The 112,433-nt window shown below is 55.4% G+C and carries 115 protein-coding genes and 2 tRNA genes (2 of these 117 cut by a window edge); 76 read left to right on the forward strand and 41 right to left on the reverse strand.

Going from position 1 to position 112,433, the window contains the following annotated elements; genetic code table 11:
* Positions 1-1,251, forward strand: partial view of a DNA topoisomerase IV subunit B gene (parE, locus tag A377_RS0106670; RefSeq protein WP_028485332.1) — the 3' portion only. The gene continues 636 nt to the left of window position 1, outside the view; only the last 1,251 of its 1,887 coding nucleotides appear in the window; its start codon lies off the left edge, out of view; it ends in the stop codon at positions 1,249-1,251.
* Position 1,252: 1 nt separating this feature from the next.
* On the forward strand, positions 1,253-1,819 hold the full coding sequence (locus A377_RS0106675) for a mechanosensitive ion channel domain-containing protein (RefSeq protein WP_019895476.1): 567 nt from the start codon (positions 1,253-1,255) through the stop codon (positions 1,817-1,819).
* A gap of 21 nt (positions 1,820-1,840) precedes the next feature.
* Here A377_RS0106675 and A377_RS0106680 read toward each other — a convergent pair whose 3' ends face one another.
* Together A377_RS0106680 and A377_RS0106685 are read right to left on the reverse strand one after the other, a co-directional pair.
* Positions 1,841-2,254, reverse strand: a complete 414-nt coding sequence (locus A377_RS0106680; RefSeq protein ID WP_169338012.1) for a PilZ domain-containing protein — start codon at positions 2,252-2,254, stop codon at positions 1,841-1,843.
* Positions 2,223-2,612, reverse strand: coding sequence for a PilZ domain-containing protein (locus A377_RS0106685; protein ID WP_019895479.1), 390 nt, complete (start codon positions 2,610-2,612; stop codon positions 2,223-2,225). Before A377_RS0106685 ends, A377_RS0106680 begins: the two co-directional genes overlap by 32 nt.
* 78 nt (positions 2,613-2,690) lie before the next feature.
* Here A377_RS0106685 and A377_RS0106690 point away from each other — a divergent pair, with 78 nt between their 5' ends.
* The 4 genes from A377_RS0106690 (at position 2,691) to A377_RS0106705 (ending at position 7,223) form a co-directional block, all read left to right on the forward strand.
* Positions 2,691-2,993, forward strand: coding sequence for a heavy-metal-associated domain-containing protein (locus tag A377_RS0106690; protein WP_019895480.1), 303 nt, complete (start codon positions 2,691-2,693; stop codon positions 2,991-2,993).
* 128 nt (positions 2,994-3,121) lie between these two features.
* On the forward strand, positions 3,122-5,350 hold the full coding sequence (gene parC / locus A377_RS0106695; RefSeq protein ID WP_019895481.1) for a DNA topoisomerase IV subunit A: 2,229 nt from the start codon (positions 3,122-3,124) through the stop codon (positions 5,348-5,350).
* Positions 5,351-5,607: 257 nt separating this feature from the next.
* Positions 5,608-6,444, forward strand: coding sequence for a motility-associated protein (locus tag A377_RS0106700; RefSeq protein WP_019895482.1), 837 nt, complete (start codon positions 5,608-5,610; stop codon positions 6,442-6,444).
* Positions 6,445-6,515: 71 nt separating this feature from the next.
* Positions 6,516-7,223, forward strand: coding sequence for an OmpA/MotB family protein (locus A377_RS0106705; RefSeq protein ID WP_019895483.1), 708 nt, complete (start codon positions 6,516-6,518; stop codon positions 7,221-7,223).
* 9 nt (positions 7,224-7,232) lie between these two features.
* Here A377_RS0106705 and A377_RS0106710 read toward each other — a convergent pair whose 3' ends face one another.
* Genes A377_RS0106710 through hemA form a run of 4 tightly spaced genes read right to left on the reverse strand, consistent with a single transcriptional unit; the run spans position 7,233 to position 11,456 of the window.
* Positions 7,233-7,994 carry a HesA/MoeB/ThiF family protein gene (locus A377_RS0106710; RefSeq protein WP_019895485.1) on the reverse strand — a complete coding sequence of 254 codons (762 nt, stop codon included), beginning with the start codon at positions 7,992-7,994 and terminating at the stop codon, positions 7,233-7,235.
* 11 nt (positions 7,995-8,005) lie between these two features.
* Positions 8,006-8,884 (reverse strand): peptide chain release factor N(5)-glutamine methyltransferase, encoded by an 879-nt coding sequence (gene prmC / locus A377_RS0106715; RefSeq protein ID WP_019895486.1) that lies wholly within the window; start codon positions 8,882-8,884, stop codon positions 8,006-8,008.
* Positions 8,881-9,972: a peptide chain release factor 1 gene (gene prfA / locus A377_RS0106720; RefSeq protein WP_019895487.1), complete on the reverse strand. Its 1,092-nt coding sequence runs from the start codon at positions 9,970-9,972 to the stop codon at positions 8,881-8,883. Before prfA ends, prmC begins: the two co-directional genes overlap by 4 nt.
* Positions 9,973-10,025: 53 nt before the next feature.
* Entirely contained in the window at positions 10,026-11,456 is a 1,431-nt protein-coding gene (gene hemA, locus A377_RS0106725; protein ID WP_019895488.1) for a glutamyl-tRNA reductase, read from the reverse strand.
* Positions 11,457-11,972: 516 nt separating this feature from the next.
* Between hemA and A377_RS12740 the strand changes: the two genes are divergently transcribed.
* The 8 genes from A377_RS12740 to A377_RS0106770 all read left to right on the forward strand — a co-directional run bounded on the left by A377_RS12740 (position 11,973) and on the right by A377_RS0106770 (position 18,455).
* Positions 11,973-13,880 (forward strand): tetratricopeptide repeat protein, encoded by a 1,908-nt coding sequence (locus A377_RS12740; RefSeq protein WP_157760782.1) that lies wholly within the window; start codon positions 11,973-11,975, stop codon positions 13,878-13,880.
* Positions 13,881-14,033: 153 nt separating this feature from the next.
* Positions 14,034-14,108, forward strand: a tRNA-Gln gene (locus A377_RS0106740).
* A gap of 59 nt (positions 14,109-14,167) precedes the next feature.
* Positions 14,168-15,142: a ribose-phosphate pyrophosphokinase gene (locus A377_RS0106745; RefSeq protein WP_033422848.1), complete on the forward strand. Its 975-nt coding sequence runs from the start codon at positions 14,168-14,170 to the stop codon at positions 15,140-15,142.
* Between the two features lie 191 nt (positions 15,143-15,333).
* The gene (locus A377_RS0106750; protein WP_028485335.1) at positions 15,334-15,921 is read left to right on the forward strand and encodes a 50S ribosomal protein L25/general stress protein Ctc; all 588 of its coding nucleotides are present in this window, start codon (positions 15,334-15,336) and stop codon (positions 15,919-15,921) included.
* A gap of 33 nt (positions 15,922-15,954) precedes the next feature.
* Entirely contained in the window at positions 15,955-16,533 is a 579-nt protein-coding gene (pth, locus tag A377_RS0106755; RefSeq protein WP_028485336.1) for an aminoacyl-tRNA hydrolase, read from the forward strand.
* 42 nt (positions 16,534-16,575) lie between these two features.
* Positions 16,576-17,667, forward strand: a complete 1,092-nt coding sequence (gene ychF, locus A377_RS0106760; RefSeq protein WP_019895495.1) for a redox-regulated ATPase YchF — start codon at positions 16,576-16,578, stop codon at positions 17,665-17,667.
* A 99-nt stretch (positions 17,668-17,766) separates the two neighbouring features.
* A tRNA-Met gene (locus tag A377_RS0106765) sits at positions 17,767-17,843 on the forward strand.
* A gap of 228 nt (positions 17,844-18,071) precedes the next feature.
* Entirely contained in the window at positions 18,072-18,455 is a 384-nt protein-coding gene (locus tag A377_RS0106770; protein ID WP_028485337.1) for a DUF302 domain-containing protein, read from the forward strand.
* A gap of 94 nt (positions 18,456-18,549) precedes the next feature.
* Here the strand turns inward: A377_RS0106770 and A377_RS0106775 are convergent, their stop codons facing one another.
* Positions 18,550-20,622, reverse strand: coding sequence for a heavy metal translocating P-type ATPase (locus A377_RS0106775; RefSeq protein WP_019895497.1), 2,073 nt, complete (start codon positions 20,620-20,622; stop codon positions 18,550-18,552).
* A 264-nt stretch (positions 20,623-20,886) separates the two neighbouring features.
* Between A377_RS0106775 and A377_RS0106780 the strand changes: the two genes are divergently transcribed.
* Positions 20,887-21,123, forward strand: a complete 237-nt coding sequence (locus A377_RS0106780; RefSeq protein ID WP_019895498.1) for a YdcH family protein — start codon at positions 20,887-20,889, stop codon at positions 21,121-21,123.
* A gap of 76 nt (positions 21,124-21,199) precedes the next feature.
* Here A377_RS0106780 and A377_RS0106785 read toward each other — a convergent pair whose 3' ends face one another.
* Positions 21,200-21,589 (reverse strand): Gfo/Idh/MocA family oxidoreductase, encoded by a 390-nt coding sequence (locus A377_RS0106785; RefSeq protein WP_019895499.1) that lies wholly within the window; start codon positions 21,587-21,589, stop codon positions 21,200-21,202.
* Positions 21,590-21,764: 175 nt separating this feature from the next.
* On the opposite strand from A377_RS0106785, the gene A377_RS0106790 reads away from it, so the two are divergent.
* Positions 21,765-22,367 (forward strand): hypothetical protein, encoded by a 603-nt coding sequence (locus tag A377_RS0106790; RefSeq protein WP_019895500.1) that lies wholly within the window; start codon positions 21,765-21,767, stop codon positions 22,365-22,367.
* 247 nt (positions 22,368-22,614) lie between these two features.
* Here A377_RS0106790 and bioC read toward each other — a convergent pair whose 3' ends face one another.
* Genes bioC through bioB form a run of 4 tightly spaced genes read right to left on the reverse strand, consistent with a single transcriptional unit; the run spans position 22,615 to position 26,591 of the window.
* Positions 22,615-23,532, reverse strand: a complete 918-nt coding sequence (bioC, locus tag A377_RS0106795; protein ID WP_019895501.1) for a malonyl-ACP O-methyltransferase BioC — start codon at positions 23,530-23,532, stop codon at positions 22,615-22,617.
* Between the two features lie 9 nt (positions 23,533-23,541).
* Positions 23,542-24,345, reverse strand: coding sequence for an alpha/beta fold hydrolase (locus tag A377_RS0106800; protein ID WP_019895502.1), 804 nt, complete (start codon positions 24,343-24,345; stop codon positions 23,542-23,544).
* Positions 24,342-25,568: an 8-amino-7-oxononanoate synthase gene (gene bioF / locus A377_RS0106805; protein WP_019895503.1), complete on the reverse strand. Its 1,227-nt coding sequence runs from the start codon at positions 25,566-25,568 to the stop codon at positions 24,342-24,344. The genes A377_RS0106800 and bioF overlap by 4 nt, the downstream gene beginning before the upstream one ends.
* A 6-nt stretch (positions 25,569-25,574) precedes the next feature.
* Positions 25,575-26,591, reverse strand: coding sequence for a biotin synthase BioB (gene bioB / locus A377_RS0106810; RefSeq protein WP_019895504.1), 1,017 nt, complete (start codon positions 26,589-26,591; stop codon positions 25,575-25,577).
* Between the two features lie 329 nt (positions 26,592-26,920).
* On the opposite strand from bioB, the gene A377_RS12120 reads away from it, so the two are divergent.
* Positions 26,921-27,757 (forward strand): ComF family protein, encoded by an 837-nt coding sequence (locus A377_RS12120; protein ID WP_019895505.1) that lies wholly within the window; start codon positions 26,921-26,923, stop codon positions 27,755-27,757.
* 13 nt (positions 27,758-27,770) lie between these two features.
* Here A377_RS12120 and A377_RS0106820 read toward each other — a convergent pair whose 3' ends face one another.
* The 11 genes from A377_RS0106820 to hisB form a co-directional block, all read right to left on the reverse strand.
* Positions 27,771-28,454, reverse strand: a complete 684-nt coding sequence (locus A377_RS0106820; RefSeq protein WP_019895506.1) for a zinc metallopeptidase — start codon at positions 28,452-28,454, stop codon at positions 27,771-27,773.
* Positions 28,455-30,254, reverse strand: a complete 1,800-nt coding sequence (locus A377_RS12125; RefSeq protein ID WP_019895507.1) for a thioredoxin domain-containing protein — start codon at positions 30,252-30,254, stop codon at positions 28,455-28,457.
* A 34-nt stretch (positions 30,255-30,288) separates the two neighbouring features.
* The gene (gene tatC, locus A377_RS0106830) at positions 30,289-31,287 is read right to left on the reverse strand and encodes a twin-arginine translocase subunit TatC (protein ID WP_019895508.1); all 999 of its coding nucleotides are present in this window, start codon (positions 31,285-31,287) and stop codon (positions 30,289-30,291) included.
* Positions 31,284-31,793 carry a Sec-independent protein translocase protein TatB gene (gene tatB / locus A377_RS0106835; protein WP_019895509.1) on the reverse strand — a complete coding sequence of 170 codons (510 nt, stop codon included), beginning with the start codon at positions 31,791-31,793 and terminating at the stop codon, positions 31,284-31,286. Before tatB ends, tatC begins: the two co-directional genes overlap by 4 nt.
* A gap of 39 nt (positions 31,794-31,832) precedes the next feature.
* Positions 31,833-32,111, reverse strand: a complete 279-nt coding sequence (gene tatA / locus A377_RS0106840; protein WP_019895510.1) for a Sec-independent protein translocase subunit TatA — start codon at positions 32,109-32,111, stop codon at positions 31,833-31,835.
* Positions 32,112-32,225: 114 nt separating this feature from the next.
* On the reverse strand, positions 32,226-32,546 hold the full coding sequence (locus tag A377_RS0106845) for a histidine triad nucleotide-binding protein (protein ID WP_019895511.1): 321 nt from the start codon (positions 32,544-32,546) through the stop codon (positions 32,226-32,228).
* Between the two features lie 106 nt (positions 32,547-32,652).
* Positions 32,653-32,997 carry a phosphoribosyl-ATP diphosphatase gene (locus tag A377_RS0106850; RefSeq protein ID WP_019895512.1) on the reverse strand — a complete coding sequence of 115 codons (345 nt, stop codon included), beginning with the start codon at positions 32,995-32,997 and terminating at the stop codon, positions 32,653-32,655.
* The gene (hisF, locus tag A377_RS0106855) at positions 32,994-33,767 is read right to left on the reverse strand and encodes an imidazole glycerol phosphate synthase subunit HisF (RefSeq protein ID WP_019895513.1); all 774 of its coding nucleotides are present in this window, start codon (positions 33,765-33,767) and stop codon (positions 32,994-32,996) included. The genes A377_RS0106850 and hisF overlap by 4 nt, the downstream gene beginning before the upstream one ends.
* On the reverse strand, positions 33,764-34,525 hold the full coding sequence (hisA, locus tag A377_RS0106860) for a 1-(5-phosphoribosyl)-5-[(5-phosphoribosylamino)methylideneamino]imidazole-4-carboxamide isomerase (protein ID WP_028485338.1): 762 nt from the start codon (positions 34,523-34,525) through the stop codon (positions 33,764-33,766). The genes hisF and hisA overlap by 4 nt, the downstream gene beginning before the upstream one ends.
* Positions 34,526-34,539: 14 nt before the next feature.
* Complete coding sequence (gene hisH, locus A377_RS0106865; RefSeq protein ID WP_019895515.1) at positions 34,540-35,199, reverse strand: imidazole glycerol phosphate synthase subunit HisH; 660 nt, start codon at positions 35,197-35,199, stop codon at positions 34,540-34,542.
* A complete protein-coding gene (gene hisB, locus A377_RS0106870) occupies positions 35,200-35,787 on the reverse strand; it encodes an imidazoleglycerol-phosphate dehydratase HisB (protein WP_028485339.1) in 588 nt (195 codons plus the stop codon).
* Between the two features lie 626 nt (positions 35,788-36,413).
* Between hisB and ccoN the strand changes: the two genes are divergently transcribed.
* The 9 genes from ccoN to ccoS all read left to right on the forward strand — a co-directional run bounded on the left by ccoN (position 36,414) and on the right by ccoS (position 45,190).
* Positions 36,414-37,844 carry a cytochrome-c oxidase, cbb3-type subunit I gene (ccoN, locus tag A377_RS0106875; RefSeq protein ID WP_028485340.1) on the forward strand — a complete coding sequence of 477 codons (1,431 nt, stop codon included), beginning with the start codon at positions 36,414-36,416 and terminating at the stop codon, positions 37,842-37,844.
* Between the two features lie 72 nt (positions 37,845-37,916).
* Entirely contained in the window at positions 37,917-38,744 is an 828-nt protein-coding gene (ccoO, locus tag A377_RS0106880; protein ID WP_019895518.1) for a cytochrome-c oxidase, cbb3-type subunit II, read from the forward strand.
* 3 nt (positions 38,745-38,747) lie between these two features.
* Positions 38,748-38,921: a cbb3-type cytochrome c oxidase subunit 3 gene (locus A377_RS13120; RefSeq protein WP_019895519.1), complete on the forward strand. Its 174-nt coding sequence runs from the start codon at positions 38,748-38,750 to the stop codon at positions 38,919-38,921.
* Between the two features lie 20 nt (positions 38,922-38,941).
* Entirely contained in the window at positions 38,942-39,841 is a 900-nt protein-coding gene (gene ccoP / locus A377_RS0106890) for a cytochrome-c oxidase, cbb3-type subunit III (RefSeq protein ID WP_028485341.1), read from the forward strand.
* 51 nt (positions 39,842-39,892) lie between these two features.
* Positions 39,893-40,036 (forward strand): hypothetical protein, encoded by a 144-nt coding sequence (locus tag A377_RS13170; protein WP_019895521.1) that lies wholly within the window; start codon positions 39,893-39,895, stop codon positions 40,034-40,036.
* Between the two features lie 176 nt (positions 40,037-40,212).
* Complete coding sequence (ccoG, locus tag A377_RS0106900) at positions 40,213-41,670, forward strand: cytochrome c oxidase accessory protein CcoG (RefSeq protein WP_019895522.1); 1,458 nt, start codon at positions 40,213-40,215, stop codon at positions 41,668-41,670.
* Between the two features lie 140 nt (positions 41,671-41,810).
* Positions 41,811-42,374: a FixH family protein gene (locus A377_RS0106910; RefSeq protein ID WP_083919123.1), complete on the forward strand. Its 564-nt coding sequence runs from the start codon at positions 41,811-41,813 to the stop codon at positions 42,372-42,374.
* Positions 42,374-44,917, forward strand: coding sequence for a heavy metal translocating P-type ATPase (locus tag A377_RS0106915; protein WP_019895525.1), 2,544 nt, complete (start codon positions 42,374-42,376; stop codon positions 44,915-44,917). Before A377_RS0106910 ends, A377_RS0106915 begins: the two co-directional genes overlap by 1 nt.
* A 9-nt stretch (positions 44,918-44,926) precedes the next feature.
* Entirely contained in the window at positions 44,927-45,190 is a 264-nt protein-coding gene (gene ccoS / locus A377_RS12990) for a cbb3-type cytochrome oxidase assembly protein CcoS (protein ID WP_019895526.1), read from the forward strand.
* Positions 45,191-45,268: 78 nt separating this feature from the next.
* Here ccoS and A377_RS0106925 read toward each other — a convergent pair whose 3' ends face one another.
* From A377_RS0106925 to A377_RS0106940, 4 genes are all read right to left on the reverse strand, one after another.
* Positions 45,269-46,681, reverse strand: a complete 1,413-nt coding sequence (locus tag A377_RS0106925) for an FAD-dependent oxidoreductase (RefSeq protein WP_019895527.1) — start codon at positions 46,679-46,681, stop codon at positions 45,269-45,271.
* Between the two features lie 10 nt (positions 46,682-46,691).
* A complete protein-coding gene (gene gltB, locus A377_RS0106930) occupies positions 46,692-51,176 on the reverse strand; it encodes a glutamate synthase large subunit (protein WP_019895528.1) in 4,485 nt (1,494 codons plus the stop codon).
* 217 nt (positions 51,177-51,393) lie between these two features.
* Positions 51,394-51,783 (reverse strand): type II toxin-antitoxin system RelE family toxin, encoded by a 390-nt coding sequence (locus A377_RS12135; RefSeq protein ID WP_456077456.1) that lies wholly within the window; start codon positions 51,781-51,783, stop codon positions 51,394-51,396.
* Positions 51,761-52,012: a type II toxin-antitoxin system Phd/YefM family antitoxin gene (locus A377_RS0106940; RefSeq protein WP_019895530.1), complete on the reverse strand. Its 252-nt coding sequence runs from the start codon at positions 52,010-52,012 to the stop codon at positions 51,761-51,763. The genes A377_RS12135 and A377_RS0106940 overlap by 23 nt, the downstream gene beginning before the upstream one ends.
* 160 nt (positions 52,013-52,172) lie before the next feature.
* Here A377_RS0106940 and dut point away from each other — a divergent pair, with 160 nt between their 5' ends.
* The 3 genes from dut (at position 52,173) to A377_RS0106960 (ending at position 55,033) form a co-directional block, all read left to right on the forward strand.
* Complete coding sequence (gene dut / locus A377_RS0106950; protein WP_019895531.1) at positions 52,173-52,634, forward strand: dUTP diphosphatase; 462 nt, start codon at positions 52,173-52,175, stop codon at positions 52,632-52,634.
* 40 nt (positions 52,635-52,674) lie between these two features.
* Positions 52,675-54,108 (forward strand): phosphomannomutase/phosphoglucomutase, encoded by a 1,434-nt coding sequence (locus A377_RS0106955; RefSeq protein ID WP_019895532.1) that lies wholly within the window; start codon positions 52,675-52,677, stop codon positions 54,106-54,108.
* Positions 54,109-54,214: 106 nt separating this feature from the next.
* Positions 54,215-55,033, forward strand: coding sequence for an HDOD domain-containing protein (locus A377_RS0106960; protein ID WP_019895533.1), 819 nt, complete (start codon positions 54,215-54,217; stop codon positions 55,031-55,033).
* 226 nt (positions 55,034-55,259) lie between these two features.
* Here the strand turns inward: A377_RS0106960 and A377_RS13175 are convergent, their stop codons facing one another.
* Positions 55,260-55,511, reverse strand: coding sequence for a hypothetical protein (locus A377_RS13175; RefSeq protein WP_019895535.1), 252 nt, complete (start codon positions 55,509-55,511; stop codon positions 55,260-55,262).
* Between the two features lie 23 nt (positions 55,512-55,534).
* Here A377_RS13175 and argB point away from each other — a divergent pair, with 23 nt between their 5' ends.
* Together argB and A377_RS0106990 are read left to right on the forward strand one after the other, a co-directional pair.
* Complete coding sequence (gene argB / locus A377_RS0106975) at positions 55,535-56,446, forward strand: acetylglutamate kinase (RefSeq protein ID WP_019895536.1); 912 nt, start codon at positions 55,535-55,537, stop codon at positions 56,444-56,446.
* 323 nt (positions 56,447-56,769) lie between these two features.
* Positions 56,770-57,947, forward strand: a protein-coding gene (locus A377_RS0106990) for an IS3 family transposase (RefSeq protein WP_096777466.1) whose coding sequence is annotated in 2 segments (ribosomal slippage) — positions 56,770-57,067 and positions 57,067-57,947 — 1,179 coding nt in all. Because the reading frame shifts where the segments join, the coding sequence is not laid out codon by codon here.
* A gap of 262 nt (positions 57,948-58,209) precedes the next feature.
* Here A377_RS0106990 and A377_RS0107000 read toward each other — a convergent pair.
* On the reverse strand, positions 58,210-58,458 hold the full coding sequence (locus tag A377_RS0107000) for a hypothetical protein (protein ID WP_019895539.1): 249 nt from the start codon (positions 58,456-58,458) through the stop codon (positions 58,210-58,212).
* Positions 58,445-58,633, reverse strand: a complete 189-nt coding sequence (locus tag A377_RS0107005) for a hypothetical protein (RefSeq protein WP_019895540.1) — start codon at positions 58,631-58,633, stop codon at positions 58,445-58,447. The genes A377_RS0107000 and A377_RS0107005 overlap by 14 nt, the downstream gene beginning before the upstream one ends.
* Before the next feature lie 137 nt (positions 58,634-58,770).
* Between A377_RS0107005 and A377_RS12745 the strand changes: the two genes are divergently transcribed.
* From A377_RS12745 to A377_RS0107115, 24 genes are all read left to right on the forward strand, one after another.
* A complete protein-coding gene (locus A377_RS12745; RefSeq protein WP_019895541.1) occupies positions 58,771-59,895 on the forward strand; it encodes a porin in 1,125 nt (374 codons plus the stop codon).
* Between the two features lie 269 nt (positions 59,896-60,164).
* Positions 60,165-60,392, forward strand: coding sequence for a hypothetical protein (locus tag A377_RS0107015; protein ID WP_019895542.1), 228 nt, complete (start codon positions 60,165-60,167; stop codon positions 60,390-60,392).
* Between the two features lie 280 nt (positions 60,393-60,672).
* Positions 60,673-60,927, forward strand: a complete 255-nt coding sequence (locus A377_RS0107020; RefSeq protein WP_019895543.1) for a hypothetical protein — start codon at positions 60,673-60,675, stop codon at positions 60,925-60,927.
* Entirely contained in the window at positions 60,917-61,192 is a 276-nt protein-coding gene (locus A377_RS0107025; protein ID WP_019895544.1) for a type II toxin-antitoxin system RelE/ParE family toxin, read from the forward strand. Before A377_RS0107020 ends, A377_RS0107025 begins: the two co-directional genes overlap by 11 nt.
* A 150-nt stretch (positions 61,193-61,342) precedes the next feature.
* Complete coding sequence (locus A377_RS0107030; RefSeq protein WP_019895545.1) at positions 61,343-61,630, forward strand: BrnT family toxin; 288 nt, start codon at positions 61,343-61,345, stop codon at positions 61,628-61,630.
* Positions 61,627-61,842 (forward strand): CopG family antitoxin, encoded by a 216-nt coding sequence (locus A377_RS0107035; protein ID WP_019895546.1) that lies wholly within the window; start codon positions 61,627-61,629, stop codon positions 61,840-61,842. The genes A377_RS0107030 and A377_RS0107035 overlap by 4 nt, the downstream gene beginning before the upstream one ends.
* 12 nt (positions 61,843-61,854) lie before the next feature.
* Positions 61,855-62,010 (forward strand): hypothetical protein, encoded by a 156-nt coding sequence (locus A377_RS13125; protein WP_157760784.1) that lies wholly within the window; start codon positions 61,855-61,857, stop codon positions 62,008-62,010.
* A 414-nt stretch (positions 62,011-62,424) separates the two neighbouring features.
* Entirely contained in the window at positions 62,425-63,312 is an 888-nt protein-coding gene (locus A377_RS0107040; RefSeq protein WP_028485342.1) for a patatin-like phospholipase family protein, read from the forward strand.
* 148 nt (positions 63,313-63,460) lie between these two features.
* The gene (locus A377_RS0107045; protein ID WP_033422850.1) at positions 63,461-64,069 is read left to right on the forward strand and encodes a rhodanese-like domain-containing protein; all 609 of its coding nucleotides are present in this window, start codon (positions 63,461-63,463) and stop codon (positions 64,067-64,069) included.
* A 269-nt stretch (positions 64,070-64,338) separates the two neighbouring features.
* Positions 64,339-64,602, forward strand: coding sequence for a 30S ribosomal protein S20 (rpsT, locus tag A377_RS0107050; protein WP_019895549.1), 264 nt, complete (start codon positions 64,339-64,341; stop codon positions 64,600-64,602).
* A gap of 119 nt (positions 64,603-64,721) precedes the next feature.
* A complete protein-coding gene (locus A377_RS13395; RefSeq protein ID WP_083919124.1) occupies positions 64,722-64,907 on the forward strand; it encodes a DUF4160 domain-containing protein in 186 nt (61 codons plus the stop codon).
* Between the two features lie 295 nt (positions 64,908-65,202).
* Complete coding sequence (locus A377_RS0107055) at positions 65,203-65,472, forward strand: DUF2442 domain-containing protein (protein WP_019895550.1); 270 nt, start codon at positions 65,203-65,205, stop codon at positions 65,470-65,472.
* A gap of 108 nt (positions 65,473-65,580) precedes the next feature.
* Entirely contained in the window at positions 65,581-67,128 is a 1,548-nt protein-coding gene (murJ, locus tag A377_RS0107060; protein WP_019895551.1) for a murein biosynthesis integral membrane protein MurJ, read from the forward strand.
* A gap of 42 nt (positions 67,129-67,170) precedes the next feature.
* Entirely contained in the window at positions 67,171-68,121 is a 951-nt protein-coding gene (ribF, locus tag A377_RS0107065; protein WP_019895552.1) for a bifunctional riboflavin kinase/FAD synthetase, read from the forward strand.
* Positions 68,122-68,224: 103 nt separating this feature from the next.
* On the forward strand, positions 68,225-71,056 hold the full coding sequence (gene ileS / locus A377_RS0107070; RefSeq protein ID WP_019895553.1) for an isoleucine--tRNA ligase: 2,832 nt from the start codon (positions 68,225-68,227) through the stop codon (positions 71,054-71,056).
* Positions 71,049-71,612, forward strand: a complete 564-nt coding sequence (locus A377_RS12750; RefSeq protein WP_157760786.1) for an LPS-assembly lipoprotein LptE — start codon at positions 71,049-71,051, stop codon at positions 71,610-71,612. The genes ileS and A377_RS12750 overlap by 8 nt, the downstream gene beginning before the upstream one ends.
* On the forward strand, positions 71,609-72,676 hold the full coding sequence (gene holA, locus A377_RS0107080; RefSeq protein WP_019895555.1) for a DNA polymerase III subunit delta: 1,068 nt from the start codon (positions 71,609-71,611) through the stop codon (positions 72,674-72,676). Before A377_RS12750 ends, holA begins: the two co-directional genes overlap by 4 nt.
* A gap of 1 nt (position 72,677) precedes the next feature.
* Positions 72,678-73,946, forward strand: coding sequence for a glutamate-5-semialdehyde dehydrogenase (locus tag A377_RS0107085; protein ID WP_019895556.1), 1,269 nt, complete (start codon positions 72,678-72,680; stop codon positions 73,944-73,946).
* 3 nt (positions 73,947-73,949) lie between these two features.
* Positions 73,950-74,921, forward strand: coding sequence for a histone deacetylase family protein (locus A377_RS0107090; protein WP_019895557.1), 972 nt, complete (start codon positions 73,950-73,952; stop codon positions 74,919-74,921).
* A gap of 17 nt (positions 74,922-74,938) precedes the next feature.
* Positions 74,939-75,391, forward strand: a complete 453-nt coding sequence (locus tag A377_RS12150) for a DUF302 domain-containing protein (RefSeq protein WP_019895558.1) — start codon at positions 74,939-74,941, stop codon at positions 75,389-75,391.
* Positions 75,392-75,483: 92 nt separating this feature from the next.
* Complete coding sequence (locus A377_RS0107100; protein WP_019895559.1) at positions 75,484-76,485, forward strand: ABC transporter substrate-binding protein; 1,002 nt, start codon at positions 75,484-75,486, stop codon at positions 76,483-76,485.
* On the forward strand, positions 76,463-78,547 hold the full coding sequence (locus tag A377_RS0107105) for a putative bifunctional diguanylate cyclase/phosphodiesterase (RefSeq protein WP_019895560.1): 2,085 nt from the start codon (positions 76,463-76,465) through the stop codon (positions 78,545-78,547). Before A377_RS0107100 ends, A377_RS0107105 begins: the two co-directional genes overlap by 23 nt.
* 146 nt (positions 78,548-78,693) lie before the next feature.
* Positions 78,694-78,972 carry a type II toxin-antitoxin system RelE/ParE family toxin gene (locus tag A377_RS0107110; protein WP_019895561.1) on the forward strand — a complete coding sequence of 93 codons (279 nt, stop codon included), beginning with the start codon at positions 78,694-78,696 and terminating at the stop codon, positions 78,970-78,972.
* Positions 78,972-79,256 (forward strand): HigA family addiction module antitoxin, encoded by a 285-nt coding sequence (locus A377_RS0107115; protein WP_028485345.1) that lies wholly within the window; start codon positions 78,972-78,974, stop codon positions 79,254-79,256. Before A377_RS0107110 ends, A377_RS0107115 begins: the two co-directional genes overlap by 1 nt.
* A 34-nt stretch (positions 79,257-79,290) precedes the next feature.
* Here the strand turns inward: A377_RS0107115 and A377_RS0107120 are convergent, their stop codons facing one another.
* Both A377_RS0107120 and A377_RS0107125 read right to left on the reverse strand, forming a co-directional pair.
* Positions 79,291-80,061, reverse strand: a complete 771-nt coding sequence (locus A377_RS0107120; protein ID WP_019895563.1) for a DUF4395 family protein — start codon at positions 80,059-80,061, stop codon at positions 79,291-79,293.
* 151 nt (positions 80,062-80,212) lie between these two features.
* Positions 80,213-80,896 carry a YoaK family protein gene (locus tag A377_RS0107125; RefSeq protein WP_019895564.1) on the reverse strand — a complete coding sequence of 228 codons (684 nt, stop codon included), beginning with the start codon at positions 80,894-80,896 and terminating at the stop codon, positions 80,213-80,215.
* Between the two features lie 69 nt (positions 80,897-80,965).
* Here A377_RS0107125 and A377_RS0107130 point away from each other — a divergent pair, with 69 nt between their 5' ends.
* The 3 genes from A377_RS0107130 (at position 80,966) to A377_RS0107140 (ending at position 82,315) form a co-directional block, all read left to right on the forward strand.
* Positions 80,966-81,613: a LysE family translocator gene (locus A377_RS0107130; RefSeq protein WP_019895565.1), complete on the forward strand. Its 648-nt coding sequence runs from the start codon at positions 80,966-80,968 to the stop codon at positions 81,611-81,613.
* A gap of 82 nt (positions 81,614-81,695) precedes the next feature.
* The gene (locus A377_RS12155) at positions 81,696-81,926 is read left to right on the forward strand and encodes a hypothetical protein (protein WP_019895566.1); all 231 of its coding nucleotides are present in this window, start codon (positions 81,696-81,698) and stop codon (positions 81,924-81,926) included.
* Positions 81,923-82,315, forward strand: coding sequence for a type II toxin-antitoxin system VapC family toxin (locus tag A377_RS0107140; RefSeq protein ID WP_019895567.1), 393 nt, complete (start codon positions 81,923-81,925; stop codon positions 82,313-82,315). Before A377_RS12155 ends, A377_RS0107140 begins: the two co-directional genes overlap by 4 nt.
* Here the strand turns inward: A377_RS0107140 and A377_RS12160 are convergent.
* Together A377_RS12160 and trpB are read right to left on the reverse strand one after the other, a co-directional pair.
* Positions 82,305-83,141: a class I SAM-dependent methyltransferase gene (locus A377_RS12160; protein ID WP_019895568.1), complete on the reverse strand. Its 837-nt coding sequence runs from the start codon at positions 83,139-83,141 to the stop codon at positions 82,305-82,307. The genes A377_RS0107140 and A377_RS12160 overlap by 11 nt on opposite strands.
* A 5-nt stretch (positions 83,142-83,146) precedes the next feature.
* Entirely contained in the window at positions 83,147-84,361 is a 1,215-nt protein-coding gene (trpB, locus tag A377_RS0107150) for a tryptophan synthase subunit beta (protein ID WP_019895569.1), read from the reverse strand.
* 126 nt (positions 84,362-84,487) lie between these two features.
* Here trpB and A377_RS0107155 point away from each other — a divergent pair, with 126 nt between their 5' ends.
* The 16 genes from A377_RS0107155 to A377_RS0107230 all read left to right on the forward strand — a co-directional run bounded on the left by A377_RS0107155 (position 84,488) and on the right by A377_RS0107230 (position 105,051).
* Entirely contained in the window at positions 84,488-86,752 is a 2,265-nt protein-coding gene (locus A377_RS0107155) for a primosomal protein N' (protein WP_019895570.1), read from the forward strand.
* A 36-nt stretch (positions 86,753-86,788) separates the two neighbouring features.
* Positions 86,789-87,292: a TIGR03546 family protein gene (locus tag A377_RS0107160; RefSeq protein ID WP_028485347.1), complete on the forward strand. Its 504-nt coding sequence runs from the start codon at positions 86,789-86,791 to the stop codon at positions 87,290-87,292.
* On the forward strand, positions 87,289-89,295 hold the full coding sequence (locus A377_RS0107165) for a TIGR03545 family protein (RefSeq protein ID WP_019895572.1): 2,007 nt from the start codon (positions 87,289-87,291) through the stop codon (positions 89,293-89,295). The genes A377_RS0107160 and A377_RS0107165 overlap by 4 nt, the downstream gene beginning before the upstream one ends.
* A gap of 206 nt (positions 89,296-89,501) precedes the next feature.
* On the forward strand, positions 89,502-92,351 hold the full coding sequence (locus A377_RS0107170; protein WP_019895573.1) for a methyl-accepting chemotaxis protein: 2,850 nt from the start codon (positions 89,502-89,504) through the stop codon (positions 92,349-92,351).
* 68 nt (positions 92,352-92,419) lie between these two features.
* On the forward strand, positions 92,420-93,424 hold the full coding sequence (locus A377_RS0107175; protein WP_028485348.1) for a DUF6340 family protein: 1,005 nt from the start codon (positions 92,420-92,422) through the stop codon (positions 93,422-93,424).
* Positions 93,402-94,547: an LPP20 family lipoprotein gene (locus tag A377_RS0107180; protein ID WP_019895575.1), complete on the forward strand. Its 1,146-nt coding sequence runs from the start codon at positions 93,402-93,404 to the stop codon at positions 94,545-94,547. Before A377_RS0107175 ends, A377_RS0107180 begins: the two co-directional genes overlap by 23 nt.
* An 80-nt stretch (positions 94,548-94,627) precedes the next feature.
* Positions 94,628-96,835 (forward strand): HAD family hydrolase, encoded by a 2,208-nt coding sequence (locus tag A377_RS12165; RefSeq protein ID WP_019895576.1) that lies wholly within the window; start codon positions 94,628-94,630, stop codon positions 96,833-96,835.
* A complete protein-coding gene (locus A377_RS0107190) occupies positions 96,832-97,731 on the forward strand; it encodes an HAD family hydrolase (protein ID WP_019895577.1) in 900 nt (299 codons plus the stop codon). The genes A377_RS12165 and A377_RS0107190 overlap by 4 nt, the downstream gene beginning before the upstream one ends.
* Before the next feature lie 54 nt (positions 97,732-97,785).
* Complete coding sequence (locus A377_RS0107195) at positions 97,786-98,718, forward strand: PfkB family carbohydrate kinase (RefSeq protein WP_019895578.1); 933 nt, start codon at positions 97,786-97,788, stop codon at positions 98,716-98,718.
* Between the two features lie 57 nt (positions 98,719-98,775).
* Positions 98,776-100,737, forward strand: a complete 1,962-nt coding sequence (locus tag A377_RS0107200; protein WP_019895579.1) for an amylosucrase — start codon at positions 98,776-98,778, stop codon at positions 100,735-100,737.
* 205 nt (positions 100,738-100,942) lie between these two features.
* Entirely contained in the window at positions 100,943-101,110 is a 168-nt protein-coding gene (locus A377_RS13275; protein ID WP_281168814.1) for a type II toxin-antitoxin system RelE/ParE family toxin, read from the forward strand.
* A 26-nt stretch (positions 101,111-101,136) separates the two neighbouring features.
* Positions 101,137-101,469 carry a HigA family addiction module antitoxin gene (locus A377_RS0107210; protein ID WP_019895581.1) on the forward strand — a complete coding sequence of 111 codons (333 nt, stop codon included), beginning with the start codon at positions 101,137-101,139 and terminating at the stop codon, positions 101,467-101,469.
* Positions 101,470-101,628: 159 nt separating this feature from the next.
* Complete coding sequence (locus tag A377_RS0107215) at positions 101,629-102,738, forward strand: alkene reductase (RefSeq protein ID WP_028485350.1); 1,110 nt, start codon at positions 101,629-101,631, stop codon at positions 102,736-102,738.
* A gap of 95 nt (positions 102,739-102,833) precedes the next feature.
* Positions 102,834-103,745 (forward strand): ion transporter, encoded by a 912-nt coding sequence (locus A377_RS0107220; protein WP_019895583.1) that lies wholly within the window; start codon positions 102,834-102,836, stop codon positions 103,743-103,745.
* 80 nt (positions 103,746-103,825) lie between these two features.
* The gene (locus A377_RS0107225) at positions 103,826-104,431 is read left to right on the forward strand and encodes a cytochrome b (protein ID WP_019895584.1); all 606 of its coding nucleotides are present in this window, start codon (positions 103,826-103,828) and stop codon (positions 104,429-104,431) included.
* Positions 104,432-104,475: 44 nt separating this feature from the next.
* Complete coding sequence (locus A377_RS0107230) at positions 104,476-105,051, forward strand: YceI family protein (protein ID WP_019895585.1); 576 nt, start codon at positions 104,476-104,478, stop codon at positions 105,049-105,051.
* A gap of 331 nt (positions 105,052-105,382) precedes the next feature.
* Here A377_RS0107230 and A377_RS0107240 read toward each other — a convergent pair whose 3' ends face one another.
* The 7 genes from A377_RS0107240 to hslU all read right to left on the reverse strand — a co-directional run bounded on the left by A377_RS0107240 (position 105,383) and on the right by hslU (position 111,028).
* Complete coding sequence (locus A377_RS0107240; protein WP_019895587.1) at positions 105,383-105,667, reverse strand: type II toxin-antitoxin system RelE/ParE family toxin; 285 nt, start codon at positions 105,665-105,667, stop codon at positions 105,383-105,385.
* Positions 105,664-105,882 (reverse strand): addiction module protein, encoded by a 219-nt coding sequence (locus tag A377_RS0107245; protein WP_019895588.1) that lies wholly within the window; start codon positions 105,880-105,882, stop codon positions 105,664-105,666. The genes A377_RS0107240 and A377_RS0107245 overlap by 4 nt, the downstream gene beginning before the upstream one ends.
* A 59-nt stretch (positions 105,883-105,941) precedes the next feature.
* Positions 105,942-107,594, reverse strand: coding sequence for a ubiquinone biosynthesis regulatory protein kinase UbiB (gene ubiB, locus A377_RS0107250; protein WP_019895589.1), 1,653 nt, complete (start codon positions 107,592-107,594; stop codon positions 105,942-105,944).
* A gap of 28 nt (positions 107,595-107,622) precedes the next feature.
* Complete coding sequence (locus A377_RS12755; RefSeq protein WP_157760788.1) at positions 107,623-108,306, reverse strand: ubiquinone biosynthesis accessory factor UbiJ; 684 nt, start codon at positions 108,304-108,306, stop codon at positions 107,623-107,625.
* A gap of 29 nt (positions 108,307-108,335) precedes the next feature.
* On the reverse strand, positions 108,336-109,088 hold the full coding sequence (gene ubiE, locus A377_RS0107260; protein ID WP_019895591.1) for a bifunctional demethylmenaquinone methyltransferase/2-methoxy-6-polyprenyl-1,4-benzoquinol methylase UbiE: 753 nt from the start codon (positions 109,086-109,088) through the stop codon (positions 108,336-108,338).
* 18 nt (positions 109,089-109,106) lie between these two features.
* Entirely contained in the window at positions 109,107-109,493 is a 387-nt protein-coding gene (locus tag A377_RS0107265) for a gamma-butyrobetaine hydroxylase-like domain-containing protein (protein ID WP_019895592.1), read from the reverse strand.
* A gap of 203 nt (positions 109,494-109,696) precedes the next feature.
* Positions 109,697-111,028: an ATP-dependent protease ATPase subunit HslU gene (gene hslU, locus A377_RS0107270; protein ID WP_019895593.1), complete on the reverse strand. Its 1,332-nt coding sequence runs from the start codon at positions 111,026-111,028 to the stop codon at positions 109,697-109,699.
* Positions 111,029-111,120: 92 nt separating this feature from the next.
* On the opposite strand from hslU, the gene dapF reads away from it, so the two are divergent.
* Together dapF and A377_RS0107280 are read left to right on the forward strand one after the other, a co-directional pair.
* Complete coding sequence (gene dapF, locus A377_RS0107275; protein ID WP_019895594.1) at positions 111,121-112,011, forward strand: diaminopimelate epimerase; 891 nt, start codon at positions 111,121-111,123, stop codon at positions 112,009-112,011.
* On the forward strand, positions 111,995-112,433 hold the 5' portion of the coding sequence (locus A377_RS0107280) for a DUF484 family protein (RefSeq protein ID WP_019895595.1). Its footprint extends 236 nt past the window's final position; 439 of the gene's 675 nt are visible here — the first part of the coding sequence; the start codon lies at positions 111,995-111,997; the stop codon falls past the right edge of the window. The genes dapF and A377_RS0107280 overlap by 17 nt, the downstream gene beginning before the upstream one ends.

Genomic DNA, 112,433 nt, shown 5'->3' on the forward strand with positions numbered 1-112,433 from the left:
TGGTATTACGAGTCCGGTTTGAGCGATTACTTGAATCAAGCGCTTGACGATGTGGAACGGGTGCCGGAGGCCGGGTTTGTGGGCGAAGCCCATGGCGAACACGAAGGCGTGGACTGGGCCATGACCTGGCTGGCCGAACCGGCCGAAACCCTGTTGGAGAGTTACGTCAACCTGATTCCCACGCCTCAGGGCGGTACCCACGTCAATGGTTTGCGCGCCGGGACCACCGATGCGATCCGCGAGTTCTGCGAATTTCACAATCTGCTGCCGCGTGGGGTCAAAATCAGCCCGGAGGACGTGTGGCAGAATGTGGCCTTTGTGCTGTCGGCCAAGTTGCGCGAACCCCAGTTTGCCGGACAGACCAAGGAGCGTTTGTCGTCGCGGGAATGCGTGCCCTTTATTTCCGGCGTGGTCAAAGACAGTCTGAGTCTGTGGTTGAACCAGCACACCGAAACCGCGCAGCAGATTGCCGAACTGGTGATCCGCAATGCGCAGAGCCGCAATAAAAAAGCCAAAAAGGTCACGCGTAAAAAAATCACCTCCGGTCCGGCGCTGCCGGGCAAGCTGGCCGACTGCACCGAATCCGATCTGCAGATGACCGAGCTGTTTCTGGTGGAAGGGGATTCGGCTGGCGGCTCGGCCAAACAGGCGCGTGACAAGATTTTTCAGGCCATCATGCCGCTGCGGGGTAAGATTCTGAACACCTGGGAGGTCGATTCCTCTGAGGTGTTGGCGTCCAATGAAATTCATGACATTTCCGTGGCCATCGGGGTGGACCCGGATTCCGAGGATCTGTCCGGCTTGCGTTACGGCAAGGTCTGCATTCTGGCCGACGCCGATTCCGATGGCGCGCACATTGCCACCCTGATCTGCGCCCTGTTTGTGAAGCATTTTCCGCGATTGGTTCAAAACGGCCATGTCTATGTGGCCATGCCGCCGCTGTATCGGGTGGATGTGGGCAAACAGGTGTTTTATGCGCTGGACGAATCCGAGCGCGAAGGTCTGCTGGACCGCATTCAGACGGAAAAGTTGCCGGGCAAGGTGCAGGTGACCCGATTCAAGGGGCTGGGGGAAATGAGCCCGGTGCAATTGCGTGAAACCACCATGCAGCCAGCCACCCGGCGTTTGATTCAGTTGTCACTGGGCGAAGAGGACACCGAGCCGATGATGGACAAGCTGCTGGCAAAAAAACGTTCGGCCGACCGGCGGGTCTGGCTGGAAGAGAAAGGCGATCTGGCCGAGGTGATTTAATATGGTTTCTCAAGGCGTATGGATTACCAGTGGTTTGATTTTGCTGGGGTTCTGGGGGTTGAACCATTTGTCGAAAACCCTGATCAAAAAACTCAGTGATTTCAAACAGGTGCCTTTTGGGCGCTATCAGCAGATTTACAAATATTTTCGCGCCATTCTGACCATCCTGGCCGGGGTGGCGCTGATGCTGGTCTGGGGGGTGGATTACAAGGGCTTGGTCGTGGTGGCCACATCGGTGCTGGCCATGCTGGCGGTGGCGCTGGTGGCTCAGTGGTCGATTCTGAGCAATATCACGGCGGGCGTGGTGATCTTTTTTGCGTTTCCGATTCGGATTGGCGACCGCATGGAGGTCATTGACGGTGCCTCTTCCGTTCAGGGTGAAATCGTGGAAATCACCCTGTTTCATGTGATTCTGAAGGAAAGCAACGGGCAATGGTTGTCTTATCCCAATAACCTGGTGTTGCAGAAAGCGGTGCGCAAACTGCCCAGGGACGCAGAGGACAAAAAACCGGCGCTGGCCAGTCTGCAAAAACGATTGGCTCAGCGTGATTCCGCTGGCGTCAAATAAATCACCAGGCCTGGTAAAAAATCAAGTGGGGTTGCTGGCCTTGTAGCCGTAGCGTTCGCTCAAGTCGTGCAAACGCTGCTTGTAATCCAGAAAGTCCTGAAGGATGGCGCGGGTATGCTCGTCCTGTTCTTCAAGCTCCAGCGAGAGCAGAAAACCGTGTTCGGTGGCGTGGCGATGGCGCACATAGCCATGCAGGCACATCTGGTTGAATTCGCCCAGTGCCGGCAGTTCAAAACGCACTTCCAGACGGATGCCGATGCCGGCATTTTTGGGGCTTTCAATCGCCAGCCCTTTGGTGGAAATTTCCTGCAGACGGCCTTCCACTTCCACCGTCTGGCCTTTGATGATGGCTTTGCGGTCGGTTTGCGTCGAGGGCGCATAAAACAGGGTCATAATGGCCGTCTCATAAGTGGTCCACGCTGTGGTGGCGGGCAATGAAATCCCGGATCTGACTTTGGGTGTGAGGGGGGATGTCAACAAACTCGACCCCGGTCAGGTATTGCTGGCGGACCTTGACGCTGCGGCGGCTTTGCGCCCGCAGATGAAGCGGTTTTACACCGGTGTTGGGCAACTGAAAATCCAGCGTGACGGTTTCCCCATCCGGCACCGGTGCCTCGGACACAAACCCGGCTCCGATGATGGAGATGTCAAGCATGGTGCCGCGCAGGTCTGTGGAAGCCGTCCTGTCCTCGGCCGGATCGGTTTGGGAAAAATGAATCTGAACCGGGCGTTCGGTGGCAACGCGTTCGGCCCGGCGTCGTTCAATACCGCTTGGGGAGGTGGGTGCAAGCATAAGGGGAATCGATTGATTGTTTCGTTAAAAGCTTTATGATAAAACAATTCGCCGCAACAAGTCCATGAGGAGTGCCCCATGCACACAGAAACATTCACGGTCGACAACATCAAATGTGGCGGCTGCGCCAGTCAGATCGAACGCAAACTGGGTCAGATTGACGGGGTGGCCTCGGTCACGGTCTCGGTCGAAGAAGGGCTCGTGGTCCTGCAAACCGATGAACAGGCCGCTGAAAACAGCCTGGACGCGGCGCGCGCGCAATTAGCTTCGATGGGGTATCCGGTGTCGGGAAGTGTCTCGGGTCTTTCGGCGCTGGGCGCCAAAGCCAAGTCGTTTGTGTCCTGTGCCATTGGCAAATCCGGCTCCCGATCGTCTGATTGACGCCATAACCGCATTCGATCCGCACGACCCCGGCATGGTACTCAGCAAACTACAAAATTGACCAGGCCTGGCGAAATCGTCAAACAAAACCTTCACTCAAAACGCGAAAGACACGAGGCCCTGAAAACGTGAGTCAGCAAACCATTAATTACGACGGCATTGAAACCCAATCGGTCGCGGCCTTTACCGAAAAGGCCTATCTCGACTATGCCATGTATGTGATTCTGGATCGGGCATTGCCCCACATCAGCGATGGACTCAAGCCGGTGCAGCGCCGGATTGTGTACGCCATGTCCGAACTGGGGCTGAAAGCGTCGGCCAAATACAAAAAATCGGCCCGAACCGTGGGCGATGTGCTGGGCAAATTTCACCCGCACGGCGATTCGGCCTGTTACGAAGCCATGGTGCTGATGGCGCAATCCTTTTCCTTTCGTTACCCATTAGTGGACGGTCAGGGCAACTGGGGTTCGGTGGACGATCCCAAATCCTTTGCCGCGATGCGTTACACCGAAGCCAAGCTGTCAAAATTTAGTCAGCTTCTGTTGCAAGAAGCCGCTCAGGGCACGGTGGACTGGGTCCCCAATTTTGACGGCACACTGGACGAACCGTCTGCCCTGCCTGCCAGAGTGCCGCACGTCCTGCTCAACGGCACGTCGGGCATCGCCGTGGGCATGGCCACCGACATTCCGCCGCACAACCTGCGCGAAGTCGTGGACGCCTGTGTGGCGCTACTGGACAACCCCAAACTGACGGTGGCGGAGCTGTGCCAGTATCTGCCGGGGCCGGACTACCCCAATGATGCATTGATCATCACCCCCGAAGCTGAACGCCTGCGCATGTACGAGACCGGCAACGGTTCCATTCGCCAGCGGGCGCATTACCTGGTCGAAGACAAGGTCAATGTGGTGATCGACGCCTTGCCGTTTCAGGTCTCCAGCACCAAGGTACTGGAACAGATTGCCAGCCAGATGCGCGCCAAAAAATTGCCGATGGTGGTGGATCTGCGGGATGAATCGGACCATGAAAACCCGATTCGACTGGTGCTGGAATTGCGTTCACGCCGGGTGGATGTGGCCGCGACCATGGGGCATTTGTTTGCCACCACCGATCTGGAGCGCAGTTACCGGGTCAATCTGAACGTGATCGGGCTCAATGGGCGCCCCCAGGTCAAGGATTTGCAAAGCCTGCTTTCGGAATGGCTGCGTTACCGCATGGAAACGGTGCGCCGCCGCCTGCAGCACCGTCTGGACAAGGTACTGGACCGGTTGCATTTGCTGGAAGGGCTGTTGCTGGCGTTTCTGAACATTGACGAAGTCATCGCCATTATCCGCGAAGAAGACAAGCCCAAGCCCGAGCTGATCAGCCGTTTCGGCCTGAGCGAACGCCAGGCCGAGGCGATTCTGGAATTGAAACTGCGCCAGCTGGCCAGGCTGGAAGAAATCAAGATCAAAGCCGAGCAGGACGATCTGGCCAAAGAACGCGACCGATTGGAAAAAACGCTGGGCAGCCAGACACGGATGAAAACCCTGGTCAAAAAAGAACTCAAAGCCGATGCCGAGGAATATGGCGACGAACGACGCTCGCCGATTGAAACCGTGAACCCTGCCCAGGCGCTGAGTGAGCAGGATTTGCTGCCATCCGAGCCGGTGACGGTGATTCTGTCGGAAAACGGCTGGGTGCGTGCGGCCAAAGGCCACGACGTGGATGGCCGCCAACTGACCTACAAATCCGGCGACGCTTTCCGGGCGCAGGCGTCCGGTCAGAGCCGTCAGCAGGCGGTGTTTCTGGACAACCACGGACGCGCCTATTGCGTGGCCGCTCACTCTCTGCCCTCGGCACGCAGTCACGGCGAACCCCTGAGCGGGCGCTTGAATCCCGCCGCCGGTGCCCAGTTCCGTGAAGTGTTGCTGGGTGATCCCTCGCAGGAAGTCTTGTTGGCTTCCTCCGCCGGGTTTGGCTTTATTACCCAGCTAAGCAGTCTGATTTCCAAAACCAAGGCCGGCAAAGCGGCGGTGACCTTGCCCAAGGGTGCCGCATTATTGCCCCCAGGCGAGGTGAAAGCCGATGACTGGATTGCGGTGGTGACCGACGAACCACGTCTGTTGGTGTTTGAGCGCTCGCAATTGCCGGTGCTGGCCAAAGGCAAAGGCAACAAACTGATTCAAATGCCCAAAGGCGTCTCTGTCCGCGCTGTGTTTGCCTTTGCCCCCGGGCAAAAACTGGAAATCATTGCCGGTGACTATGGCAAGGTGTTCGGCCCCACCGCTCTGGAAGCGGCCATGGGCCAGCGTGCCAGCCGTGGTGTGACCCTGCCTCGTACCCTCAAGAAAACCGATCTGATTCGACTCGCGCCATAACCTCATGCCCTTTCAGGCTTTTTCTCGCTCGCCCATGCTTCTCACCTGGCCCCTTGGGCGGTGAGTGCTTTGTTTCGAGCAAAGGACGTTTTGGATTTGGTTTTTTACCAGGCCTGGTTGTTTCTCTGTTGGTATTATTATTGCTTTTCCGGTCATGGTGGATTCAATGGAGTCTGTCATAAATTCGGAAGCCGTGAAAACACAACGGATCGGCTGGCCGGACGGGTAATTCAAATGGCTTAAAAAAGACGCAATTTATGTTCGCAAAACCTTTGGCAATTCTGGTGATTCTGTTCAGTCTGTTTGGCGGCTTTATGCTGGCCGGCGGCGATCTGATTGCGCTGTGGCACCCACCGGAGCTGGTGGTGATTCTGGGGCTGGGGCTGGGAACCTTTCTGGGGGCAACGCCCGTGTATGTGTGGAAGCGGACGCTGGTGTATACCGGTCGCTTTTTCGCTGGCGGACGGATCAAGCAGCGCCTGTATCTGGAAACGCTGGATCTGCTGGACGAACTGTCACGGATGGCGCGTTCCCAGGGGTTGCTGGCACTGGAAAACCACATTGCGGCCCCCGACAGCAGTTCCATTTTCGCCAAATACCCAACCGTATTGAAACACAAGGACCTGCGTCGCTTTATCATCGACAATTTCAATTACCTGTTGCTTAATCCGCCGCAGAGCCTGAATTTCGAAGAATTTCTACATGACCAGATTGACGACCTGATTGATTCCATGATGGAGGTCCCCAAGGCCACGGGCAAACTGACGGCGTTGATGCCGGGCTACGGGATCATCGCGGCGGTCATGGGGGTGATTCTGACCATGAACTTGTTGGGCGGAGACATGGATGTAGGCGAAATCGGGACCTCCATCGGGGCCGCGCTGGTGGGGACCCTGACCGGGATATTCTTTGCGTTTGCGGTTTTTGCGCCGTTTACCCACTCGGTCGAGATCATGATCCGTCAGGACCGGGCCCTGTTTGAAATGACGGCGTCGTTTTTTGTGGCGTTTGCGCATGGCGTTTCGCCCAGCATGGCCATGGAAATTGCCCGTCAGCGGGTGCCGCCCGAATTTGCCCTGCCCAGAAACGATTAGCCCCTCAGCGTCATTGGCATTCAGCTAGTGACGCTGTTTGATTTTTTGCATCAGTGGAAGACGCAGACCTTATGGCCAAAAAACGCAGAAAAAACGAGGAAGGCGGTGAAGAAGGCGGTGCCTGGGAGATTGCGCTCGCGGATTTGATGACCGTGCTGATGGTGTTTTTTCTGGTGATGTGGCTGATCTCGATTGTCGATCCTTCTGACCGTGACAGTTTTGTCGATTCGGTGATGGGCAAAGGCGGGGCCGAAAAAATCAGTGTGTCCGAATCGTCATCGGCAACCGACCAGATTGTGCCGATTGAGGAGCTCAAGCCGCCCGTGTCCGCCGAGCAAATCCAAAATTCAATGTCGGAAATGAATCCCAAGGACGTTGAAATTGAAGAGACCGCCGAATACACCAAAATCACCCTGCACTCAGACAGCTTTTTTGAGAGTGGTCGGGCCAACATCACCGACAAAACCCGCGAGGAGCTGGAGAAACTGGGGGAAACCCTCACCGGTCGCGGCCGGCCGATTACGATCACAGGCTACACCGACAGCCTGCCCATCTCCAGTTTGCAGTTTCCTTCCAACTGGGAACTTTCTGCCGCCCGTGCGGCCACGATTGCCCGCACCTTCATTTATATGGGGGTGAACAAGGACCTGGTGACCATTCGCGGCAAGGGCGACAACGAACCTCTGGCCTCCAACGATTCCTCCTACGGACGCTCACTCAATCGGCGTGTGGTGATCAAAATCGACAAACAACCCGGCGGCAACCGCACGGAGTCTTAATCATCCTGTCTAATCCGATTTGCCTGGCTGGCAGATCGGGCAGTCCGGGTCGCTGGTCAGATTCAGACTCTGACATTGCATGCTCAGCCCATCCAGCAACAGCAAACGCCCTTGAAGGGTTTCCAGTCCCGCCAATACCTTGATTGCCTCCAGTGCCTGAAAACTGCCGACGGCCCCGACGATGGGGGCGGCGACCCCGTTTTGGGCGCAATTGGCATCGGCCTGACTGGTGTCGGGATACAGGCATTGGTAGCAGGGGGTGGCTTGGCGGCGAAAATCGAACGTGGTCAGCTGGCCTTCCCAGCGAATCGCCGCCCCCGACACCAGTGGGGTTAGGTGACGATGACACAGGCGGTTGAGTTGAAAGCGGGTGGCAAAATTGTCGCTGGCATCCACCACCACATCGGCGGCCTGCACACAGTCACTGAGTTGCTCCTCGTCCAGCCGGGTCTCATGGGTGATGACGTTGGTGGCCGGATTCAGACGGGCGATCCGTTCGCGGGCAGACGCCACCTTTTTCTGATTCACATTGTGCTGTTCATGAATGATCTGGCGTTGCAGGTTGGAGGTGTCGACCTCATCAAAGTCCACCAATGTCAGTTGCCCTACCCCGGCGGCGGCCAGATACAATGCCACCGGCGAACCCAGTCCGCCCAATCCCATAATCAGAATCCGCCCGTCGGCGAGCGCGGCCTGCCCGGCATAACCGATTTCGGGCAGCAGAATCTGGCGGCTGTAACGGATCAGTTCGTCATCGCTCAATTGGGTCATAATCTGCCTCGTCAGGGTGCTTTCGTAGGGTCCATTGTCTGCGCCATCGTCACGCGCGGTTGCCCCCCCAAGTCCGTGTGGGTGATGGGAGGATGCCAGAGTCGCTCACTGAAATAGGATTGTACGGCTTCTGCCTGGTTATAGCCATGCTCGAGCAGCAGCCAGCCGCCTGGATTCAGATGGGCTGGTGCCTGTTCAATGATCTGGCGCAGGTCGGCCAGTCCATGCTGTTGGGCCACCAGTGCGGTTTGCGGTTCAAAGCGCAGGTCACCCTGACTCAGATGCGGGTCATCGGGTTCCACATAGGGCGGATTGGCGACCACGCAGTCAAATCGCAGACCGTTTACTGGCGCAAACCAGTTGCCCAAATGCCAGTGAATGTCGAGTCCGTGAGTACGGCCGTTTTGCCGGGCCACGGCCAGCGCCGCCTCGGAACGGTCCACGGCGTGGCAATCGGACTCGGGCAGCGCGTTTTTGAGCGCGCAGATGATCGCGCCACTGCCGGTACCCAGATCCAGAAATGACCAGGCCTGGTTGTTTTTGCTTTGTTCGCGCTGCAGCGTGAACGCGGTTTCTACCAAGAGTTCGGTGTCCGGGCGCGGAATCAAGGTGTCGGGGGTGACGCGCAATGTCAGCCCCCAGAATTCACGCTGCCCGAGGATGTAGGCCACGGGCTCGCCCTCACAGCGACGGTTGACCAGTTCTGCCAGTCGGTTGGCCTGCTCCGCGCTCAGGGGGCGTTCCGGCCAGGTAAACAGGGCGCTGCGCGGTTGCTCAATCACCGCCATCAGCAGCAGATCGGCTTCCAGCGCCGCTTCTTCCAGCCCTTTCTCCTTCAGACGCTGGCGCGCTGTTTGGCGGGCCTGTTCGTAGGTGGGCGCTGGGGTCACGCGTTTTCCTGACTGAGCGCGGCCAGTTGCTCGGCCTGATGTTCGTGTACCAGCGGGTCGATCACCTGAGCCAGTTGTCCCTGCATCACGTCGTCGAGTTTGTACAGGGTCAGATTGATGCGATGATCGGTGACCCGCCCCTGCGGATAGTTGTAGGTGCGGATGCGTTCGGAGCGGTCGCCACTGCCGACCTGACTTTTGCGTTCCTGAGCAATGTCTTTGGCCTGAGCGCGTTCGCGTTCGTCCATGATCCGTGCGGCCAGCAGAGCCATGGCTTTGGCGCGGTTTTTGTGCTGGGAACGCTCTTCCTGACATTCCACCACTGTGCCGGTGGGAAGATGGGTGATGCGGATGGCCGAGTCGGTTTTGTTGACGTGCTGGCCCCCGGCGCCAGAGGCGCGAAAGGTGTCGACCCGCAAATCCGCCGGATTGATGTTGACCTGTTCCACTTCGGCGGCTTCGGGCATGATCACCACGGTGGCGGCGGAGGTATGGACCCGGCCCTGGGTTTCGGTCGCTGGTACCCGCTGCACCCGGTGCGCGCCGGATTCGAATTTCAGATGGGAGTAGGCCCCTTCCCCGGCAATGCGGGCGATCAGCTCTTTGTATCCGCCATGTTCGCCTTCGGTGGCACTGATGATCTCAACCTGCCAGCGTTTCAGCTCGGCGTAACGGCTGTACATGCGAAACAGATCGCCGGCAAAAATGGCGGCTTCGTCCCCGCCGGTACCGGCTCGGATTTCCAGAAAGATGTTGGCGTCATCGTTCGGGTCTTTGGGCAGCAGCATGGTCTGCAGACGGGTTTCGAGTTCGACCTGCTGTGCCTCCAGTTCCTTGAATTCTTCCTGTGCCATTTCCTTGAGCTCACCGCTTTCCTGGCTGATCATTTCCCTGGCTTCGTGCATGGCGGCTTCATTGGCTTCAAAGGTTTCAAAGGCCTCGATCACCGGCGTCAGTTGCGCATGTTCTTTGGTCAACTGGCGAAATCTGTTCTGATCCCGAATGATTTCCGGGTCGGAAATCAGGTGGCCGACTTCGTCCAGACGTTCGGCCAGATGCTGTAATTTGCTGCGGATGGACGGCTTCATATGGCTCCAAATCAAAAATGAAAACGAGGGAATCGGGGTGGTGCGCTCAGTCGCTAAAGCGCGTCGGAAGGCTTGACCTGAAAAAAGGTGCCGGGCGAGGGACGTGGGCTGGGGGTCAACGTTCGTTTCTGCGGGGCGCTCGCCTGATGGGCCCGGGTGTTGGGTTCAGGCGAAGGGTTGGAGGGAGCGCTGTCGGTTGCGGGTTCGGGCGTTTGCGCCGCCTTGTCGTTTTCCGAAGGCGTCAGCAGGCGTTCGGCGGCATGCACAAGCGCCTGTTCCCCTTCCAGACCGGCCTGATGCAACTGGGTGGTAGGGCCGTGCAGGATTTTATTGGTCAGCTGGTTGGCCAGTTTGGTGACCACCTGTTCGGGATCGGTGCCATTTTCAAGCTGCGCCCGCGCCTGTTCCAAAGCCTGCATTTTCAGTTCGTGAGCCTGTTGGCGGAACGATTGAATGATCGGGCTGATCTGACGGGTGGCCTGGTATTGGTTCAGAAACGCCTTGGCCTGCAGGTCGATGATTTCTTCGGCCGCCTGGGCGGCGTCCTGACGTGAGCGTTTGTTTTCCGCAATGATCGCCTGCAAATCGTCCACGGTGTAGAGATAGGTATCGTTGAATTGGGCCACGGCCGGGTCAATGTCACGGGGCACGGCAATGTCGACCATGAAAATGGGCTTGTTGCGGCGTTTTTTCAGGGCGGCGGCCACCTGGGCTTTGGAAAGCAGATGCGTAGGCGCGCCGGTGGAAGCGATGACCATGTCGGCTTCGTGCAGGTGATCGTCAATTTCCTGCAGGTTGATGGCGTAGCCCCCCAGGTCTTCGGCCAGATTGTGGGCTTTTTCCAGTGTGCGGTTGGCGATGATCAGGTGACCGATGCCGCTTTCGTGCAGATGGCGGGCCACCAATTCCGACGTCTCGCCCGCGCCAAGCAGCAGGGCGGTCTGTTCGGACAGTTGACCGAAAAACTGCTTGGACAGTGCCACCGCTGAAAACGCCACCGACACCGGGCTGGAACCGATGGCGGTGTCGGTGCGCACTTGCTTGGCGGTTTTGAAAATGTGTTGAAACAGGGCGTTGAGAATCTGATGGACGCTGTCGGCTTTGCGGGCCGCGTGGTAGGCGTCCTTGATCTGCCCCAGAATCTGCGGCTCGCCCAGAACCAGCGAGTTCAAACCACTGGCCACACACATCATGTGGCGGACGGCGGCCAGTTCTTCGTACTCATACAAGAAGGGGTCGATGCTGTTTTCCTGAAGCTGAAAACGCTGGTGCAGCCAGCGACGGAGATCCGCCGGGATCGCGTTTTTTAGAATGGCGTAGAGTTCGGTGCGGTTGCAGGTGGAAATCAATACGGCTTCGTTGGCCAGCCCTTGATCACGCAGTTCGGTCAGCGCTTCCTGAACCTGATCGGGCGAAAAGGCGACAGTCTCGCGAACGTCGACAGGCGCTGTTTCATGATTGACCCCTAAAACCAGTAGTTTCATACGTATTGAGCTGCCTGTTATCCTTGCGTGACAAATTCCGCTGACAAAATCGCGCTGAAAATGTGGAACGTCCCTCTGCGGCGTCATGGGCCGTCCCTTGCTCGACGCGAAAACCTGCTGGCATCATCCGGCGTCTTAGTTGATAAATGGCGTATCGGCCGCCGTTTTTATCCCTTCATGACCTCGTGCAAAGGACTTGTGAACCGTTAATTTTGCTAAATTATTGCCATAATTGCAAGTTTTCCCAAAAACCGAACGCCCGGGAGGCGCGCTGGCGTATGGCTTGCACAAAGACCCAAGGGTGGTATGATTTGAATGTTTATTCCAGCCCTTGTGTTCTATGAGTTTGTGCTGAGGTCGCGCAGCAAATTGTTTTCACAAGGAAATTTTCGAAGAAGCGTCGTATCCAAGATTTCGGCCGACTGAGAAAATATTGCTTGTGGAATCAAGAGGCAAGCGAGATCGGTACAAATTTGTGAAATATTCGGGCTAAGTTTACGGCGAAAAGGTGAATTTGTGGGGTTAAAACGTTTATTGGTATTGGGCCTGATGGTCGGCGGAGTCAGTGGTTGTTCGGCTTTGTCGTCTGCTGACCGGGATGCGGCTCTGAAACGTTCGGCCGAATTTGTCCCCGGTCCCGAGTTGAGGGACCCGCAGACATCGTCGTCAACGCAATCGTCGCAGGCCGACACAACCGGCTCCGAAGAACGCCTGATGAAACCGCCCTCTGCCACCGAACTCGATCCACAGGTGATGTACGAGGTGTTGCTGGGCGAGATGCTGGCCTTGAAAGGGGCTCAGAATGATGCGTTCCGTATTTTGTTTCCTCTGGCCGAGCAGACCCGTGACCCAGGCCTGGCAGAAAGAGCCTTTCAGCTTTCTATGGCCACTTTCGATCTCGAAGCCATTCAGGCCGCGACCGATCTGTGGCGTGAGATTTCTCCCGAATCTTCCGTCGCCTGGAAGGCGTCCTATCTGATGGCGGTACGAGACGGGGATCAGTCCAAAGCCAGAGAGCATTGGGACCGTTATCGGGCCGTGTCGGAACAGACCCTGGATCAGGATCTGGTGCAAGCGGCCATGCGCCTGCGTCAAACGGCTCCCGCCGAGTCGGGACTGGCGTTCATGCAGTGGCTGTTGCAAACGCACCCGGAAAAGGCCACGGTACAATATGGGATGGGGTTGGTCCTGCATGCCTATCAGCAATACTCTCCCGCCATCGACTATCTCAATAAGGCCATCGGTGGTTTTGAGGTGATGCTCTCGGATGTGACACCTGCCTGGCCGGCCTCGCTGTCACAGCAGTTTAGAAACGAGATGGCGCCTGAGGGGTTTGCCCAGCCCTGGCTTTTGCAAGTTTACCGTCAGGCCCATCTGCTGATGGCCGAGTCCTATCTGGGCGTGGATCGGCCTCAGTCCGGTCTGGACGCACTGGCCGATTATGTGGAAGCCTATCCCGATGACTGGGCCATGCAGGAACGTTATGCCCGTCTGGAGGTCAAGGCCGGGTTTTATCATCAGGCCGAACAACGCTATCAGGCCGTGGTGAACCACCGGCCTGATGCGCATCAGACCCGTCTAGCGCTGGCACTGCTGAGACTGGAGCAGGGCGATTATGAGGGCGCGATTGAACCTTTGGAACAGCTGAAAGCCACGCGGAGCTTTGAATCTGCCGCCCGTTATTATCTGGGGCGCATTGCCCAGCAGCAGGGCGAGGAGGAACAGGCGCGTGCCTATTATGAATCGGTGGTTGACAGCGAATACGGGTTGGATGCCCGCCTGCATCTGGCCGAGCTGACCTATGACCAGCTCGGACTGGAAGCGACGCTGGAACAGTTGTCGGCGTTGTCGCCTGAGTCGGTGGAAGACAAGGTCCGAGTGCTTCGTGCCAGAGCGTTGTTTTATCGCAAGGCCGGTCAGTTGGATCAGGCGATCGACCAGTATCAAGACGCGATTGCTCTGACTCCGGACAATGTCGGCCTGTATCTGAAGCAGGCGATGCTGCAGTTTGAAGCCGAGCGGTTCGAGGCATACGAGGCCACACTCAAGCAAGCGCTGGATCTGGCACCGGCGCATGCGGAGCTGTTGAATGCGCTGGGGTATTTTTATGTGGAGCAGAATCGGGAGTTGGAGCAGGCGACCGAGTTGCTGGACAAGGCGGTGGCACTGGCACCCGGTCAATTTCATATTCTCGACAGTCGCGGCTGGCTGGCCTACAAAAAAGGCGAACTGAAGGACGCCGAGCGCTATCTGAGAAAAGCGTTGAGCATGCAGATGGATCCGGAAGTGCTGGCGCATCTGATTGAGGTGCTCTGGGTCGATGGTCAGAAGCGTGAGGCGCGCGCCTTGTGGCAGAAACACAGATCGTCGTTTCCCGATCACGAACCTTTGCAGACGCTGATCCAGCGTTTGCAGTCATCCTGACCTTTACAGGCCGCCGCGCACAGAACGTCTGTCGGGTTTGTGTCCGACCGACTTCCGGCTTTTTTCCCGGAAAAACGCAATTTCGGGTTGCTTTCGTGTTCTGAGTATGGATAATACCGACCTGTCTTAAGGACACAGTAAAAAACTGACAGTTGGGCTATAGCCAAGCGGTAAGGCAACGGGTTTTGATCCCGTCATGCGCAGGTTCGAATCCTGCTAGCCCAGCCATTTTTCCTTACCGAATTCTCAAGCAACAGTTTCCTGGTTCCCGCCATAGGAGCGCCTGAATGGCCTACGCATACGCTAACGTCCGGTTGTTCGCCGGTAACGCCAATGTCAGCCTCGCCGAAAGCATTTCCTCTTCCATTGATATCCCACTGGGTCAAGCCGATGTCGGTCGCTTCAGTGATGGTGAAATCATGGTTCAGATCAATGAATCGGTTCGAGGCAAAGATGTGTATGTGCTGCAGCCGACTTGTACGCCCGAACCGGCGGTCAATCTGATGGAGCTGTTGGTCATGATCGATGCCCTCAAGCGGGCATCGGCCAAACGGATCACGGCGGTGGTGCCCTATTACGGGTTTGCCCGCCAGGATCGCCGTCCCAATTCCGCCCGAGTGCCCATTACCGCACGACTGGCCGCCGACATGATTACGGTGGCCGGGGCGGATCGTCTGATTACGGTCGATCTTCACGCCGACCAGATTCAGGGCTTTTTTGATATTCCGGTGGACAACATCTACGGGTCGCCCACACTGGTGGACGACATGCGCGCTTCCGGCCACATCGGTGAAGACAATATGATGGTGGTGTCGCCGGACATGGGCGGTGTGGTGCGTGCCCGGGCCGTGGCCAAGGCACTGGGATGCGAAATGGCGATCATCGACAAACGTCGCCCCAAAGCCAATGTGGCGCAGATCATGCACATCATTGGCGATGTAAACGGGCGTGACTGCGTGCTGGTTGACGATCTGGTCGATACGGCCGGCACCCTTTGCAAAGCCGCCGACGCCTTGATTGAGCACGGTGCCAAAAGCGTGACCGCTTATGTGGTGCACGCGGTGCTGTCCGGCCCGGCAGTGGAAAACATCAATCGGTCCAAGCTGACCGAGCTGGTGGTGACCGACACCATTCCATTGTCCGAAGAAGCCCTGAATTCAGAGCGAATCCGTCAGGTGTCGGTGGCGCCGGTGCTGGGCGAAACCATTCGCCGTGTTCACCAGGAAGAATCCGTCTCCGAGATCATGCCGATCCGCTCCTGAAGCGGTGGTCGCCTGTCAAAACCACCAGGCCTGGTCAATTTTGCATTGACACAGATCGGCAAACCTTTTCATTTCCTTTGAAATCCGTATAATACCTCTCTTCAATGTTTCGTCTGGTCGCGGACGAAACCTATCGGGCCTGTTTGGCCTTTGACAACAGTGAACACTGTGATGAAAATCTGGAGAAACCAATGACTGATTTGACATGGACAGCCGAACTTCGTTCGGAAGAGGGGAAAGGTGCGAGCCGCCGCCTTCGTCGAGCGAAGAAAGTTCCGGCCATCGTTTACGGCGGAGAGAAGGATGCCAAATCCATCGCTCTGTCCAGCCGTGAAGTAGAACGTGCGCTGGAAAACGTGGATTTGTACAACACCGTACTGACGCTGGAAGGCGCCGGTGACAAAGAAAATTGTGTGATCAAGGACCTGCAGCGTCACCCGGCCACCGGGTTTGTGTCACACATCGATTTTCAGCGTGCCACTGATGCGACCTATATCACCAAGCGTGTGCCTCTGAACTTCAATGGTCAGGAAGGCTCGCCCGGTGTGAAAAAAGGCGGCATTATGTCGTTCATGCAATCCACCGTGGAAGTGCGTTGTTTGACCAAGGACCTGCCAACTTCGATTGATGTCGATGTGTCTGGGCTGGACGGCGGTATGAATATTCGCCTGTCTGAACTGACTCTGCCAAAAGGCGTCACTTTGACCGCCTTGACGCACGGCAACAAAGATTATGACCAGGCCGTAGTTGGTATTGGTAAAATCAAACGCGCAGTCTGATCGGACTCGCGTTAAGCAATTAAAGACCCGCTTATGGCACGGATAAAGCTTATTGTTGGCCTCGGAAACCCTGGGACACAATATGAGCAAACCCGCCATAATGCGGGTTTTTGGTTTGTGGACGAGGTTGCACGCAATTATCAGGTGCAATGGCGTCCAGAGACCAAGTTTCTGGGGCTAGTGACCCGCATTCAGCAACCGGACATGGATGTGTGGCTGCTCAAACCCACCACCTACATGAACCGAAGCGGTCAGTCGATTCAGGCGTTGGCGAATTTTTACAAAATCGCTCCGGAAAACATTCTGGTGGCGCATGACGAACTGGATCTTGCCCCGGGCGTGGCCCGTTTGAAAACCGGTGGCGGTCACGGCGGCCACAACGGCCTGCGTGACACCATTGCGGCGTTGGGAACAAAAGAATTTCAACGCTTGCGATTAGGGGTTGGCCACCCGGGGCACAAGGACCAGGTGGTGCAGTATGTGCTCAAATCCGCTTCCAAAGTCGATCAACAGGCGATTTTGACCGCCATTGACGAAGCGGCGCGCGTTCTTTTGCACATGGTGAACGGCCAGCGCGATGCGGCCATGCAGCAACTGCATACGCATACTTAATCTATTCTACCAACGCATCTTCACGCAAGGAGCAACACGCTTATGGGCATCAAATGTGGCATTGTCGGACTGCCCAATGTTGGCAAATCCACCCTGTTCAACGCCTTGACCAACGCCGGGATTGATTCCGAAAACTACCCGTTTTGCACCATCGAACCCAATGTGGGCGTGGTGCCGGTACCGGACCCGCGTGAACAGGCGCTGGCCGAGATCGTCAAGCCGGAGAAAACCATCCCCGCGACCGTGGACTTCATGGACATTGCCGGACTGGTCGAAGGGGCGTCCAAAGGCGAAGGTCTGGGCAATAAGTTCCTGGCCAATATCCGTGAAACCGATGCCATTGTCCAGGTGGTGCGCTGTTTTGAAAACGACGACATCGTGCATGTGGCTGGCAAAATCGATCCGATCAACGACATCGAAGTGATCAATATGGAGTTGGTGCTGGCGGACATGGAATCGCTGGAAAAAGCCTTGCAAAAGGTACAGAAAGTCGCCAAAAGCGGTGACAAACCGTCCATCGCAAAGCAGACTCTGTATGAAAAAGTCCTGGCCGAAGTCGAACAGGGCACCCTAGTGCGTTTGATTGAGATAAGCGACGACGAACGTGCGCTGCTCAGTGATCTGCACCTGTTGACCACCAAACCCATGATGTATGTGGCCAATGTGAACGAAGACGGCTTTGAAAACAACACGGCGTTGGAAAAGGTTCGGGCTTTGGCCGAAGAGCAGGATGCCGTGGTGGTGCCGATCAGTGCCGAAATCGAAGAGCAGATTGCCGAGCTGGACGACGAGGACAAAACGGAATTTCTGGCGGAAATGGGTCAGGACGAACCGGGTCTGGATCGTTTGATTCGCGCGGCCTATGAATTGCTGGGGCTGCAAACCTATTTCACCGCTGGGGTCAAAGAAGTGCGGGCCTGGACCGTGAAAAAAGGGGCCACCGCGCCTCAGGCTGCTGGAGTGATTCACACCGACTTCGAAAAAGGCTTTATCCGCGCCGAAGTGACTGCCTACGACGATTACATCGAACATCAAGGCGATACGGGAGCCAAGGCGGCCGGCAAACAGCGTCTGGAGGGCAAGGAATACATTGTCCAGGACGGCGATGTGATGCATTTCCGCTTTAATGTTTGATTCGCGTGGTAAATCTTACCAGGCCTGGTGAAAATCACAAAAAACCGGGCCGAGGCTTGACAAGCCAATCATAAAATCTATAATACCCAGATCTTTCAAGGCTACATAGCTCAGCTGGTCAGAGCACATCACTCATAATGATGGGGTCGGTGGTTCAAATCCACCTGTAGCCACCATTCTTTCCTTTCAGATCCTTCTTTGCTTTTTCGCTTGCCCACATCGGGTTTTGCTTTTCATTCAATTTCCGTTTCAGTCGCCCTTCAGATACAGGGAGACGTGTGTGATTTTGCCGTCTTGGCCGGTTTTGTCGATCCTGGTCGAAGACAGGGCTTTGCTCAGAGCTGAAAAACGTTATGCTGACTGAAGTGTTTATTTTCAATGGAATCATCAAAGGAGAAAAACGCATGTTTTACCAATTGGACAGTGACAAATCGTTTGAACAAGCCGTGTCAGATTTGGAAGCCGCGGTCAAAAATCATGGGTTTGGGGTGTTGCACATTCATGATCTGGGATCGACCCTGCGCAGCAAAGGCCAGGCGTTTCAGGAAGAGTGCAAAGTATTGGAAGTCTGTCAGCCCGCTCAGGCCGCACGGGCGCTAAAGATTGATATGCGCTTGAACATGGCATTGCCCTGTCGCATTTCCGTCTATACCGAGAACGGCCAAACCAAAATCGGGATGGTCTCTCCCGGAAAAATGCTGGGCATGTTGTCGCAGGACACAGAACTGGCCCCTGTCGCAAGCGAGGTGGAGCAGAAAACCATCGAAATGATCAACGAGGCAAAGTGAGCGTCTGACGCACAAATTTTTCCGTGACTGGCAACTCTGTGCCAGTCCTTTTTTCTATGGTCTCCAATGCCAGCCGGTGTCGTGAAGCTGGCACTCAATTGGCCTGGCTTTGCTTTTCTTTGGGGAAGGTCAAAAGCTGGGCGTTGATGGCGACGATGACGGTGCTCAAACTCATCAATATGGCCCCAAGTGCCGGGCTGATCAGAATGCCCTGCTGGTAAAGCACACCGGCCGCGAGCGGAATGGCGACCACGTTGTAACCGGTGGCCCAGACAAAGTTTTGAATCATTTTCTGGTGCGTGGACTGGCCAAAACCAATCAGGCCCACCACGGACAGCGGATTGCTGTCGATCAGAATGATGTCGGCGGTCTCCGCTGCCACATCGGTTCCGGAGCCCACCGCAATCCCCACATCGGCGGCCGCCAGAGCGGGGGCGTCGTTAATGCCATCGCCCGTCATGGCGACGAACTCGCCCTGTTGCTGAAATTCGTGGATTTTCTCCAGTTTCTGATCCGGCAGCAGCCCGGCGTAATAGGCATCCAGCTGCAAAGTTTCACTGACTTTGCGAGCCACCTCCTCGTTGTCGCCGGTCATCATGCAGACCCGGATGCCCATGGCTTTGAGGGCTTTGACTGCGGCAAAGGCGTCTTCGCGAATTTCATCGTCCATGGCAATGCGGCCGGCCGGTCGGTCATCAATCAGAACAAAGACGCGCGTTTCTGTGGCATGCTTGTTTTCAGAGGTGTTTTGCTGGTCTGGTTGCGGCCACCGAATCCGATGGGCCTGCAAATACCCCGGCCCGACCACTTGCACTTTTTTGCCTTCGATTTGTGCTTTCACCCCTTCACCGGGAGAGCTAGAGAAGTCTTTCGCTTCGGGAAGCGTCATCTCCTGGTGATGCGCCTCTTCCACCAAGGCCACCGCAATTGGGTGTTCGGAACGGGCTTCGGCCGCGGCGGCCAGCTTGAGGAGCTCGTCATCGGACCATTCATCGGTAACGCTTTGGCATTGGGTGACCCCGAAGGTGCCCCTAGTCAGAGTGCCGGTTTTGTCAAAGGCGATGGTGGTGATGCGTCGGGTGTCTTCAAACGCTGTGCGATTGCGGATCAGCAGGCCGTTGCGGGCCGACATGGAGATGGAATTGGCGACCACCAGAGGCACCGCCAGACCCAGCGCATGCGGGCAGGTGATGACCATGACGCTGGCCATGCGCTCCAGCGCAAACACCAAAGTCTGCCCCAGTGACACCCAGGCAACCAGGGTGGCGAACCCGGTGGTCAAGGCAATGATGGTCAGCCAGAAAGCGATGCGATCGGCCAGGTTCTGGGCCTTGGATTTTTTTTCCTGGGCCTGATGGACCATTTGAATCACTTTGTTGAGATACGCCTGTTCGCCAACCTGTTGTACCGCCACTGTGAGGGAACCGTTTCCGTTGAGGGTGCCGCCGATCACTTTTTGCCCGGTCTCTTTGGTGGTCGGCTTGGATTCGCCGGTGACCATGGCTTCATTGACCGAGCTTTTTCCTTCCACCACTTCGCCATCCACTGGGATTTTTTCGCCGGGCTGAACGCGTACCTGATCGCCCGGTTTGAGCTCATCGATGGGCACGTCCTCAGTGGTACTATCCTGGCCAAGTTTTCGGGCCTTGGTTGGGAGCATGGCCACCAAGGTTTGCAGCGATTTGGAGGCATTGATCACGGACCGCATTTCGATCCAGTGGCCCAGCAGCATAATGTCGATCAGGGTCACCAACTCCCAGAAAAAGGTCTTGCCTTCCATGCCCAGAACCGTGGCGGCACTGTAGGCGAAAGCCACCGTGATCGCGACGCCAATCAACGTCATCATGCCCGGGGCTTTGTTCTGGAGCTCGTTTTTGAGGCCGGTTAGAAAGGGCCAGCCGCCGTAAAAATACACTGCGGCCCCCAGCGCAAACAGCACCCAGTCGGAAAAAGGAAATTGAAACTGGAACCCCAACAACCCTTGAACCATGGGGGAGAGCAACAGAACCGGCAGGGTCAGCAGCAATGAGACCCAGAACCGTTGGCGAAAATCGCGAATCATCATCCGGTGGTGTTCGGTGTGATCGTGATGTTTGCTGTGATCATGGTGGTTGTGATGGCTGTCGTGATTGTGGTGCGAATGCGACGAATCGGAATGAGCGTGCATACTCCCTCCTTTGTGGGTCTGGCCGCCTGTCGGACTTAAGCCCGACAGGCGGCCAGGCAGAAAACATGGTGCCTTGTCCGTCAGGGCGGACGGGCGTTTTTCAGCGGTGCTGGTTGCCGTTGGTTTTCCCGTTTTCAGTCCAACATACCAAAAAAACGGTGGCGGTCAATGAAAAGCGCACACTTTTGGGGTTTTTGCTTGACGCTCTTGCCATGCTGTCGGTAAACTCTCTTCGTTTATTTGTTTAGTTAAGGAGTAAGTATTATGGCCCTGGAACACCACGATCTGGCGCACGAATTTCCGGAATTGAAAGATCGGATTCATGAACTGAAAATGAACGATGCGCACTTTCATAAACTGTTTGACCAGTATGATGAAGTGACCACCAAGATCGAAGCGCTGGAAAAAGAAGAATCGCCTGTGGCTGATGAAACCATGGAAGATTTGAAAAAGCAGCGACTGGCGCTGAAAGACGATTTGTATGCAATGCTGAAAGGGTAAACGATTTACTGATATGAATCGGTAATCAGTTCAGGCCCGCTTAATGCGGGCTTTTTTGTGGGTGACGGATCGGCAATCAGTAGCCGATGTCGTCATGATGGGATTGCGGAATGGCTTCGGAGCCGGGCAACAGGTACCACATCAGATAGTCCACGACCATGGGCACCATGACCGAGTGTCTGTTGTCGGTGTCCTGCAGTTTCCGGCGGATGGCTTGCTTCAGTTCCGAACGGTTGGACGTGTCCATGATGATGTCGATGCCTTCGCCGTATTTGTCGAGCGCTTCTTCAAAGTCGGGAAAGTTGGGAATGCCGCGCTGTTCCACGTTTTTAAGCAGTGGGTTGTTCATGTTGGGTTCGCTGACGCCGATGATTTCCACATGCTCCGGGTTCATATTGCTGAACTGTTCATAGAATTTACCGCCGATGCGGCCCAGGCCGATCATCAGTATGGTGATTTTGCGCATGGGTATTGCTCCTCGTTGCATTAATGGATATCTCGCGGTATGAAAAACCGAAGATCTGTTTCAGAGTGCAACGAACATTCTGTCGGTTGTGCCGAAAAGGACCCGAGTGCTGTGAGTCACTTTGTTATGATTTATTCGGTGAGTATAACCGATTTTTGACGTAGGTGAACATTGTATGCGCGTTGTTACGCAAAGAATTATTTATTGGTCAGCAGGTTTTTTTATCACCCGGCGCGGCGCGGTCAGTCTCTGGCTGGGTTGGATGCTGGTGTGGCCGTTTTCGGCGAATGCCTATACGCAACCGTGTGAATTGGTGGCGCAGCTGGCCGGGGCGCCGTATCAGGTGCAGCCTGATCACATGGCGACTCTGCAGCCTCCCGATCTGTGGCAGGCGCAACCGCAACGGGCACCGGCCTTGCTGCAACGCAACGGGGCCTGGTTTGTTTATCAGAGCGAACGGCCCTGGTTTGAACGTGACGCCTGTGCGCCGTTTCAGCAGACTGTCGATGGCCAGACGGTGAACTGGGTGCCGGTGGTGTTGAACCGGCAAACCGGGGTCAATGCGGTGGTGACAAGCCGTTTTGTGATCAAGGTGCGCAAGCAACGCGATCTGGAAGTATTGAGCCGACGTTACGGTTTCAATCTGATCACGCGTTTGCCCAACCGGTTTACCGCGGTGTTTGATGTGGGGCAACCGGCCTCGTACGACGCCTTGCTGGAAACACTGGACCGCGATCAGGACGTCGAATACGCCGTGCCGATTGTGTCCGAGCCCTGATGTTCGCAGCCAGTTCGATGCTTTTTTCACCAGGCCTGGTGAAAAAGGGGGTTAACCCGAATATTTCACAAATTTGCACCGATCTCGCTTGCCCCTTGATTCCACAAGGCATATTTCCTCAGTCGGCCGTAATCGCCGATACGGCACTCCTTCAAAAATCACCTTGTGAAAACAAGTTCCTGCGCGACCTCAGCACAAATCCATGAAACATTCGGGTTAAGGCGAGGGTGCGTGAGGTCTGAGCAGGTCAGGCCTTGGTCTGGCGGGAAAATTCGTCCAGACTGATTTCAATGTGCCCGGATTTGTCCCGGTTGGGACCTTTGGTCACCTCTTCGGCCGCCCAGGCGTGGCCTTGCACCACCTCAAAGGTGGCTGGAATCCGGCCATCGCTTTGCTGACGAAAGCCTTCGTAGGCGCTCAGCATTTTCTGAAAGCGGGTTTTACCGGTCAGGCCGTGGGCGCGTCCCTGACTGGCATTGGTAGCCCCAATGGCTTTCAGATCCTTGAGCACGCCCATTGGCTGATCGTAGGTCAGGGTGAAATGGCTGGTGTCCATCACCGGCTGGCCAAACCCGTTTCGAATCAACGCATCGCCTAGATCGTGCATGTCGATAAAGGTGCTGACATGGTCGCGGGCATCCACATTTGACCAGGCCTGGCGCAGTTCGGTCAGGGTGTCGGGGCCGAAAGAGCTGAACATCAGCAGTCCTTCGGGTCGCAGCACTCGGCGGATTTCGGCAAATACTCGGTCCGGGTCATCACACCATTGCAGCATCAGATTGGTCATCACCAGATCCACGCTCTGGTCTGCCAGCGGCAGGGCGTGGGCGTCGGCATTGAGCAGACGGGGCGTCGGGCGTCTGCCAAACGGGGCCTGCCACCAGCGTGGTCGCTGTGCGTGCAGCCGCTGGTTTGCCGCTTGCAGCATCTGGGGAGACAGGTCCAGCGCCAGCAGTTGGGCGCCTGGGTAGCGGCGTTGCAGTTTGGCCGAAAGAAACCCGGTGCCTGCGCCCAGATCCAGCATTCGGTCCGGGGTCAGTGTGACCAGTTGCAGACGCTGGTCCATGTCTTCGGCAATCCGCTTTTGCAGGACGGCGGCCTCGTCATAGGTGCGGGCGGCCTGGTTGAAGTGGTGTTGAATGTGGTCGCGACGGTATTTAAGCATGGGCGTATTCTAGTGTATAAATCCATTGATGGCCCGGGCCGTTGCTTCGGGATGAGAGAAAAATGGCATGTGTCCGGCGCCGGGCAGAATCTCTATCTGCGCGTGAGGTTGCAGTTCGGGCAGGGTCTGGCGCAAGCTCACCGGTATCAGCGGGTCGTTTTCCCCAAACAGCCACAGGGTCGGCAGGGTCAGAGCTGGCAACAGGTCGCGGTTGTCGAGGTCACGCAGCAGTATCAACCCTTGCATCAGACCTTGGTAACTGGGCAGATGGCGTTTGCCCAGATGGGCTTTGAGTTGTTTCACCAAAGGCCGGGCGTTGTCGGAGCCTTGCAGCTGCAGGTTCCAGAACTGCTTGACCACCCGGCTGGTTTCGATGGCCAGGGCATGGATGAAGTCGCTCATCAGTTTGGGGCTGACCGCTTTGCGCCAACCATCGTTCTGGACAAAACGCGGGGTGCTGGCCAGACAGATCAGGGATTGGATGCGTTTTGCCGATTCGGGCTGTTGGGCGCGCCAGGCCAGCCTTTGTGCCAGCATGCCTCCCAGCGACCAGCCCAACAGGTGCGTCTGTTCGGGCAAGCCCTGCCACAAGCTGTCCAGCCAGGCTTGCATCTGTTGGTCGGCGGGCTGTTCCGGCAATGCCGGACATTGACCGAAACCGGGCAGCTCCATCAGCACCAGTTGAAATCGGTCGCCAAAATGGGTCTGGGCCCAGTCTTCCCAAATGGCGTTTTCCGCCGCCCAGCCATGAATCAGGGTCAGGACCGGGGCCTCAGGATCTGGGTTGCCGAGTCGGGTCAGTCGGATGGTCACGATTCGGTTCCTTGTGCGGTTTTCTGTGCGGCTTCCTGGAGGGTGCAGGTTTTGGCCAGGGTGTCGATCAGCCGGTCAATCTGTGCCGGGGTGTGGTCGGCACTGAGGGTGATGCGCAGACGGGCCGAGCCTTTGGGTACGGTTGGGGGGCGGATGGCACCGACCCAGAAACCGGCGGCTTTGAGGCAGTCGGCCAGCGCCATGGTCCGGGCATTGTCGCCGATCAGAAGGGGTTGAATCGGGGTGTGCGAAGGCATCAAAGGCAGCTGCATGGCCCGGGCCTGTTGGCGAAAATGCCGGATGTTGTGGTGCAGCCGTTGGCGGCGCGCTGCGTCGTTGCGTACCTGTTTCAATGCCGCCCGTGACGCTTCGGCGATGACCGGCGAGGAGGCAGTGGTGTAAATGTAAGGTCGGGCCAGTTGGATCAGGGCTTCGATCACATGGCTGCTGCCGGCGACAAACGCGCCGGCGGTGCCGAATGCTTTGCCCAGTGTGCCCACCTGCACCGTATTGGCGTCGGGTGTCAGACCCAAATGGTCAAAACTGCCCCGACCCTGATCGCCCAGCACACCGAAACCATGGGCATCGTCCACAAACAACCAGGCCTGGTAAGTTTGGCACAATGCCTGAATTTCGGCCAATGGAGCAAGGTCGCCATCCATGCTGAACACCCCGTCTGTGACCACCATGGCTTGTTGTCCGGCCTGCTGCGCCTGTTGCAGACGCCGCGACAGAGCAGTCATGTCGGCATGGGCATAGCGCTTGAGTTCGGCGGCACTCAAACGGGCACCATCCAGCAGGGAGGCGTGGTTGAGCTTGTCGGCCACAATCCGATCGCCTTTTTCGGTCAGAACCTGTTGTACGGCCAGATTGGCCATGTAACCGGTGGAAAACAGCAGGGTGCGTTCGACGCCCAGCCAATCGGCCAGTTCGTCTTCCAACAGGTGATGACTCAGATGATGGCCGCTAATCAGATGGGCCGCGCCACTGCCGACACTGTTGCTGTTGTTATTTAAGGCCTGACGGGCGGCGTCCTTGATCGCCGGGTGATTGGCCAGCCCCAGATAGTCGTTGGAAGCGAAATTCAATGTGGCCAGCCCGTTGATCTGGGTGCTGACACTTTGGGGCCGGGTGGTCAGCGGGCGCTGACGCCACAGGCCCTGTTCACGCTGCCGGGCCAGGCGTTCACTCAGGCGTTGTGACAGGGGAGTGGGGGACGTCATTAAGGATCAGGCCGTGAGTTCGGTGATCTGCGCCGCCAGTTTTTCGGCCTGAGCCTGCGCTTGTCGGTCGGTCTGCTTGTGAATGCCCAGTCTGGCAAACAAACGCTCGTCGTGACCGGCTTCCGGGTTTTCAGTGGTCAGCAGCTTGTCGCCATAAAAGATGGAGTTGGCTCCGGCCAGGAAGCACAGAGCCTGGGCTTCGTCGGGCATTTCCATGCGCCCGGCAGACAGGCGCACATAGGTTTTGGGCATGGTGATCCGTGCCGCGGCGATCACGCGGATGAATTCAAAGGAATCGGTTTTGCCTTTCATGTGTGCCAGCGGCGTGCCTTCAATCGGTACCAGCAGATTGATGGGCACCGAATCCGGGTGATAGCGCAGGGTGGCGAAGGTGCGGATCAGTTCGGCCCGGTCTTTATGAGCTTCGCCCATGCCGATGATGCCGCCGGAACAGACGTGAATCCCCGCCTGCTGGACCTTGTCGATGGTGTCGAGCCGGTCCTGATAATTGCGTGTGGTGATGATTTTGGGATAGAAGGCTTCGGAGGTGTCGAGGTTGTGATTGTAGTAATCCAGTCCGGCGTCCTTGAGTTGGCGCACCTGATCGTCGCTGAGCATGCCCAGAGTGAGACAGGTTTCCAGTCCCAGGTTTTTGACCACGCGCACCATTTCCAGCACTTTGGGAAAGTCTCTTTTGCTGGGGTTGCGCCAGGCCGCGCCCATGCACAGACGGGTCGCGCCTTTTTCTTTGGCGGCGACGGCCTGTTCAATCACTTCCTGCACGTCCATCATGTGCTCTTTTTCCACCTCGGTGCGATTGCGCGCGCTTTGCGAACAATAGGCGCAATCTTCGGCGCAGCCCCCGGTTTTGATGTTGACCAAGGTGCTGGTCTGCACTTCATTGGGATCAAAATACTGGCGATGCACCGTCTGGGCCTGAAAGATCAGGTCGTTGAAAGGTTGGTTCATCAGGGTCTGGATTTCTTCCAGTGTCCAGTCGTTGCGAATGTCGCCCAGTGCCATAATGGAATCTGCCTTCGGTTAAAATCTGATAAAGTTTTTTTTTGCACGAATCGAAGAACTCGACGAATGGCCGAGAAATCAAAAACGGCTGAATACCCAGTCATTTGTCGTGGTTTTGATTTTGTATTAACCCCGAATGTATCATGAATTTGTGCTGAGGTCGCGCAGGAACTTGTTTTCACAAGGGAATTTCCGAAGAAGTGCCGTATCAGCGATTACGGTCGACTGAGGAAATATGCCTTGTGGAATCAAGAGGCAAGCGAGATCGGTGCAAATTTGTGAAATATTCGGGTTAAGCTCACATTATAACGGATCAGCACTGGGACATCATGCCGAAAGCGCACAAGCCGTCAACGGGCCATTGGACGCCGTTGACGCCTGAAAAAAACGGACTTTCCTCTCTGGCCTCCCGTCTGCGCGGCGTGAGCGAATGGGTGTTTCCGCCCACCTGTGCCCGTCAAGGTGTGTTGACCGACGCGGTGGATCTGTCGGCGGAGGAAGTCGCCGCCTTGAGTGTGCCCGGGGACGAAGGCGAATCCCTGTGTCCACAATGTCTGGCACCGATGCCCGCCGAGGTGGGACGGATTTGCGGTCGCTGTCTGCAAACGTCGCCGCCGTTTGAGCAAACGCTGGCGGCGTTTCGCTACGAAGGCACCGCCAAAGAATTTGTCCAGGCTTTGAAATACGGCCCCGATCTCAGCTATGGGCAGGTGATGGCGCAGTTATGGCGGCGGCGGCTCACAGAGATGGCCGCTCACGCGGAGGCCTGCACGGCCGGTCCCATTTACCTGATTCCGGTGCCGTTGCACCCGCAACGGTTGCAGCAACGGGGCTTCAATCAGTCTCTGGAACTGGCGAAATTGCTCTGTCAGGTCGGTGAAGACCCCCCGTTTGTTTTGTGCCGGGACTGGGTTCGGCGGCGGCATGACACGCCTTCGCAGGCAGGGTTGTCGGCCAGAGCGCGGCAAGCCAATTTAAAACGGGCGTTTGCGCTGACCGCTGCGGGCGAGCGGCAATTGGCCGGGTTGGAGAGCGGCACGGTGGTGTTGCTGGACGATGTGATGACCACAGGCAGCACTTTGTTTCATCTGGGGTCGGTTTGCCGTCGGGCCAATGCCGACATCCCGCTGCAAAGCTGGGTGTTTGCGCGCGCCAATCCGCCTTGATTCGTCGCTCCGGTCAGCGTTTCAGCGCCCGCAGCCATTTCCACAGATTGAGCAGGCTCGACAGGGACGCGGCCACATAGGTCATGGCACAGGCCCAGAGAATCCGTCGCGCTTTTTTCAAATCCGATCTGGACAGGTAGTCCCCGTCTTTGAGAAGCGGCAGCGCACGTTGATAGCTGGCATCAAATTCCACCGGCAGGGTCGACAGGTGAATGATCACTGGCACGCCCATGGCAATGAACCCGGCCCCGAAGGTGGCCAGCCCGATCAGGGGCGTGTGCATCAGGGGAATCAGAAACGGGGTCGCCATCAGGGCCATGCCGCTGAATTTCTGCATCCACAGCGAACGCTCAACCAGAACGGTGCGCTGGATAAACGGTTCGTAGCCGTTTTTGTCCTGAATCGCATGACCGATTTCATGCGCCGCCGTGGTGATGGCGGTCAGAGAGTTGCTGTGGTAGTTGGCTTCGCTCAGCCGGACCACCTTGTCGATGGGATCGTAGTGATCGCCTTCGGGGGTGATTTCCACCCGGATCGGCAAATCGTATTTGCGGGCCAGATGTTCGGCGAACTGGCCACCGGTGCCGGGGATGTCGGGATGCGGCTGGCTGTGTTTGTTGAGAATGTGGCGGGTGTACAGGCTGGGCAGGGTGGTCAATACGAACAGCCCGGCCAGACCGATCAGCAACCAGCCCATTCAGCGTGGCTCCGTGGTCCGGGAGACGCAGTTGAGGCGCTGATGGATGTCGGCATACTCAAGGGGGTGGGCCCAGGCAAGAGCGCTGGCCGAATCCGATAAGGGGGCGCAGGTCAATTGCGAGGAGGGACTCGGCCAGACCTGTGCCGGCAGAATGGGGCTGGGAGGCTGAAATCCGATTCGCTCACCGTCGCTCAGGCGCCAGCCATCCGCGAGATGGTAACGTTGGAGCCAGTTCCGGCGCAACGTTTCGCGCCAGGCGTGAGCGTTGCCTTTGGGGTTGAGGCGGGTTCGGCCCATGTCTTTGGTCGCCTGATCCCAGTTTTGCAATCCGTCCAGCATGAAACTGAGGTCCGCTAACTCGGCCTGACCAATGTTTGGAAAGGGCGATTCCACACCGATCGCAGCGGGCATCGCGTCCGACTGAAGCTGCTGCCACAGTGTCTGTGCCAGTTTTTGTCCGATCTGAAGGGTGGTCACAGTGGGCTGGTGACGGATGGCGGCGGCGTAGGCGGAGAGTAGCAGCCCATTCCACCCCAGCAGAGCTTTGTTGTCGACGGGGGCCTGAGTTCGGCTGCAGCCCAATTGCGTCCGAATCAACGGCCAGTGCTCGTCAATGGCGTCGCTGGGTTTGGGCAGCCAGCCGTCGGCAAAAGGCGGACTCTGGTTTAATGACCAGGCCTGGTGGACCTGCTTCCAGGCGTCGCTGGACAGATGCGGGCGCAGCGAGGTTTGCAGAGCGTCCAGTGACCACAGATAGTTGCCTCCTTCCCTGCCACTGGCGTCCAGAGCCGATTGGGAGCCGATGGCCAGTCCCAATGCGTCCACAAACAGGACGTTTTGCACATAATGCAGGGTTCGCTGGGCGGTCTGTAAAAAATCGGTGCGGTCGTATTCGGTGCTGGCCTGAAAATACAGGCGGGCCAGCATTGCCTGGGTATAAAGCATTTTTTCAAAATGCGGGGTCTGCCAGTCCGGGTCCACGCTGTAGCGGAAAAAGCCGCCGTGAATGTGGTCCTGCAGATGCTGGTTCTGCATCTGCTCCAGTGTCAGGAGCAGCCACTCGTTCAGAGCGTCATGCTCAGGCAGGTCGGGGTGCTGTTGCAGTATCGACAGCACCGTCAGCAATAATGGCGCGCGGGGAAATTTCTGTGTGCCGCTCAGGCCTCCGCTGAGTTCGTCGGCCTGCTTAAGCAGTTCACGGCTCAGATGACGGGCAAAGTTGTCGGGCGTGCGTTCTGACGGCGGTTGATGGTCCTTTTCCGGGGCGTCGGGCTGTCTGGCCTGCTGCACCAGTTCCCGGATGCGCTGAGGCTGGGTTTGCCAGGCCCGGACGCTGCGTTCCAGTGTCTGACGGAAGACATTGGGTTGCTGATAGACAAAGGCGACAAACGGGTCGCCTTCCGGTGTCAGAATCAGGTGCTGGGGCCAGCCTGCATGACCGGCCAGTTTGCGACTGGTATCGAGCATGGTCTGATCCAGCGCCGAATCCAGTTCGCGGTCGATTTTGACGGAAATGAAGTGCCGGTTCAGGTAGGCGGCGGTGTCGGACGACTGGTAGTTGTCGGCCTGCATGACATGGCACCAGTGGCAGGCATAATAGCCACTGGAAAGCAGAATCAGCTTGTCGTTTTTGCGGGCCCGATCCAGAACGGCGGGAGTCCAGAGCTGCCAGTCGACCGGGTCGTCGCCATGCATGGCCAGGTAGGCAGACGGGTGGTCTTTCAACGCGTTGGCGGCATAAGCCGGAGAAAGAATCCCCCAGCTTATGCCAATCAGAGCAATGATCCAGCAACACATCGGCCATAAAAAAGCCCCATTTGACCAGGCCTGGTTATTTTTTGGGCGACTCGTCATCATCGGGTTTGTCTGAGTCCCCGCGCTGGCGTTTGGACTGATCTTTTTCCAGTGCATCGAATTCGGCATCAATCTTTTCAAAGGCATCGTCCCATTCACTGTCGTCCCAGTCATCGTCAAGCTGATCGGCATAGCGGTCATCGAATTCCGGTTCTGTTTTGGTATTGGCCTGTTGGTCTGAGGTTGGTTGTGACCGATCGTCGTTCCCGTCGGTTTCGTCCTCATCCTCGTTTTTACGACGGGCCTTGACGATCATGCCGCCGATGATCACACCGGCTTCATACAGCAGCCAGACCGGTATGGCGAGCAGTGTCTGTGAAACAATGTCCGGCGGGGTCAGCAGCATGCCCAGCACAAACGCTGCGACCACAATGTAGGGGCGGGCATGCGCCATTTTTTCAGGGGAGGTCATGCCGGTGATGATCAGCAGCACCACCACAATCGGCACTTCAAACGCCAGGCCAAAGGCGAAGAACATTTTGATGACAAAGTCCAGATACAGGGCAATGTCGGTGGCCACAGTGACGCCTTCCGGGGCGGCGGTGGAAAGGAAACCGAACACCAGCGGGAAGACCACATAGTAGGCAAACAGCCCACCGGCATAAAACAGAAAGGAGCTGAAAAACAGCAAAGGCCCGATCAGACGTTTTTCGTGTTGATACAGGGCGGGAGCAATGAACCACCAGATCTGATACAGCAGATACGGCATGGCCAGGTAAATGGCCAGCACCAGACTCAATTTAAAGGGCGTCAGAAACGGGGAAGCCACGCCCGTGGCAATCATGCTGGTGCCTTCGGGCAAAAAGCGCGACAAGGGTTCGGAAATGTAAATATAGAGGTCGTTCGCAAAAGGGAACAGCGCAATAAACAGCACCAGTATGGCCAGTACGGCTTTGGTCACGGCATTGCGCAGGTCCAGCAGGTGGTGGACCAGTGACATTTCCTTGTCTTGGGGTGGCAGGGCGCCGTCGCTCATGGGGTCGTCCGTTTTTCTGTGGTATCGCTGTCAGACGAGGGTTCCGGCTTGGCAGGCGTTGAGTCTGTCGCATCGGCGGTGGTTGGTGGTGCCTCCGAACCGGTTGTGTCCGATGATTCCGAGGTTTCTGAATCTGGCGTGTTCGGTGGTTTGGGCTGGGCCGGAGCACGGTTGAACTGCGAAGGCGACACCTCGTCCAGCTCGCCGAACGGACGGGTGATGCCTTCGTTTTCCCGCAGGTCTTTTTCGATCTCGGAAAAATCCGTGTGCATGGAGCGGGAGATGTCTTCCAGCTCCTTGCGCTCCTGTTCCAGATTCATCGAACTCTGAAGCTCGCGAACCGTGTCATTGAGCTCGCTGTTTTCGCGAACGGAATGCACAAAACGTTTGGTCTTGCCCATGAATTGCCCGATTTTACGTGCGACTTCGGGCATACGCTCCGGGCCGATCACCAGCAGAGCGATCACCAGAATGATCATGATTTCGAGCATGCCGATATCAAACATCGCTTACACGTCCTTATGGCCGGTCAGGCCAGAGTGATTTCAGGCCTTGGGGGTTTTGTCCGTTGGCTCGTCGTCTGATTTCGTTTCTGACGTGGCTTTGTCGGCGTCTTTTTTCTCTTCGGCCTGGACGTCAAACACATTGTTGTCTTTTTCTTCCAGCTTGTCGTTCTCTTCTTTTTTGTCTTCTTCGGCGACGGCTTTTTTGAAGCCTTTGATCGCTCCGCCCAGATCGGAACCGACATTGCGCAGGCGCTTGGCGCCGAACAGAACCAGGACAATGGCCAGAATAATCAGTAGTTGCCAGATGCTAATACCCATGAGTGTGATCTCCGTTATGATCGGTCGAAAGAATAGCCGCTAATCTTAGCAGAAACGCCAAGCGCATGGCAATTTTGTGCGTTTTTCACCATGACAGCGTCATGGTAAATGCGGCTAATTGCCCAGTAAATGAATGTGAATGTGGAACACTTCCTGTCCACCGGATTCCCCGGTGTGAATCTGGGTTTTAAACCCGTCGAGACTCTGTGCCTGAGCCAGTTGCGGCAACAACAGCATCATGTGACCCATCAGATCCTTGTCTTCGGGGGCCAGGTCAAACAAGGTCGGGATCGGCTTTTTGGGGATCACCAGCAGGTGAACCCGTGCCTTGGGGTTGATGTCGTGAATCACAATGCACTTTTCGTCTTCGTGCACAATGTCGGCGGGAATTTCCCGGTCGATGATTTGACTGAAGAGGGTTTTTTCAGGTGTCATAGTTTTTTCCTGTTTGTTGATGAGGCCATTGAATTTGGCCGTCGTTGTATGAGAATCTTGTGAACACTCATAGTTGGATCACGCTATTGTGACCCTGATGACGCCTTTATTGGCGCCGGGCTTTTTCTTCGTGGCCGGATAGGCCAAAACGCCGTTCCAGTTCGCGGCTGACGTCCTGGGCACTGAGTCCCTGATGGTGCAACAGCACCAGTGTGTGAAACCACAGGTCGGCCACTTCGCCGATCAGGTGAGTTTGGTCCTGATGCTGAGTGACGCTGTGTTCCAGGTCCTTGGCAGCCATGACCGTTTCCGTGGCTTCTTCGCCCACTTTTTTCAGAATTTTGTCCAGTCCCTTATGATACAAACTGGCGACGTAAGAGTCATCCGGGGAGTCATTTTTGCGCGATTGCAGAACCTGATCCAGTTGCGTCAGAATGTCGTTGTCGGTCATAAACGCACCTCTATGCCCTGTTTTTGCATTCGGTTTTTGGCCTGTTCAATGGTGTATTCCCCAAAATGAAAAATACTGGCCGCCAGCACCGCTTCGGCATGGCCTTCTGTGACCCCGGCGCACAGGTGATCCAGATTGCCCACGCCGCCGGAAGCAATGACCGGAATCGGCACTGCGTCGGCAATGGCGCGGGTCAGCGCCAGATCAAACCCGGATTTGGTGCCGTCCTGATCCATGCTGGTCACCAGCAGTTCTCCGGCACCCAGTTCGGCCATTTTCCTAGCCCATTCCAGTGCGTCGATGCCCGTGGGCTTGCGCCCGCCATGGGTGAAGATTTCCCATTTGTCCGGGTCGCCGGGTGCGCTGACTTTTTTGGCGTCGATGGCGACCACAATGCACTGGGCGCCGAATTTGTCACTGGCTTCCTGCACAAAGCCGGGGTTGAAAATGGCGGCGGAGTTGATGGCCACCTTGTCGGCACCGGCATTGAGCAGGGTACGCACATTGTCAACGCTGCGAATGCCGCCGCCAACCGTCAGAGGGATGAACACCTGACTGGCCACGCTTTCGACCACGTGAATGATGGTGTCGCGGTCATGGGCCGTGGCGGTGATGTCCAGAAAGGTCAGTTCGTCGGCCCCCTGCTGGTCGTATTTTTTGGCGATTTCCACCGGGTCGCCGGCATCGCGAATGTCCACAAACTGAACGCCCTTGACCACACGACCATTGTCAACGTCCAGGCAGGGAATGATGCGTTTGGCCAGTGTCATGATGAGGTCGCTCCGGCAAGTTGTTGCGACAGCTGATCCGACAGGGTCTGTCCCTGTCCGAAGTCCAGTGTGCCTTCGTAGATGGCGCGCCCGGTGATGGCAGCGGTCACGCCGTCGGATTCGATTTGAGCCAGCGCCCGGATGTCGTCCAGATTGGTGATGCCGCCGGAAGCGATGATGGGGATGTTCAGTGCCTGAGCGAGTTTCTGGGTGGCCTCGATGTTGACGCCCTGCATCATGCCATCACGGCCAATGTCGGTATACACAATGGCTTCGACGCCGTCGTTTTCAAACCGTTTTCCCAGCGTCTCGACATGGTGGTCGGTGATTTCGGCCCAGCCATTGATGGCGACCTTGCCGTCCTTGGCATCCAGGCCGACAATGATGTGGCCGGGGAAGCGTTCGCAGGCCTGACGCACAAAGTCCGGGTCGTGAACGGCCTGGGTGCCGATGATGCAGTAACTGACGCCGGCATCCAGATAGGCTTCAATGGTGGCGAGGTCGCGGAGGCCGCCGCCGATCTGGATGGGGAGGTCGGGGTAGGCTTCGCGCACCTGATACACGGCACTGGCATTGACCGGTTTGCCGGCAAAGGCGCCATTCAGATCCACCATGTGCAGGCGTCTGGCACCCTGTTCGGTCCATTTCTGCGCCATGGCGACGATGTCGCCGGAAAAGACGGTGGCGTCGTTCATGTCGCCCTGACGTAGGCGGACGCATTGTCCATCCTTGAGGTCGATTGCGGGAATTAAAAGCATAGCGGTCCTTTGCGTTAGGTTCCTGACCAGTGCATGAAGTTTTTCAACAGATGCAGGCCTGAGTCGGCACTTTTTTCCGGATGGGCCTGAATGGCAAAGATGTTGTCCTGGGCAATGGCCGAGCAGAATGTTTGACCATGCGTGGTCTGGCCAGCAATGGTGTCGGCGGCCTCGGGTCGCACATAATAACTGTGAACAAAATAAAACCAGGCGTCCTGCTCGATGCCATGCCAGAGCGGGTGTTCCAGTGTCTGGTGAATGCGGTTCCAGCCCATGTGCGGCAGTTTCAGGCCGGGGTAGGGGGTCAGGTCGAAGCGATGGGTGTTTCCGGGTAGGCGATTGAGGCAGTCAACCCCCGCGTTTTCTTCGCTGTGTCCCATTAGCACTTGCAACCCCATGCAGATCCCCAGAAACGGCTTTTCGTTCGATGCCTTGAGAATGGCCTGATGCAGGCCAGCCTCGGTCAGTGCCTGCATGCAGGCACGGGCCGCACCCTGTCCCGGAAAAATCACGGCGTCGGCCTGGTCAATGCGTGCCGGGTCATGCGTGATTTCAATCCGGGTCTGGCTTGGGGCCACGGTTTGTGCGGCCTTGGCGACCGAGTTGAGGTTGCCCATGCCGTAATCGACCACGCACACGGTTTTGTGGTTGACGCCCGTTTCCACTTCCTTCATTTACAGGGCCCCTTTGGTCGAAGGAAGTTGGTCGGCCATGCGGGGGTCCGGGGACAGCGCCATGCGCAAGGCGCGTCCGAAGGATTTGAAAATGGTTTCTGCCTGATGGTGGGCGTTGTGACCGCGAAGGCAATCAATGTGCAGGGTGGCCTGGGCGTGATTGACAAATCCCTGAAAGAATTCCTGAACCAGCTGAGTCTCGAATTGTCCGATCTGTTCGCGCGTGAAGTCGGCTGCAAAGATCAGTCCGGGGCGCCCGGAAAGGTCGATCACGGTGCGTGACAAGGCTTCGTCCAGCGGCACATAGGCATGGCCGTAGCGCTGGATGCCTTTTTTGTCTCCCACGGCTTCCTTGACCGCCATGCCCAGAACAATGCCAATGTCCTCGACTGTGTGATGGTCGTCAATGTGGTTGTCGCCTTTGGCGGTAATGTTCAGATCGATCAGGCCGTGACGGGCAATCTGATCCAGCATGTGCTCAAAAAAAGGCACGCCAGTGTCAAACCGGCCGTTGCCTTCTCCGTCCAGGTTCAGTTCGATCCGTATCTGGGTTTCAAGCGTGTCACGCGTGATGGAAGCTTGGCGCATCATGAATAGACTCCCGCATTCGGTCGCGGACCCATGCCAACGTTTTGTGTACAGGTCACTGAGAAATGGCAATATTATAGCCGCCTGGCCATCGGGTGTGAATTTTTTTGCCAGGCCTGGTGGAAAAGGTGACGGGGTTGTGTGCGGGGTAAAGGGGCGTTTTCGTGCGTTATGAATGGCTTAGATATTTTTAATTGCGCTCATAAAAAAAATTTGCGTCAGCGTGATGATAAGCGCGGGCGGATTTTGCGATAATGTCGCGTGTTTTGATTTATCCCGGAAATTTCATAAATTTGCGCCAATATCGCGCAGGAGATTGTTTTTACAAGGAAATTTCTGAAGAAGTGTCGTATCCACGATTACGACCGACTGAAGAAATATTTCTTGTGGAATCAAGGGGCAAGCGAGATGGTGCATAATTTTATGAATTTTCCGGGTTATGACTTGGTTCGCCAAAGTCTGGGCTTTGAGCGTTTTAAAATTTGATCTGGATTAAGTTTTAGCGCGTTTTAAAACGGCCGGAAAAGGCCGAAGTCATTATAATGGCCGACGAGGAAACCGGCTTGTTTGAAAGCAAAGGCTTTCGTGGCAAGTTGAATTTTTGACTATAAGGGGGAATCCTTCCGATGGATACGACAGTAAAACCACAATACAATGATGGTGTGGTCAAGTACCTGACGGTCGGGGCAATTGTGTTTTTGGTGCTGGGTACCTTTCTGGGTACTTTTGCCGCTTCACAGCTTGCCTGGCCGGCGTTGAACTTTGACATCGCTGAAATCACGTTTGCGCGTCTGCGTGTGATGCACACCAATACCGTTATTTTTGCCTTCGGCGGCATGACCTTGATGGCCACGGCCTTCTATACCGTCCAGCGGACGAATGGGGTCAAGCTCTGGAGTAATGGCATGGCTTGGGTCACCGCCATTCTGTTTACGATTGGTTTGCTGCTGGTGGTGGTGACCATCTCACTGGGCATGACCACTGGTAAGGAGTACCACGAGCAGGAATGGCCGCTGGCGATTGCGATTGCGTTGGTTTGGACGCTTTACACCCTGAACTTCGTGATGACCATTGCGGCACGCAATAAAGAAACGCATCCCAATGTGTACGTGTCCAACTGGTTCTTCCTGGGGATGATGATTGCAATCACCTATCTGTATGTGGTGAACGGTCTGGCCATCCCTGTCTCGCTGTTCCGTTCCTATTCACTGTTTGGTGGTGTTCAGGATGCCATGATCCAGTGGTGGTGGGGCCATAATGCGGTTGGCTTTTTCCTGACAGCCGGTTTCCTGGGGATCATGTACTACTTTGTTCCCAAGCAGGCTCAACGTCCGATCTATTCCTACCGTCTGTCGGTGATTCACTTCTGGGCTCTGATGTTCGGTTATGTCTGGCTGGGTGCTCACCACCTGCAGTATACCGCTCTGCCTGACTGGACCGGGTCGCTGGGTGCGGTCATCTCACTGGCCATGATCATTCCGTCATGGGGTGGTGCGCTGAACGGGATGCTGACGCTTTCCGGTGCGTGGGACCGTTTGAGAACCGATTACATTCTGCGTTTCCTGATCATCGCCCTGGCGTTCTACGCAATGGCGACCTTCGAAGGGCCTGTTATGGCGGCGAAGACCGTTAACGCCCTGTCTCACTACACAGACTGGACAGTCGGTCACGTTCACTCCGGTGCACTGGGCTGGGTTGCCATGGTTTCCATCGGCGCTCTGTACCACATGGTGATGAAAATGTGGAACACCGAAATGTATTCCATGAAGCTGATCAACTTCCATTTCTGGTTGGCGACCATTGGCACCGTGTTCTACATCGTCGCGATGTGGGTGTCCGGTATCATGCAGGGCTTGATGTGGCGAGCGTATGATGAGTACGGCACACTGGCTTACACCTTTGCCGAATCGGTTGCTTCTATGCACCCATATTATGTGATGCGTGTCGTCGGTGGTGTCCTGTTCTTCTCAGGCGCGGTTGTGATGCTTTATAACGTCATTATGACCATCCGCACGGCAAACGCCCGACAGGAAGTGGGCACGACTGCCAACGCATAACAGCTACAAAAAGGTGGTGAGCCGATTGGCTTGCCACAAAATACATATGATGAGTTGAGGAGCATTAGACTCATGTCAGAGAATCAAAAGCCCAAAAACTTTCAGGAACGCCTGGAGCAGAACATCTTCGGCTTGTTCATGGTAACGGCACTGTCGGTTTCCATCGCCGGGATTGTTGAAATCGTCCCGTTGTTCTATCTCAAGGAAGCCGTAGATTACACCGAACAAACCGACAAATACGGGAACGTGAAAAACGAGAAATTCCCGGAATTGGTCTGGGAGCGTGAATTCACGATGGAGGATGGCCAGCTGGTGTCCGACAAAGCGCTTTACGAGCAGGACAAGAACGGTAACTGGATGGTTGCAGACTGGAAAGCGGGTGACGGGGTTCGTCCTTACACGCCTTTGGAACTGGCCGGTCGTGATATTTATCTGCGAGAAGGTTGCTACATCTGTCACTCTCAGATGATTCGTCCTTTCCGTGATGAACGCGAGCGTTATGGTCATTTCTCACTGGCGACCGAATCCATGTACGATCACCCGATGCAGTGGGGGTCCAAGCGTACCGGGCCGGATCTGGCTCGAGTCGGTGGCAAGTACTCCGATGAATGGCACGTTCTGCACCTGATGCGTCCTCAGGATATGGTGCCTGAATCCGTCATGCCAGCTTACCCCTGGTTGGCTGAAAACCCGATCAACAAAAGTTTCTTCGGAACCAAACGTGATATGGCCAAGCGTTTGACGGCTATGCGTACGTTGGGTGTGCCTTACACCGATGAAGAAATCGCCAATGCGGATGCCGCCATTGAGGGTTATACCGAAATGGATGCCATCGTCGCGTATATGCAGGTGCTTGGCACCATGGTGAAACTAGACGACAGCAAGTCTTACCGAGAGTGATATATGCTTGATTATTTCAAGACAGACTGGTCAGCCATGACGACCTCGGATTGGGTCGGGTTGATCATCACTGTTGCGGTATTCTTCGGAATGCTCATTACCTTCTGGCGCGCCCTGCGCCCCAGTAAGCGTAAAGAGCTGGAAGAAGAAAAATATAAAATATTGGACGACGATTAATTATTCTGAGGAGCACAAGTATGGCACAACATAACCCTTGGCCAGATGAAGGTAACACCGGCCACATTTGGGATGAAGACATCCGTGAGCTGGACAATCCACCACCGCTTTGGTGGATGCTGGCCTTTTATGCCGGTTTTGTCATGATTGTTTTCTATGCACTGTATTACCCCACCATTCCGTGGACCGACTCTCACTATAAAGGGATGACCGGATGGACTCAGGTGGAAGAGTACAAAGAAGACTACCAGGTTCTGAAAAACTGGCGTGATCAGAAGTTTGCTCAGGAAGAAGAGCAACTGGCGGCACTGCCACTGAAAGAAATCATTGAAAACGACGAACTGAAAACCTACGCCGTCAAAACTTCCAAAGTGCTGTTCGGTGATTATTGTGCCGGTTGTCACGGTGCGGGTGGTCAGGGTAACCCCAACTTCCCGGTTCTGGCCGACGACGATTGGTTGTGGGGCGGAAAGATTGATCAGATCTACACAGCGTTGGAAAAAGGCCGCATTGGTAACATGCCAGCTCGTGGCATGATGGGTAACCTGAACGACGAAGAAGTGGAACAGGTCGCCGATTATGTGATCGCTCTGGCCAATGGTAATGGCGATGACGCGTCTGTTTCGGCTGGCAAGGCCGTGTATCAGAAGGGCATGTGCCTGGCCTGTCATGGCCCGCAAGGTAAGCCTTTGGCCGCCAATGGCGCAACCAACTTGACCGACCAGATCTGGCGCTTCAGCAGTGAGCGGGATGAAGTGATCAAAACGATCAAATACGGTGTGATGGTCAAGAAGGACGGTGAATTGGCACCAAACACGCGTAACGCTGTGATGCCATCGTTTGCGGACCGCCTGCCGGATGCCGAAGTCAATATGAAACGATTGGCGGTTTACGTCCACGCGTTGGGTGGCGGGCAATAAAACCCGGTTTGTTTAACCTCCATCACTATTGCTCAAAACAAGGAGTAGATCATGAATGAATTGAACAACGACTGGGTCCTCTGGGGGTCGATTGGAGCCATTGTGTTTTCGATCGTTGCCCTGGTTGCCTTTGCCTGGAAAGCCACTCGTGGGATGGAAGGCATGGAAGAAGATGACGAGGACAAACAGTCCTGAGTGACCGTGTCACCGTTGGTTAGAAAAAGGCCTGAACAGTACGTTTGGGCCTTTTTCTTTTCCGCAGCCAAAAAATCGGCAAATTTTTATCGGCTTTTATAAGAAAATTCGCATTTTAATATAAGTGTTTTCTTATAAAATCAGATGGCAATTTTCAAGAACCAAAAGGATGGGTCATGTCAGATCAAAACAAGGATCCGCATTACGACGCCACACACAAATCTCAGCTGGAAGGCATGGAAACTTCGAACAAGAATCTTCAGAACATCGGGGTGGAGCTGCTCTCTGTGCACACAGACGGAACCGTGCATGCCAAACGCATCAGTGGGCGTTTTCGCACGATCAAATGGGTTGTGGCGGCGATGTGGCTGACCTTTTTTCTCGGTCCCTATCTGCAATGGGACGGGCGACAGGCCATTTTGTTTGATCTGGTGAACCGTCAGTTTCATATTTTTGGCTTAACCATCCTGCCGCAGGACATCTGGGTGCTGGCCATGATGCTGTTGTTTGCTGCACTGGCTCTGGCCGCCACCACGGCGGTAGCGGGTCGTCTTTGGTGCGGTTACGCCTGTTTTCAGACCGTTTGGATGGACGTGTTTACCTGGCTGGAAGAAAAGTTTGAGGGCAATCCCAACAAGCGTCAGAAGCTGGAACAACAGCCCTGGAATCTGGACAAGATCAGAAAGAAAGTTCCAAAATGGCTGGCATGGGCTTTTATCGGCTTTATGACCGGGTTCAGTTTTGTCGCCTATTTCGATCCGGCACTGGACCTGTGGGCACGACTGTTTACGCTGGAATGGACCTCCACCGAAACCATCATTATTTTGGGGTTGGCTGCGGCCACGGTTTTCTTTGCCGGTTTTCTGCGTGAGCAGGTTTGCATTGGCTTCTGTCCCTATGCCCGGATTCAGGGTGCCATGATTGACACTGAAACCGTGGTGCCCACTTACGATGTGGACCGGGGTGAACCCCGGGGTCGGATGCGCCGTCCAAAGCCCGGAGAGGAGGCACCGGAACTGGGGGACTGCATCGATTGCAACCTGTGTGTGGCCGTTTGTCCAACCGGCGTTGACATCCGCAAAGGTCAGCAGTTCGGTTGCATTACCTGTGGCCTTTGTATTGATGCCTGTGATTCGGTGATGGAAAAAATCAAAAAGCCGAAAGGGCTGATTCGTTACGCCTCTCTGGCCGAGTTTGGTGGCAAGCCCTTCACACCATTTTACAAACGCCCTCGTGTGCTGGTGTATACAGGGATCATGACGTTTGCCGCTGTCGCCATGATCTGGGGGCTTATTAACATGTCCCCGATAGACATGAAAGTCCTGCACGAAAGGGCTCCGTTGTTTGTTCAGATGAGCGATGGTTCCATTCAGAACAAATATTACGCGAAGGTTGTCAATAAAACCGATCAGTTGCTGGAAGCAGAAATCACGGTGGATGGACCGGATTCGCTGATCTATATTGTGGATGAGAAGATCAACGTTCAGCCCGGGACTGTGGGCACGGCCACGTTACTGGTCCGGATTCCAAAAGGGGACATTGAACAGACCAATACGCCGATCGACATCAAGGTTCAGGACTTGAACAATCCACAGGTCAAAGAAACCTACGAAAGCATGTTTATCAGCCCATAAACAAAAGCATGCAAAGCGTCACAGTTTCTCCATGCCCTTGACTTTTTCAGGGTGTGGATTTGGGTATAATAGGCCTTCGGCGTCAGCCTGAGGCTTTTTTATTGCCCGGAGCGCTTCAATTTTTGAAAGGGAGTTACCCAATGTCTGCGTCACCCAAATCGTCTGAAAAAACATCATCTCAAAAGACAGACCAGCGTGATTGGAGTGTGGCCTGGAAGAACCCGTTTGTGATTGGCTGGTTTTTGATTCTGGTGCTGGTGCTTTCCGTCAATTTTTTCATGGTGAGCATGGCGATTGTGACGGCGCCGGGTCTGACGGTGCCCGACTTCTATGAGAAGGGCAAAAACATGGGTGAGATCATTGCCAAGCGCAATGAAATGGAAAAAATGGGCTGGCAGATGAAGGTGGACATGCCCGAACTGACCGCAGGCCAGCCGGAAACCGTGACCGTGACCGTACTGGATAAAGCCGAGCAGGCTTTTGATGTGGATTCGGCGGTACTCTATTATTATCGGCCTTCCAACAAGGAATACGATGGACAGTTGACGCTGAGCCCGACCGGTCAGACGGGTCAGTACAAAGGCGAGCTGACCTTGCCATTGAAAGGCAAATACGACTTTGTGATGGAAGTGGTCAAGGGCGATAAAACCTTCAATCTTGGGCGTACGGTTTTTGTCAAAGACGCTGAGTCCAATGCTTCCTGATGAGCGGTGACAGCTGCTTTCATTGTGGCCAGCCGGCGCTCAAAGCCAGCCAGGTCACGCATCCGATAAACGGTCAGTCTCAGGTTTTTTGCTGTCATGGCTGCGCCGGAGTCTGTGAAGCCATTCATGAGGCGGGGATGGACGCCTTTTACCGGCGTACGCCCGAAGGCGAGCTGCTTTCTCCGCCGCCGCCGCCAACGCCCAATGCCGATTTTTACGACTACGACGAAGTACAAAGTCAATTTGTTCCATCACTGGACAGCCGCCGCAGCATCACACTGATGTCCGAGGCGATTCATTGCGCTGCCTGCATCTGGTTGATCGAGCACACTCTGGCCAAGCTTGACGGCGTGCTGATGGCCAAAGTCAATTTCACCAACAAACAAATCAAACTGCGCTGGGACAATGACCGCGTTCAATTGTCCGAGATCATTCACGCTCTGAACCGCATCGGCTACGATGCCACGCCTTATGACGCCTCGGCCAGCGAAGAGGCCTACCGCAAAGCCAATCGCGATTTGCTTTACCGACTGGGGTTCGCTGGTTTTGCGATGATGAATGTGATGTGGTTCGCGGTGGCTCTGTACGCGGGTGCCGATGAAGACCCCGCTTTCCGTCATTATTTTCATTGGGTGCAGTGGGCCATCGCCACCGTGACGTTGATTTATTCCGGCAAGCCTTTCTGGCACGGGGCTTGGAAATCTCTCAAGGCCCGCAGTGTGGGCATGGACGTGTCCATCACTCTGGGGATATTGACCACCTATTTTTATTCGTTCTGGGTCACGGTCGATCCCTCCCATTCCGGGGACGTGTATTTTGACACCATGATCGACTTCATCTTCCTGTTGCTGATCGGTCGTTATCTGGAAGCCATCTCCAAAAACAAAGCGATGGATTCCACCAAGCGTTTGATGGATTTGCAGCCGAAAGTGGCCCGTTGTGTGGATCCGGAAACGTCCGAAGTCTCTGTTGTCCCGGTCAGAAAACTCAAGCCCGGAGACCAGGTCATGGTCAAACCCGGCGACCAGATCCCAGTGGATGGCAAGGTGCTGCGGGGCACCGGCAATGTCAATGAATCCATGCTCAGCGGCGAATCCCGCGAAATCTGGAAGCAGACTGGCATGGATGTGTCTGCCGGGACCCTGAATCTGGACGGGACTCTGACCGTTGAAGTCAGCGCGATCCTTCAGGGCACCATGCTGGGACGCATTGTCAGCATGGTCGAAGATGCGCAAGGTGCCAAGGCCCCGATACAATGCACGGCTGAAAAGATCATGCCCTGGTTTGTCACGGTGGTCATTGCTCTGGCCGTGCTCAGTTTTTCCTATTGGATTGTCAATGCGGATCTGGAAACGGCCATGATCGCGGCGACCGCCGTCCTGATTATTACCTGCCCCTGTGCCTTCGGGCTGGCCACCCCCATGGCCACGGCAGTCGCATCCGGCGTTTCGGCTCAGAACGGGATTCTGATTAAAAACGGTGCGGTGCTGGAAGTGCTGCAACAGATGAACCACTTTGTGTTTGACAAAACCGGCACCCTGACCCAGGGCAGAATGCAGTTGCAGGAAACGGTCTGGGTGGATCATATTCAAAACGATGAAGCCGAAAAAGCCCACCTGATCGAAGCCATTGTCCGGATTGAATTTCATTCGGAGCATTCATTGGGCAAGGCGATTGTGGCGGCTTTGCAGGATCAATACCCGGCGTTGAAAAACCAGCGTTTGACCTTGGAGCATTTTCAGGCGCACCCCGGCCGAGGTGTGGAAGCCGAATGGCAGGGCCAGCATTATCTGATCGGCACGCGCACCTGGCTGAGTCAGTATGGGGTGGATTTTCCACCAGGCCTGGTCAAAATGGAAGCCGAACGGGGAAAAACCGGGCAGACCAGCGTTTGGGTGGTGCGCAATCAGCAGGTTCAGGCGGTGTTGTTTTTGCAGGACCCGTTGCGTGACGATGCGCGTGCGCTGATTGACCGCTTGAAAGCACAGGGCAAACAGGTCACGCTGCTCAGTGGTGACCGTCAGGCCGTGGCCGAGTCGGTGGCTTCAGAGCTGGGCGGGATGGAGGTCATTGCCGAAGTGCTGCCGGACCAAAAGCACGATGTGATTGCCCGATTGCAGCAAACACAATCGGTGGTCATGGTGGGTGACGGTGTGAACGACGCCCCGGCACTGGCCCGTGCCCGGGTCAGTGTGGCCCTGGGGTCGGGCACAGACGTGTCCATGGATTGCGCCGACATCATTTTGCTGAACAATGAATTGCTTTCGGTGGACACCGCTCTGGCGCTGTCACAGCGTACCCTCAAAACCATCAAGGAAAACATCGTCAGTTCCATTGTGTACAATGTGACGTTTGTGCCTTTGGCCATGGCGGCCATGCTGACACCGTTGGTGGCGGCCATTACCATGCCGTTGAGCAGTCTGGTGGTCATTCTCAATGCCGCACGCATTCGCCGTTTTTTTCATCCCAAAGCCGTCGCCAGACGCGAGGCCCAGCTGGCCAAAGCATCAAAGCCGGCACCGAATAAAGCCGATCAAAGTTAGGAGAGCGCAATGGATGTGGTTTATGGGTTGATTCCGATGATGCTGTTTTTTGGCTTTCTGGTGGTACTAGTGTTCATCTGGATGGCCAAAAAAGGGCATTTTGATGATCTGGACGGTGCGGCGCATTCCATTTTCATGGACGACGACGATGACGAGCCAGGCGCCTCACGGCACAACCCGGATTCAGACAAAGCGCAATCGACCGAACGGGACGAGCACACAGAAGAGGCAGTGAACCCCTCTGTAGATCAGACAGATCAAAAAAAATCCTAACCAAAAAAAACGGGGCGAAGCCCGTTTTTTTTGGTCTGAACTCATGACCCATGACCTCATGGGGTGGGTCGGACGCGATTACACGTCCAGATAATCCAGAATGCCTTCTGCGGCCGCCCGGCCTTCGGCGATGGCATGCACCACCAGACTTGAGCCCCGCACCATGTCACCGCCCGCGAAGATTTTTTCGTGGCTGGTCTGGAAAGGAAACTCCGAATCCTCTTTGGCCACAATGGTGTTCCAGTCGGTCAATTCGACATTGTGCGGCTTCAGCCATTCCGGTGGGTTGGGCTGGAAGCCGAACGCCACGATCACGGCATCACAGTCAATGACCCTTTCCGATCCCGGCACCATTTCAGCGCGGCGGCGTCCATTTTCATCCGGTTCGCCCATGCGTGTCTGAATCACCTTGATGCCGCTGACCTGGCCGTTTTGTTCCAACACTTCGACCGGCGCCAGATTGAATTTGAACTGGACGCCTTCTTCTTTGGCGTTTTTGACTTCGGCACGGGAGCCTGGCATGTTCTCCTCGTCACGACGGTACACACAATAGACCTCGCTGGCCCCCTGACGGACAGAGGTGCGGGTGCAATCCATGGTGGTGTCACCACCGCCCAGAACCACCACGCGTTTGCCTTTGACGGAAATGAAGGCGTCGTCCGGCTGTGCCATCTTCAGTTCGTTTTTGACGTTGCCGATCAGGAAATCCAGCGCTTTGTAGACCTGTGGCAGGTCTTCGCCCGGAAAGCGGCCTGCCATGGGTTTGTAGGTGCCCATGCCCACAAACACGGCGTCGTAGTCGTTCAACAGGGCATCGAATTCGATGTCTTTGCCCACTTCGGTGTTGCAACGGAATTCCACGCCCATGCCTTCCATGATCTGGCGACGCTTGACCACCAGGTCCTTGTCCAGCTTGAATTGAGGAATGCCAAAGGTGAGCAGGCCGCCGATTTCCTGTTGCTTTTCAAACACCACTGGCTTGACGCCGTTTCGGATCAAAATGTCGGCACAGCCCAGACCCGCCGGACCCGAGCCTACGATCGCGACGGTTTTGTCGGTCATCTCGATGTTGTCCAGGTTCGGGGTCCAGCCCATATCTGTGGCGGTGTCGGTGATGTACTTTTCCACCGCACCGATGGTGACCGAACCGAAATTGGTGTCTTCCAGTGTGCAGGCTTCTTCGCACAAACGGTCCTGTGGGCAGATGCGCCCGCACATTTCCGGCAGAGAGTTGGTCTGGTGCGACATTTCCGCCGCTTCCATGATGTTGCCCTCTGACACCAGCTTCAGCCAGTTGGGAATGTAGTTGTGCACCGGGCACGCCCATTCACAGTAGGGGTTGCCGCAATGCAAACAACGGTCCGCCTGGGCCATGGCATGCTGCAGGTCAAATTCCTGATAGATTTCTTCAAAGTGTTGCTTGCGCTCCATTGCCGGTTTTTTCTCCGGCATCTGGCGGTCAAGTTCCAAAAATTGTCTGACATTTCCCATGGTTGACTCCTTATTCCCCGTCACGACTGTTGGCAAACAGATCCAGCAGCGTTTCCACGCCGATGGCGCGTGATTTGACCAGCCAGAAATTGTGGATGACACGACTGAAGTCGGCCAGCACTTCGCGGGCATAGGCGCTTTGCGTTTTGTCTGCATAGCGCTGCAACAAATCTTTCAAATACAGGCGATAGGCTTCGGTGGATTCGGTATCGATCCGAATGGCTTCCACCATTTCGCTGTTCAAGCGGTCGGGCAGGGTTCGGTCCAGGTCCAGAACAAAGGCCATGCCGCCGGACATGCCCGCCCCGAAGTTGACCCCGACGGGGCCCAGACTGACCACGGTGCCACCGGTCATGTATTCACAACCGTGATCGCCCAGGCCTTCGACCACCGCGACCGCGCCGGAGTTACGCACCCCAAAACGCTCACCGCCGGTGCCGTGGGCAAACAGGGTGCCGCCGGTCGCGCCGTACAGGCAGGTATTGCCCACAATCGGCGTGGTGTGGGGGTCAAAGGACGAGTTTTCCGGCGGACGGATCACAATTTCGCCGCCAGCCATGCCTTTGCCCACATAGTCGTTGGCGTCCCCAGTTAAGTGCAGGTTCAAGCCATCGACGTTGAACACGCCGAACGATTGCCCGGCGATGCCGGTCAGATTCAGCGTGATCGGTGTGTCCTTCATCCCAGTGTTGCCATAGCGCATCGCGATTTCACCGGCAATGCGCGCCCCGATGGAGCGGCCGGTATTGACCAGATGGAAATCATGCTCGCCGCCGGTTTTGCCTTCAATTTCGGGCAGAACGGTCTCGACCATTTCTTCGGCCAATGAACCTTTGTCCCAAGGCATGTTGCGCTCGACTTGCACGGTTTGCGGTTTGTCTTTGCCAGCACCGCCGTCTGACAGTATGGCCGATAAATCGATGTTTTGTTGCTTGTCGGTCAAAGGCTGCTCGATTTTTTGCAGCAAATCGGTGCGGCCCACCAAATCCTGCAGGTGGGTCACGCCCAGCTTGGCCATCCACTGACGCGTTTCTTCGGCGACAAAACGGAAGTAGTTGATCACCATGTCGGCCTTGCCGATAAAGTGGTCTCTGCGCAAACGCTCATCCTGCGTCGCCACGCCCACCGCACAGGTGTTCAGGTGGCAGATGCGCAGGTATTTGCACCCCAGCGCCACCATCGGAGCGGTACCGAAACCGAATGATTCTGCGCCCAGAATTGCGGCTTTGATCACATCCAGGCCGGTTTTCAAACCACCGTCCGCCTGCAGAATTACCTGACCGCGCAGGTCATTGGCACGCAAAACCTGATGCGCTTCGGCCAGACCCATTTCAAACGGATTGCCCGCGTATTTGACCGAGGTCAACGGGCTGGCCCCGGTGCCACCGTCGTAACCGGAAATGGTGATCAGATCGGCATAGGCCTTGGCCACGCCGGCGGCGATGGTGCCCACACCGGGTTCGGCCACCAGTTTGACCGACACCAGTGCATGCGGATTGACCTGTTTCAGGTCATAGATCAGCTGCGCCAGATCCTCAATCGAATAAATGTCGTGATGCGGCGGTGGCGAAATCAAGGTGACGCCTTCCACCGAGTGCCGCAATTTGGCAATGGTCGCATCCACTTTGTGACCGGGCAGCTGCCCCCCTTCGCCCGGCTTCGCACCCTGGGCGACCTTGATCTGAATCACTTCGGCATTGCGCAGATAGTGCGCGGTCACGCCAAAGCGGCCGGACGCGATCTGCTTGATCTTGGACATGCGCTCGGTGCCATAACGGGCCGGATCTTCGGCGCCTTCACCGGAGTTGGAACGTGCGCCGATGCGGTTCATGGCTTCGGCCAGTGCCTCGTGGGCTTCGGGCGACAAAGCGCCCAGGGAAATCCCCGCCGAATCAAAACGCTTGTAAATCGATTCCACTGGCTCAACCTGATCCAGTTCAATCGGCTGGATGCCTTTTTTGAAGGTCAACAGGTCACGCACGGTCATGGCCGGACGTTCATTGACCAGTTTGGCAAAATGGTCGTACGCCGCCTGGTTGCCGGTTTGTACCGCATCGCGCAGGTAGTTGACCACATCCGGGTTGTAAGCGTGGTATTCGCCGCCGTGAATGTATTTCAGGAAACCGCCTGGCTTCAGGAACTTGCGCGGGTTGAAGGCTTCCTTGGCTACTGTGATCAAGTCGGCCTGCAAGTGCTCAAAGCGGGTGCCTTCGATCCGGGTGGACGTGCCTTTGAAGCACAGGTCCACAATCTCATGGCTCAGGCCCACGGCTTCGAACAACTGCGAACCACGGTAAGACGTGATGGTCGAAATCCCCATTTTGGACAGGATTTTGAACAGGCCTTTGTTGATGCCTTTGCGGTAATTTTTGATGTATTTGGACAGACCGACCTTGGCATCCAGTTCTTTGGTGCGAATCATGTCCTGCAGGCTTTCATAGGCCAGATACGGGTAGACCGCGGTGGCACCATAGCCGAACAGTACCGCGAAATGGTGCGGGTCGCGTGCAGTCGCGGTTTCAATGATCAAGTTGGCTTCGGGACGCAGCCCTTCGGCGATCAACCGGTGATGCACCGCCCCGGTCGCCATGGCGGCCGGAATCGAAATCAGCCCTTTTTCAATGTTCAGGTCCGACAGAACCAGCAGGGTGGTGCCCGCTCTGGTCGCCGCCACGGCCTGGTCGCACAAGGCTCTGATTGCCGCTTCCAGTCCCTGGCTTTCCGGGTTGTAATGCAGGCTCAATCGTTTGGAAGCGTAATCTTCGTCCACAATCTGGATCAGCTGTTGCATCATGGAAGGCGACAGCACCGGCGACTGGGTTTCCAGACGACGCGCATGGGCCTCGCTTTCGTCGAACATGTTCAGTTCGCGCCCGAAACAGGTGTTAAGCGACATCACAATGTTTTCACGCAAAGGGTCAATCGGCGGGTTGGTCACCTGCGCAAACATCTGTCGGAAGTAATCAAACACCGAGCGCTGCTTGTGCGAAAACACCGGCAGGGGGGCGTCATCGCCCATGGAGCCGGTCGCTTCCTGACCGTTTTCGGCCAGAACGCGAATGATCTGGTCTTTTTCTTCAAAGGTCACCTGGAAGTATTTCTGATAAACGTCCGACTCTTCCGCGCTCCAGTGATCAATCGCATCTTCCGCGTCCAGACGTTCTTCCAGACGCATGTAACCCTTGTCCATCCACTGGCGATAAGGTTTGGCCGATTTCAACTGCTCATCAATGTCTTCCGGCATCAGCAACTGCCCGGCTTCCAAATCCACTGCGATGATCTGACCGGGTTTCAGGCGGCCTTTTTCCACCACGTCGGCCGGATCATAAGGGTAAACCCCGATCTCGGACGCGAAGGTGATGTGGCGGTCTTTGGTGATCACATAACGGGTCGGGCGCAGGCCGTTGCGGTCCACGCCACAGATGGCGTATTTGCCGGTGTTGATGACCATGCCGGCCGGTCCGTCCCAGGGTTCCATGTGCATGGAGTTGTACTCCAGGAACGCTTTCAGGTCCGGGTCCATGTGTGGCATGTTCTGCCAGGCGGGCGGAATCAGCAGGCGCAGTGCCTGAAAGACCGGCATGTCGCCCATCACCAGCACTTCCAGCATATTGTCCAGCGAGTTGGAATCCGACCCTTCCTGTGCTACCAGTGGCTTGAGTTCAGACAATTCCGGGATCAGCGGCGTTTCAAACTTGCTTTGACGTGCCAGCGCCCAGTTGCGGTTGCCCTGAATGGTGTTGAGTTCGCCATTGTGCGCCAGATAGCGGAAAGGCTGTGCCAGACGCCACTGGGGCAGTGTGTTGGTGGAAAAGCGCTGATGGTAGGAAATCAGGGACGACTCAAAACCCTCTTCCTGCAAATCGCAGTAGTACAACGGCAGCTCGCGCGGCATGATCAGCCCTTTGTAGGCCAGCAGTTGCGTGTGCAAGGACGCAATGTAAAAATCTTCGTCGTTCGGCTCAATCGCCATTTCGGTCTGGCGACGTGCCACAAACAGGGCGCGATTGACATCGGCATCGCTCATCTCATCGGGCGCATGCACAAAAATCTGCTCGATTTTCGGCTCCATGCCCGCAGCCTGTTCGCCCAGCACATTGGAGTCCACCGGCACGTCACGCCAGCCAGCGACGCTCAGGTTTTTGCCTTGCAGGGCTGTTTCCAGCGCCTTGCGCGCAGTGGCAGCCTTGTCTGAGTCCGGGTTCAGGAAAATCATACCCACCGCGTAACGCGCATTCAGGGCGATGCCCTGTTCCTGCGCTTTGGCACGCAGAAAACCGTCGGGCTTTTTGATCAGCAGGCCACAACCGTCACCGGTGCAGCAGTCTGCGGCCACACCGCCACGGTGGGTCATGTTGGCCAACGATTCGATGGCTGTCTGCACGGTCCAATGGCTGGGCTTGTCGTCCATCTGGGCGATCATCCCAAACCCACAGTTTTCTTTTTCAAACTGCGGTGAATAGAGACCTTGTAAGCGCGAAAGTGAATGAGTCATGGTGAATTCCTGTCTGCGTTTTCGGACCGCAACACGTGGGATGCCAACGTGGCAAGGCCGTTTATGTCACTGTTATTTAAGTCACGTTGTAAAGTAACCGTTATTCCGTTTGTCAGAGATATGGTGTGTTTCCATAACCTCCGGCAAGGTCCGTTGTCCAGTTCGATGTCGGTGTCAGGCAAAACCTTGTCCTGTCACCAGACAAAAGGGTGCGAAATTATACTTTTTTCAGGTTTTGAAAGCAATTATAGCAATCTGCGTAGCGCATTGTGACAAGGGATGGGGGTTCGTTGGGGATTACTTCAGTCGTTTTCCGGCTTTTTTTGTATACCGTCTGTCTGTCTCGCTTGCCGATGGCAATGACCGTGACCACACAGACATCATCATGCACCTCGTAGACCAGCCGATAGCCTGCGCTGCGCAGTTTGATTTTGTAACAATCGGCCAGGCCGCGCAACTGGTCACCAGGGACGACCGGCTGATGTAATCGTTCGGCGAGTTTTTTCTTGAATTGCGCCTGAATCCCGGCATCAAGCCGCCGCCATTCTTTCAGGGCGGATTTTTTGAACCGAAGGGCATAAGGCTCAGAGGTCATCGAGTTCGACATCGATTTCTTCTTCGTTTGCACGGGCGTGGACTTTCAAAGCCAGTTCCATGTCTTCCAGTTTGTTCAGTAGCGCTTCGTAGGACTCACTGGGGATGCAGTAGAACGCCGGTTGGTTTCGGTTCAGTACGGCCACCGGCTGGCCCTGTCCGGCTTCCAGAATGCCCATCGGGTTTTTTTTCAGCTCGGAAATGCTTGTGGTGAGTGGCGTGAGCACGGTGTGTGTGTTCATGATTTTTGTCTCTGTTTAGGTTGTCTGGTTATCATGAAGTTTTTTTAAGGTGTTTTCAATGGTGCTTTTAAAGGTCTTTTCGAGCAGGTAAAAAATCACCAGGCCTGGTGATGGGTTGCGGTAAAATGCGTGGTGTTTTTTTAATGGGAGCGGCTTTGTTATGAGTTTACAGGTTGAATACAAAATTCTGGATGCCCGTTTGGGCAATGAGATTCCGTTGCCGCATTACGGCACCAAAGGGTCGGCGGGACTGGATTTGCGTGCTTGTATTGATGCGCCGATGACGATTGAACCGGGGCAGGCGGAACTGATCCCGACCGGCATGGCGATTCATCTGGACGATCCGGGGCTGGCGGCGATGTTGTTGCCGCGTTCCGGGCTGGGCCACAAGCACGGGCTGGTGCTGGGCAATCTGGTCGGGTTGATTGACTCGGATTATCAGGGGCCGCTGATGGTGTCCTGCTGGAACCGTTCCGACAGCGCCTACACCATTGACGTGGGTGAGCGCATTGCCCAGATGGTGATTGTGCCGGTGATGCAGCCGGTGTTTACTCAGGTGGACGAGTTTGGCGAAGCCACCGAGCGCGGTGCGGGCGGTTTTGGCCACACCGGACAGGCATAATGGTCATCCGGCTGTCATCAAGCCGGGCTACACTGAACGGATGTCAGCATTGATCGATCCCAGTATTTTTCGCACCTACGACATTCGCGGCGTGGTGGACCAGACCCTGACCGAAACCGCTGTTTCGGCCATTGCCCGGGCGTTTGCCCAGTCTTTGCGCGAGTCGGGCGAAACCCATGTGGTGGTGGGGCGAGACGGGCGTTTGTCCGGCCCGCGCTTTGCCCGATTGATGATCGAAGGCCTTTCCGGTGAAGGCCTGGCGGTGATTGACCTGGGCGAAGTGACCACGTCCATGGTGTATTTTGCGCGTGAGATCCTGCCCAACGTCCGGTCCTGCATCGCGATCACCGGCTCGCACAACCCGCCGGACTACAACGGCATCAAGTTGGTGGCCGGTGGGGTCACGCTTTATGGTGAGCACATTCAGGCCATTCGCCAGCGCATTGAAACCAACGCACAAACCGCTGACTCCACACAAATCACCAGGCCTGGTCAAAAAGCCATGACGCCCGGCCCGGTGCAGTCGCTGGACATTTTCCCGGCTTACTGCCAGCGCATTGTCGATGACGTGGCGCTGAACCGGCCTTTGAAAGTGGTGTTGGATGCGGGCAATGGCGTGGCCGGGCGCTTTGCGCCTGTGGTGTTTCGGGCATTGGGCTGTGAGGTCGTGGAACTGTTTTGTGACGTGGACGGGCGCTTTCCCAATCATCACCCCGATCCGGCCAAGGCCGCGAATCTGGCCGATCTGGCCAGGGCCGTGGTGGCGCAAAAGGCCGATCTGGGTCTGGCGTTTGATGGCGATGGTGACCGTTGTGGCGTGGTCGATGACACCGGGCAATCGCTTTACGCCGACCGCCAGCTGATGTTGTACGCCCGCGATGTGCTGACGCGCCAGCCGGGTGCAGAAATTTTATACGACATCAAGTGTTCGGCTCTGGTGGCGCGCGACATCGAAGCCCACGGCGGCCGGGCCACCATGTGGAAAACCGGGCACTCCTATATGAAAGCGAAAATGAAAGCCAGTGGCGCGGCGCTGGGCGGCGAGGTGTCGGGGCACATGTTTTTCAAGGAGCGCTGGTACGGGTTTGACGACGGCATCTACACCGCCGCGCGCATGGCTGAGATTGTGGCCGCTCAGAAGCGGACGGCGGCCGAGTTGTTTGCCACCTTGCCCGATGCCTGCAATACCCCGGAAATCGATCTGCCGTTTGCCGAAGGCGAGCATTATAGCTTTATGGACAAGGTTCGCGAGACCGCCGGGCGCAGCGACTGGCTGAGCGGTGCCAGCCTGTTTACGCTCGATGGCATTCGCGCCGACTTTGACGACGGCTGGGGGCTGATCCGGCCGTCCAACACCGCGCCTTTGATCACCCTGCGCTTTGAAGGCGACACCCCGCAGGCGCTGGCGCGCATTCAAGCCCGTTTTCGCGGCCTGATCCAGCAGGTGGATCCCGCCTTGATGCTGCCTTTCTGACTTTTCATGGTCCGGCGATCCGGCAAAACGTCCCAATGCCTTCACTGCGGTTGTGTCAGGATGCGTCAATGATATAATTGTCAAAAAAACGTGAGCACAAGCAACCATGGAACAACAACTCCGCGCCGCCCTGAACGCCATCAAAGGCGTCAAAATCCCCGATCTGCCCAAGGAAATCCTGGAACTCGACGAAGCACTTTCCAGCAAATTCCCCAACAATCAGGTCATTACCGACATCATTAAAAGCAATACCAAACTGTCCGGCGAAGTTCTGCGCATTGTCAATTCGCCGGTAATCAAGGTAAAAGCGGAAGTCAAAACCATTCGCGATGCGGTGGATGCTCTGGGGCACAACAATCTGAAAAATCTGGTGCTGGCCTCGGCCATGAAAAATATTTTCAACAAGCGCGAGGTCAATGAAATCATTGAGCACTCTAAAGATGTGGCCTACTGCTGTGCCGAACTCTCTGATTATGTGCATGGTGTAAGCCGTGATCAGGCCTATCTGACCGGGTTGTTTCACAATGCCGGTGCATTGCTGCTGGCAACCAAAGACCCGGAGCATTATGTAAAACTTTTCAGCCAGTTGAACACACATCCCGTGACGGCCATGGAAAAGGAATTGAAAGCGTACGGTGCCAATCACACCTTTATTGGCATTTTGATGGGGCAGAAGTGGAAGTTGAATGTGAACGTGCTCAATACCATCATGACTCATCACAATCCCATTGACAGCATTCGAAACGAACAGGTCAGAACCCTGGTGGCCATGATCAAAGTCGCCAATGTGGTTGTCAACGAAATCTCTTTTGGCAGTTTTATGGCGCAGGAAGCGAAAGACGAGCTGAAAGAGGGCCGGGAGGAACTGATGCTTGATTCGGACCAGATCAATGATGTCCGCAATGCACTGGCCACCTTCGGTTGAGCGGGGGGCTCGCAACCAGTCAGTCAGACGCGGTTTTCACCAGGCCTGGTGAAAAGTCAGTGTTTCGAGTCTTTGCGGTCGGTGTTTTTGAGTGCAATGAGCGCCAAGGTGCCAAAAAAGATGCCAGCGGCCAGAATAAGAAAAATTTCACCCATGGTCATAACTCCTTATGTCGTCATTCCTGCGAAAGCAGGAATCCTTCAAATTTTACCCAACCAACTTGAATTCAGGCAAAAATAACGTAAAACAAAATAGAGGCAGCAAGGTAAGTTTGATTCTGCTCAGCTAAACCACCCATGTCATCCCGACCGAAGCGGAGGGATCTTTTCGACCCGGCGCTACCTTGAAAATACCCTTCGGCTTCGCTCAGGGAACCGTCATTTCTGCGAAAGCTGGAATCTCTCAATGAGAGTTTCAATGGATCAAAACGCATTCCCGCCCACTTCATGCTAAAATTCAGCAAATATTTACCCAGCATTTTTACTTTGAGAAACAGCGCCCATGCGAGTTCAAACCACCATGAATCTGAATAAAGAACAAGCTCAGAACATCGCCAGTGTCCTGGCCGAATCCCTGCCTTACATTCAGCGTTTTGCCGGCAAAACCATTGTGGTCAAATACGGCGGCAATGCCATGACCGAAGAATCCCTCAAAAACGGCTTTGCCCGCGACATCGTGCTGATGAAGCAGGTCGGCATGAACCCGGTGGTGGTCCACGGCGGCGGCCCTCAAATCGGCAAATTGCTCGACAAAGTGGGCAAGGAATCCGAATTCATTCAAGGGATGCGCGTCACCGACACCGAAACCATGGACATAGTGGAAATGGTGCTGGGCGGTCTGGTCAACAAGGAGATCGTCAACCTGATTCACCAGCACAACGGCAATGCCGTCGGCCTGACCGGCAAGGACGGCAACCTGATCGAAGCGCGCAAACTGGAAATGACCGATCAAACCTCCGATCTGGATGCGCCCGAATTGATTGACCTGGGGCATGTGGGCGAAGTCGCCAACATCAATATCCGCGTGCTGGCCATGCTGCTCGAAGACGACTTTATCCCCGTGATCGCGCCGGTCGGCGTGGATGCCAAAGGCGAGTCCTACAACATCAATGCCGATCTGGTCGCGGGCAAAGTGGCCGAAGCCCTGAATGCGGAAAAACTGATGCTGCTCACCAACACGCCGGGATTGCTGGACAAAAACGATCAATTGCTGACCGGGCTGGACGCCAAAAAAGTCGACGAACTGATCAAGGACGGCACCATTTACGGCGGCATGCTCCCCAAAATCCAGTGCGCGCTGGAGGCGGTGCAAAATGGCGTACAGGCCGCGCACATTATCGATGGCCGGGTCGAACACGCTGTCATGCTGGAAGTCTTTACTGATGAGGGTGTGGGGACGTTGATTACGGCTTGAAAAAGGCGTCAGTTAGCAAAGAAGCGTTGTCACCCTGAGCGAAGCCGAAGGGTCTTGATCAGAGTGGCAAAGTCATTCCCGCAAAAGCAAGAATCTCCCAACCCCCCACACGTCAATCCTGCGAAAGCAGGAATCTTTCAAAGGATGGCAAAGGCTCAAACAGCCTAGTCCTGTGACAGTACCTCGATCATATAAAAGAGCAATACAGCCGTGGCAATGGCAAGGCCCCAAATAGCGATTTCTGCGAGAGTGACATCCATGTAATGGTCTAATAAAGTTGGAAGTTGTGATAGCCTTCCCAAACTGTTATTCAGGAGACCACAATGTCAAAAACAGGATCTAAACGCAAAGGACGACTCAACATCAGTCCAAAACAAAAACTGGAATATGCCAAGCTCATGATCGAGGATGGTTATACCAACAAACAGATCATGGAATTGTCCGGTGCCTGTGCCTCGGCGGTGACTCGCTGGAAACGACAATACCGTCAGGAGCTTAACGGCGAGATCCCTGAAGGCAAAACCGCGCTGACCGAAGAGCATCGACGCATTCAGGAGTTGGAACAGCAACTGGCTGACGCCAAGCGGGACAATGCCCTGTTAAAAAAGGCCACCGCCTTTTTCATTCGCGACAATCCAGCATTACAGTGATTGGGCAGATGAAAAAGGCAGACCCAAAACTGACCACTCACCAGCTGTGCAGGCTGTTTGACGTGGCGATCTCGACCTACTATTACCAGATGCAAACGAAACCCGCCAACCGATCAGATCAAGAGGTCATCCAAGCGATGCACAGGCTTCATGAACAGACCCATGGCACCTATGGTCGCCGACGCATGAAAATCGCTCTGGCGCTGGACGGGATGCAGGTGGGGCACTTTAAAATCAGTCGGTTGATGAAAGAACAGGGACTGGTTGCCAAGGCACCTAAAAAGCCCCATTACTACCGCGGCGGCAATGCACACCCGACGACCGCCAACCTTTTAGACCGTCAATTTAATCCCGGCACCGTGAACACCCACTGGGTTGGTGACATCACCTACATTCGAACGCATCAAGGCTGGAGTTACCTGGCTACTGTGATGGATCTGGGCAGCAGAGAAGTTGTCGGTCACGCTCTGTCGACAACGCCAGATGCTCATCTGGCCAAACAGGCATTGACGGATGCCATTACCCGAATACAGCCTAATACCAGAAACCTGATGTTTCACTCAGATCAGGGCGTGCAATACAGCGCCACAATCTTTACCAATGCTTTGGCATGGCACGAAATTACCCCCAGCATGAGCCGACGGGGCAACTGTTGGGATAATGCCGTTCAGGAACGATTCTTTCGCAACCTGAAAACCGAGCGTTTAAACGATCTGAGTTTTATCAACCACCAATCTGTCGTGACGGCTGTTGAGCAATACATTCGATTTTACAACTATCGCAGATTAAATTCCGCCATAGGTTACTTGACGCCAAACATGAAGCGGCAGGAAATGGCCAATGCGGCTTAGAACGCTTCCAAAAAAACTTGACCATTACACCATCTTTTTTAAGCCCCAAAAAACACGCGCCACAGTATAGCGGCTGTAAAGGCCACGTTAAAACCTAGCATCCAGCGAAGCAGGAAGTGTTCTTTTTTGACACGGGATGCATCGTGTCGCATTTCTTTCAGTGTCACAATGCCTGGCTAATCCTGTCCAACCTGATAAGCGCCGTAAGCCACAGCGGCCAGCACAGAAATGAAAGCAATGGTGATGATAATGGTTGAAAATGTCATTCTGAATCCTTTGAGTCAATGTTCCTTAATGACTGTATTTTCTTGTGCATGGTTTTTGCCAGAAACGCAAAAATGATCGAAAATAAAACCAATCCAATTGCACCCAGTGCTTGAAGGTAAACAGCAGAGTCATTTAAATACAGCTTTGCAACGCCTGCACCAATTGTGATTAAAAACGCCACCACAAAACCAAGGTAGGTTTTGATGGCACCGATTTTTTCTTTGATTTCATCAATTTTTGCCATAGCCCAATCTTAAGCCAACCATGTTGGTAACGCAAATGGCAAAAACTGCCAGGCCGCACACATGATCGATGGCCGGGTCGAACACGCCGTCATGCTGGAAGTCTTTACCGATGAGGGCGATATGTGCCGTTGTGAGCACCCTAATCACGGCCTGAATCAAAAGCGAGTGTTGCATTTTTGCAACACAATAAATTTTTGTGCTTTTTTTCAGTAAAAGGCTTGCGCCGGTTTTTCAAAGTAAATATAGTTGCTCTCAAGTTCACGCAGGTGAACGTTTCATCACAACAACGTTTTAATAAAAGGAACGACTACATGAAAAAGAATATCGTAGCTCTAGCCGTAGCTTCTGCTATCGCAGCGCCAGTCGCCATGGCCGATGCGCCGACTGTATATGGTCAGGTAAACCAGGCTTTGGAATTTAAAGACACCAAAGATTTTGATGGAAAAACAATTGACAAATCATCAGGTCAGCAAGTGAATAACATCGCTTCACGTCTGGGCGTAAAAGGGTCTTCTGATCTGGGCAACGGCATGAAAGCGGTTTACAAGGTTGAATTCTCTCTGGGTATGAACGGCAACGGCGTTGGCGATCGTAACCAGTACGTTGGTCTGGCCGGTGGTTTCGGTACGGTCCTGATGGGTCGTCACGACACCCCTTTCAAAATGGCACAACCTAAAGACTTGTTTAACGACGGTACAGCGGACTTTGGTAAACTTGCCGGTGGTCTTGGTGCGTTTGGTAAAGGTGGTGAAAACCGTATCAACAACGTTCTGGCATACGTATCTCCATCGTTTGGTGGTGTGAAGTTTGTAGCTGCATTGTCACCTCAAGAGCAAGATCCTAGCGATTACGACAATGGCGAAGGTTTTAATGGCGAAGATGCGACTGAAAAGTCTAGCTTGACTGACATCTACTCCATTGCTGCTATGTATGGTTCAAAGAAAGAAGGTTTATTCCTGTCAGCCGCGATGGATAAAGCTTCTTCTCAGTACGTAACTAAGCGTTATACTGACGACGATGCTGATGTCACGCACATCCGTTTGGCCGCTCAGTACGCAATGGGTGGACTGGTTGCTAATGCCATGTACCAAGACTTTTCTGGTGATGGCTTGGAGTTGAACGATGTTTCCTCTGGTGGAAATGACGGGATCACAACTTCTGACCAAAACGGTTCTGTATGGACTGTGGGTGCTGGCTACAAAATCGGAAAATTCATGCCAAAAGCTGTTGTTGCAATGGTTGATCGTTCAGAAGAAGATGCCGCTGGCAACGACTATGAAGATTCCACAAACTACGCTGTTGGTGTGAACTACTCACTAGGCAAGAAAACCACCGCTTATGTTGATTACTCTATGATCGAGCATAAGGGTGACGTATCCGATAAGAGTGATGCTGAAGAAACAGTATGGTCTGTTGGTCTGCTGCACAAGTTCTAATCAATCGCGAGCCTAAGCTCGCAAGTTGATAGACTTGAACCCCGGTTGGCTTTGGCCTACCGGGGTTTTTTATTGTCTGAACCCTGCCAAAATCACCAGGCCTGGTAAATTTTGTTATGATTGATGTCGGAACCAAAGCTTCAAGGAAGAGCGGAAAAAGGGCCCCATGTTTTTTTGCCGGTTTCTTTTTTATTGTCAGAATGTATTAGAATGCGGTTTGTTGGCTTTTGATGAAGATGTGTTACAGTCAAAATCAAAAAGGGTAAAAAATGAGTCAACTGGATGAATTGAAAGAAGAAGTTTCTTGGTATAAAGCGATCTTTTTAGCCTTGTTTGCGGCGGATGCGTCTGTTATTGCTTGGCTTTTCAACCGGTTTGAAGATGCATCTGACGCACAACTGTGGATGGCAACCTTTGCAATCGCGACGCTCTCTTTGATGTTGATTTTTATTCACATCAAGGCCTTCAAACGAATTAAAAAAATGGAGAGTTTATAATGGAGTTTATGATTATTGGTGGCCTCGTTTTCCTGGCAGCCATGGCGTTCATAGTATGGTATTCGGCTTGAATTAGAGTCGAAAACAGGTTTTTTTATAGGTTTATTGCACCTGAGCTCAGTTGAGTTTAAGCTCGCAAGTTGATCAGACTGAAACCCCGATTGGCTTTGGCTTTTCGGGGGTTTTTATTGTTTGAACCATGCCGAAATTATCAGGCTTGGTGATTTTAAGGTTTGTTTTGTGCTAGAATGCTTTTAAAAGTACTCTTAAGGATGCGATTATGATTGTGAATGCCAACGATGTGAAGACCAAAGGCGTGTCATTTCTTGGGAAGATGTTGCAAAAAGCGGATGAGCTTGTGATCAATGTCCGTGGCAAAAACAAGTATGTGGTGTTGGACATTGAGCGTTATCAGGCCTTTCGTCAGAACGAATTGGACTTGGCCTATCTGCAGGCCATGCAGGATAAACAGGCTGGAAACTACAAAGTTCAAACCGCGGAAGATCACATCAAAGAGTTGATGGATGAGTTATAAAATCATTCGAACGGATGCCTATTTCAAACGACTCAAAAAATTTATCAGGAAGCACCCAGATGTCCTTGAGCGTTATACCAAAACCATGAAGTTGATGGCGCTTGATCCCTACCATCCATCTTTGCGACTGCACAAGCTGCAGGGGCGCATGAACACATATCACAGTGTTTCGATTAACATGAAGTACCGCGTTGTGATTGATCTGTTGATCACCGAGCGTGAAATCATGCCCATAGACATTGGCGCTCACGACGAGGTTTACTGAAATTTTTGTTTTCCCTGCCCCCTGGTTGGGAAAAGGACACCCATCTTTTTTTCTGCGATGTTTCCATAACGGCGATTATGTGAAATGGAACGGCAAGAACCAGATGTTGGTTCGTCTTGTTTTTTCCTGTAAAATAAATACAATGTAAATATGGTTATTTTTGAATGGGATGAGTCTAAGTCTGACGCCAACATGAAAAAACATTCAGTCTCGTTTGAAGAAGCAAAAACAGTGTTTTACGATGAATTTGCGACTTTGTTTGAGGATGAATACGCAAAAGGCGAAGAACGTTTTATCTTACTTGGTAAAAGCAATTTATCCAGGTTGTTGGTGGTTGTACATTGTGAGCGCGGGCCAGATTCAGATGTTTTACGTATCATATCAGCAAGAAAGGCTACGCCAAATGAGCAAAGGTATTACAGGAGAAATCTGAAATGAAACAGGAATATGATTTTTCAAAGATGAAAGCCACTCCCAACCCTTATGTATCAAAACTGAAAAAACCGGTGACGATCCGATTAGGGGAGGATGTGATTGCTTATTTTAAGCAGATGGCCGATGACTCAGGTATTCCTTATCAGAGCTTAATCAATCTTTATCTTAAAGATTGTGTTAATTCACATCGAAAGCTGGATGTGCAATGGCATTAACAGGTAAAAAGTGTGTTAGTTGCCATTGCTCAATTTGGTTACTTTGGCTACAAATCTTTGGAATCACCAAACCATGCCGTTTTCTATGCCTCTGGCATTGTTTTCCTGCTTTTGTCAGCAATTGGAGCGTTAATTTTAGGTTTGGTCAAAGAAGGAGATGAAACATGAATTCAATGGACATTACTGTGTTAGCCGTTAGTATCGCAGTTGGGGTATTGGCGCTTGCATTCTATTTTTTGGCCAAAAAACACCGGCACTGATTCACCTGACGTTTGTGAACAGGAAAAGTGCTTTTTGCTCTTTATTTTCGCAAGCGTCCTCAGCTTGCATATTTTGCGATTTTAACTCATAAACGCGTAAGTTGATCAGACTGAAACCCCGGTTGGCTTTGGCCTTCCGGGGTTTTTTATTGTCTGAACGCTGCCAAAATCACCAGGCCTGGTGATTTTTGTGTTGGAAGTTTCCGGTTTGCCTTGTCTGCGGTGCTTCGTTTCATTAATAGGTGAAAACTCACTGGTGGCGCATCAATGCCTTTATAATTTCGAGGGCAGTTTGAATCGATTGGACGAAGAGGAAGGGTGGATGCGTATTGCTTTGGTTTTAGGCAGCGGTGGCGCGCGGGGATTGGCCCATATTGGCGTGATTCGCTGGTTGGAAGATCAGGACATTGAAATTGGCGCGGTCGCGGGCAGCTCGATTGGGGCTCTGGTGGGTGGCGCTCACGCCGCAGGGCATCTTGACCGGCTCGAGTCCTGGGCGCGCGATTTGGACAAGTTTGCGCTTTTGCGGCTATTGGACATTTCCTGGCAGAAAAACGGGCTGGTCAAAGGGCACAAGCTGCTTAAAACCCTGAAAAAGCTGTTGGGCGACGTTCAGATCGAGGACTTACCGATTGCTTACACTGCCGTGGCCACCGACATTGAACAACAGAAGGAAATCTGGCTGCGCAAAGGCTCGCTGGCTCAGAGCATCCGCGCTTCGATTTCGCTGCCGTTGTTTTTTACCCCTTATACATTGAATGGCGTCGCCTTGATCGATGGCGGTGTTTTGAACCCGGTGCCGATTGCGCCTGTGTTTGGCGATGGCTGTGAGCGGATTGTCGCCGTCAGCTTGAGTGGCGAGTCCCGGGCGCAGGCCAGGCATCATCCGGTGGAAGAGGCGATCAAGCCCAAAAAACAGGAAGACTGGGTGTCGGCCATCTACAGCAAAGTACGCGGCTGGTTTGCCGATAAGGGCGAGGACCTGGCGGAGTGGGGGCCGTATGAAATCGCGGATCTGGCGTTTGACAGCATGCAGAACACCATCGCCCGACAGAAACTGGCGGCCTACCCACCGGATGATCGGCTTGAGATCGCCAGTGATGCCTGTGGCATGTTGGAGTTCGACCGGGCGGAAGAAATGATTCAGCACGGCTATGATCAGGCGGCCAAACAGTTGGCGCATTTGATTTCTGATTCGAATCCCGCTTAAAGAAGGGCCAAGCCGTTCTCTTTGGTCTTTCTGAATTCCAAAAAACATCATAAGCCCCCTTGATTTATTCATAGCAATCCTTAATATAAGAAAAAGCTAATATGGCTTTTGAGGTTTAGAGTAATTCGAAAGAACAAGAGGTGATTGCATGAATAGATTTTTGACCCACGCATTGGCTGCATCCATGTTGACAGCGGTGAGCACCAGCGCGATGTCGGCACCGGAACCCAAAGATCCGTCTCGGCAGACGCCGCAAGGTCTGTATGTGACCGCGGTGGAAGCGCAGGAAATGATGAAAAAAGACGATTCTGTGGTGCTGGTGGATGTGCGCACGCCGGAAGAGTGGCAGTTTGTGGGCTACACCAAAGAAGCCGACATCATGCTGCCGGGGGTGATGTTTGATTACTCGCAAATGGACACCAAACAAAACAAGCCGCGTTATATGCCGGTACAGAACAACAAGTGGATTTCCCAGTTTGAGGAAATCATTTTTGACAAAGGTTATGACGGCGACAACACCTACATCATCATGTGTCGTTCTGGCGCGACCCGTGCGGCTCCGGTGGCCAAGATGCTGGACCAGTATGGTTTTAAAAACGTCTACACCATGACCGACGGATTTGAAGGCGGAAAAGTCAAAGACGGTGACAAAAAAGGTTTCCGCATCAAGGCCGGCTGGAAAAATTCCGGTGCGGAATGGACCTATGCCATTGATCCGGACAAAGTGTACTTCAAGCAATACGGCGTCAGCTACTGATCAACGCCGTTTATGATGAGTCAGGCCGGTTTTGACCAGGCCTGGTTAAAAACCCTTTTTACGCAGGCGCTTCGGCGCCTGTTTTTGTTTGTGTCAGGCGCATATCAGATAAAAACGGTGTTTGACTTTGGCGTCAAAACTGTGGATAATTCGGCAATCCTTTCAAACAGTTATCGCGACCGAATGAAAGATTTAGCCCTTTCGATTCGGTTTGCGTTCGGTGCGTACCGATTTAAATATTTGAAAACAAAGAATTTTGGAGAAGTAACATGGCAAATTCGAAACAAGCAGCCAAGCGCGCACGTCAGGCGGAAAAAAGCCGTCAGCACAATGCCAGCATGCGTGCGGCAATGCGTACCACCATCAAAAAAGTGGACGCAGCCATTGATTCAGGCGATAAAGACGTGGCCACAGCCGCATTCAAAGTCGCTCAGTCAAGCATCGACAACCTGTCCAACAAAGGTCTGGTGCCAAAAAACAAAGCGGCCCGTGACAAAAGCCGTCTGAACGCACGCGTCAAAGCCATGGCCTGATAACGGCCAGGCAAAAAAGCATGCATTCCAAAAAGCCGGGCACTGCCCGGTTTTTTTGTGTTGGCAAACAAGAAATTCAGGAATAGAATGCAGGGACAGGGGTTGAGTTTTGAGGGTATATGCCAACGGTTTTACGCATCGGTCCGTTTCGATTTTTCTTTTACAGTAATGAGAATGCGGAACCGCCGCATATTCATGTGCAGAGAGATAAGGCCTTGGCCAAGTTTTGGCTGAATCCGGTACAGTACGCCGGTTCTAGGCATTTTTCATCCAAAGAGATTCGTGATGTCTATAAGCCAGTGTAGATTCCTAAACTGCATGGCGCTTTAGCGAATCAGGAAAATGTTCTCTGCTAGGCACGCGCCGCAGTGAATGGCGCGCCCTTTACAAGGGGCGTAACAACGCAGAGGGCGTTTTCCTGACTCGCCCGAAGGGAAGCGCCCAAATTCCCCAATCCTGCGTTGCTGTTTTTGCCAAGGGCTGGCCATTGCCTGCAAACAGCGCCTTGGCTTGAGAAATTTGGGCAGCTTCTAAAGCACCATGCAGTTTAGGAAGCTACACTAGTTCAGACCCACCAATCAAGTTTTCTGGAGGCATGGAATGAATACTTTTCAGATTAATGAACCCACGGCTGACCAAGTTACTGTGACCGAATCCGACTTGAAGATTTCGCTGACAGACGGACGAACGCTCACAGTGCCGCTGGTTTGGTATGAACGTCTAGCCACTGCGACGCCCGAACAATTGCAAAACTTTGAATTGCTGGGTGACGGTGAAGGCATTCACTGGCCGTTGCTGGATGAAGATTTGAGTATCAAAGGGTTCTTGATGGGAGTCCAGACGTCCACATTGAATCAGAAAACGGCTTGAATCAAATCGATTTAACCAGTCAATGAGACCGGGGTTGCCCCGGTTTTTTTGTGCCTGTGGGTCGGCCAGCGGGGTAAAATGGGCGTATTGTCACGACGGAGCGTTTGAGTGAGACGGATTTTGAAAGCCACGGCCACGGTGGGTGGGATGACCATGATTTCGCGCGTACTCGGGTTTGTGCGCGACATGGTGATTGCGCGCCTGTTTGGTGCCACAGCCGGAGCCGATGCGTTTTTTGTGGCGTTTAAAATCCCCAACTTTTTCCGCCGTTTGTTTGCCGAGGGCGCGTTTTCACAGGCATTTGTGCCGGTGCTGGCCGATACGCGGGAAAACCGGGGGCAGGCGGCGGTCAAAGCACTGGTGGATGCGTTGTTTTTGCGTCTGGGGGGCGTTTTATTGCTGCTGACCGCGTTCGGGGTGTTTGGTTCCGGGCTGTGGATGCTGGTGTTTGCGCCCGGTTTTGCCGATGACCCGGAAAAGTTTGCGCTGGCGTCGGACATGCTGTCGATCACGTTTCCGTATCTGTTGCTGATTTCGCTGGTGGCGTTTTCGTCGGCGATTATGAACACCTACAACCAATTTGCGGTGCCTGCGTTTACCCCGGTGTGGCTCAATGCGGTGCTGATCGGCTTTGCCATCTGGGTGTCACCGTATTTGGAGGTGCCGGTGATGGCGCTGGCCTGGGGCGTGTTGGCCGCCGGGGTGGTGCAATTGCTGTTTCATCTGCCGTTTCTGATTCGGTTGGGTCTGTTGCCCCGGCCGCGCCTGAAGTCCGATCCCGGCGTCAGCGAAGTCAAACGCCTGATGCTTCCGGCGTTGTTCGGGGTGTCGGTGGCGCAGATCAATCTGTTGGTGGACACGATTCTGGCGTCGTTTCTGGTGACCGGCTCGGTGTCCTGGCTGTATTATTCGGATCGTCTGATGGAGTTTCCATTGGGAGTGTTCGGGGTGGCGCTGGCCACGGTAGTGTTGCCGGGGCTGTCGAAAAAAGCGGCCAATGCCGACTGGACCGGATTTCAGCAGGATCTGGATTTTGCCTTGCGACTGGTGTTTCTGATCGGGGTGCCGGCGATGCTGGGCTTGCTGCTGTTGGCCGAGCCGATGGTGACGACGCTGTTTTATTACGGCGCCTTTACCCAGCAGGATGTGAACATGGCCGGCGCCAGTCTGATGGCCTATTCGCTGGGATTGGTGGGGTTCATTCTGGTCAAGGTACTGGCTCCGGCATTTTATGCCCGCAAGAACATGAAAACCCCGGTCAAGGTGGCGGTGGTGGCGCTGCTGACCAATGTGGTGCTGAATCTGGCGTTGATCGGTCCGCTGGCGCATGTGGGGCTGGCGCTGGCCACCAGTCTGTCGGCGTTTGTGAATGCGGGGCTGCTGGGCTGGTTTTTGTGGCGCAGCGGTTTTTATCGGCCTTTGCCCGGCTGGGGACGTTTGCTGGCGCAGGGCGCGCTGGCCAATACCGTTTGGGTGGTTGCGGTGGTGATTTGGTCGCCTGATGACCAGGCCTGGTTGATTTTCAGTGGCTGGGAACGTGTGGGCACTCTTTTGGCCATCGTTCTGGCAGTGCTGGCCGCTTATGCCTTGCTGCTGACCCTGAGCGGATTTCGCTGGCGTCATCTTGTGCGTGTTGCAGAGCCAGAGAAGCGTTAATTTGGGTATAATGCGCACCATTAAGCGGACGACAGGAGACGCATGCAACTGATTTTAGGCCGTCATAATCTGAGCCACCCGACCCCCGAATTGCAACAGGCACTGGCGGGCGGGTCGGTGGTGACCATTGGCAATTTTGATGGCATTCACCTCGGGCATCAGGCGATTCTGGATCAGGTCGCAGCCCTGTCGCGTTCCTCCGGACTGCCCAGTGTGGTGATGGTGTTTGAGCCGCTTCCCAGTGAGTTTTTTACGCCCGAGACCGCGCCAGTGCGGCTGATGAATCTGCGCGAAAAAATGCGCGCCTTTCAGCACACGGACGTGGATTATGTGCTGGTGATCCGTTTTGATGCCGATTTTGCCGCCATTCGTGCCCAGGATTTTGTGGAAACGATTTTGCACCGGCAACTCAAGGTCCGCCATCTGGTGGTGGGCGACGATTTTCGCTTTGGGACTCAGCGCAAGGGCGATTTCAACTTTCTGACCCTGCAGGGTCGGGCGCTTGGGTTTTCGGTTTCGGAAATGACCACCTATGAGTTGCACGGGCGTCGGGTCAGCAGCACTCAGGTGCGTCAGGCGCTGGCGCAAAACGATTTGACCAAGGCGCGCGATCTGCTGGGCGGGCCTTTTTGTTTCCATGGCCGGGTGATCCACGGCAAAAAACTGGGGCGTCAGTTGGGGTTTCGGACCCTGAATCTGAACCCCAAACGCCTGCGCATGCCACTGGAAGGGGTTTACACCGTGTATGTGCATGGGTTGGATGAGACACCCCAGCCCGGCATTGCCAATATTGGCGTGCGTCCGACCGTCAAAGGCGAGCGCCCATCGATTGAGGTGCACCTGTTTGACTGGGACCAGGAGGTGTATGGTGCCCATGTGCGGGTGGAAGTCGACCGGTTTGTGCGCCCGGAACAAGCCTTTGCTTCACTCGACGCCCTCAAACAGCAGATCACCCGCGACGTCGCCCGGGCGCGTTCTCTTCTTGGTTTGTGAGCTGAAATCGTCGGTGAACGGGCTTTGTGTTTACTCTTTGCCGACGGTCTGTCAAAATAACCGATTATTCTGACCCCCGAATTTCAACTGAGATCACAAACGCATGAGCAAAGATTACAAACCCACTCTGAACCTTCCCAAAACCGATTTTCCCATGCGTGGCAATCTGCCCAATCGTGAACCCGAGCGGGTGAAAAGCTGGCAGAGCGACGATCTGTATCAGCGTCTGCGCGAGGCCAAAGCCGGTTGCCCCAAATTTGTGTTGCACGACGGCCCGCCGTACGCCAATGGCGACATTCACATCGGTCACGCGGTCAACAAAGTGCTCAAGGACATGATTGTCAAAGCCAAGGGGCTGAGCGGGTTTGATGCGCCTTATGTGCCGGGCTGGGATTGCCATGGTCTGCCGATTGAACTGAACGTGGAAAAGAAACACGGCAAAGTGGGGCAGAAAATTCAGGCGCGTGAATTTCGCCAGGCCTGCCGGGACTATGCGCAGAAACAGGTCGACAAACAAATGGCCGATTTCCAGCGTCTGGGCGTGCTGGGCGATTGGGAAAACCCGTATCTGACCAAGAATTTTCAGTTTGAAGCCGATGAAATCCGGGCGCTGGCCAAGATGATCGAAAACGGGCATCTGGTCAAGGGCACCAAACCGGTGTACTGGAGTGTGGGCGGGCATTCGGCGCTGGCCGAAGCCGAAGTCGAATACGAAATGAAGCGCTCGCATGCGATCGATGTGCGCTTTGCGGTGCAGGACGAAGACGCCTTTTTCAAACGCTGTCACCACATTGAAGAGCACAAGGGCGAAGGCCCTTTGTCGCTGGTGATCTGGACCACCACGCCCTGGACCCTGCCGGCCAACCAGGCGGTGGCGATTCATCCCGAATTGGAATACGCGATGGTGCAGGTGGAGGGCGAAAACGGGCCGGAGCGCCTGTTTGTGGCCGAAGCGCTGGTCAAAGACACCATGGACCGCTGGGGCTTCGACCAATACCGGGTGCTGGCCTATGGCCGCGGTGATCAGTTTGAATTCATTCGTCTGCGCCACCCGTTTTATGCGCGCACCGTGCCGGTGATTCTGGGCGACCATGTGACCACTGAGGCCGGGACCGGCTGTGTGCACACGGCGCCTGCTCACGGGCAGGAAGATTTTGAAGTGGGCAAACAGTACGATCTGCCGGTGGATTGCCCGGTGGACGGGCGCGGCAATTACGTGCCCGGTACCGAGATTTTTGAAGGCGAAAACGTGCTCAAGGCCGATGACCATGTGATTGAGGTGTTGCAGCAACACCAGGCACTGGTGCATCACGAAGCGATTGAGCACAGCTACCCGCACTGCTGGCGCACCAAAACCCCGCTGATTTTCCGCGCCACTCCCCAGTGGTTTATTTCCATGGAAACCGGCGGTTTGCGTGACAAGGCGATGAAAGCGATTCCGTCGGTGCAATGGGTCCCCGACTGGGGACAGGCACGGATCGAAGGCATGCTGGAATCCCGCCCGGACTGGTGTATTTCCCGTCAGCGTTTCTGGGGGGTACCGATCCCGATTTTTGTGCACACCGCCACTGGCGAGATGCATCCGGATACGCTGGCATTGATGGAACAGATCGCCCAGCGCGTGGAAAAGCATTCGATCGATGCCTGGTACGATCTGGACATCAAAGAGGTTCTGGGAGAGGAAGCCGATCAATACGAACCGGTCACCGACATTCTGGATGTCTGGTTCGATTCCGGGATCACCCACCAGGCGGTGTTGAAAAAACGCGAAGCACTGACCTTCCCCGCGGATTTGTATCTGGAAGGTTCCGATCAGCATCGCGGCTGGTTTCAGTCGTCGTTGCTGACCGCGCTGGCCACCGACGGTCAGGCGCCCTACAAACAGGTGCTGACCCATGGCTTTACCGTGGACAAGGACGGCAAGAAAATGTCCAAGTCCAAAGGCAATGTGGTCGCGCCGCAGGACATCGCCAAAAAATACGGTGCCGACATTCTGCGCCTGTGGATTGCCGGGTCGGATTACCGTTATGAAATGACCGTGTCCGATGAAATCATTGCGCGCACTGCCGATGCCTACCGCCGCATTCGCAACACCGCCCGCTTTTTGCTGGCCAACCTCAATGGCTTCGATCCGGCCACCGACGCTTTGGCATACGAAGCGATGCTGCCACTGGATCAATGGGCCGTGGGCGCGGCCGATCAGGTGCAGAACACGGTGATTGAGGCCTATGACCAATATCAGTTTCACAGCATCTATCAGGCCGTAACCCATTTCTGTTCGATTGAGCTGGGCGCGTTTTATCTGGATGTGATCAAGGATCGCCAGTACACCACCCAGGCCGACAGTCAGGCCCGTCGCTCGGCGCAAACGGCCTTGTACCACATTGTGGAAGCCCTGAGCCGCTGGATTGCCCCGATTCTGAGTTTTACCGGCGAAGAAATCTGGCAGTCGATTCCAGGCAAACGCAGCGATACCGTCTTTACCGAGACCTGGTATGACGGCTTGCAGCCGCTGGATGAATCGGCACAGATGAACAGCGATTATTGGGCGCGCTTGATTGCGGTGCGTTCGGACGTGGCCAAGCAATTGGAAACGCTGCGCAAAGACGGTCGGATCAAGAACTCCCTCACGGCCGAAGTGACTCTGTATGCCGAGGACCGACTCTACCAGGATTTGATGGCGCTGGAAGACGAATTGCGTTTTGTATTGATCACTTCCGAAGCCACGGTGCGTCCGCTGTCTGACAAACCCGACAGCGCCCGGAAAGGCGAGGTCGAGGGCTTGTGGATTGACGCGACCGCGACCGAATACCCCAAGTGCGGACGTTGCTGGCATCACCGCCCGGATGTGGGCACGCACGAGGTGGACCCGGACTTGTGTCAGCGCTGTGTCGACAACGTGCACGGACAGGGTGAGGAGCGCCGTTTTGCTTAAGATGGCGCAAACAGCGCGACCCAAAATTGACCAGGCCTGGTGGTTTTCTGTGTGGCCGTCGCTGGCGTTGCTGCTTGCGACGATGCTGTTGTCCGGTTGCGGCTTTCAGCTTAAGGGCGTGGGCACGGCCGAGGTGACGTTTCAGACCGCGTATTTGCAGGATGACGGCGCACGGTCTGACATCCGGCGCGCCTTGAGAACCATGTTGCGGGCTTCCGATGTGACCCTGGTGGAGAATCTGGCCGATGCCGAAGTGCTGATCCGGCTGGGGCCGACGCAATACAAGGCCACGCGCACCAGTCTTACCGGCCGCGGTGACACCGGTTCGGAATTGATCACCATGACTCAGCCGTTTGCGTCCGAACGGGTGGCCACCGAACGGCTTCTGGTAGAGGGTGACGCCACCAGTTATCGCGACCGACGGATTGAAACCGGCGGATTGGCCGCCGCAGCACAGGAGCTGGAAAGCCTGCGCACCCAGATGGCCAATGAGCTGGCGATGCAGATTCTGGATCGGGTGCAGCGCGGCTATGACACGGAACCGGCCACGCCATGATCACCGCACCGGCGTTGTTGAAGCAATTGGACCAAGGGGCTTTTCAGCCTGTGCCGTTGCTTCTGATTTTTGGGGAAGAACCTTTGTATCTGCGTCGAGTGCAGGATGCCTGGCGTGCGCAGATGCGCAGCCTGGGCTATCTGCAGCGCGAACGTTTTGAAATGGATGCCAACAACGCCTGCTGGCAGGAACTGCAGATGGAAACCCAGGCCGGCAGCCTGTTTTCCGAACAGCGACTGATCGAACTGGACCTGCCCAAAGGCTCGCCCGGCAAGGAAGGCGGCGCGTTTTTGCAACAGTGGTTTGCGCAGGCTCCGATCGACCCGCAAACCGGGCAGCCGGAAATCTGTCTGCTGCTACGCTGTGAAAAGCTGGACTGGCGTCAGCAGAAAGCAAATTGGTTTCAAACCATTGAGCAAAAGGGACTGGTGGCGCAATCCAAACCGATTGAAGGCCAGGCGCTGACCCGCTGGTGTGGCGACCGGGCACGCGAATCCGGTCTGGAAATGGACCCGGAGGCGGCAGCCATGCTGGCCGAGCGGGTGGAAGGCAATCTGCTCGCGGCCGATCAGGAAGTGGAAAAGCTTGCCCTGTTTTTTGAAGCCGGGCATCGGCTGACGGTGGCCGACATTGAAAGCAAAGTCGCCGATCAGGCCCATTATCAATTGTTTGCCTTAAGCACCGCGGCCTTGAAAGGTCAGGTGGACCACGCCTTGCAGATTCTGCACCGCCTGCAGCAGGAAGGGCTGGAAGCGCCGATCGTGTTATGGCTGCTGGCCAAGGAAGTGCGCCAGCTCAGCGCTTTATCGCAATTGCAGACGCGGATGTCGCTGGGGCAGGCGTTCAAACAGTTGAAAATCTGGCAGTCGCGGCAGGCCGAATTCAATGCGGCGCTCAGTCGCCATTCGGACCAGACCTGGCGGATCCTGACCCAGCAGGCGCTGGCGATTGATCTGAGCATCAAAGGCCAGAGCGCCAGCGATCCTTGGCTGGGATTGTCACAGTTGGTGACGCAACTGGCAGGGTCGCAAAGCACTTATTGGAAACTGGACCACAGAGGATAAAATGACCACAACAGATTCGATCAATGCATTGATGCACCAACTGGGCCAGGCCGCTCGCACAGCGGCCACCCAGTTGTCGGTGGCCGATACCGCACAGAAAAATGCCGCTCTGGAAGCGATTGCGGTCGAAATCGAACGCCGCGCCGAATTTTTGCAGTCGGAAAACGCCCGGGATTTGGACGCTGGCAAGGCCAATGGTCTGGATGCGGCGATGCTGGATCGACTGACCTTGAGCGACAAGGCCCTGAATGGCATGGTCACCGGCCTGCGTCAGATTGCCGCGCTCAAAGACCCGATTGGCGAAGTCTCCGATCTGTCGCCTTTGCCTTCGGGGATTGAGGTCGGCAAAATGCGTGTGCCGCTGGGCGTGGTCGGGATCATTTACGAATCGCGCCCCAATGTCACCATTGACGCCGCCGCGCTGTGTCTGAAGTCCGGCAATGCCGCGATTCTGCGGGGGGGCTCGGAAGCCAGACATTCCAATCAGGCCCTGGCGCAATGCATACAGGCCGGACTCAAAGCCGCCGATCTGCCCGAGGCCGCGGTGCAAGTGGTGCCCACCACCGATCGTGCCGCGGTGGGAGAGTTGATTGCGATGCCCCAATTTGTGGACGTGATCATCCCGCGTGGCGGCAAAGGGCTGATCGAACGCATCAGCGCCGATGCCCGGGTGCCGGTGATCAAACACCTGGATGGAATCTGTCATGTCTACATTGACGATGCCGCCGACGCGGAAAAAGCGCACAGGGTGGCATTCAATGCCAAAACCCATCGTTATGGTGTCTGCAACGCGATGGAAACCCTGCTGGTGGCCGAATCGCGCGCCGCCGAAATCCTGCCGCGGCTGGCACAGGCTTTTGAACAGAAAGGGGTGGAACTGCGCGGCTGCGCCCGTACGCGGGAAATCATTGCCGAGATGAAAGCGGCCACCGACGAAGATTGGGCCACCGAGTATCTGGATGCGATTCTGTCGATCAAAGTGGTCGCGGATGCCAGTGCGGCGATGGCGCACATTGCCCAGTACAGCTCCGGCCACACCGAATCGATCATCACCGAAAATCTGACCACGGCGCGACGCTTTCTGGCCCAGGTCGATTCCAGCTCGGTCATGGTCAATGCTTCCACCCGCTTTGCCGATGGCTTTGAGTACGGCTTGGGCGCGGAAATCGGCATCAGCACCGACAAATTTCACGCCCGTGGCCCGGTCGGACTCGAAGGCCTGACCTCGCAGAAATACATTGTGTTTGGCGACGGCACCATCCGCGAATAGCCTATGACGCGTCTGGCCTATCTCACCGACCCGATCATGCAACAGCACCGGGTCGGCTGGGGCCACCCGGAAAATGCCGAGCGCTGGCAGGCGGTGAATCAGGCCTGGCAGGCTTTGCAGGCCGCTGCTCAAGATCATAATCGACCAGGCCTGGTAGAAATCACACCGACCCCTGCCACGCAGGCCCAAATCGAACGGGTGCATTCCCGTGCTTACCTTCACAAACTGCAAACGCTCAGCGATGAATTGGATCGTCCTATCCAACTGGACGCCGATACTTGGCTGAGTCCGGACTCGCTGGCGGCGGCGAAAATGGCCGCCGGATGTGGTCTGACCGCCTTGCAAGCTGTGATGAGCGCAAAGGTGACGCGCGCCTTCTGCAATGTGCGTCCTCCCGGCCACCATGCCGAACCCGGCCAGCCGATGGGCTTTTGCCTGCTCAATTCGGTCGCCATGGTCGCGGCGGAAGCGCAAACTCAATATGCGCTCAAGCGGGTCGCGTTGGTGGATTTTGATGTGCACCACGGCAATGGCACAGAAACCTTTGTGCGCAATCAGTGTCAGAACTCAGAGGGTTCTGGCCTGCTTTACCTATCCAGCTTTCAGGATTCCCTGTTTCCGTTTCCAGACACCCACAATGCACCAGGCCTGGTCAAAATGCCATTGCCTGCCCAAACCGATGGGACCGGATTTCGAAAAGCCTGGCTGGAGGAGGGCCTGCCCGCACTGGCCGCTTTTCAGCCGCAATTACTGATTGTTTCGGCCGGTTTTGATGCGCATCTGGCCGACCCTTTAGGCGGGCTGGCTTTGCGCGAAGACGATTTTTCCTGGTTGACCGGGCAACTGGTGGCACTTGCGGATAAAACGGCAGAAGGTCGGGTGGTTTCCATGTTGGAAGGCGGTTATGATTTAAAAGCACTGCGCCAAAGTGCGTTGGCACATCTGCAGGCGCTGTCACCACCAACGACGCAATGAATGATTTAGAGGGCAGAATGAAACGGTTTTTGCTGATTGGTTTGTTATGCAGTCTGAGTGTGCCGGTCTGGGCAATGGGCGAAGGCATGATCCGCGTGCAAAGCGCGTTTTCGGTGGCTGAAACGCTGGATCGGTTGCAATCGGTTCTGGCGCAAAAAGGCTTCACCGTGTTTGCGCGGGTCGATCACCGTGCCGGTGGCGAAAAAGTGGATCTGACCATTGCCGACACCGAGGTGCTGATTTTCGGCAACCCCAAAGCCGGTACCCGTCTGATGCAGTGCGCGCCCAGTGTGGCGATTGATCTGCCAATGAAAGCGCTGGCCTGGCAGGATCAGGCCGGACAGGTCTGGCTGGCTTACAACGCACCGGATTATCTGCAGCAACGTCACAACATTCAGGGGTGTGACCAGGTCCTGAAAAAAATGCAAAAGGGTCTGCGCAAGCTCACCGCCAAAGCGGTCACGCCCTGAGTTGCGACGGTATTTAAAAGTTGTGCCAGGGTTACGAGGGTGCTATCGTATCTTTAAAATCAGTAAAACTTCTTGTTGTTTTGGGGTGTGAGATGGTGTCGAGGGAGCGTCAGAAAATCCTGGGGAGCTTTGGCCTGCTGACCGTTGCGCTGGTCATGGCAATGGCCGTTGCGCTCTTCAGCGCCTGCGCCAAACCGCCACAGGAGCTTCGGATCAGTTCTCTGCTGTGGCCGGGCTATGAACCGCTGGTCTTGGCGGAAACACTCAATTATTTTGATGAGGCACCCATTCGGGTTCTGGATTATCTGTCCAATACCGACGCCATGGCCGCGTTCAAAAACCACCGCCTGGAAGCCGGAGCCTTTACTCTGGATGAAACCCTCCAGCTCCTGGCCGATGGGGTCGATGTTCAGGTAGTATTGATCATGGACACGTCGCATGGGGGCGATGTGATTGTGGCCAACCCCGACATTGCCAGTGTGAAAGCTCTGAAAGGCCATGCCGTGGCGGTGGAAAGTTCGGCCGTGGGGGCGTATGTGTTGCAACGGGCGCTGGGTTTAAACGGTCTGACACTGGACGACATCCGGGTAAAAACCACTCATGCCATGGAGCAGAAACAGGCGTTTGAGCATGGCCAGGTGGCCGCCGCCGTCAGCTTTGATCCGTATCGAACCCAGCTTTTGCAAACGGGCAAACACACCATTTTTGATTCCACCCAGATTGCGGATGAAATACTGGATGTGCTGGTGGTCCGCACCGATGTGATCGAGCAGTCTCCCGAGCTGGTCCGCACCTTGGTGGCAGGCTGGTTCAAGGCATTGGACTATCAGCGCCGCTACCCGGAAAACGCCGCCGGATACGCTTTGCCGCGATACAAGGTGTCCCTGGAAACCTATCTGGATTCCCTCTCAGGCTTGCGCTTTACCTCTCTGGCGAAAAACCGGCGTTTGCTCGCGCCGTCTGACAGCCCTTTGCATGCGCTGGAACCCAAACTCAAAAAGGCGTTGATCAAGCTCGGACTGGTTGACGCCGCCCTGCAAGAAACCGCTCTGCTGAAAGGCCATTTAAACCATGCATTTTTACCGACTCCTTAATCTGGCCAAAATGCCGGTGGCGCTGGCATTTCTGGTGGTGATGGTGACCACAGCGCTGCTGGCCGGGGCACTGAGTTATGGATTGAGTTATCTGGAACAGCGAGCCCTGTTGGTCGATACCCGTCTGGAAGCCGCCCAGCAACGGCTGGTTGAGCTGCAGGGAACGGTCAATGATTTCAATCGGCGCGACAATCACCACGCCATCACCCGGGAAGTGTCTCGTTTGACTTCCAACAAACATCTCAAACGGGTGGCGATTGTGGGGGCCGACGGCGAAATACACCATGCCTCGCGCGCAGGGATGCGCAACATGCCAGTGACGCGCTTTCCGCAGATTGAATCGGTTTTGCGCCAGCTGGATCGCGATGACAGTGGGCGGGTACAGGTGAACGTTGCCAAAGACGGCCGTTCTGTGATCGGGGCCTTGCCGCTGGAACCTTTGTCGCAGGCAGCCGATGTGCGCCAGTTTCAACAGGCCTACTTGTATGCCGAGTTTGACCTGACGGGCGATCTTGCCTTGCTGCGTTATCATCATCAGAACAGTCTGGTGTACATCGGGCTGGCGGTGCTGTTGCTGTTGGGGCTGAGTTTTGCCTTGCTCTATCTGGGCATCAAGCATTCCATCCAGAAAATACTGATCGGCACCCGCAAACTCGCCAAAGGCGATTATGCTTATCGCATTGCGTTAAACGAACCCAATGAATTCGGTCAGATTGCCGATGAAATCGATCGGATGGCCGAGTCTCTGGAGGCCAACACCCGTGAATTGACCTATCTGGCGGAACGGGACCTTTTGACCGGCCTGACCAATCGCTACAAGCTGTATCAGTTGCTGGAAAAACGCATTGAGCAGGACCCAGACACCCCTTTTGCCTTGTTGTTCATTGATCTGGACCGCTTCAAGATCATCAACGACACGCTGGGACACCAGAATGGCGATGCGTACCTCAAAGTGATTGCCCAGAGGCTGCAGGAAGCGCTGTCTGCTGAGGACATCGTCGCCCGTTTTGGCGGGGACGAATTTCTGGTGGTGCTGGAGTCGGCCAGCAAGGATCAGATCCATGCCACCACAAAAACACTGATCGATGTGCTATCCAAACGGGTGGTCATTCAGGAGCAGAAACTGTTCACCTCTTCCAGCATCGGGATCGCGCTGTATCCGAGCGATGGGGAAAGCATTCATGAACTGATCAAGGCCGCCGACATTGCCATGTATCAGGTCAAATCGAATGATGCACTGCGCTGGAGTTTCTATCACGAATCCTTCGACAACAACAGCATCAACTATCTGGCCTTTCGAACCTACATCAAGCAGGCCATTGAATCGGGACTGGTCACGCCGGTGTTTCAACCGCAAGTGGATGCACGTACCAACGAGGTGGTCGGTTACGAAGCGCTGGCCCGGATGCAGGACGAGCGCGGTCAGTGGATCAGCCCGGCGCAGTTTCTGCCGGTGATCGAAGAAAATGGCTGGATGGTTGAGTTTTCCAATGTCATGTACACCAATGCCATGATGAAATTCGAGCATTGGTTGTATGACGCGCCACTGGCGGGGCGTCCGACTCTGTCGTTAAACCTGACCACCATGCAGCTCAACCATAACGACTTTTTCAAGGATCTGGACCGATTGTTGAACGCGTTTCCTCAAACGGCCAAGCTACTGGAGCTGGAAATCACGGAAGGGATTTTTATCGGCAACATTGCTTCCAAGCTGCCGGTTCTGCATTCGATCAAGCGCCGTGGCATTCAGATTGCGATTGACGATTTCGGCACCGGTTATTCGTCGTTGAGTTATCTCAAAAAGCTGCCGCTGGATCGATTGAAAATCGACAAGTCGTTTGTGCAGGACATTGACCTCGATGGCGATCTCAATGGCAACGCCATCATCGAAACCATCATTGCGATGGCCTCGAAACTGGGGTTGTCGGTGGTCTCCGAAGGGGTTGAAACCCAGGAACAGCTGGATTTTCTCCAGGCCGAATCCTGCCACATCATCCAAGGGTATTTCACAGGCCGTCCCGGCCCGTTACCGCCACGGCCGGAGCTAGAGAAAAGCCAATAAATCCAGGCCATATTTGCCTGAGTGGATCGTTGCGCTTTCAGAAAAAATCTGTAACCAATGCAAAAGGGTCTGCCTAAGCGCATGGATAGGCTTCCAACCAAAAGATGTTTTGCAATGATGTTGCGCGTTGCGCTACAATTACTGGGATGATTCAATCTTTTAAGCATAAAGGCTTGGAACGGTTCTTTTTGACTGGAAACCGGTCGGGCATTCAACCGCGACATGCCAAAAAACTGACCATGCAATTGGCGGCGATTCATACGGCTTCACAGATCGAAGACATTGACTTGCCCGGTTATCAATTGCATTCGCTCAAAGGGTCCCGCGCCAATTTATGGTCTGTTTCGGTCAACGGCAATTGGCGAATCACGTTTGAATTTGAAAATGGCCATGCCTTTATTCTGAATTACGAGGATTACCACTGATGCAAATGCACAAACCGCCTCACCCGGGAGAATTCATCCGGTCAACTTATCTCGAGCCTTTGGGACTGTCGGTGAGAGGGTTGGCGAAAAGCCTCGCGGTAGCACCTTCAACTCTGAACCGTATTTTAAAAGGTCAAAGCGGTCTTTCACCGGAAATGGCATTGCGTTTGTCCAGGGTGCTGGGGAGAACCCCTGAAAGCTGGATGAACTTGCAGGATCAGTATGAATTGTTTCTGGCGCGGCAGCGGCTGACGTTAGACGATTTAACCCCGGTCGCTCTCTGATGGCCATGCGATCTTTCAAACAGCTCTGTTCAGGCTATTTGATCTGATTTTTGCCAGCCAGTTTCTCCACGCTTTCTCTGTGCGTCTGTTGGCGCTGCTTTTTGCCGAAGTCGACGTTGTTGCAGGTGTAACATTCTTCTTTGAAAATTTTGAGCTTGGCCAGTAGCCAGTGGAATTTGCAGCCCCAGCAGAAGCCAAAAGCGGCTTCTGACAGCATGAACAGCAGGCAGACATACACCAGCAGCGGAATCCAGCCGGGCATGAAATTTTCATTTGTGGGCAGCAATGTGGTGGCCGTCAGGTTGTTGACAAACCGGGCAAAACTGTCCGGGTTGAAAAACAGCAGGCAGGCGGTGATCATGATCGCGCCAATGGTCCAGGCAAAACGCTTGGGCTTGAGCGGTTCCCATTTGGGCTCGTCATGCCGGGTCAGAAATGCGGTCAGATGAATGGTTGGTGACAGGTAAGCGGTGCGCACCCACATCCCCGCCAGCATTTCAAACAGGCCATAGAACAATACCCAGGTGGGAATGGTGAAATCGTAAACGGTGCGATAGGCGAGCACTTCGTACAGCACATTGAAATTCTCGGTCATTTCAAAGGTTTCCTGCGGTGTCTGTCCGCTCCATACCTGCCAGCTTGGGCTTAATACGGTGGTGTAGAGCACATACACCATGTACACCGGAAGCATCAGTAACAGCGTGGCCCGCATTTGCACGGCACGGCCATTGATGAAGATCATGTCTTCGTGTTTGTCCCGGAACCACAGGTGTTGCAGGTGATGTTTAAGGTAATAACGCCACATGATCGACTCCAAAACGTTTGTGACTGATTTGTAACATTTATTGTAACCCCATTGCCCGCAAAGAAAAGCGTTTGCCTCTGGAAATTCGTGGGTTCCATGATTGCTGCAAAGTTCGTAGGCTTTCCTGGGGTTTTTGGGCAGGGCGTTCGTGTCAGGTGGGTGCTTTGCGGGTCAGATACCAGAAGTAATGCAGGCTCAGGCTCAAATTCAACAGGGCGGGCACCACCAGTGCAAAAAGGCCGAAATGGGGCCAGAGCGCGAGTCCCATGATGCCGCCCAGGATAAAACCGGTTAAAATGGCAAACAACAAACGCGCCTGCCAGGGCAGACGCTGTTTGTGTTTGACGCGCTGCGCCAGAAACACCCCGATATCGGTCACAATTCCGGTGACATGGGTGGTGCGGATTTGCAGCCCCTTGTAACTGGCGACCATGGCATTTTGCAGACCGCAGGCCAGGGCGCTGATCCAGACGGCGGCGATGGTGTGGTCAAACCAACTCATGGCGGCGGCCACACTGAGAATGATCGCATTGAGAGAAAACGCCACGCCATAGCTTCTGTCTTCAAAATAATGGGCGTGACCAATCAGCCAGCCGGACAGAAACGCGCCGGTGACAAAAGCGAACAGAATGCCAAGGGCCTGAATCAGTTCGACCCAGTGCCAGCCGTACAGCGAATCGCTGATATGAGTGGCGACCCCGGTCATCTGGCTGACGGGCAAGCCGAAGGCGACAAAAATCACGCTGTTGATCAGACCGGCCATTGCCGCCATGATCAGGGCGATCCACATCACCCAGCGTCTGGAAAAATGGTCATCTCGGGCAGGATAAGGCATAAGGCAAAGCATAGCCCCTTGTCGTTCATTCATCAAGCAAAGGTATTACCCAATCTATGAAAGAGTCTTATGACATTTGACGCCTACACATTGTTTTTTATGACCACGGTCATGCTGATCATGGTGCCCGGGCCTTCGGCCATGGTTGTGGCCGCACAAAGCGCCCGCCACAGTGCGCATCATCAATCGTCGCGCGCTTTTTTGGGGGTGGTGGGCATCGCCTCGGCCGATGCCTTCTTTTTTGCGCTGTCGGCCACCGGGATCGCTTCCTTGATTGTGGCCAGCGCCACGCTTTTTGGGGTGATTAAATGGCTTGGCGTCGGGTTTCTGTTGTATCTGGGACTGTCGGCACTGTTGAGCAAAAACGGTGCGGTTCGCATCGATGCCCAGCCGCTTGAACGGGCACGCTTGCCCTCCACCGGCAAACTGTTTCAGCAAGGGCTGCTGATTCAACTGGCCAATCCCAAGGCGCTGATGTATTTCAGTGCGCTGTTGCCACAATTTATTGACCCGACTCAGCCCTTGATCGCGCAACTGTGGTGGATGGGATTGACGGTGGTGGTCGCGGATTTGATTGTCTACAGCCTGTACGCCTGGCTGGGGTCACACCTGGCCAGGCAACGCCTCAAAGCCGGTTGGGTCAGCCTGATCAACAAAGCCGCCGGCAGCTTGCTGATCTACACCGGCATCAAAATGGCGCTGATCGAACGCCAGTAAACTGTGAGACAACGACAGGTGACTGTCCGTAAAGGTTCGTTGTACGGTATAATCGAAAAAGTTGTATAGGCAGGGGGCAGCGATGCAAGCGATTGAATTTGAAACGGATGTGACTGGTGAATACATTCGTATTCCTGAGTTTGAAAAACTGAAAAACCGTCACGTTAAAGTGATTGTATTGTCAGAAGATTTGCCTGAAGAGCCGCCGATTTCCGCTGCGTCAAAGCAGCGTCAGCCCGCCAGGGTACCAGACGCAACGTTTTACGGAGATGTGTTTGATACGGTGCCAGCCGAAGTTTGGGAAAATGCATGATGCTGGTTCTGGATACACACATTTGGTTGTGGTGGATGACTGAACACGAACGTTTAAAACCGGAGTGGCAAGAAAAGATTGAATCGGCTGACAGGGTGGGTGTGAGTGCAATCAGCTTGTTTGAGGTGGCCTGGCTTGAGCATCGTGGGCGAATTTCTCTTGGGTGTGAGTTGCATTGGTGGTTTGAACAAGCGCTTCAAGCGTCTGGTATCGAACTCTTGCCCATCACACCTAATGCCGCCATTACGGCGGTTTCGCTTCCAGAGCATCACAGTGACCCTCAGGATCGGTTGATCATAGCCACAGCGCTTGAGCATCAGGCGGAGCTTTTGTCAGCAGATGGAAAATTCAAGCTTTATCAGGCGCTGGAAGGCGTACTCATTTCTTGAGTGCTCTGATGCTGTAGATGTCGTAGCGGGTGTTGGGGCTTTTGATGGCGGCATGGGGGGCGGGGCCTGCCAGTGATGGCGCGCCTTTGGGACGTTTGACCACGACGCGCTGAATGGCGGTATTGAGCGCGGCGGCCAGTAAGGCATCGCTGTCGGTGTCCGCCCCGGCGAGGTGCTGCAACAGCTGCATGCCTTTTTTGGCGGCGGCGGTTTTGTTGGTGTGCGGGTACATGGGGTCGAGATAGACCACCTCAAATGCCTGCTCCGTTCTCTGGTTGTTCACCCTTTCATTCATCCACTGGCTCGCATCGGCGTGGATCACGTGCATCCGTTGTGTGGTCTCGGCCACGTTCTCATCGTTTTCTGCGCGTTTCAGCCCGTCTTCGATCAATGCGGCCATCACCGGCAAGCGTTCCAACAGAGTGACATCGCATCCCAGTTGCGCGATCACATAGGCATCATTGGCCAGGCCAGCGGTGGCGTCCAATACACGCGGCAACGCCTCCGGCTGTTTGCCCAGAATCGCGCGTGCCAGCGGTTGGTTTTTGCCGCCACCAAATTGCTGGCGATGGGCTTTCTGACCCGCCAGAAAATTGATCTGAAAAGGGGGCGTGCCAGGCGGTTCGGGCGGGGTGACGGCCAGCGTCAAGTCGTCGCAACCGGGGGTATCCGTGTCACTCAGCCAGTCGATTTGAAAGCCCTGTTGTTGCGCCGGTTCGGGCAGGGTGTCCATCAACGATTGCGAAAAGCACCAGGCCTGGTAACAATGTGTTTTTAACCAGGCCTGGTCAACGGGGGCCGGGGATTTTTTGGCGCGCCTTTTCAACGGGCTTATTGCTCCTGGTAGGAATGCTCGCCAAAGCCGAAGGTTTCGGTGACGTAATCGATGTCCTTGTCGCCGCGCCCGGACAGGTTGATCAGAATGGTGCTGCCGGGGTTGTCCTGGCCGTATTTCATCGCCCAGGCCACCGCATGCGCGCTTTCCAGCGCCGGGATAATGCCCTCGGCGCTGGAAAGTTTGTAGAAGGCCGCGAGGGTTTCGTCGTCGGTCACGCCCTGATAGTTGACGCGGCCGGAGGTCTTTAGATACGAGTGTTCCGGCCCCACGCCCGGGTAATCCAGGCCCGAGGCGATGGAATGCACCGGGGCCGGATTGCCGTCTTCGTCGGACAGCAGCATGCATTTGAAACCGTGAATCATGCCCGGTTTGCCATAGGTCATGGTGGCCGAGTGTTCGCCGATTTTGGTGCCTTTGCCCAGCGGTTCGATGCCGTTGAGTCCGACGTGTTCGTCTTCCATGAACCCGGCAAACATGCCCAGCGCATTGGAGCCACCGCCGACACAGGCACCCACCTGATCGGGCAGTTCGCCCACCATGTCCAGAAACTGTTCGCGCGATTCGTGCCCGACCACCGACTGAAAGTTGCGCACCATCATCGGGAAAGGGTGCGGCCCCACCACCGAGCCGATGGCAAAAATGGCCTGATCGGTCTGTCCCAGATAGGATTCAAAAGCCGAATCCACCGCTTCTTTGAGACTGCGTCCGCCAAAGCTCACCGGTACCACCTGCGCGCCGAGCAGTTTCATGCGGGTGACATTGGGCGCTTCCTTGGCAATGTCGATTTCGCCCATGTGGATTTCGCACTCCATGCCAAAATAGGCCGCCGCCGTGGCCAGCGCCACCCCGTGCTGACCGGCGCCGGTTTCGGCGATCAGTTTGGTTTTGCCCATGTGTTTGGCCAGCAGCGCTTCGGCCATGCAGTGATTGAGCTTATGCGCGCCCGAGTGGTTGAGGTCTTCGCGCTTCATATAAATGTGCGCGCCCACCTCTCGGCTGAGGTTGTGTGCATAATAGACCGGCGTGGGGCGGCCCTGATAGTGTTTGCGAATGTATTTGAGTTCGTTGATAAAATCGGCGGAGCGTCCCAACGTCAGATAGGCTTGGTTGAGTTCGGCAAAATGCGGTTCGAGTTCCGGTGGCAGAAACGCGCCGCCGAACTCACCGAAGTAACCCTCTTGGTTGGGAAAGTCTTTTAAATACCCCATCTTCGCTCCTGTGGTTGTGTTGGCCGATGACATTGGGTGTATTTTAATAGAAAATGGGCCTCATGGATATGGAGAGTCTCATACAAAGAGCTTATGGAATGAATCAATGACCAGGCCTGGTAAAAAATGACCCAGAATATCGTCAAAGTCGCGGTGCCTGGCCCCTTTTTAAGCCCGATGGATTATGACCTGCCGGCGGATCTGTCGCCGCAGACGCTGCAACCGGGGATGCGGGTGCGGGTGCCGTTTCGGGCCAAATCCCAGCTGGGACTGGTGATGGCGCTGGCCGATCACAGCGACGTGCCCGAGCACAAACGCAAAGCGGTGGAAGCGGTTTTGGATGAGCAGCCGTTGCTGTCGTCCACCGATCAACAATTCTGGCAGTGGCTGAGTCATTATTATCATCAACCGATCGGCGAGGTGGTGGCCACGGCCTTGCCCAAACGATTGCGACAGGGAGAACCGGCAACGCCTGCCGGTACCACGGCCTGGCGCTTGACTCAGGCCGGTCTGGCTGCGGAGGCGGACATTTCGCCCAGAGCCCACCAGCAAACGGCCTTGTGGCAACAGCTGAAAAAAACCGAATCCGATCCCATGACTGCGCAGGCATTGAATCAGGTTCTGACCAACTGGCGTCCGGCGTTGAAACGGTTTGAAAAACAGGGCTGGGTGGAAACCGTGCAGGTGTCCTGTCTGGCCGGGCAGCGACCTGCGACAAAGCCCCACCAAACCAATCCGATCCTGAACCCGGAACAACAGGCGGCGGTGGATCAGGTCGACAGAGTGGCGCAGAGCGGCGAGTTTGGCGCCTTTCTGCTGGAAGGGGTGACCGGCAGCGGCAAAACCGAAGCCTATCTGGGCATGATCGAGCGGGTGATTGAGAGGGGCCGACAGGCGCTGGTGCTGGTGCCGGAAATCGGGCTGACGCCGCAGACGGTGGCGCGATTCGAAGCCTATCTGGGGCAGCCGGTGGCGGTGATGCATTCGGGGTTGAACGACAGCGAGCGCCATTGTGCCTGGTCGGCGGTGCGTCAGGGTGACGTGGCGGTGTTGCTGGGCACGCGCTCGGCGTTGTTTACCCCGTTTCAGAATCTGGGCCTGTGCATTCTGGACGAAGAACACGATCTGTCTTTCAAACAGCAGGACGGGGTGCGTTATTCGGCTCGCGATGCGTTGGTGCGCCGCGCCCATCTGGAACAGGTGCCGGTGGTGCTGGGCTCGGCCACGCCTTCGCTGGAAAGCCTGCGCAATGCCGATTTGGGCCGCTATCAGTCATTGCATCTGACCCAGCGGGCGGCCGGGGCCAGCATGCCCACTTTGAAGTTGCTGGATGTGCGCGGGGCCGCAGAAACCGCCGGGGTCAGTGATGCGCTGATGACGGCGATGGAAGCGCATTTGAACGCCGGGCATCAGGTGTTGCTGTTTTTGAACCGGCGCGGGTTTGCGCCAGTGATGATGTGCCACGATTGCGGCTGGCAGGCCCAGTGTGCCGATTGCGATGCCAATATGACCTGGCATGCGGCCAGTCGCCTTTTGAAATGCCATCACTGCAATGCCCAGTCGCCGCCGCCGTCGGCCTGCCCCAATTGCGGCAGCGTGCATTTTGCCAAGATCGGGCAGGGCACCGAGCAGTTGGAAGCGGCGATGCGCGAGCGCTTTCCCGACAAAAGTCTGCTGCGGATTGACCGGGACACCACCCGGCTGAAGGGACAGATGCAAAAGCTGACCGATCAGGCACGGGCCGGTGACGCTGACATTCTGATCGGCACGCAAATGCTGGCCAAGGGCCATCATTTTCCCAAAGTGACGCTGGTGGGCATGATCGACCTGGATCAGGGTTTGTTCAGCTGCGATTATCGTGCCGCCGAACGCATGGCGCAATTGGTGATTCAGGTGGCCGGACGGGCCGGACGCGGCGAACAGGCAGGCGAAGTGCTGATTCAGACCCATCACCCTCAGCACCCATTGCTGACTCGGCTGGTGGAGCGGGGGTACGGCCCGTTTGCCGAGGCGGCGCTGCGGGAACGGGAAGCGGCCGATCTGCCGCCTTTTTCCCATCAGATTCTGATCCGGGCCGAATCGGTGGAGGCGGGTGCGGCTGAGGCATTTTTAAAGGCGGTTAAAAACGGCCTGAACTCTGCTAGAATGCCAAAACAGCCAAGTGAAACCGGCGCTTTCGAATGGCCCGATCAACGCCTTTGGGCGGCCGGGCCGGTGGTGGCCCCGATGATGCGCCGTCAGAAGCGCTGGCGATACCAGTTATTGCTTCAGGGCGACCATCGCGGACGCTTGCACAGCTGGCTGGCTCAGGTGGAGTCGCAGTTTTACACCCATCCGCTGGCGCGCAAGGTGCGCTGGTCCATTGATGTGGACCCCCAGGAAATGGTATGACAACCATTCAGCTTCCCTTCATACAGGAGAAACACCATGTCCATGTTCATCAAGTTTTTCAAGGCGCTCAATGCCAATCAGCACCCGGGACAGATTGCGCTCTCGTTTGTGCTGGGCATGATTCTGGGGCTGACGCCTTTGTTGTTTCCACACAATCTGCTGATTCTGCTGTTGGTGTTTCTGCTACGGGTCAATCTATCGGCGCTGCTGGTGGCGTTTGTCTTCTTTACCGGTCTGGCTTATCTGTTTGATCCTCTGTTCGACCGGTTCGGTTACTGGCTGTTGCATCTGCAAAGCCTGCAAACGTTGTGGACCGATTTGTACAATCAGACACTGTGGCAGTTGCTGTCATTCAACAACACCATTGTCATCGGCAGCGTGGTCTTTTCCGTTCTGATCAGTGTGCCGGCCTTTTACGGCTTTCTGGTGCTGGTGCGGTTATATCGACGCCGTTTTCTGGAATGGGTTCAACGCTTTAAGCTGGTGCGTATGTTGCGGGGGGCCGAAGGGGCCAATGTGATCGGAGGGATGTTGAAATGAACCAGACACACACGCCAGACACGACAAATCAAACCGACGCCGACATGGATCAAACCACCCCTTCCGAGCAGGGCCAACCAACCATGTCAACCGAGCCAACAAAACCGACCAAATCAGGCAAACCCACCAAGCCGCCAAAAGGCTGGGTTCGCTGGTCCGGGCTGGGCTGGTTTGCTCTGGTGTTTGCTCTGGTATTCACCGTGGTTTACTGGGTCGGCACCTGGGCACTGAAAGAACAACTCGAGCATTATGCGTCCAAAGCCTGGGGCGCGAAGGTCGAAATTGGCAATATTGACATCGGCATTGCCCCGATTCGACTGGGGCTGGACGACCTTCAGGTCACGGACCCGGACAAGCCAATGGAAAACCTGCTGGAACTGGAACGCATCAGCGCCTCGTTGAGTCTGTTTCACTACATTGGCGGGCGAACGGTGATCGAAGATCTGGTGCTGACCGAATGGGCCATGCACCAGCCTCGCCAAACCTCCGGTGCGCTGGAAGAGGTGACACCGGTTTCCAGCGAAACGGCGATTCGCAAGGCGTCGGGTGAGGCCGCGTCAGAAAAAAAGAGCGGACTGGCGATGCCGGACATGGCTTTGCCCGATCCCCAGGCCATTCTGGAACGCGAATCCCTGCAAACGCTGGAAAAAGCGCGCGAGATCGAACAGGACATCAACGACCTGAAGCAGGCCTGGTCAGAAGTGCAACAGCAGCTGCCTTCACAAGACACTCTTGCCCAGTATCAGGCCCAGTTCAAGCAACTGTCTGACGGCAAAGTGTCGTCCCCGGCGGACATTCAGAAACGGGTTTCGGAATTTCAGCAGCTCAAGGAAGAAATGGAAGCCAAGCGCGATGCGTTGAAAAAGGCACGCGATTTGCTTGGTGAACGCTTGCCGAAACTGAAAGCGGATATGGCCTCACTGAAAGACTTGCCACAGCAAGATCTGAACCGTCTGATGAGCAAGTATTCGCTGGACGGTCAGGGCTTGTCGAATGTGACCTATCTGTTGTTCGGGCCACAGATTCGGCAATACACCCAGACGGGGCTGGACTGGTACCAGAAAGCGCAGCCGTTTATTGCCCGGTTGAGCAAAATGCTGGAAGAACGCGAAGCTCAGGCCGCCGAGCAGGGGCCGGAGCGGATGCTGGGTCGCGAAGTGAATTTTGCACTGAAGGACCCGCAGCCGGACTTTATCATCAAGCGCATTACCGCCTCGGCCAATATCGACTGGGGGCGGGTGGTGGCCCAGGTGAATCAGGTCACGTTTGATCACCCGACCACCAAACTGCCGGTGCGGTTTGAGGTGGCGGCCACGCCGGCCTCTCAGCCGAATGCGCTGATTGTCAAAGGTACCAGCAGCTTTGTGGACCCGGAAGCGCCGGTGAATCAGGCAAGCTTTGACTGGTCCGGGTATCAGCTGAAAGACTGGCAACTGGCCAAAGACGATACCTTGCCAGTGGTGATGAAAGAAGCCACCAGCACCATTCGGGGCAAAGTCAGCCTGACCGGGCTGACGGAGGTGACGGCCGATGTGTCGCTGGCCTATGACAAGGTGGATTTTGATCTGAGCCAGACTCAGTCAAAGCAAGTGGCGCGCTACATTGCGCCTTTGTTTGATAAGGTGACGGCCTTTACGGTGGACACCGACATTCAGGGCAGTGTGTTTGCGCCGTCCCTGTCGGCCACCTCGGATCTGGACCAGGTCTTGTCCGGGGCCTTTAAACAGGTCTTTCAACAGGAAATGGCACAGGCCAAAGGCCAGTTGAAAGAACGGATTCAGGCGCAAATGCAAGGCAAGCTGGGACCTTTGCAAGGGCAACTGGATGGCTTGCTGGATTCGCAAGCATCGGTTAATGGTGACTTTTCCGATGTGCAGTCGATTATGCAGACCAATCTGGAAAAACAACTGCAAAGCCGCTTGAAAGACGAAGCAAAGAAAGCCGCCCAGGACAAAATCGAAGACAACGTGGGCGATCAACTCAAAGGCCTGTTTGGCCGTTAATTTTAAAACTAGCCCGGAAATTTCATGAATTTGCGCCAATATCGCGCAGGCAATTGTTTTCACAAGGAAATTTCTGAAGGAGTGTCGTATCAACGATTACGGCCGACTGAAGAAATATTTCTTGTGGAATCAAGGGGCAAGCGAGATGCTGCATCATTTATGAAATTTCCGGGCTAGAACTCGCCCGCTGAAAAAGGAACGCGTGTATGTCGGATTCATCTTATGTGACCCAAAAGCAATACCCTATCCCCGAAGGGGACGTGCTGGTCTCCGAGACGGATCTGCAAGGGCATATCATCTATGCCAATCAAGCGTTTATCGATGCAAGTGGAAGAACTTGGCAAGAGTTGAAGGGCGCGCCGCACAACATTGTGCGCCACCCGGATGTGCCTGCGGTGGTCTACAAAGATCTGTGGACAACCGTTCTGGCCGGTCGGCCCTGGCACCAGTATGTGAAAAACCGCTGTGCCAATGGCGATCATTACTGGGTGGAAGCCAATGTGGCCCCGGTGGTGGATCACGGCAAGACCATCGGTTTCAAGTCGGTACGCAATCCGATTGGCCCGGAAGAAATTGCCGCCGCCGAGAAAGCCTATGCCGACATTCGTTCCGGCCGCAAAATCATAGAAAACGGGGCCTTGCGTTCTCCCTGGTCGATTCGTCTGGCCAGATGGAGTCCGTTGCCGCAAAAGTCCATTATGGGCAAAATGATCATTCCGTTGATTGTGATGGCCATTGTCTGGAGTGTGGTTTTGCAGATGTATCTGCAGACCGTGGCCGACAATCTGTATCAGGGGGCGATGCAGGACCGCAGTGAACTGCTGATCAAAAACCTGAATTCGGAGCTGGATGGTCGCAGCCAGATTGCCCTGACCAATGCGGTGGGCATCGCCGGGAATTCGGCGGTCATTTACGGGCTCTATGACAACCAGGAAACCGTGCTCTGGCAGATTGTCAATGTCAACTACGAGCAGTATGTTGAGCGTGCGGACATGGAAGGCATCGGCATTGCGATTTTCGATGGCGAGTTAAAACAGGTCGCCGCCAGCGGGGTGCCGATCGGGCTGGAGACCATGCCGAATGAGCCGATCACGCGGATCGAATTTCAGGACGAAGGCAGTTTTCTGCAGGCGGTGGTGCCGGTGCCTTACGGCGACAAAACCATCGGTGCGGTGGTGGTGAGCCTGCCGATGACACAGATTGCCGAGATCGAGGAAGAAAACAATCATGGCTATGCGGTGCTGCAAAAAACCGTTCAGGGCTTTGAACTGATGCCCGGTTTCGACAGTCCGATGTTGTCGGACTACCTGAAAAAAGTCGATCTGTCCAAGCTCGTTGAAACGGGGCTGATGGATCTGGACGAACAGATCATGGCGGCCGAGCCGATTCGGGCCTCTGACGGCGAACAGGTGCGCGGGCTGCACGTCATTTTTGAGCCCAAAGACATTCTGGAGCAGTTGCTCAGTGACACCTACTTTATGATTTATGTGGCCCAGGGCGCGATGGCGCTCGGCTTTTTCCTGCTGCTGGTCCAGGTGTATTGGCGTACTCACATGTTTGTGCTGGACCCCTTGCGCGCCTTTACCCGCAAGCTGGGCATTGCCGCGGACGAAGGCAGCATGTCTGCGCGGGTGGATGTGGTCAGCAACGATGAAATCGGCAAAATGGGGCAGAGTTTCAACAAGTACCTGACCTCGGTGCAGCATTTGATGATTTCGGTTTCCGATATGATCGATGGCATGTCACACGGCAATCTCAAACACCGGATTGTGGCCGATGCCAAAGGGGACTTGGGCACGGTCAAGCATCAGGTCAATGCCTCGGCCGACAGCATTCAAGGCATCATCGAAGAAATTGAAAAGGCGATCAAGGCATTGAATGCCGCCCAGTATGATTTCCGCTCCGACGCCGAATTTGAAGGCGATTTCGGTGAAATGATGGCCGATCTGCAGACCGCCATGCGCAGCACCCACCAGGCCGTGACCGGCATCAACCAGACCATGCGGGAACTGGCGGAAGGCAATTTCGGTGCCCGCTTGAACATGGATTTGCAGGGCGAGCTTTCGGGTCTCAAGGACAATGTGAATGCGTCGCTCAGTCAGCTTGAAGCCGGAATGAATTCGGCCGTGGATGTGCTGGTGGCTCAGTCCAAAGGCGACCTGACCCAGCGGATGCAGGGCCAGTACGAAGGCAAGCTGGCGACCATGCAGTCGTCACTGAATCAGTCACTGGACAAAATGAGCGCCGTGATTGACGAGCTGATGCTGGCATCGGAAACGGTCAATCAGGCCGCGTCGAAAATTGCCGAGGAAAGCCAGTCTCTGACCGAGCAGGAGCAGGCGCAGGCCAGAACCCTGCATGACACCGTTGCCTCGATGGATCGGGTGACCGAGACCGTGCGACACAATGCCGGCACCGCCGGACAGGCTTCGGAGCTGGCCGATTCGGCCAAAACCCAGGTGGACGATGGCGCGGCCATCATGCGCCAGACCAGTGGCGCGGTGAAGGAATTGGCGGAATCCAGCCACAAAATTTCCGACATCACCGGGCTGATCGATTCGATTGCGTTCCAGACCAACCTTCTGGCACTGAACGCCGCGGTGGAAGCCGCCCGTGCCGGCGAAGCCGGACGCGGTTTTGCCGTGGTGGCGGGCGAAGTCCGCTCTCTGGCCGGCAAGTCGAGCGAGGCGGCCAAAGACATTCGCCAGTTGATCGAAACCAGTGTCGAACAGGTCACCCAAAGCGAAAAACTGGTCAAACAGACCGAAGAAGCCTTTGAAAACATCCGCAAGGTGATTGTGGACGTTCATCGCTTTATTCGCGACTTTGCAACGGCCAACCATGAACAGACCGCCAGCGTGGAGCAGATCAACCACACCATTGAGGGCGTGGGTCAGACCACGGAACGCAATGTGCACAGTGTGGAAGAAGCGGCCCAGGCGGCGGAAACCTTGCGCCACGAAGCCGAAAACATGCAACAGCAGGTCAGCTTTTTCCAGACACGCGGCACGCGTTTGTCCGTGTCGGATCAGCGGAAACCGGACTCGAAAAAGTGATGCCGGGCAAGCCGTTTGAGGGGCTTTCTGCCTTTTTGACCAGGCCTGGTCAAAAAGGCCTTTTCAGATTGGGCGGGGCGCTGGCTCTGCTGGTGTTACTGACCGCTTGTGGCCGCAGTGTCAGCATTCAGATGCTGGAACCGGCCAAAGTCACTCAGGCCGGGCAGATTCGTCAGATTGCGGTCATGCCGCTCAAGCAGGATCGCATCGGCTTGACCGAACGTCTGGAAGCGGCGCTGGCCCAAAGCCGGGTCGAAGGCGAGCGCTACTTTACCTTGGTGGACCGTCGCGACCGTGATCAGGTTCTGGCCGAGCAGCGCTTTCAGCACAGTGGGCTGATGGAACCGGACGAACTGGTGGCACTGGGCGAGTTGATCGGGGCCAGTGGTTTGATTTCGGGCCGCATCAATCAGGCCGACAGCAACGACGAACGTTATTACGAAGAACGCATTCGTTGCCGCGATGAAAAATGCCAACACACCTATCTGGCCCGGGTCTGGTGCACCGCGCGCCAGATGCATCTGAGCGCCAGTCTGCGGGTCACGGACGTGGCCAAAGCCGAAATTCTGCACGCGCAAACCTATCAGACCAGTCGCAAATGGCAGCATTGCCGTGACAGCGCCAGCACTCTGCCCACGCGCGGCCAAGGCCTGCAGCAATTGGCCGATGAACTGGCCGAGCAGTTTGTGCGCGATCTGACCCCGCATTACCGTCAGCAGTCGGTTGAACTGCTGGATGATCCCGCCATGGATTACACCCGCGAGCAATCGGCTCAGCTCGACAGCGCACTGGCCTTTATGGAAGCGGGCCGCTTTGATCGGGCGCAATCGCTGCTGACCCAGTTGCTGCAAAGCACCGGGCAGCGTTCCTATGTGGCTGCGTACAATTTGGGCGTTGCCCACGAAGCCCAGGGCGACCTGACAGCGGCGCAGGCATTGTATGAAATGGCGGATGCGCGTTTGGCCGAACCGGTCGAGGCCGTCAATGCGGCCTTGATCCGAATCGATCAGGCCATCGAAAAACAGGCGTTGGCGCAAAGGCAGTTGCACAATGGCGACCAAGATTCGCCCTGACCGACCCGGTCGCGCTTTTGGCGGGGCAGGTGGCAGGCCGTTTCTGATCCCGGTTTTGATTCTGAGCGGATGGCTGAGCGCCTGCCAAACGACGCCTGCTTTGGTTGACGGCTCATCCACAGAGTCATCGCCGAATGCCTCCGCTGAAGCCGCCCCGCCGGATTGGCTGGTCCAGCCGCCCGCGGACACGCCCACGCATTTTTATGCTTCGGCCCAGGCCAAAACACGGGAAGCGGCTCTGGAACAGGCTTTGGCAATGGTGGTGCGCAAAGTGGCCGTCACCGTCACCTCCCAATTCGAATCCCGTCAGGAAGTCTGGCAGGGTGCCTTTGACTGGCAGCGCCAGCACAGCGAACAGACCCTTCATTTGCAAACTCCCACCCTGACGGTCACGGGTCACAAAGTGATCGATGCCCAGACACGCCCCAATGGCACCGTGGCCTTGCTGGTCGAAGTTCATCGTCGGGACTGGTACCAGTCGCTTTCCTCTGATCATCAGGCCCTGAAGCAGGCCTGGTCAAATCAGGTCCGCCCGCCCAGTGATGTCACCAACCTGGAACAATGGATGAAACAGGTTCCGGTGCGGCTTTCGGTCCGCGCCCAACTGGCTCAGTGGTGGCAGCGGTCGCAATACCTGGCCGCGATTTCCCCCGCGCATGACCCGGCATTGGATCACGCATTTGTGCAGACCTGGCAGGCCGACACCCAGGCCTTGCTGGCGCAGCGTCCTTTGCCGGTGATGGCCCTGGGGGAAGCCGCCCCGGCACTGCAGTCCACTTTGCGCCGATCTCTGGACAGTGCGCTGTCAAACCTGAACATTCAAACGCGCTGGCTTGAGCATCGTCCAGTGCATCCTCCAGCGTCTTCCGATGCGCTGGCGGGGCTGGTGGTCGAAACGCGACAGAGCCAGACCCAGGCGCAAGGCTTTGAGATACACAAACTGATTGTGACGCTGAACTGGCAGACAGCGCAACAGACACTGGCCACGCACACACTCACGTTGAGCGGTCGCGGTCTGGCCGGGCGCCATCAGGCGATCAACGCCCTGCAAAAGCGTTTGCGCGAGACGCTGGCCCGTCCGTCCGCATTGCAGCCTCTGTGGTCAGCGGCTTTTGAACACTGAAGACTCATGGTAGGATAAAAACACATCGCGTTCTTTGTTTCGTGAAAGGACGCAAATCATTTGGATTGTCTGGATCGTCTATGAAGCAGTTGTATCTGGTGTTGTTGAGTGTCCACGGCCTGATCCGTGGACGGGATCTGGAACTGGGGCGTGATGCCGACACAGGCGGGCAGACCCTGTATGTGTTGGAGCTGGCGCAAGCCCTGTCGGAACGCCCCGAAGTGGCAAGAGTGGACCTGATGACCCGGCGGGTGGTCGACGACGACGTCTCCGACGACTACGCCCAGCCGATTGAACGGGTGTCAGACAGTTTCCATATCGTGCGCATTGACGCCGGACCGGACGAATACCTGCCCAAGGAACAGCTCTGGGATCATCTGGATGCCTTTGTTGACAACGCCTTTTCCCATTTCAAAAACCAACGTTTTTATCCACACCTGATTCATTCGCATTATGCCGACGCTGGTTACGTGGGCGACCATCTTTCCAGTCAATTGGGGGTGCCGCTGATTCATACCGGCCACTCTCTGGGGCGGGTCAAACGAGCGCGCTTGCTGGCCAGTGGCCTCAGCGCCGAGCAGATCGAAGACGAATACAATATGTCGCGGCGGATTGAGGCCGAAGAAATGACGCTGGCCGTGGCCGAACGCGTGATCACCAGTACCCGTCAGGAAATCGAAGAGCAATACGCGCTTTACGACTATTACCAGCCCAATCAGATGCGGGTGCTGCCGCCCGGCACCAATCTGGAAAATTTTCATCCGGTGGAAAAAGAGGGCATTGATCATGCCTTTCGTGATTATCTGGCCCGGCCACTGGTGGAACCGGACAAACCGATGATTCTGGCCTTGTCGCGCCCGGACCGGCGCAAAAACATTGTGTCGCTGGTGGAAGCCTATGGCCAGTCTGAGTGGCTGCAGGACCACGCCAATCTGGTGATTATCGCCGGCAACCGCGACGACCTGGAAGACATGGACGACGCCACGGAAAAGGTGTTTGTTGAATTGTTTCTGGCGATGGACCGTTACGATCTGTATGGCAAGGTGTCGCTGCCCAAACACCACCAGCGTGATCAGGTGGCGGAAATTTATCGCATTGCCGCCGTCTCCGGCGGTGTGTTTGTCAATCCGGCACTGACCGAGCCGTTTGGCCTGACCCTAATCGAAGCCGCCGCCAGCGGCCTGCCACTGGTGGCCACCGAAGACGGCGGGCCGCGCGACATTCTGGACAATTGCCACAATGGCTATCTGGTCAACCCTCTGCTGCCGGACACCATCGCCCGGGCGATTGAAAAGCTGTTGAAAGACCCGGAACTGTACGCGCAGAAAGTCGAAAACGGCCTCAAGGGCGTGACCAAACATTACGCCTGGCAGGCCCATGCCGAAAGCTATCTGGCATTGATCAAGCCGCTGGTCAAAAACAACCAGCGGCTTGAGCGTCCGCCGATGGCGCGCCGCAAAGGCCTGTATCACGACCGGGCTTTTGTGACCAGTCTGGATCAGAACCTGATGGGCGACAGAGAGGCGGTCAAAACCCTGATGCAACGCCTGAAAATGCATCGTCAGAGCACGCTGTTTGTGATCGCCACCAGCCGTCGCTGTGACTCGGCGCTGCAATTGATGAAAACCTATGGCATCAGCGAACCCGATGTGCTGATCAGCAGTGCCGGCACCGACATTCGTTATGCGCCCAACCTGACCAGTGACCAGGCCTGGTTAAAACACATTGACTACCAGTGGACGCCGCACCGGGTGCGCGAGGTCATGGCTGAGCTGCCGGGCCTCAAACGCCAGCCCAGGCTGGAGCAGAGCGATTTCAAGCTCAGTTATTACATCGACCTGAACAAAATTTCGCCCGACCAGATCAAAAAGTCCCTGTACGAAGCCGAACAGTCGGTGCATGTGCAGTTGTCGTTTGACCATTACATCGACATTCTGCCGATCCGTGCGTCCAAAGGGCTGGCGTTGCGCTATGTGATGGACCGCTGGCAGGTGCCGTTGGCCAAAACCTTTGTTGCAGGCGGCGCAGGGGCCGATGAGGACATGATGCGCGGCAATCCGCTGGCGGCGGTGGTGGCCAATCGTCATCACGAAGAACTGTCGAATCTGTCAGAGATTGACCGGATTTATTACGCCGAATCGGCCTTTGAAAAAGGGATTCTGGAAGCGCTGGATTATTACGACTTTTTTGGCGAATGCGTTGATCCGAGAGAGGTCGACGCCGAGAGCGAAGCTGGGAACGAAGCCAGTAACAAAGCCAAAAATGACCTCAGCGGGGACAAGGCATGAGCGTGTGGGAACTGTTGCTGGCCTGCGACATGGATCAGACCGTGATTCCCAATGGCAAAGCGCCGGAAGCACCGGGCGCCCGCCAGCGTTTTGGGGATTTCTGTGCCGACGACAGGGTGCAGTTGGTGTATGTGACCGGGCGTGACATCGGTCTGGTGGAAGTAGCCATGGCCGAATACCATCTGCCGACGCCTGAGTTTGTGATCACCGATGTCGGCGCGCAGATGTATGCGTATGATCCCCAAACTGGCCCCAAAATTTTGCCAGACTGGCATGCGCATCTAGCCCAGGGGTGTCCGCCCGAGGCATTTGCGCGGATTGATCATCACCTGAAAGCCTGGGAGTTGTTGCAGCCACAGGAAGCCGAGCGCCAGAAAACCTTCAAACACAGCTATTACGTTGAACCGAGCGCCGACATGCCGCCTCTGGTGCAGGAAATCAAGGCCCATCTGGCGCATTTGGGTTTGCCGGTGAGCGTGATCTGGAGCTTTGACGACGCCAAAAATGTCTGGTTGCTGGACATTCTGGCGCGTGAGGCCAACAAGCTGGATGCGTTGTTGTTTTTGTGTGAGCGTCAGGGCATTGGCCGCTCCGAGCGGGTGTTTGCCGGCGACAGCGGCAATGATCTGGCGGTGATGGAAAGCGAACTGGCGTCGGTGCTGGTGGCCAATGCCACCGATTCGGTTCGCGCGGAGGCCAAACGCCTGGCCGCCAAAACCGGGCGTGAAGCCAGCCTGTATCTGGCCGAAAATTGGGGCGAAAACCTGGGTGAAAGTGACCTCGACCATCGTTGCGGCCATTATGCCGATGGGGTTTTGCAGGGCGTGTGGCAGTTTGTGCCTGCCGCCAGACCCCTGTTGACGCAGATCGGGGCGGATTTCTCATGGATGGAATAGGACGCACACGAATCATTCGAAAAACACGGAACACACAATGAACGGAGGCGCGCAATGTGGCACGGGGATGTAAACGCTCAACCCTTGGTGATTTTCGGTGAAGTGCTGTTTGACTGCCTGCCGGATGGGCAGCAGTTGTTGGGCGGCGCGCCGTTTAATGTGGCCTGGCATACCCAGGCGCTGGGACTCAATCCCAAACTGGTCAGCGCCATTGGTCAGGACGCGATGGGCGAGCAGGTGCGCCATGCCATGCATGAGTGGGGACTGGCTCAAACGACCGTTCAGACCCACGATGACTTGCCAACCGGGCGGGTCAATGTGTCGCTGGACAACGGCCAGCCCAGCTACGACATCGCGCACCCGGTGGCGTATGACCGTATCGACCCGGTGGATGTGTCCGAGGTAAACATGGACCCCATGCATCATGGCCATCAGGGCATTTTGTATCATGGCACCCTGGCCTTGCGCGATGCGCACTCCCGTCACGCGCTGGAGCGTTTAAAATCCAGCGCCGATCTGGCCATTTTTGTGGACGTGAACCTGCGTGCACCCTGGTATGATCTGGCGCTGGTTCGTGGCTGGCTCAAGGACGCCGACTGGGCCAAGCTCAACGACGAAGAGTTTGCCGAACTGGCAGGCGATCTGGATCAGCTGGCTTCGGACCCGGCCAGCGCGCTGGAAGAATTCAAACAGCGTTTCGGCCTGCAAAGGTTGATTGTCACCCTGGGCGCGAAAGGGGCGCTGGCGATGGACGAAACCGGGCAGTTGCACCGGGTCACACCACCGCCGCTGCCCAGTGACCGGATCAGAGACACCATCGGGGCCGGTGACGCCTTTACCTCGGTGGTATTATTGGGGCTGATGCACGAATGGGGCTGGATGGAGACATTGCAACGGGCGCAAAACTTTGCCAGCCAGATCGTGACACTGGACGGGGCCTTAAGCTCGGACCCCAATTTTTACCAGGCCTGGTTAAAAGCGCTTTGACGCCACCCGAACCCACCTGACCCCTTTCAAATTCCAAAAAGAACAGACGGACTGACTATGTACGAACCGGTTGCACACTCATTGCTCAACGACATTCTCAATCGCATTCGCCCGGAGATTTACAAGGAAGATCTGCGCCATTTCTATACCCGGCTGGGCGCCAACTTTTATGCGATTCATTCCCTGTTTTACCGGCTGTATGGCCACCGCAAAGACTTTGACGAACAGGCTCAGAAGCTGGTCGAGACCATGGCGATGCAATACATCGAGCGGCCGGAACCCTTGCGTGAAAGCGACATTGAGCGTCAGGACAATCACAACTGGTTTTTGCATCAGAAATGGGTGGGCATGGCGCTTTATGCCCACGGCTTTGCTGATGACCTGAACGGGGTGCGCGAGCATTTGCCCTATCTGGAATCGTTGGGGGTGAACATGCTGCATGTGATGCCGATCATGCAATGCCCCAAAGGCCACAGTGATGGCGGCTATGCGGTGAGCGACTTTCGGGAGATCGATGAGCGCGTGGGCACGCTCGAAGACCTGGCGCATTTGAGCTACGACATGCGTCAGAATGACATGCTGCTGGTGCTGGATGTGGTGCTCAATCACACCTCGGACGAACACGAGTGGGCGCAAAAAGCCAAGGCGGGCGACCCCGCTTATCAGGATTACTATTACACCTTCAGCAACCGCAATGTGCCCGACATGTTCGAACAGAGTCTGCCCGAGATTTTCCCGGAAAACGCACCGGGCAACTTCACCTGGGACGACGAGATGAAGCGCTGGGTGATGACGGTGTTCAATGACTACCAATGGGATTTGAATTACGCCAATCCCGCCGTGTTCATTGAAATGCTGGATGTGATTCTGTATTGGGCCAACAAAGGCGCCGACATTGTGCGTCTGGATGCGGTGGCCTTTCTGTGGAAAAAAATCGGCACCGCCTCGCAAAACGAACGCGAAGCGCATTTGATTCTGCAGTTGATGAAAGACTGCTGTCAGGTCACCGCACCGGGCGTGCTCTTTATCGCCGAAGCCATAGTGGCGCCGAGTGAGGTCGCCAAATATTTCGGCGAAGACGCCGTGATCGCCAAAGAATGCGAAATTGCCTACAACGCCACCTTTATGGCCCTGATGTGGGACGCGGTCGCCACCAAAAACGCGCGGCTGCTCAATCAGGGCATCAAAAGTCTGCCGTCCAAGCTGGACCGCGCCACCTGGCTCAATTACGTGCGCTGTCACGACGACATCGGCCTGGGCTTTGATGACAGCGACATCGCTGCCGTGGGTTATGATCCGGCCGGGCACCGCCGCTTTCTGGTGGACTACTTCACCGGTCAGTTTGAGGATTCCCATGCTCGGGGTTTGCCTTTCGGGCAGAATGCCAAAACCGGCGACACCCGTATTTCCGGCTCATTGGCGAGTCTGGTCGGGCTGCAATTTGCCATGGAGCAACAGGATGAGCGGGCAATTGACCACGCCATCGCCCAGATTTTGCTGCTGCACGGCTTAACCCTGTCTTACGGCGGCATTCCCTTGCTTTATTATGGCGACGAAGTGGGCACCATCAATGACGACGCCTACCTGCAGGACCCCTACAAAATGGAAGACAATCGCTGGGTGCATCGCCCGATCATCGATTGGGACAAGCTCGAGCGCCGCGACCAGGTCGGTACGGTCGAATACCGGATTTTTCACGGCTTGCAGCAACTGATTGCCGTGCGTAAGGACATCGAGGTGTTTGCCGATTTCAACAACCGCTCCCTGATCGAAGTCGACAACCCCCACCTGTTTGTGTTCGAACGCTACGACCTCCACCAAAGCCGTCACAGCGTGCTGGTGGTCGCCAACTTCCATCCCGAACCGCAACACCTCGACATGAGTCAGGTTGGCCCCCACTGGCAATTGAGCGGCTACCAGCGCATCGAAGACCAGATCAGCGGCCATCAGCCCGATGTCTTCGGCGACAACCTCATCGTCCCCGGTTTCGGCCAATACTGGTTAACAAGAATCGGCTGATCAAACCACCAGGCCTGGTGATTTGATCGACTGACTTGGAAGAAAACTGGTAACACTTAAAGTTATTAACGAGGTGGGTTAATATGTTGGTAATATGATTATCTCTTATCGATGTTCTGATACCGAAGCTTTGGCAAATGGTCAACGGGTTAAACGTTTTGTTCAAATAGAGACTGTGGCTCGCCGAAAATTACGTCAATGACAGATCGCAGCCCAGCTTGAAGATTTGCGTGTACCGCCCGGGAATCGTTTAAAGAAACTCAAAGGCAGCAGAGAGGGCTATTACAGTATTCGCATAAACGACCAGTTTCGGATTTGTTTTTCTTGGCACGAAAATGTGGCTCAAGATGTTGAAATTATTGATTATCATTAAAGGCATTCATTCGGGAAGAGGGAAAGATGGAACAAGTATTAACACCAGTCAGCCCAAGAGAAATTCTTCAGGAAGAATTTTTGACTCCCATGGGCATTTCAAAATATCGTCTGGCAAAAGAAATTCATGTGCCGGCGCAACGGGTTGGTGACATTGTCGCTGGCAAACGCGCCATCACGGCAGACACGGATTTACGGCTTTGTCGCTTTTTCGGCTTGTCGAAGGGGTATTGGCTACGGGCACAAGTCGAGTACGACGCAGAAAAAGCCGAAGGGGAGCTTGCCAGCGTGATCGCGGAAATAACACCGATGAGTCAAAACCCAAGATACGCATCGGACGTTCAGCTGAAAGTGGATTAAGGGGGGCTCGATTTGCCTTTCAGCGTTCTGTGTCTGAACAAAGGGACTTGCGCGTTTTGTGCTTTGATTCATGCTATTGTGATGGCAGAAGATTTTTACACTCGGCCTGACTCAAAAGACATTTGAGTGAGCGAATTCACCAACACTTTGGAGTGCTTCATGAAACAGTTACTTTCCCCGATCCAGATAGGGCGCACGGATTTGTCCAATCGCATTTTCATGGCGCCTTTGACTCGCAGTCGTGCTCAGCCTCAGGGCAATGTGCCGGGGGATTTGAATGTGACCTATTACACTCAGCGCGCCAGTGCGGGGCTGATTGTGACCGAGGCGACGCCCGTTTCCCAGCAGGGTCAGGGATATGCGTATACGCCCGGCATGTATACCGATGCGCAAGAGGCCGGTTGGAAAAAAGTGGTCGACAGTGTGCACGCCAAAGGCGGTCACCTGTCATTGCAGTTGTGGCATGTGGGGCGCATTTCCAACACAGAAGTACAAGCCAACGGGGCTGCGCCGGTTGCGCCTTCCGCCATTCAGGCGGAAAACAGCCAATGCTCGGCGCCGGTGGAAGGTGGCAGCTTGAAAATGGTGCCTTGTGCCATGCCCCGAGCGCTCAAAATCGATGAAATGCCCGGCATCGTGGCACAGTATCGCCAGGCCGCCATCCGTGGTCTGAATGCGGGGTTTGATTTTTTTGAAGTGCATTCGGCCAATGGCTATCTGCTGCATCAGTTTTTGGCGACCCACACCAACCAGCGCACGGATGACTATGGCGGAAGCCTGCCAAACCGGGCGCGACTGGTGCTGGAAGTGCTGGATGCGGTGATTGAGGCGGTGGGCAAGGACAAGGTTGGGGTGCGTTTGTCCCCCAATTTTGTGGCCCACGACATGAGCGATGACGAATCCGAAGAGATGACGCTGTATCTGGCGCGTGCCTTCAGCGAACGCGGCATTGCTTACCTGCACATTGCCGAACCGGATTGGGCCGGTGGTGACCCTTTGACCGATGCTTTCCGCTCCGCGTTGCGCGATCAATTTGCTGGCGCTTTGATTTTCTGTGGCAACTACGATGCCGACAAAGCGGAAAAAACGCTGTCCAGCGGCGTTGCCGATGCGATTGCGTTTGGCCGGGCGTTTATTGCCAACCCGGATCTGGTTGAACGCATCCGGGAAGACGCCGAACTGAACCCGCCCAATCCGGACACTTTTTATGGCGGCGGCGCAGAAGGCTATACCGATTACCCCTTTCTGGAAACATCGTCGGAAAAGTAACCCCGTTTTCCGTCATGGCTGACCATTGGGACCGTTTTTGTTTGCCGATGACGTCGTACAACGACGTCTTTGGCCTCATTAAGGGAAAGTGATCCATGCGTGCTCTTTACTACCCGGACAGTCGCAACACCGAAGGCCTTCGCTACAAAATCTTTCACATTGTGTTTGGCTGCCAGCAACGTGCTTCCATTGTGTTTGATGTGCTGCTGGTGGTGGCCATTTTGCTCAATGTGGCCATTTTGATGGCCAATTCGATCAGCGATCTGCATGCCGATCATGGCCAGACATTTTTTCAGGTGGAATGGTTTTTTACGCTGCTGTTTACGCTTGAATACGGGGTTCGCCTTTGGGTCGTGCGTGACCCGCTGCGTTACGCCCGCAGTTTCTATGGGGTGATCGATTTACTGGCGATTTTGCCGACCTATCTGGCCCTGTTGTTTCCGGAAAGTGCGATCCAGTCTCTTGCGATCATTCGAATCCTGCGAATTTTAAGAATTTTCGATGTGCTACACATGCATCGCTATCAGCGCGAAAGCAGCGTTCTGGTGGACGCCTTTGCCAGCAGCTGGCGCAAAATCCTGGTGTTTCTGATCGGAGTGATCACCATCATCACGATTTTTGGTGCGCTGCTGTTTGTGATCGAAGGCCCCAAGCACGGTTTTACCAGCATCCCGACCTCCATGTACTGGGCGCTGATCAGTGTGTCGACGGTGGGCTATGGTGACATCACTCCGGTGACGCCTTTCGGTCAGTTCATTGCCTCCATTCTGGTGCTGATCGGTTACGGCATCATTGCCGTGCCGACGGGCATTTACTCGGCTCAGGTTATTCAGTCTTTGCGCAGTCAAAAAGACGGGCGCGCCTGTCAGCAGTGTGGCTTGACCGGGCATGACCCGGACGCCAAATTCTGTCGCCAGTGTGGTCATGATCTGACTCCCCAGGACAAAGACGTTGAGAACCAAGAAAGCGAGGAAGGCGCGATGGAAAAAGCGCGCCCGTCAGGCTGACTGTTCTGGTTTCAGCAACAATGATTTGCCACTTTGCTGCATTTTTTCTCTGATCCATCTTCGTTAAGATGGAGTCAAACATGGCCAAAGTGGTGACGATGTCGATAACCAATCATTCAAATCAATACGGCTGGCTCACGATTGCCCTGCACTGGGTGATTGCGCTGGGCGTGCTGGGACTGTTCTTTCTGGGGCTGTGGATGGTCACGTTGGATTATTATTCCAACTGGTATCACCAGGCCCCCTGGATTCATAAATCGGTGGGCATTATCGTGGTGTCGCTGATGGTTTTGCGTTGGTTGTGGCATCGGGTGTCTGCCGTGCCCAGGCCGATGGACGGACCGGTAAAAGGGGCGTTTGAAAAGCGCTTTGAAAGGATCTCACCAGGCCTGGTCAAAAAGCTGGTGCACGGCTTCCATCAATTGATGTACGCGTTGGTTGTGTTGATCGGTTTCAGCGGGTATTTGATTTCCACGGCAGAAGGCAAACCGGTGGACGTGTTTGACTGGTTTCAGGTGCCGGCACTGCCGTGGCAGTTTGCGCAGCAGGCGAACCTGGCCGGTCTGGCGCATCAATGGCTGGCTTACGCCTTGATCGCTTTGGTGGTTGTGCATGCGGCGGCGGCGTTGAAACACCACTTTATCGACAGGGATCGCACCTTGCGGCGCATGCTTAAAAGCGAATGAATCACGCTGTACAAGCCATTAATGGATAACCAAGGAGTTGTATTATGAACGTTCTGAAATCTTTCGCCCTGTTTTTGGGGATGAGTCTGACCGCCACGGTTCAGGCCGAGCCGGTGACTTACAATATTGACACCAAAGGCATGCACGCCTCCATCAATTTCAAAATCCAGCATCTGGGCTACAGTTGGCTCACTGGCCGTTTCGATGACTTTGACGGCACCTACACCTACGACAAGGACAAACTGTCCAACAGTCACGTCAAGGTCGAAATCGATACCGCCAGTGTCAACAGCAACCATGCTGAGCGTGACAAACACTTGCGTGGCGAAGAGTTTCTGAATGTGTCGGAACATCCCAAAGCGGTGTTTGAAAGCACCTCGATCAGCGGAAACGATCAGGCGATGAAAGTGACCGGCGATTTGACCCTGAATGGCGTGACCCGTTCGGTGGTGATTGACGCGAAGAAGGTCGGTGAAGGCAAAGATCCCTGGGGCGGTTACCGCAGTGGTTTTGAAGGCACCACCACGCTGAAACTGGCCGATTACGACATCACCAAGGACCTAGGTCCGGCGTCCACCCATGTGCAACTGATGCTGCATCTGGAAGGCGTTCGTCAATAGAGCGCTGAGCCACTGAAAACAAACCCGGCATGGTCGCAGTAGCGTTCACGTAAAGCCTAAACCGTCTCGTCATTCCTGCGAAAGCAGGAATCTTTCAAGAACTTGCGAGCTTATCGGGTCAAGCCCGATAATGACGGACATTTCAGTGAACCGCGTTGGCCAATGCCGGGTTTTTTATGTTTTGGCTTCTGTCGCCCTGATCGAAGCCGAAGGACCTCTCAACCCCGGCAACATTTCAAAAGATGCCTCCGCTTCGGTCGGCATGACGCAAGCATAGACCCAAACCTCGTAGAAGTGTGAGTAGGTCTGGAACGCGCAAATGTTTGAATTGTCAGAAGGGCTTGGGCTTTTGTTTTTGGTGCATCAGGTCAATGATTTCGATTTGTTTTTTCGTTCTTTGGATGCGGAAGATAACGGAATACGGAAAACGTTTCATCAAGCAACGGCGGGTGCGCTTTGAAAGCGGAGTCCAGGCTTCGGGTTGTGCTTGAATGCGCTCAAGGGCTTTGGTGAATTCTTGCAAGAAGTCATAGCCTAAGCCGGGTTGCTCGTTGTTGTAATGGTGTTTCGCCTCAAGCAACGTTACTCGTGCATTTTCGGCAATAACGGTTTTCACTGATTGAGCTCACTCAAAACGCTTTCAACAGTATGCATGGGCATTTTGTTTTGATCAATCCGGTCACAGATTTGTTCGGCATGGTGCGCCCATTGTTGTTCGTGTTCGGTTTGATCAAGGTTGGCATGAAAGCTGTCAAAAAGCAGTTCCATCAGTTTGACTTTGTCCAGCGGTGAAAGCTGTAAAGCTTCTTTGAATAGGGTTTCTGATTGCATATTGACCTCAGCTTTTTTGCCATGATCGTTTGATTATAAACAATTATTTGACTACTTTCTTACTTCCCCCGCCAGGCGATCACAGCGCCTGCGGCGATCAGCGCCCAGTGCAGCCATTCGGCTTGGGTGTAGGCGTTGGGCTGGAGCTGGTGGCCGAACAGGGCGGGGACGAGGCCGGCCAGAATCAGGGCGCTGCCAAGCCAGCGCTGGCGTTGTTGGCGGGCCTGTCTGGCCAGTTGTTTTTCCAGGTTGGCAAGCCGCTGGGATTGCCCGGCGAAATCGGCGTGTGACAGCGCCTGCAGACTGTTGTGGACCAGGCCTGGTAAATTTGGGGCCTGTTCGATCCAGTAGGGCAGGTTGCGGCGACTGCTTTTGATCAGGCTTTTTAAGCCGACGCGTTCCTGCATCCAGTCTTCCAGAAACGGTTTGGCGGTGTCCCACAGGTCCAGTTCGTCGTCCAGCTGTCGGCCCAGACCTTCGATGTTGAGCAGGGTTTTCTGCAGCAACACCAGTTGCGGCTGCACTTCCATGCCAAAGCGTCGGGCGGTCTGGAACAGGCGCATCAGAAACAAACCAAAAGAAATCTCTTTCAAGGGGCGGTCCCAGATGGGTTCGCACACAGAGCGGATCGCCGATTCGAGTTCGTTCACCCGCGTGTCGGCGGGCACCCAGCCGGATTCAATGTGCAGTTCCGAGACTTTCAAATAATCGCGATTGAAAAAGGCGAGAAAGTTTTCGGCCAGATAGCGCTGGTCTTCGGGAGTGAGGGTGCCCATGATGCCGAAATCAATCGCGGCATAGCGCCCGTCCGGCAACACGAAAATATTGCCGGGGTGCATGTCGGCGTGGAAAAAGTTGTGTTTGAACACCTGGGTGAAAAAGATGCTCACGCCTTTGGCGGACAGATCCGTCAAGTCGATGCCGTCGGCCTGAAGCTGCTCGATGTCGCTGATGCGGGTGCCGTGGATGCGCTCCATGGTCATAATGTTGTCGTGGGTGTGTGACCAGTAAATTTCGGGCACATAAAGCCAGTCCGAGCCGTCAAAGTTGCGTTTGAGCTGGGTGGCGTTGGCCGCTTCGCGCATCATGTCCAGTTCGTCGAGAATGGTTTTTTCAAATTCCTCGACCACTTCCACCGGATGCAGACGGCGGCTGTCTTTGATCGCGGCCTGCAACAGCGCCGCCAGGCTTTTCATGATCGCCACGTCCTGCTTGATCACGGGCAGAATGTCGGGGCGCACCACCTTGACCACCACGTCCGAGCCGTCCGGCAGGGTGGCGGCATGCACCTGGGCGATGGAGGCCGACGCCATCGGCACCGGATTGAAGCTGGCAAAGGCCTCGGAAATCGGTTGTTTCAGGCCGTCTTCGATGATTTTGAGCGAGGTCTGTTCGTCAAACGGCGGACAGTCGTCCTGAAGTTTTCGTAATTCCGTGGCAATGTCGTCGGGCAGCAGATCCTTGCGCGTCGACAGAGCCTGTCCCATTTTGATGAAAATCGGCCCCAAATCTTCGAGCGCCTGACGGATGCGCACGCCACGTCCGCCCGAGTGGGGTGTGCGCCAGTTCCAGGGCAGGAGTTTGTTGAGCCATATCAGCCAGGCGTATTTGGTGTGTGCGAGCACCAGCCGATCAATCTGATAATGGGTCAGCACCCGATTGATTCGGATCATGCGTAGAAGTTGGTGCAGGCGTTGTTTGAGTGCGTTCATGGAAGACCGGTGTTTGTGGGGTTGGCAATCAGGGGTTCAGGTGCGGTTGCATTTGCTGGCTCATCAGCCTTTCAATGCGGTGGGTCAGCGCTTCCACCCGTGCTTCGGTGTCGGCAACGTCGCGTTCAAAACGCGCAATCTCGTGGCGCTGCGGCAGCAGTTTCAGTTCAAATTGCAGGTATTCGCGCAAGGTGGTCCAGGCTTTTTCCTGCAGATTTTGCGCTTCGCGTTTCAGGCCGCGTACCGCTTCACCGGTCTGGAAGGCCACCATGTCGCCGGTGAGTCTGGACAACTGCTCTTCCCAGTCGATGTCGATGGTTTTCAGCGCATGCAGAAACGCCTCGCCCAATGCCTGATCGCCTTTGACGCTTTCGGCGGAAGGGCCTTGTTGCAGCCAGTCGAACAGATTGGCATGCAGGTGGGCATCGGCTTCGCCAATCAGATGGGTTTGCACCACAAATTCGCCCGCCGGGTTTTCGTCCGCGCGGTGATCGGGGTTGGGGTGAAACACCCAGAACACCGACAGGCTCACGTCCTTGAACGAGGTTTGCACCACCTTGTCGGCGCAAGGCAAAAACGCTTCGCCCTGAAGGCTGTCCATCGCAATCGCCTGATTGATCAGGGTTTGCAACAGCTCGGCCAGGGCCGTTTTGACCAGGCCTGGTGGGGTTTTGAGGGATGTGTCTCTGTGCGTGTCTGAGTGGTCCGTCATTTCTGCCTCCAGGCCGTTCCGGCGTTGCATCAATACTTCCAGCCGCGGTGCAGGGCGACGATGCCTTGCGACATGTTCAGGTAGTCGGCCTGGTCAAACCCGGCGTCCAGCATCATCTGTTTGAGCGTTTCCTGATCCGGGTGCATCCGAATCGACTCGGCCAGATAGCGGTAGCTGTCTTCGTCGTTGGCGATCCATTTGCCCATTTTCGGCAGCAGGCTGAACGAATAAAAGTCGTAGGCTTTCGCCATCAGCGGCTGCGAGACTTTGGAAAACTCCAGGATCATCGCCATGCCGCCGGGTTTGAGTACGCGTGCCATTTCCGCCAGCGCCTGGTCTTTGTTGGTGACGTTGCGCAACCCAAACGACATGGTGACCAGATCAAAGGTGTTGTCGGGAAACGTCAGCGCTTCGGCATTGGCCAGGGTGTAATCGACGTTGCCGACCACGCCCGCATCGGTCAGGCGTTCGCGCCCGACGCGCACCATGTTTTCGTTGATGTCGGCCAGCACCACCTGACCGTTTGGCCCCACGCGTTTGGCAAAAGCACGGGTCAGATCGCCGGTGCCACCCGCCAGATCCAGCACCTTGTGACCGGGGCGAATGCCGGACAGTTCAATCGCATGGCGCTTCCACAAACGGTGAACCCCCAGCGACATCACATCGTTCATCAGGTCGTAATTGTCGGCGACCGAATCAAACACGCCTTTGACCTTTTTGACCTTCTCGTCAAGCGGCACTTTGTTAAAGCCAAAATCGGTGGTGCGGTTGTCTGTGTTCATAAAAGTTACCAGGCCTGGTTAAATGTATTGTTGCGGATCGGTTTGAATGTCCGGGTGTTTGTGTCCGGCTTTGAGCAGGCGCTCAAGGTATTCCTGCCAGTATTGATCATAATGTTTGCCCAGATCGTAGAGCCGTTCCCAGGTGTAGATGCCGGTGTCGTGACCGTCGTCGAAATGCAGTTTGATCGCGTAATTGCCGACCGGTGTGATCTCGTCGATATTGACGTTCTGTTTGCCGATCTGCAACACTTCCTGCCCCGGCCCGTGTCCGGTGACCTCGGCCGATTGTGAATAGACCCGCAGGTATTCGCACGGCAGCTCAAAGGTTTCGCCCGTGTCAAAGGCAATCGCCAGCAAACGCGATTTCTGGCGTAATTTGATGTCGGTCGGTTGTGGCTGTGGCATAAAACCTCTTTGACTCCATGTCATTCTGATCCAGTCATTGTCATCCCGACCGCTTCCTCTGTCATCCCGACCGAAGCGGAGGGATCTTTGGAATCCTGCTCCGTCTTTAGAGACCCTTCGGCTTCGCTCAGGGTGACAGTTTCATGGTCAGGGTGACAGCTTCCGCCGTTTTTCCGGTTTCAATCGCATCGTCTTTGACCCGATTACAGAATGTATTGCGACAGGTCCTGATCCTGCGCCAGATCGCTCAGGCGCTCGTTGACAAAATCGGCGTCGATGTTGATGGTTTCGCCCTGACGATCCGGGGCGCTGTAGGAAATCTCTTCCAGCAGATGCTCCATCACCGTGTGCAGGCGGCGAGCGCCGATGTTTTCAGTGGCTTCGTTGACATCAAAGGCGATTTCGGCCAGACGCTTGATGCCGTCTTCGGCAAAGGTCAGGGTCACGCCTTCGGTGGCCAGCAGGGCTTCGGCCTGCTTGGTCAGAGCGGCCTTGGGTTCGGTCAGAATGCGCACAAAATCGTCCACCACCAGGGATTTCAGTTCCACCCGAATGGGCAGACGCCCCTGCAACTCCGGAATCAAATCCGAAGGCTTGGACAAATGAAACGCACCGGAGGCGATAAACAGGATGTGGTCGGTTTTGATCATGCCGTGTTTGGTGGAAACGCTGGAGCCTTCGATCAACGGCAACAGATCGCGCTGCACGCCTTCGCGTGAGACATCGCCGCCGCCCGCATCCTGGCGCTTGGCCACCTTGTCGATTTCGTCGATGAAGACGATCCCGTTCTGCTCGACGCTTTCAATCGCTTTGGCTTTGAGGTCTTCCTGGTCGATCAGGCGCTGGGCTTCGTCTTCGATCAGATGTTTGAACGCCAGCTTGATCGGCAGTTTGCGCTTGTTTTTCTTGCTGCGGTTCAGGCCTTCGAACATGTCCTGCAGCTGGTTGGTCATTTCTTCCATGCCCGGCGCGCCCATGATTTCCACATTCGGCGGGGTGGCCGACACTTCGATTTCGATTTCCTTGTCGTCCAGATCGCCTTCGCGCAGACGTTTGCGGAATTTCTGGCGGGTTTCGGACATGTTGTCGTGACTCTGATCTTCGTAGCCGCGGGCCGGTGGCAGCAGAATGTCGAGAATTTTTTCTTCGGCGGCGTCTTCGGCCTGACGCTGTACCGATTCCATGGCCTGTTCGCGTTGCAGCTTGATCGCGTTTTCGGCCAGATCCTTGATAATGGAATCGACTTCGCGGCCGACATAGCCCACTTCGGTGTATTTGGTGGCTTCGACTTTGATGAACGGGGCATTGGCCAGTTTGGCCAGACGCCGCGCGATTTCGGTTTTGCCCACGCCGGTGGGGCCGATCATCAGAATGTTTTTGGGCGTCACTTCCGGACGCAGGTCATCGCTCAGTTGTGAACGGCGCCAGCGGTTGCGCAGGGCAATGGCGACCGATTTTTTGGCCTCGTTCTGGCCGACAATGTAGTTGTCCAGTTCGTGTACGATTTCTTTGGGCGTCATAATCGACTTGCTCATGCCGTTCCTTTTGCCATTTTTATCAGTATGAATTTGGTTTATTATAATGGAGTTTGCTTTTAAAAAATATGGATAGGAGTCCCAAGTTGCCAATGTCGTCCGCGCCCGGTGAGTCGTTGCCGTTTCGTAAAATGCAAGGGTTGGGCAATGACTTTATGGTCATTGACGCCACCCAAACCGATCCCGGGATCCGCACCGAGGAAATCCAGGCCTGGTCAAACCGGCATTTTGGTGTGGGGTTCGATCAGCTTCTGATGGTCGAGACCACCGACACCCCGAATGTGGATTTCCGCTATCGCATTTTCAATGCCGATGGGTCAGAAGTGCAGCAATGCGGCAATGGCGCGCGCTGTTTTGCCCGCTTTGTGGTGGATCAGGGACTGACCGACAAGCGGGAAATCACCGTGGAAACCGCCTCGGGGGTGATTGTGCTCACGGTGCGCGACGATGGCTGGGTGCGGGTGAACATGGGGCAGCCCCGTTTTGCCCCTCAGGCCCTGCCGTTTGACGCCGAGGCCGAGCAGTCGGTGTATGAGCTGGCGCTGGAAGACGCCGATGTGACGATTGGCGCGGTATCGATCGGCAACCCGCATGCGCTGGTGTTGGTGGAAGACGTCGATGCCGCGCTGGTGGCCGAATGGGGACCACAGATCGAAGGCCATTCGCGCTTTCCCGAGCGAGTGAACGTGGGCTTTGCCGAGGTGGTGGACGCGCAGACGCTGCGATTGCGTGTGTACGAGCGTGGCTCCGGCGAAACGCTGGCGTGCGGCACCGGGGCCTGTGCGGCCATGGTGATTCTCAAACGCTGGGATCGGGTCGATGCCAAGGTAACGGTGCAACTGAAAGGCGGGCCTTTGCAGATTGAATGGTCGGGTGAGGAAAGTGATCCGGTCTGGATGACCGGTCCGGCCGACAATGTGTTCGATGGTGCGATTCCCCGGCAGCGCCGTCAGACAGGAGGCGCGCATGTCGAGTCTGATTAACGATCTGCACGCTGAGGACGTGGCCGAATACCTCAATCACAACCGTCAGTTTTTTCATGTGTTCCCGAGTCTGTTGGGGGAACTCAGCATTCCGCACCCCAAAACCGGGGAGGAAATTTCCCTGCTGGAACGTCAGGTGCATCATCTGCGTCACCAGCGAGACCAATTGCAGACCGAAGTGGCCACCCTGAAAGACGTGGCCGGAGAAAACGGCCAGTTATTGCACAAGGTGTACGAATTGTCGTATCGCTTGCTGGCTGCAAACACCGATGCCGAAGCGGTCAGTGAGATTTACACCGCCATGAAAGAGGTGTTTGAGGTGGAAGCCATGACCCTGGTCAGCTGGGAAATGCCCAAAGCGCTGGTGCCGGGATTGCATCAGCTGGGCCTGTCGCAACAGTGGTCACAGAGCCTGAAAAACG

This window comes from Hydrogenovibrio halophilus DSM 15072 (assembly GCF_000384235.1).
GTDB lineage: Bacteria > Pseudomonadota > Gammaproteobacteria > Thiomicrospirales > Thiomicrospiraceae > Hydrogenovibrio > Hydrogenovibrio halophilus.

What these genes read in the sequence shown, in the direction of transcription:
- A377_RS12745 (WP_019895541.1), top strand. Translation starts at nt 58,771, where the DNA reads ATGAAAAAGAATATCGTAGCTCTAGCCGTAGCTTCTGCTATCGCAGCG.
- ccoN (WP_028485340.1), top strand. Translation starts at nt 36,414, where the DNA reads ATGGATACGACAGTAAAACCACAATACAATGATGGTGTGGTCAAGTAC.
- A377_RS13170 (WP_019895521.1), top strand. Translation starts at nt 39,893, where the DNA reads ATGAATGAATTGAACAACGACTGGGTCCTCTGGGGGTCGATTGGAGCC.
- hisB (WP_028485339.1), bottom strand. Translation starts at nt 35,787, where the DNA reads ATGCGCCAAGCTTCCATCACGCGTGACACGCTTGAAACCCAGATACGG.
- A377_RS0107120 (WP_019895563.1), bottom strand. Translation starts at nt 80,061, where the DNA reads ATGTGGCGTTATTACCTTAAACATCACCTGCAACACCTGTGGTTCCGG.
- A377_RS0107030 (WP_019895545.1), top strand. Translation starts at nt 61,343, where the DNA reads ATGGTTATTTTTGAATGGGATGAGTCTAAGTCTGACGCCAACATGAAA.
- A377_RS0107220 (WP_019895583.1), top strand. Translation starts at nt 102,834, where the DNA reads ATGCGTGCTCTTTACTACCCGGACAGTCGCAACACCGAAGGCCTTCGC.
- A377_RS0107225 (WP_019895584.1), top strand. Translation starts at nt 103,826, where the DNA reads ATGGCCAAAGTGGTGACGATGTCGATAACCAATCATTCAAATCAATAC.
- A377_RS0106710 (WP_019895485.1), bottom strand. Translation starts at nt 7,994, where the DNA reads ATGACCCAATTGAGCGATGACGAACTGATCCGTTACAGCCGCCAGATT.
- A377_RS0107210 (WP_019895581.1), top strand. Translation starts at nt 101,137, where the DNA reads ATGGAACAAGTATTAACACCAGTCAGCCCAAGAGAAATTCTTCAGGAA.
- A377_RS0107025 (WP_019895544.1), top strand. Translation starts at nt 60,917, where the DNA reads ATGAGTTATAAAATCATTCGAACGGATGCCTATTTCAAACGACTCAAA.
- A377_RS0107125 (WP_019895564.1), bottom strand. Translation starts at nt 80,896, where the DNA reads ATGCCTTATCCTGCCCGAGATGACCATTTTTCCAGACGCTGGGTGATG.
- ccoG (WP_019895522.1), top strand. Translation starts at nt 40,213, where the DNA reads ATGTCAGATCAAAACAAGGATCCGCATTACGACGCCACACACAAATCT.
- A377_RS0107165 (WP_019895572.1), top strand. Translation starts at nt 87,289, where the DNA reads ATGAACCAGACACACACGCCAGACACGACAAATCAAACCGACGCCGAC.
- hisF (WP_019895513.1), bottom strand. Translation starts at nt 33,767, where the DNA reads ATGACACTGGCCAAACGCATCATTCCCTGCCTGGACGTTGACAATGGT.
- ubiB (WP_019895589.1), bottom strand. Translation starts at nt 107,594, where the DNA reads ATGAACGCACTCAAACAACGCCTGCACCAACTTCTACGCATGATCCGA.
- A377_RS0106770 (WP_028485337.1), top strand. Translation starts at nt 18,072, where the DNA reads ATGTTTTACCAATTGGACAGTGACAAATCGTTTGAACAAGCCGTGTCA.
- A377_RS0106690 (WP_019895480.1), top strand. Translation starts at nt 2,691, where the DNA reads ATGCACACAGAAACATTCACGGTCGACAACATCAAATGTGGCGGCTGC.
- A377_RS13395 (WP_083919124.1), top strand. Translation starts at nt 64,722, where the DNA reads ATGCCAACGGTTTTACGCATCGGTCCGTTTCGATTTTTCTTTTACAGT.
- A377_RS0106685 (WP_019895479.1), bottom strand. Translation starts at nt 2,612, where the DNA reads ATGCTTGCACCCACCTCCCCAAGCGGTATTGAACGACGCCGGGCCGAA.
- A377_RS0106675 (WP_019895476.1), top strand. Translation starts at nt 1,253, where the DNA reads ATGGTTTCTCAAGGCGTATGGATTACCAGTGGTTTGATTTTGCTGGGG.
- A377_RS12135 (WP_456077456.1), bottom strand. Translation starts at nt 51,783, where the DNA reads ATGTCGAACTCGATGACCTCTGAGCCTTATGCCCTTCGGTTCAAAAAA.
- A377_RS0107180 (WP_019895575.1), top strand. Translation starts at nt 93,402, where the DNA reads ATGGCGACCAAGATTCGCCCTGACCGACCCGGTCGCGCTTTTGGCGGG.
- A377_RS12150 (WP_019895558.1), top strand. Translation starts at nt 74,939, where the DNA reads ATGAAACGGTTTTTGCTGATTGGTTTGTTATGCAGTCTGAGTGTGCCG.
- hisA (WP_028485338.1), bottom strand. Translation starts at nt 34,525, where the DNA reads ATGCTTTTAATTCCCGCAATCGACCTCAAGGATGGACAATGCGTCCGC.
- dapF (WP_019895594.1), top strand. Translation starts at nt 111,121, where the DNA reads ATGTCGTCCGCGCCCGGTGAGTCGTTGCCGTTTCGTAAAATGCAAGGG.
- A377_RS0107005 (WP_019895540.1), bottom strand. Translation starts at nt 58,633, where the DNA reads ATGCAACACTCGCTTTTGATTCAGGCCGTGATTAGGGTGCTCACAACG.
- A377_RS0107020 (WP_019895543.1), top strand. Translation starts at nt 60,673, where the DNA reads ATGATTGTGAATGCCAACGATGTGAAGACCAAAGGCGTGTCATTTCTT.
- A377_RS0107195 (WP_019895578.1), top strand. Translation starts at nt 97,786, where the DNA reads ATGTGGCACGGGGATGTAAACGCTCAACCCTTGGTGATTTTCGGTGAA.
- hslU (WP_019895593.1), bottom strand. Translation starts at nt 111,028, where the DNA reads ATGAGCAAGTCGATTATGACGCCCAAAGAAATCGTACACGAACTGGAC.
- A377_RS0107155 (WP_019895570.1), top strand. Translation starts at nt 84,488, where the DNA reads ATGACCCAGAATATCGTCAAAGTCGCGGTGCCTGGCCCCTTTTTAAGC.
- A377_RS0107130 (WP_019895565.1), top strand. Translation starts at nt 80,966, where the DNA reads ATGACATTTGACGCCTACACATTGTTTTTTATGACCACGGTCATGCTG.
- A377_RS0107040 (WP_028485342.1), top strand. Translation starts at nt 62,425, where the DNA reads ATGCGTATTGCTTTGGTTTTAGGCAGCGGTGGCGCGCGGGGATTGGCC.
- A377_RS0107265 (WP_019895592.1), bottom strand. Translation starts at nt 109,493, where the DNA reads ATGCCACAGCCACAACCGACCGACATCAAATTACGCCAGAAATCGCGT.
- A377_RS0107085 (WP_019895556.1), top strand. Translation starts at nt 72,678, where the DNA reads ATGACCACAACAGATTCGATCAATGCATTGATGCACCAACTGGGCCAG.
- A377_RS0107200 (WP_019895579.1), top strand. Translation starts at nt 98,776, where the DNA reads ATGTACGAACCGGTTGCACACTCATTGCTCAACGACATTCTCAATCGC.
- bioB (WP_019895504.1), bottom strand. Translation starts at nt 26,591, where the DNA reads ATGGCACTGGGCGACATTCGCAACGACTGGACACTGGAAGAAATCCAG.
- ccoP (WP_028485341.1), top strand. Translation starts at nt 38,942, where the DNA reads ATGGCACAACATAACCCTTGGCCAGATGAAGGTAACACCGGCCACATT.
- A377_RS0106850 (WP_019895512.1), bottom strand. Translation starts at nt 32,997, where the DNA reads ATGACCGACAACGACATTCTGACGCAACTGGATCAGGTTCTGCAATCG.
- A377_RS0107000 (WP_019895539.1), bottom strand. Translation starts at nt 58,458, where the DNA reads ATGGCAAAAATTGATGAAATCAAAGAAAAAATCGGTGCCATCAAAACC.
- A377_RS12120 (WP_019895505.1), top strand. Translation starts at nt 26,921, where the DNA reads ATGCCGAAAGCGCACAAGCCGTCAACGGGCCATTGGACGCCGTTGACG.
- A377_RS13175 (WP_019895535.1), bottom strand. Translation starts at nt 55,511, where the DNA reads ATGCTGGGTAAATATTTGCTGAATTTTAGCATGAAGTGGGCGGGAATG.
- A377_RS0107115 (WP_028485345.1), top strand. Translation starts at nt 78,972, where the DNA reads ATGCAAATGCACAAACCGCCTCACCCGGGAGAATTCATCCGGTCAACT.
- ccoS (WP_019895526.1), top strand. Translation starts at nt 44,927, where the DNA reads ATGGATGTGGTTTATGGGTTGATTCCGATGATGCTGTTTTTTGGCTTT.
- A377_RS0107015 (WP_019895542.1), top strand. Translation starts at nt 60,165, where the DNA reads ATGAGTCAACTGGATGAATTGAAAGAAGAAGTTTCTTGGTATAAAGCG.
- tatA (WP_019895510.1), bottom strand. Translation starts at nt 32,111, where the DNA reads ATGGGTATTAGCATCTGGCAACTACTGATTATTCTGGCCATTGTCCTG.
- A377_RS0107090 (WP_019895557.1), top strand. Translation starts at nt 73,950, where the DNA reads ATGACGCGTCTGGCCTATCTCACCGACCCGATCATGCAACAGCACCGG.
- tatC (WP_019895508.1), bottom strand. Translation starts at nt 31,287, where the DNA reads ATGAGCGACGGCGCCCTGCCACCCCAAGACAAGGAAATGTCACTGGTC.
- A377_RS0106700 (WP_019895482.1), top strand. Translation starts at nt 5,608, where the DNA reads ATGTTCGCAAAACCTTTGGCAATTCTGGTGATTCTGTTCAGTCTGTTT.
- argB (WP_019895536.1), top strand. Translation starts at nt 55,535, where the DNA reads ATGCGAGTTCAAACCACCATGAATCTGAATAAAGAACAAGCTCAGAAC.
- A377_RS0107230 (WP_019895585.1), top strand. Translation starts at nt 104,476, where the DNA reads ATGAACGTTCTGAAATCTTTCGCCCTGTTTTTGGGGATGAGTCTGACC.
- A377_RS0106750 (WP_028485335.1), top strand. Translation starts at nt 15,334, where the DNA reads ATGACTGATTTGACATGGACAGCCGAACTTCGTTCGGAAGAGGGGAAA.
- A377_RS0106845 (WP_019895511.1), bottom strand. Translation starts at nt 32,546, where the DNA reads ATGACACCTGAAAAAACCCTCTTCAGTCAAATCATCGACCGGGAAATT.
- A377_RS0107055 (WP_019895550.1), top strand. Translation starts at nt 65,203, where the DNA reads ATGAATACTTTTCAGATTAATGAACCCACGGCTGACCAAGTTACTGTG.
- bioC (WP_019895501.1), bottom strand. Translation starts at nt 23,532, where the DNA reads ATGCTTAAATACCGTCGCGACCACATTCAACACCACTTCAACCAGGCC.
- ychF (WP_019895495.1), top strand. Translation starts at nt 16,576, where the DNA reads ATGGGCATCAAATGTGGCATTGTCGGACTGCCCAATGTTGGCAAATCC.
- dut (WP_019895531.1), top strand. Translation starts at nt 52,173, where the DNA reads ATGAGTTTACAGGTTGAATACAAAATTCTGGATGCCCGTTTGGGCAAT.
- bioF (WP_019895503.1), bottom strand. Translation starts at nt 25,568, where the DNA reads ATGACGTCCCCCACTCCCCTGTCACAACGCCTGAGTGAACGCCTGGCC.
- A377_RS0107245 (WP_019895588.1), bottom strand. Translation starts at nt 105,882, where the DNA reads ATGCAATCAGAAACCCTATTCAAAGAAGCTTTACAGCTTTCACCGCTG.
- hisH (WP_019895515.1), bottom strand. Translation starts at nt 35,199, where the DNA reads ATGAAGGAAGTGGAAACGGGCGTCAACCACAAAACCGTGTGCGTGGTC.
- A377_RS0107215 (WP_028485350.1), top strand. Translation starts at nt 101,629, where the DNA reads ATGAAACAGTTACTTTCCCCGATCCAGATAGGGCGCACGGATTTGTCC.
- A377_RS0107160 (WP_028485347.1), top strand. Translation starts at nt 86,789, where the DNA reads ATGTCCATGTTCATCAAGTTTTTCAAGGCGCTCAATGCCAATCAGCAC.
- A377_RS12155 (WP_019895566.1), top strand. Translation starts at nt 81,696, where the DNA reads ATGCAAGCGATTGAATTTGAAACGGATGTGACTGGTGAATACATTCGT.
- A377_RS0106925 (WP_019895527.1), bottom strand. Translation starts at nt 46,681, where the DNA reads ATGGGAAATGTCAGACAATTTTTGGAACTTGACCGCCAGATGCCGGAG.
- A377_RS0106745 (WP_033422848.1), top strand. Translation starts at nt 14,168, where the DNA reads ATGGCCTACGCATACGCTAACGTCCGGTTGTTCGCCGGTAACGCCAAT.
- holA (WP_019895555.1), top strand. Translation starts at nt 71,609, where the DNA reads ATGATCACCGCACCGGCGTTGTTGAAGCAATTGGACCAAGGGGCTTTT.
- A377_RS0106910 (WP_083919123.1), top strand. Translation starts at nt 41,811, where the DNA reads ATGTCTGCGTCACCCAAATCGTCTGAAAAAACATCATCTCAAAAGACA.
- A377_RS0106915 (WP_019895525.1), top strand. Translation starts at nt 42,374, where the DNA reads ATGAGCGGTGACAGCTGCTTTCATTGTGGCCAGCCGGCGCTCAAAGCC.
- hemA (WP_019895488.1), bottom strand. Translation starts at nt 11,456, where the DNA reads ATGAAACTACTGGTTTTAGGGGTCAATCATGAAACAGCGCCTGTCGAC.
- A377_RS0107035 (WP_019895546.1), top strand. Translation starts at nt 61,627, where the DNA reads ATGAAACAGGAATATGATTTTTCAAAGATGAAAGCCACTCCCAACCCT.
- A377_RS0106705 (WP_019895483.1), top strand. Translation starts at nt 6,516, where the DNA reads ATGGCCAAAAAACGCAGAAAAAACGAGGAAGGCGGTGAAGAAGGCGGT.
- A377_RS0106785 (WP_019895499.1), bottom strand. Translation starts at nt 21,589, where the DNA reads ATGCGCAAAATCACCATACTGATGATCGGCCTGGGCCGCATCGGCGGT.
- trpB (WP_019895569.1), bottom strand. Translation starts at nt 84,361, where the DNA reads ATGGGGTATTTAAAAGACTTTCCCAACCAAGAGGGTTACTTCGGTGAG.
- A377_RS0107190 (WP_019895577.1), top strand. Translation starts at nt 96,832, where the DNA reads ATGAGCGTGTGGGAACTGTTGCTGGCCTGCGACATGGATCAGACCGTG.
- A377_RS0106960 (WP_019895533.1), top strand. Translation starts at nt 54,215, where the DNA reads ATGGAACAACAACTCCGCGCCGCCCTGAACGCCATCAAAGGCGTCAAA.
- A377_RS0107105 (WP_019895560.1), top strand. Translation starts at nt 76,463, where the DNA reads ATGCATTTTTACCGACTCCTTAATCTGGCCAAAATGCCGGTGGCGCTG.
- tatB (WP_019895509.1), bottom strand. Translation starts at nt 31,793, where the DNA reads ATGTTTGATATCGGCATGCTCGAAATCATGATCATTCTGGTGATCGCT.
- ribF (WP_019895552.1), top strand. Translation starts at nt 67,171, where the DNA reads ATGCAACTGATTTTAGGCCGTCATAATCTGAGCCACCCGACCCCCGAA.
- A377_RS0106775 (WP_019895497.1), bottom strand. Translation starts at nt 20,622, where the DNA reads ATGCACGCTCATTCCGATTCGTCGCATTCGCACCACAATCACGACAGC.
- A377_RS0106790 (WP_019895500.1), top strand. Translation starts at nt 21,765, where the DNA reads ATGCGCGTTGTTACGCAAAGAATTATTTATTGGTCAGCAGGTTTTTTT.
- pth (WP_028485336.1), top strand. Translation starts at nt 15,955, where the DNA reads ATGGCACGGATAAAGCTTATTGTTGGCCTCGGAAACCCTGGGACACAA.
- A377_RS0106940 (WP_019895530.1), bottom strand. Translation starts at nt 52,012, where the DNA reads ATGAACACACACACCGTGCTCACGCCACTCACCACAAGCATTTCCGAG.
- A377_RS12755 (WP_157760788.1), bottom strand. Translation starts at nt 108,306, where the DNA reads ATGACGGACCACTCAGACACGCACAGAGACACATCCCTCAAAACCCCA.
- A377_RS0107100 (WP_019895559.1), top strand. Translation starts at nt 75,484, where the DNA reads ATGGTGTCGAGGGAGCGTCAGAAAATCCTGGGGAGCTTTGGCCTGCTG.
- A377_RS0106820 (WP_019895506.1), bottom strand. Translation starts at nt 28,454, where the DNA reads ATGGGCTGGTTGCTGATCGGTCTGGCCGGGCTGTTCGTATTGACCACC.
- A377_RS0107110 (WP_019895561.1), top strand. Translation starts at nt 78,694, where the DNA reads ATGATTCAATCTTTTAAGCATAAAGGCTTGGAACGGTTCTTTTTGACT.
- A377_RS12125 (WP_019895507.1), bottom strand. Translation starts at nt 30,254, where the DNA reads ATGTGTTGCTGGATCATTGCTCTGATTGGCATAAGCTGGGGGATTCTT.
- A377_RS12165 (WP_019895576.1), top strand. Translation starts at nt 94,628, where the DNA reads ATGAAGCAGTTGTATCTGGTGTTGTTGAGTGTCCACGGCCTGATCCGT.
- ccoO (WP_019895518.1), top strand. Translation starts at nt 37,917, where the DNA reads ATGTCAGAGAATCAAAAGCCCAAAAACTTTCAGGAACGCCTGGAGCAG.
- A377_RS0107045 (WP_033422850.1), top strand. Translation starts at nt 63,461, where the DNA reads ATGAATAGATTTTTGACCCACGCATTGGCTGCATCCATGTTGACAGCG.
- gltB (WP_019895528.1), bottom strand. Translation starts at nt 51,176, where the DNA reads ATGACTCATTCACTTTCGCGCTTACAAGGTCTCTATTCACCGCAGTTT.
- ubiE (WP_019895591.1), bottom strand. Translation starts at nt 109,088, where the DNA reads ATGAACACAGACAACCGCACCACCGATTTTGGCTTTAACAAAGTGCCG.
- ileS (WP_019895553.1), top strand. Translation starts at nt 68,225, where the DNA reads ATGAGCAAAGATTACAAACCCACTCTGAACCTTCCCAAAACCGATTTT.
- A377_RS0107140 (WP_019895567.1), top strand. Translation starts at nt 81,923, where the DNA reads ATGATGCTGGTTCTGGATACACACATTTGGTTGTGGTGGATGACTGAA.
- A377_RS0106780 (WP_019895498.1), top strand. Translation starts at nt 20,887, where the DNA reads ATGGCCCTGGAACACCACGATCTGGCGCACGAATTTCCGGAATTGAAA.
- rpsT (WP_019895549.1), top strand. Translation starts at nt 64,339, where the DNA reads ATGGCAAATTCGAAACAAGCAGCCAAGCGCGCACGTCAGGCGGAAAAA.
- A377_RS0106955 (WP_019895532.1), top strand. Translation starts at nt 52,675, where the DNA reads ATGTCAGCATTGATCGATCCCAGTATTTTTCGCACCTACGACATTCGC.
- A377_RS0107170 (WP_019895573.1), top strand. Translation starts at nt 89,502, where the DNA reads ATGTCGGATTCATCTTATGTGACCCAAAAGCAATACCCTATCCCCGAA.
- A377_RS13120 (WP_019895519.1), top strand. Translation starts at nt 38,748, where the DNA reads ATGCTTGATTATTTCAAGACAGACTGGTCAGCCATGACGACCTCGGAT.
- prfA (WP_019895487.1), bottom strand. Translation starts at nt 9,972, where the DNA reads ATGAAGCCGTCCATCCGCAGCAAATTACAGCATCTGGCCGAACGTCTG.